Source organism: Citrobacter sp. Cc139 (genome assembly GCF_030334645.1).
Taxonomy (GTDB): domain Bacteria; phylum Pseudomonadota; class Gammaproteobacteria; order Enterobacterales; family Enterobacteriaceae; genus Citrobacter; species Citrobacter werkmanii.
On record NZ_JAOWDM010000075.1, the window covers coordinates 173,015 to 288,357 of the forward strand.

Sequence of the window (115,343 nt, forward strand, 5' to 3'; positions counted from 1 at the left end):
TGATCTTTTCCGCCACCATGTTTGGCAACGCCGGGGTTTTCGCCTGGTTCAGCTACGTCAAGCCGTACATGATGTACATCTCCGGCTTTTCCGAAGCGCTGATGACCTTCATCATGATGCTGGTGGGATTGGGGATGGTATTAGGGAATCTGTTGAGCGGTCGGCTGTCTGGCCGCTATACACCGCTGCGCATTGCGGTAATAACCGACTTCATCATTGTGCTGGTTCTGCTGCTGCTTTTTGTTTTTGGCGGTATCAAAGCCGCATCGCTGACCTTCGCCTTTATTTGCTGCGCGGGCCTGTTCGCCCTGTCGGCGCCGCTGCAAATTTTGCTGCTGCAAAATGCCAAAGGAGGTGAACTACTGGGCGCGGCAGGCGGGCAAATTGCCTTTAACCTCGGTAGCGCAATTGGCGCCTGGTGCGGCGGTATGATGCTGACGCTGGGCTTTGCCTACAACTATGTAACGCTACCGGCTGCGTTGCTGTCGTTCTCCGCCATGTCATCGCTGCTGATTTACGGCTACCTGAAGCGCGGCGTGCAACAAGTTGCAGCCGCGACGTAAAACAGGTTACGCCTGCGGCCACAGCCAGGCCGCACCGCGTACGCCGCTGGAGTCACCATGCAGCGCCTTGCGTAGGGGCGTTTCGCACTCGCCGCCAAAGACAAATTGCTTCATCAACGTGGGAACGTTTTGATATAGCCTGTCGACATTACTCATTCCCCCACCCAGTACAATGACGTCCGGATCGAGAATATTCACCACATGCGCCAGCGATTTTGCCAGACGCAGCTCATAGCGGCTCAATGCCTGCTCCGCCACCGCATCCCGCACGTTAACCAGATCGATAATGTCGCTGCCCTTGAGCGACTTACCGCTCAGACGCTGGTAGTCGGTGGCAAAACCGGTCCCGGAAATAAAGGTTTCAATGCAGCCTTGCTTGCCGCAATAGCAGGGTACTTCCTGGCGATAACGCAGCTCATCTTCGTCCATCCACGGCAGCGGATTATGCCCCCACTCGCCCGCGGTACCGTTGCCACCCGTGTGCGCCCGACCATTCAACGCCACACCCGCGCCGCATCCGGTGCCAATAATTACCGCAAATACGGTTTGCTCCCCTGCCGCCGCGCCATCCACCGCTTCAGAAACCGCCAGGCAATTGGCATCATTCGCCAGGCGCACTTCACGGTTCAAACGCATACTTAAGTCTTTATCAAAGGGTTGCCCGTTAAGCCAGGTTGAGTTGGCATTCTTGACTACCCCAGTGTAAGGCGAAATTGAACCAGGGATCCCCATCCCCACGGTTCCCGTTTGCCCGGTAGCCTGCTCCGCCATCTCCACCAGCGCGGCAATGGTTTCTATCGTTTGCTGATAATCCTCACGCGGTGTGGGCAGGCGATGGCGAAAAAGCTGCTCGCCTGCATCGCCAAGCGCAATAACTTCCGTTTTTGTACCGCCCAAATCGATACCTATACGCACTGTTTGCTCCTCTTCCCGATTAACAATGCAAGCATAGCGACAATTCGCTATCATGCCCGCTGGATTTAACGACAAGGCCGTGGAAATTATCATGCTGTGGTTCAAAAATTTAATGGTTTACCGTCTTAGCCGCGATGTTTCTTTGCGTGCCGAAGAGATGGAAAAACAGCTGGCATCAATGACGTTCACCCCTTGCGGTAGCCAGGATATGGCAAAAATGGGCTGGGTTCCGCCGATGGGATCGCACAGCGATGCATTAACGCATACCGCCAATGGCCAAATTATTATCTGCGCCCGCAAAGAAGAAAAAATTCTGCCGTCGCCGGTTATCAAACAGGCGCTGGAAGCCAAAATATTCAAACTGGAAGCTGAGCAAGGTCGCAAGCTTAAGAAGACCGAAAAAGACTCGCTGAAAGATGAAGTGCTGCACTCATTGCTGCCGCGCGCCTTTAGCCGCTTCAGCCAAACGATGATGTGGATCGACACCGTTAACGATCTGATCATGGTTGATTGTGCGAGCGCGAAGAAAGCGGAAGATACGCTGGCGCTGCTGCGTAAGAGCCTCGGCTCGCTGCCGGTCGTTCCGCTGACGATAGAAAACCCTATTGAGCTGACGCTAACCGAATGGGTTCGCTCCGGCACAACGGCGCAGGGCTTCCAGTTGCTGGATGAAGCAGAACTGAAAGCGATCCTTGAAGACGGCGGCGTGATCCGCGCGAAAAAACAGGATCTGGTCTGCGACGAAATCGCCGTACATATCGAAGCGGGCAAACTGGTCACCAAGCTGGCGCTCGACTGGCAGCAGCGCATTCAGTTCGTTATGTGTGACGACGGCTCGATTAAGCGTCTGAAGTTTAGCGACGAGTTGCGCGATCAGAACGAAGATATTGACCGCGAGGACTACGCTCAGCGTTTTGATGCCGATTTCATCCTGATGACGGGCGAACTGGCGGCGCTGATTAAAAGTCTGGTAGAAGGATTAGGCGGCGAAGCGCAACGTTAAGCCGTATTTACCGAATGGCGGCTCAATGTCGCCATTCGTCATTTTTACGCTTACAGGTAGCGGCAAAGATAGGATGTTGGCTCTGCCACCTGCAGATGAAACTCGCTGCTGCCTGGTACGTTAAACACGTCCCCTGCGGCATAGACTTTCCACTCAGTTTCCCCCGGCAGCAGCACGTTCAGTGCGCCGCTGACGACCGTCATCTCTTCAGGCGCCGCAGTACCAAAGGTGTATTCGCCTTCAGCCATCACGCCAACACTGGCACGGCCAGTACTGCTGCTGGTAAAACCGATGGATTTTACTTTGCCGGAAAAGTATTCATTACTTTGAAGCATACAACTGGCCCTATCTTGTGATTAAGTTAATAACCAATATAGGGGGCTGGCGTTCCACCTGTCACGCAAAATTACGCAAGCAATTCCGAAGCCAGCCGGGCGATCAGCACATTGGACAGCAGAACCGGGACATCCAGCGATTTTTGCAGTAAATCGCGATGACGTTGATTAAAACCCAGACAATCCAGCATGATCACATCCGCGCCTTGCTCAAGCAATTCTTTACCGGCATCAATCAGTTGCTGTTCGGAACCGTGAATCGGATTCGCCACGGCATACACTGGCGGCGTTTGCAACACCTGCCATTTTTGCGTCTGGGCTTTAAGCAATTCCGTGACGGGGACAAGAACCCCGACCTGATGCCCTTCCACAATCGAGGCGACCAGTGGAGGAATTATACGTAAAGGTTCCAGTAACATACTCTTACGGGCGGTCAGGCGGGCAATTGAGGCCGTACTCATCAGCAGGATCACGTCAAAGCCCTGATTATCGAGTACTTCTACGATACCTTGTAGTGATCGTTCCACTTTCTGGCGCGAAACATGGGCAAGCTGATGGTCGCTGAGCAGCGTTAAAAGCGGCTCGTCACCGGGAGAGACGCCGTACTCGGCCATCACATCCTCTCGCCGCATCTGCCCCAGCAGACTGTGGTGAGTGATGTGCTGCTCATCGATATATTCCGTCAGGAGCGGTAACACCTCACGCATCGGCACCACGCCAATCGTGAGGATAGCCAACGACGTACCCATTTTTTGCTCCACCGTCTTCTTACTTTGCTGTGAATTCCCGAATAATTGCCGGGCGCTGACCTGCGCTACAAACGCTCAAAAGCGTAGCAGCAGATCGGCGGTGTATTTTGTAAAGATTCCAAATCATTCCAGTACTGTATTGTTATTGTTTAATTTTCAATTTTTACTGTATACGGCGATATTTAAAAAAATGTGATGTACGCCCGTCCTGGCACTTTTCAGACTCGTGCCAGGACGGTGCTTAATATCAGTCTTTATCGGGATCTTCGTAGCGTTTTTTAGCATCCATGGCTTCCTGAGCGGAAGGATGCTCACTGATCAGCGAATTCGGTTCCGGGTGATCGGCGCGAAGTTGATACCAGGTTACCGTCTGGCCTGGCGTCCCCTTTTCAACGGTAACAATGGTTGCTTGACGCGGATAAGGTGGTTTTGTCGGCATAGCTCTTCCTTTTGTCTGAATGAGCTTTAAGTATAGACACCACCCTGTAAGCGTGGCGCTGCCTGCGACAGTATCCCAAGAATGTCGTCCACCACCTGCGAAGGCGGATTGGTCGCATCAACAATATAATGCGCCGCTGCACGGTACAGAATATCACGCTGGGCAAGCACTTCCTCTACTTCTTCAGTCAGCGGCTTGCCGGTTAAGGTTGGGCGCAACCCCTCTTCAGGCGTAGCCTCCAGACGATCCACCAGTACCGATACCGGCGCGCTTAAATAGATAACCACACCGTGGCTACGCATATAATGACGATTAAATTCGGTCAGAATGATGCCGCCACCGGTCGCAACAACCGTTGTCGGAGCCGTGACGGCCTGCAGAGCGGTCGTTTCCTGGGCACGAAACCCTTCCCATCCTTCTCTTTCGACGATTTCCGCTACGGTCATCTGCACGTGCGACTGCAACCAGCGATCGGTATCAACGAACTGGTAATCGATGGCCTTCGCCAGCGCCATACCGATTGTCGTTTTACCACACCCCCGGGGGCCAACAAGAAAAAGAGGTTGCGTCATCACAGAATTTCCCCAGAGAACCGCCGACGAGCGGGATCTGATGCAATTAAAGATATAATCATATCACCAAACTAGTACACCACCAAATCGTAAAGAAAAAATTACAAAAACGGTGATGGTGTCAATTAAGCCCTACTATAACAAGAATTCACACGGATGAAAGTGTAAAAAATAAATTACAGATACTATTTTCTGCGCTGAACTTCCAGCCACCAATTATCCAGCTCAGCCGCAAAATGCTGCCGGTCGCGGGGAGAAAGGCTATCCGGTCCCCCGGTCTGGATGCCGCTGGCGCGTAGCGTATCCATAAAATCACGCATCATCAGACGTTCGCGGATCGTCGCTTCGGTATAACGTTCGCCGCGTGGATTAAGCGCAGCCGCCCCTTTTTCAATGGCTTCAGCAGCCAACGGAATATCCGCCGTGATCACTAAATCACCGGCGCTACATTGTCGTACAATCTCGTTATCAGCAACGTCAAACCCGGCGGGAACGCGTAATGTACGGATAAAACGCGAAGACGGGACGCGCAAATTCTGGTTCGCCACCAGAATAAGCGGCATCTGCATGCGCTCAGAGGCGCGGTATAAAATTTCTTTAATCACGTTCGGACACGCGTCGGCATCCACCCATATTGTCATAATCTCTCCCCACTCGTGTGTAATCGCGCATTGTCTCGTGCTTTTACTTGCAGGCAAAGTGCTGTTTCTCCTTCTGCACATATTCATTCCGCGCTAAGCTTAGCTTTCCCAGATTTACCCTAAATAATTCGGGTTGCAGGCAGGCGGCAAGAGAGTGAGTCCCGATGAGCTTACTCTGGTAAGTGATTCGGGTGAGCGAACGCAGCCAACGCACATGCAACTTGAAGTATGACGGGTATAAAACAATGAATATCATCCATAGGGAGTGACAAGATGGACAAAAAAATTGGTTTTATCGGCTGCGGTAATATGGGCAAAGCAATTCTTGGCGGCATGATCGCCAGCGGCCAGGTTCTCCCGGGACAAATCTGGGTCTATACCCCTTCCCCCGATAAAGTCGCTGCGTTGCACGACCAGTATGGCATTAATGCAGCGCAGTCTGCGCAAGAAGTCGCGCAAATCGCCGACATTGTTTTTGGGGCCGTAAAACCAGGCATCATGATTAAGGTACTGAGTGAAATCACCTCCAGCCTGAACAAAGACTCACTGGTTGTCTCGATTGCCGCTGGTGTTACCCTCGATCAGCTCGCCCGTGCGCTGGGTCATGATCGCAAAATCATTCGCGCAATGCCTAATACCCCGTCACTGGTTAATGCCGGAATGACCTCCGTCACGCCGAACGCCTTAGTAACGCCGGAAGATACGGCCGACGTACTGAATATCTTCCGCTGCTTTGGCGAAGCCGAAGTGATTGCAGAATCGATGATTCACCCGGTTGTCGGCGTCAGCGGTTCTGCGCCGGCCTATGTTTTTATGTTTATCGAAGCGATGGCGGACGCCGCCGTGCAAGGCGGTATGCCCCGTGCGCAGGCTTATAAATTCGCAGCGCAAGCGGTAATGGGCTCGGCAAAAATGGTGTTGGAAACGGGTAAACATCCTGGGGAACTGAAGGATATGGTGTGCTCGCCAGGCGGCACCACTATCGAAGCGGTACGCGTCCTGGAAGAACGCGGTTTTCGTTCATCAGTGATTGAAGCGATGGTTAAATGCATGGAACAGTCAGAAAAACTCAGCCGATCCTGAGTTAATATCACCGGACGTCAGGCCGCCGCTTCGGTGCGGTTACGTCCGGAATTCTTTGCTTTATAAAGCGCCATATCCGCCGATTTTAACCATTCCCGATAATGCTCAGTTTCAGAAGTCAGCGGCGCTACGCCAACGCTAATACGTAAGGCGACCTGCGGAGCGCAGGATAAACGCAACTGACTAAGTCGTTCATGCACGCGCGACATGGCCGCAATTGCGCTGGTTGCGGGCGTACCGCACATAATCACCGCAAATTCATCACCACCAAAACGGCCAATCACATCGCTACCGCGTAAAGTCATCTGCAACTGGCGGGTCAGCGCGACAATAGCCTGATCCCCGACGTCATGACCCCAGGTATCATTGATGCTCTTGAAATGGTCGATATCAATAATAAGCAACGTGGCATCACGCTGATAGCGGCGGCAATTATCAAATTCATTACGTAGCAATAACTCCCAATGACGTCGGTTATAAACGCCGGTCATCCCATCTCGCGTACTCATCACCTGTAAGCGGCGTTTATGTTCCGCCAGCTTGATGATCGTCTGATAGCTGACCCAGGCAAACAGCAGCGGGTACATCACCAGTACCGGCAGTGATAACATCACGCTCAGTTGACTGCTGCTAACAGCGACGGGAATATCGGTTAACTGTAACGTCACCAGGCATGACACCGCCATCAACACGACGCCCGCGAGGAATACTCGCATTCCCCCTGCGCCCATCAGGTTGATGCAAGTAATCATGAGCAGCGCCGTGGACGGCAACAGGTTTGCCCCCATAATTCCCAGCCACATTCCGGCGAGGATGGCATCGGCTTTTAAATTGGTAAATTCACTATGCAGAGGATCGTCTGCTTTACTTGCCAACTGCCAGGCAAGATGTGGCCAGACAAATGCCCATCCCACCAGTAACAGCCACCAGCCTCCAGTAATAGGCTGGGAAACTAATACCGACGCGATAGGGAAAAACATCCCCCCCAATCCCACCGCTCGCGGCAGCCTGATCCGTCGGGCAAATCGCAGACCGGAACGTTGGTGGTCGTTTTGATGAAGTGATATAAACGCTTCATCCGCGACGACCTTCTTTTGGAAAAAGTTTGCATCATTCATCGTATTTGGGAACATTCTGAAACAAATTTCCCAAATTATAGGTAGGGGTCTGCTGGCGGGAGTATGAAATTTCGGGTGAGCGTTTTTACCTGCTCACCCGTAAGTGCTACGCAGCTTTTTTCAGGCAAGCGCTCATAAACTTGTTACGATCGTCGCCTTTCAGTGACTGCTCCGTCGCCTTGACGTTGCATTCACGCATCTTCTGCTGCTGGGGGGTTAAACTCTTTTCCTCAGGCGCAGATTTGCTGTTTTTCAGGCAATCACTCATATACGTCTTGCGCGCATCCCCTTTTAAAGCCTGCGCCGTTGCCTGCTGATTGCAGGTGGTCATACGCTGTTGTTGCGGGGTTAACGTCTTCTCGGCAGCACCGACGGTAGTTAAAAAAACCAGTCCAAAGAGCAGCGTCATTAATAATGTAATTTTCATAGCACCATCCTTTTCTGAACGACGACACACAGGTAAGTTTGGCTGCTAACGATAAAAATACCACCCGGCGGCAAAACTATTGTCACCGGGGGTAGAGTTACTTCAGCCCTAACGCCGCTTTCATGGTGTAAAACAGATCAGTTTGATCGGTCAGACCGACCACATTCGCCGCATGCGGGCCATAAGCGGCGATGCGCAGTTGGCTACCGGTGTGCTCCTGAGATTCCTCTTCAGAATTGCCGTAGCTGATGACCATCACCGCGCCATCTTTGGTGTTCAGTGCCTGAGTCAGACCAGGCGCTTTGGTATCAGGTGCGACAATCTGGCTGGCATGCGCGTGGTCAGCGGTTACCACCACCAGGGTGTTGCCGTCTTGCTTCGCAAAGGCAAGCGCGCGCTGTACCGCTTCGTCCAGATCAACCGTTTCACCAATCTGTCCGCACGGGTTGGCGGCGTGATCCTGTTTATCGATGGATGCCCCTTCCACTTGCAGGAAGAAACCTTTCTCATTTTTGCTTAACAGTTCAATCGCTTTATCCGTCATCTGCGCCAGCGTCGGTACGGTGTCATCACGCTTTGGATTTGGCGTACAGGTCACCGCTGGTTTATCCAGATTCCCATGATAGGACGCTTTCGGACCTTCCCAGCGTACCGGCATGTTGCCGTCGGAGAACAAGCCCAGCAACGGCTTATCCTGGTTAGCTTCGGTAATCGCAGCCAGCGTCGCGGCATCACTTACCATCTGATAACCGCGCGCCAGGGCTTGTTCACGCAACGTTTTGCCCTGCCACTCCCCTGCCGCAGCGGTTTCGGCAAACGTTTTTGCCCCACCGCCCAACGTGACGTCAGCCCGGGCATTCAGCAATTGTTCTGTAATTGACCCTTTGCCGCCTTTTTCCAGCGCATTGGTTGGGCATTTTTCACGGGTCACGTCAGGGCCATAGCACTTACGTGAAGTCACATGAGCAACCAGTGCCGCTGGGGTTGCATCCTGCAATTCAGCGGTAGAAACGTTGCCCGTGGCCAGACCTGCCGCTTTTGCCATTTCCAAAATTGTTGCGTGATCTTTTTCATGTATATCAACGCCCAGCGCGCCATTGTAAGTTTTAACCCCGGTGGTCCACGCCGTCGCTGAGGCCGCTGAGTCCGTCACATAATCCGGCTTGCCCGTTTTCTTATCTAACGCATAGTGCGTGTATTGTCCGGTCAACGGTAAGGCATCAATACCTTTAAAAAAACCGCCCGCGCCTTCGGCATAATTTCGCGCTGCCGTTATTTCAGAATCGCCCATCCCATCGCCAATAAGTAAAATGATATTTTTGGCAGGTTTATCGTTCAGAGATTCGCGTAAAGCCGCCGTTTGATCGGCTGACAATCGGCGGGCGCCGCCTGGCGTGGTGATATCACCCTGAGCGGCACGATTATCCATAACCGCTACGGTAGATGTTTCTGCATTAATAATCGGGGTAAACAGCAAAGGTAACAGGGCAATAGCGAGTGCGCTTTGTTTCACTTTATTTTCTCCATGTATAAATACGGTAAAATTAAAACAAAGCGACTATAAGTATTTGATGTGACACTTTTATGATAATTTGTAGGGACGTCCCACAGATTAATCAAAACGTTTTGACACGATTTCGCCAGCGTTATGCAGGGTCGTCATAAACGCTGGCACGGGGTTGACACCTGCCAGAGCCCCTTCAATTTGACGCAGCAATATTTGCCGATCGCTCCACGCCATATTGCGCAGCATTTCGGTGATTACCTGCTCTAACATTTCAACCTGCGCGGCCAGGTTTTGTGACTCTTCTTCTTTTTGGGCGAGCTTAAGCAACAACTCAGTGACGAGATTTTTCATTTGCGTATTCCCTTAACAAAATATAAGCCACGTTAACATTAAGGCTCATAACTGCCTAGGTGATAAAAGTTTTATTTTTAGAAGAAATTAAACTATTTGCGAAAACAATCACATCACAAAATAAGGGAGAGATGAGACGTAAAGCAGAATCATTCAATATCAAAAGGTAAGATTATGAATAATCACATAGAGATATAATGCAGTATTATCGATAAACAACGCCGACTGGCAGCGTTGTTTATCAGGAAGTCAGCGCGCGTGACGCCGACGTCGCAACGCGATGGCCAACTGCCAGATGTTAATCAGTACAATACTCGCCGTAGCAATAAACACCCAGCGGAATCCCGCCATGGCTGATACTGTTGCTCCCATCAATGGCCCGGCGACATTGCCCAGGTACATAAATGACTGGTTATAACCAAAGATACGCCCGGTTATCTGGTCGCTGGAGTATTTCACCAGCAGCGTCTGTACCGCTGGCAACATCGCGCCGTCGGCAAAGCCGAGCAGAAAACGTAATACCCCCAACTGCAATGGCGTGGTGACCCACGACATGGCAAAAAACAGCACGACAGCGAACATCAACGTCGCCATTAAAATCCGCTCAGTGCCAATACGGTCGCCTAATTTGCCAAGCCGGGGCGCGGAAATCAGGGCCGAGATGCCAGGTACTGAGGCGATTAGCCCGCTGAGAAAGGCAATATTAGAACTGTCTGGCACCATTGATTTGATAAACAGCGCCAGAATTGGCCCGATAGAGCCGTTACACAGCTGAATCACCATCGTCGTAAAAAACAGGCTGATCACCAGCGCCGGATAAGGCAGCGAGGCAAAGACGGCCTTCCCGCTCAGGCGTTCGCTTTTTTTGGTCGTCGGGCGCACACCCTCTTTGATCAAAAACAGCGTGACAAGGAAACTGACCACCAACAAAGCCGCAGTAATACAGAACACCGCCCGTAAGCCAATATGGTCGGCAATAAAACCGCCCATTAACGGACCGCCAATAACGCCGCTGATTTGCGCTGTAGAAAGCGTGCTCAATGCCCATCCGCTGCGTTCACGCGGAACCTGTGATGCTACCAGCGCCATTGCGTTCGGAATATAGCCTGAGGTTAACCCCATCACCCCGCGCAGCAGAAAAAGCTGCCAGACGTTAGTGGCAAATGCCTGCAGTAAAATCGCAATCGCCATCCCCAGCGAGGCTCGCAGCAGCATCAGCTTGCGCCCTTTACGGTCAGCTAAACTGCCCCACATTGGTGAAACAATGGCTGAAATAAGGAAGGTGACGCTGAACGTTAACCCAGACCACATAGAGAGCGCTTCGTGCGAGGTGACACCCAATTGGGAGATATAGAGCGGTAAAAAAGGCAGGATTTGGCTAATCGCCAGTCCGGTAAAAAAGCATCCGAACCAGACGGAAATAAGGTTTACTCTCCAGGATTCCATAAGGGCTCATAACGATAAGTAGCTGAAAACTGCGAGCAGCTTAACAAATTACTTAGCCAAATAAGGATCCACAGGTGCGATATATCACAGTTTAGAATTTTATCTTCCCGCTCATCATATTTGTGATACGCCTCACATCAAACCCACAATACAAGCAGGGAATTATGCTTGATGCGAGATCAACGCGTTTGCGCGTATCTATTCCCCTGTTGCCCAGACAAACAATCTGCCAGAAGCCGAGGAAACCTGCGTTTTGTCGTGGTAATGTATGTGCTTTGCATTCATGGAATGGGTTTTTAAGATGGCAAAGTTGCGGGTAGGAATCGTATTTGGTGGTAAATCAGCGGAACATGAAGTGTCATTGCAATCGGCAAAAAATATTGTCGATGCCATCGACAAGACTCGCTTTGACGTTGTGCTGTTAGGTATTGATAAACAAGGGCAATGGCACGTTAGCGATGCCAGTAACTATCTGCTCAATTCAGACGATCCGGCGCACATTGCGCTGCGTCCTTCCGCGACCAGCCTGGCTCAGGTTCCGGGTAAACAAGAGCACCAGTTGATCGATGCGCAAAACGGTCAGCCGCTGCCGACGGTCGATGTTATTTTCCCGATCGTCCACGGTACGCTGGGTGAAGATGGCTCTTTGCAGGGTATGCTGCGCGTGGCGAATCTGCCGTTCGTCGGTTCTGATGTCCTGGGTTCCGCAGCCTGTATGGATAAAGACGTAACCAAACGTCTGCTGCGCGATGCCGGATTAAATATCGCGCCATTTATTACACTCACTCGCGCGAACCGCAACAATATTAGCTTTGCTGAGGTGCAATCCCGCCTGGGTCTGCCGTTGTTCGTGAAACCCGCCAACCAGGGATCGTCCGTTGGCGTTAGCAAAGTGACCAGTGAAGCACAATACAACCAGGCTGTCGCGCTGGCATTTGAGTTCGATCATAAAGTCGTGGTAGAGCAAGGGATCAAAGGCCGTGAGATCGAATGCGCGGTACTGGGCAACGATCATCCGCAGGCCAGCACCTGTGGTGAGATCGTGCTGAACAGTGATTTTTACGCTTACGACACCAAATACATTGACGATAATGGCGCCAAAGTAGTTGTTCCGGCAGCGATCGCGCCAGAGATTAACGACAAGATCCGCCAGATCGCCATTCAGGCGTACCAGACACTGGGATGTGCCGGCATGGCGCGTGTAGATGTATTCTTAACCGCAGACAACGACGTTGTGATCAATGAGATCAACACCCTGCCGGGCTTCACCAACATCAGTATGTATCCAAAACTGTGGCAGGCGAGCGGCTTAGGCTATACCGATTTGATCACGCGTCTGATCGAACTGGCGCTGGAGCGCCACGCTGCGGATAGCGCGCTGAAAACCAGTATGTAAACCCGCCAGGATGCCTGATAACTATTGGGCATCCTTCGCTTCATCATCTTCATTTTCCACGCGGCGACGGATAATTAAACCGGCCAGCCAAAAGCTGATTATCCAGGTAACCAGCCCCACCGCATAGGTTTGCCATCCCTGCGCTTCAAAGCCTAATAACCCGACCACGCCATTCAGAATAAAGATAAGCCCAATAGCGAAGGCATAGTAGTGCCAGTCTCGGCGGATTTTTACAGGCAGGTTCATAACGGCTCCGGTGGATATACAACATGGGAAAGCATCCTCGCACATTTCCCCATGGGCGTCTGTGGCATAGGCGTAATTTCTGAAATGTAACTTAATTTAACTTAAGGTTAAATAATTGTGACACACCACAAAAAACCGAAATCCAGGAATAATCTCCACCTGAAATTACCAACATTCTGATATTGACATTCCTAATCACCTGTCAGACTCACACTCAGTTACAGGCATTACGCCAAAAAAGCAGGTTATTTCCGGAGGTCTTTATGGCTGATTTTACGCTCTCAAAATCCCTGTTTAAGGGCAAGCATCGGGATACCTCCTCCCTGCCCGGCAACATTGCGTATGCCATATTTGTGCTGTTTTGCTTTTGGGCAGGCGCGCAGATTTTAAATTTGCTGGCCCACGCACCCGGTATCTATGAGCAGTTGATGCAGTTGCAAATGCAAGAGACAGGACGCCCGCGCGTTGAAATTGGTTTAGGCGTCGGTACCCTGTTTGGGCTGATCCCTTTCCTGGTCGGTAGCCTGATTCTTGGCGCCGTCGCGACAATTATCCGCTGGCGCCGCCGTCATCATAACGATGACTGAGCCATACACTTCGCCCGACGATCGTCCACGCGTTTAGCAAACCACGCGGTCGTCAGATTACGCGTGATCTTCGGGCTTTCCAACTGAATGCCAGGCAGCATTTCACGAGGTAGCGATTTACCACTCTTCGCTTCAGCCAGCTTATAGACCTTCTCGTACAGCGCAGTCTCTTCAAAGGCCAGGCTATCGCCCTTTTGCAGTTGTCGGTGGATCTCACTCTCGCTCATCCCCAGCTTCCCGGCCAGCTTGCGTACCGCCAGCTCCGTTTTCCCCGGCTCGCTGCTGCCGTAGAGAATCAAATCCCCGTCCAGCGCCAGCTTCACTCCGCTGGCTTTACTGACTGCATTCTGGAAAGCCGCATTGCGGCTGGCGTACCAGCCGGCATTAAAATCTGCAAAGCGGAAGATGGGCGCACTGTAATTCGCCGGATAATTGAGCAGATGATAAGTGCCAAACCACAGTCCGCCGCGTCGGCTGAACACTTCCTGACGGACCGTCCCTGCCATTTTCCATGGATAGCCGCTGGCGTGCTGCTCGGCAAACGCAATACTGACCTGCATCGGTCCGCCGGTATGCACCGGATTCAGTGAACCAAACAGCGTCTGCCCCATCGGTACCATATTGATGAAATCATCAAAGATGGCGCTAAGCTGTTTTTCCGTCTTCACCGTATCCAGACGCTCACTGTAGCTTTTCCCCGTTGGCGAGTTAATCTTCAGCGCAGTGTGCACCACAAACAGCGGAATATGCATGCGCTCGGCGCGACGGTCGATCTCTTTCCAGGCGATTTTACTTAAGCCAGGAACCGCCGGATCGGCCTGGTAGTTTGACTCCTGTTGCGCGACCGCCAGCACCGAACAGATGTTTTCAACCGTTGGCGCCAGCTTCTGGCTTTCAAACGTCTTCGCCAGATCCTGCGCCCACGCATCCCGGTCTTTCACGCTGGCGGGCATTTTCTGGCGCACCACGCTCGCCACATCGACGGCTTTCTCCCCTTTTTTTAACGGCTGCGCGGGTTGGCTACTACATCCCACCAGCACCAATGCTGCCAGTCCGGACCAGGGGTAAAGACGGGAAACCGTCGACATAACATCTCCTTTTGTTAGCTAAGCGTATGGGTAACTTCCTGAATATCCTGGCCATCAAGTTCACGTTCAAAGCTGCGCAGACGCTTATAGATAGACATCAGTTCAACTAAGGTTGTCCAGGAGTTAATCAGATACTGGAACGAGCCGCGCACTTGGCCAAACACGTTGGTAATTTGCGTCATCAAACCGAGCGTAATCGTACCGGCAACAATTGACGGAAACAGCAGGAACAAACCGAAAACGTTATCAACCTGCAGGTACAGAATACGGGCGATATTAAAATACATGTAGTGAAAATAGAGACGGAAATAGTTTTGCCGCACCGCATGGAACAGTTCACGCACCGTCGGCGGCGTTGCACGACTGGCATCATCTTCACCGTATACCAGTTCTTTACGGTAAGCCGCTTCCACACGCTGTTTTTTAAACTCCAGACCCGGAAGTTTGATCCCGACTACCGCCAGCAAGCCGGTTCCCATCAGCGACCAGACAATCGCGGCAATCACCAGCCCATAAGGAACATGTCCAATAATCGGCAGATCAGGAACATGCGCCGACAGCGTAACCAGTACCGGCAAGAAGGCAATCAGCGTCATAATGGCGTTGATAAAGCTGACGCCCATATTTTCCAGCGTGGAGGCAAAACGCATGGTGTCTTCCTGCACACGCTGTGCTGCGCCTTCGATATGACGCAGATGCTGCCAGTGCGCCATATAGTGTTCGTTCATCGCGGTACGCCAGCGGAACACATAGTGACTGACGAAGAAATTGTTCATCACGCCAATGACCACGGCAATCAGCGCAATGCCGAGAAAGATCCCCACTTCATTATAGAACTGCTCAATTTTCACCTTATGCGGTGCGCTGAGCGCGGTTTGAATGAGATCGTAGAATGGCGCATACCAGGCGTTGACGGCGACGCCGACCTCAACCAGAAACCAGGTCACAAAAATTATCAGCGAGGTACCGAGAATGGACCAATACTGCCAGCGGTGCGGGCTGTAGAGAAACCAGAACAGCGCGAACACCCCAACGCAAAGAATGTAGTAAGCATAAAAAATCAGGTAATCCAGCGACCAGAAACGCGCTGCGCTAATCGGTACATCCCCCGACGCGCCGGTAATGCGCGCCACCCAGGCTCCCCCACCTGCTTGCCAGAATACAACAGCGACCAGTGCCCAAATAAATGCCGAAATAAAGAACGGTCCCGGCTTTGGGAAAAAAGACTTAAACATAGTGCTCTCCTGCTAACTTCTTATCGTTATGACGACTGCTGTGCGTTTGCCACCGGGAAATGCGGCGGCGAGACGGCTTACGCCAAAAAACACAAGCTGAAACCGACAATTGTGACCAAAACCGTGGCACATAGTTCGCCCCACGGCGATGAAGAATTGTTTCTGTGGTTTTCACACTCGACAACGTTCCAGCATGTGCAGATTATCACAGCGTGAGATCACAAAAGCGAACATCCACAATCCGGGAAACACTCACGTTTACTCATCGTTACGTTTTTCACACTATTATTGGCTGATAAGCGCTTTGCAATACGCCGTTGAGTAGTATAAATACGCATACGCACGACATCCTTTTTCACTTTTTCTAACTCATGGACACCACCGTTGAAACGTAGTCTGCTTTTTTCTGCCGCGCTGTGTGCGGCGTCATTGACATCTGTCCAGGCGGCACAGCCTATAACCGATCCGGTCTTCGCCTCAGATATCGTCGATCGTTATGCCGACCATATATTTTACGGCAGTGGTGCCACGGGGATGGCGCTCGTGGTGATTGATGGTAATCAACGCGTATTTCGTAGCTTCGGCGAAACGCGCCCCGGCAATAATGTTCATCCACAACTGGATTCCGTGATTCGCATTGCCTCTATCACTAAATTAATGACCAGCGAAGTGCTGGTGAAATTACTCGATCAGGGCACGGTTAAACTCAACGATCCCTTGAGTAAATATGCACCACCTGGCGCACGCGTGCCGACTTATCAGGGAACGCCAATCACGTTGGTGAATCTGGCGACGCATACCAGCGCGCTGCCGCGCGAACAGCCTGGCGGCGCAGCACATCGCCCGGTGTTTGTCTGGCCAACCCGCGAACAACGCTGGAGCTATCTCTCAACCGCCACGCTTAAAGCCGCGCCAGGATCGCAGGCTTCTTATTCAAATCTGGCATTCGACCTGTTGGCCGACGCGTTGGGGACAGCCGCCGGTAAGCCTTATCCGCAGGTGTTTGAAGAAAAAATCACCCGACCGCTGGGAATGAAAGACACCACCTTTACCCCATCCCCCGATCAGTGCAGACGTCTGATGGTCGCGGAAAAAGGCGCCAGCCCTTGTAACAATACCCTGGCGGCAATGGGTAGCGGCGGCGTCTATTCAACGCCCGGCGATATGATGCGCTGGATGCAACAGTATCTCTCTTCTGATTTTTATCATCGCAGCCAGCAAGCCGACCGTATGCAGACGCTGATTTATCAGCGTACGCAGTTAACCAAAGTGATAGGGATGGACGTTCCGGGCAAAGCCGATGCGCTTGGTTTGGGCTGGGTGTATATGGCACCGAAGAATGGCCGCCCGGGAATTATTCAAAAAACCGGTGGTGGCGGTGGTTTTATTACCTATATGGCAATGATCCCGCAGAAAAACGTTGGGGCATTTGTCGTGGTGACCCGTTCTCCGCTGACGCGCTTTACCAATATGAGTGACGGTATTAACGATCTGGTCACAGAGTTGAGCGGAAACAAACCGCAGGTTATTCCCGCATCCTGATTCAATACTCAAAAGGCAAACGTTTAATGCTCACCAGTTTGCCTTTATTCATTTCAATGTAACCACCCTTACGCAATGCCGCGAGGACCTCAGCGACAACTGAGCGTGAAATTCGTGTGCGTTGGTGAATATAGTTCATAACTCCAATACGCGAACGCAGGCCTTCGTCCCACTTCGTCATGGATATCAACGTCGCGCGGATCTGATCGTAGGAGTTATTACCAATCAGCTGCAGATCGCGCATTTCAAGCATGCGGTTCTGCCAGGCCAACCAGCAGAATGCTTCGCGCCAAAGCTGGCATTGTTCAATTATATTAATCGTTTGTAAGGCAGGAAGATGATATCCCGTACAATAACTTTCGGTCATTAATCTGTATTGCACATCGGTTTTCATCACACCATCTGAAAGCCCCATAATAAATGGTGCCTGCGCAATGCCGACGAGTACATTCTCCCCGCGTCTCAGGGAAACTACACCGCTTAAAATAATAACGGTATCATCGTTATTTACCTCACTGGAATATATAGTTTCTTTATCGTTATCACATTCAAAGTGCTTGCCATATTTCGATAAACATTTATCAAGCTTACTAAATTCAGGAAGAGGTTTATTCGTAGATAACATTGCTCGTTCCTTGCAATAAATGCCCGTCAAATCCGTGACGGGCATTTTCCAGATTAAATTATTTTTTCTCTGCGATAGATTTCTTACCAGGTATATTTAACACCAACATTTGCAGACCAGTCTTGATCGACATCGCCACCACCGAGATAATTAGCATCGGTGTACGCGCTGAAGTTTTTGGTAAAGCTGAACTGCGTACCCAGTCCGACACGTACCGCAGAACCTTCTACGCCATTGTCGATAGAGTCGCCGTTTATGTCAGAATCGTTGTTCGAGTCATCGTAAACATAGGCCAGTTTGAAGAACGGGGTCAGCGCCTGGTCATCGCTGTACGCGAAGGTATAACCTGTATCAACCCCCAGTTCATAGCGCATGCTGTCATAAAACTGACCGTCAACTTTCATGTCGTTGCTCAGCTTATAGTCATCACCAGACTGGAACAGGCCGGATACACTACCATAAGGCGTTACGTAGCCAGCGTCACCCAGCGTCAGGTCATAACCCAGTTTCAAGCCAAAGCCCCAGGCATCAGAAGAAGTGCTACCATCAACATACTGACCGTTGCTCATGCTGGCAGACAAATCGTTGTTGAAGTGAGAGTAGCTTAAGTTACCGTCAACAAAGAGGTTGTTGGCAAAACGAGCAGAAGAGTAGATATAGGCAGTCTGGCTGTCCTGATCCACTTGACCGGTACGGTCGCTCATATCTCCTTTGGCAAAGCCTGCCGCGGCACCGACAATCCACTTCGCGTTGTTACCATCAATTTTGGAATCAACACCGACCATGATGCCGTTAACATCCTGATCGTAGTTAATGGTGCCGTTATCCGCGTCGAAGCTACCACCGAAGTAGCTGACCCATGCGCCACCGTTATCGACCAGACCATGACGTGCGTTGGTCAGACGAGTACCCACGGTATCTTGTTCCAGGTTCCAGATATTGGTGTTGGCAGAGGGGATGCTTAGCGCCATGTTAGCGTAGTCCGTCAGCTCCATCTGCTGCAGAACAACGGTGTTCCCCTGCTGCTGTGCCTGATAGGTGTAAGCGCCCAGGTCAGCTTTATTGGCTGCAGAGAAGGTGGCGTTGGTGTTTACGTCATCAACGTAAATCAGCTCTTTGCCTTTATAATCAGCAACAGAACCTGCACCCGTTGCGTTATCAATGCGAACTTTGTAGTTACCGGTTGCAGCAACAACGTTATCGCTGGTGCTGCTGGCATCAGCTTCGTCGCCGCTATTGATATCACCATTCCCGTTGACGGTCAGGTGACCATCAGAATTCATCGCGATGATACCGTAACCATAATTAGCCTGAGTGGTGTCCCAGGTACGATCGTTGACGAGATCTGAATTCAGTACGTAGTTGTTGCTGTTAATATTGAATACACCGGCGTACACGTTGCCGTTGTTATCAGCCACATTTCCGCTGGTCAGTTCCAGCGTACCGGCAGTAAACAGACTGGAAGCGCCATTATTGCTGGTTTCGACATTCAGCATACCGCCGTTGGTTGCGGTAATGGTGTTGGCATACAAAGCAGCCCCTGACCATGCAGAGCTAACGTCATCAGACAACGTCACGGTACTGTTAGTGTCAATCGTCAGGTGATCGGTATCAACCGCGCCGTCTTCGCCGATATTCATCGTAGAAGCACCGTTCAGGGTAATGGAATCAGACGTTACGCTGGAACCGTCGGCAACATTAACCTGAGAACCGCTGTTGATAGCCAGGGTATCAATCAGAGACGTTTTCGTGGTATTCCATACAGATCCATTATTCAGTGCGATATCAAATATACCGCTCTGGAAGGAGTTTGCACTGTTAACACGGTTCCAGTTATCAGAACTTGTCGCATTTGGATCTAAGCTGTTAGCTGCAATATCATAGAACTGTGAAGGGGCCACGGTGTCATAGTCAATATTGGCTGCCCCCGTCCAACTGGTATTATTCAGCGTCAGAGTCAGGTGATCGACGTTTTGATCGTCATCATCCCAGCCGCCGTGGGTATAATCTGAAGTAGAACCATCAACCAGATGGCCAGCGGAATCAAAATTGCTGTTCCAGGTACTCGTAAACATAACATCGCCTAACAACTGAGAATTGTTCAACGTGACGGTGTTTACCATACGATTAGCAGAAGCGCTGTTATCTGTGAACGATAGTGCAACATCATCCTGGGTTGAGGAATTACTGTAATCACTCGGCTCTGCAGAGTTACCAAAGTGCCCCGTTGATTCATCAGCAGTATAAGAACCCGACGTGACGGTTGAGTCATTTACCGTAATGGTGTTATCCCACTGAGTTGCGCCAGTGGTATACGCCGCATTGGTGGTATCACCCTGCTCCAGGCTAATACCTGCAACATGTGAATTATTACTAATATTGATAGCGCTTTCGACATCCAGCGTTACCGCCGTTCCCAGTCCAGCTACAGAATATGTTTCGTAGACTGACTTCGATGTTGTGCCATCCAGATAGGTATCGGTGTAATAAAATGCTTCATAGTCATCATCAATCGTCGAGTTATTGATATTTAATGTGAAGATATCACCGTCAACCCAGTCATGCGCAATCGCATCATTAAAGCCAGATACCTGCTTAGAGGTAATCATACCGTGAATCGTGGAATTGGTTACATTCACGGTATTTGCCGTATCGTCTGCATAATCGCGGTTCAGATAATACGTCGAAACAACGCCATTCACCGTATCGCCAGAGAATGAGGTGTCGAAATAGCTGCTATCGGTTGCTGCGTTGTTATAAACATAACCATTGTAGGTCATGTAGTCAGCATCTGGCGTGTTATATGTGGTCGCATCGTCGTGAAAACCAAAGGTATCGTAAGTGGTAGCATTTGCCTGAGAAGTGATTGCCAAAGTGCAGGCTAGTGCTAATTGTGAGACTACGAGTTTCTTTTTCCAGGTGTGCATTTGTCATCCCTCCTCAGGGACGTAATATTGTTGATCCATCAATTATCAATGCAAAGAAAACATTTTATGTTTCGCAGGAAGGATTATGCGGCGTCATGGATGAAAGGTTCAATTATTCTTTGCCTTAAGTCCGAAAGCAGACCATAAATAAGACAATTAAGAAAATTCTATAAGAAGAATTAAAACACTTTTAAATTCAGAGCATTAAAATAATAAAAACCTCCAACACATACACTTACCCTATCATTTAAAAAGAAATAAAAAACACAAGCAATAAATACTACCCAACCCCTCGCAACTTAATTAAACATTAAACAAAGCTTAACCAGGATTAAAACCAATCGATATCTAAAATAATTAACATCGCAAAAATATAAATAGCATATATGTAAAAGAGGTTATTAAGAGTGGAACCTCACTCGCATAACGCCAACTTTCGTAAACCACCCGCCCTCAGGTTCAGGTATACTGCGACCTTCGATTCCACAAACATCAGGCATACCATGACAGACCTAATCCATCGCCCTCGCCGCCTGCGCAAATCTCCTGCGCTACGCGCTATGTTTGAAGAGACAACACTCAGCTTAAATGACCTGGTGTTGCCGATCTTTGTTGAAGAAGAACTCGACGATTACAAAGCCATCGACGCCATGCCGGGCGTGATGCGCATTCCAGAGAAACACCTGGCGCGCGAAATTGAACGCATTGCCACTGCAGGTATCCGTTCGGTCATGACCTTCGGCATTTCCCACCACACCGACGACACCGGCAGCGATGCCTGGAAAGAAGATGGTCTGGTGGCGCGCATGTCGCGTATCTGTAAGCAGACCGTACCGGAAATGATCGTCATGTCCGACACCTGCTTCTGTGAGTACACCTCGCATGGTCACTGCGGCGTGTTGTGCGATCACGGCGTCGATAATGATTTAACCCTTGCCAACCTCGGCAAACAGGCAGTCGTTGCTGCCGCTGCGGGTGCAGATTTCATCGCCCCTTCCGCCGCAATGGACGGTCAGGTGCAGGCGATTCGCCAGGCGCTGGATGCCGCGGGCTTCACCGATACCGCGATCATGTCCTACTCCACTAAGTTTGCCTCTTCTTTCTATGGCCCGTTCCGTGAAGCAGCAGGTACAGCGCTGAAGGGCGATCGTAAAACCTATCAGATGAACCCGATGAACCGCCGCGAGGCGATTCGCGAATCACTGCTGGATGAAGCCCAGGGTGCAGACTGCCTGATGGTGAAACCGGCCGGCGCGTACCTCGATATTCTGCGCGATATCCGCGAACGCACCGAATTGCCAATTGGCGCTTATCAGGTTAGCGGTGAATACGCGATGATCAAGTTCGCGGCGATGGCGGGTGCTATCGATGAAAATAAAGTGGTGCTGGAAAGCTTAGGTTCGATCAAACGCGCGGGCGCGGATCTGATCTTCAGCTACTTTGCGCTGGATCTGGCTGAGAAAAAAATCCTGCGTTAATTGACCTTGTGCCGGATGGCGGCTTCGCCTTATCCGGCCTGTTATCGCCAGGTCCGGTCAGCGAAGCGCCAGCGGTTATTCACCCGGCCCGATAAAACGGCTTGTCTCCAAGAATTGTCGCCCGGTGCATAATGCGCCGCTGCGGCAGATAATCCGCGTTGGCATAGTGCTGCGTCACGCGATTATCCCAAATCGCCACATCGTTAGGCTGCCAGCGCCAGCGCACCTGGAACTCCGGTTTGGTGATATGCGCGAACAAAAAGCCCAGCAGCGCCTCGCTCTCTTTTTCCGTCACATCAACAATTCGCGTGGTAAACCCTTCATTCACAAACAGCGCTTGCTTGCCACTCACAGGATGGGTACGCACCACCGGATGCAATAACGGTGGATGTTTGGCGACCGCCTCCAGCCAGCGCTGATGCTCCTCTGGCGTCTGGCGATATTTATATTCCTGAAATGATTTACGAAAATCATGCTCTGCCCGCAGGCCGCTCAGCAGCTGGCGAAACGGCTGGGAAAGAGCATCATAAGCAGCAATCCCGCTGGTCCACAGGGTGTCTCCGCCTGTCGATGGCAGCTCTTTCGCCGCCAGAATCGCTCCGGCGGGCGGCGTGTCGATAAACGTCACATCAGTGTGCCAGTTGTCGTTATCGGGCGGATTATCGTTGTGGGTATCCAGCACGATTATTTCGTCCACCCCTTCGGCATGTGGGTAGACCGGGTGAATATGCAGGTCGCCAAAACGTAGCGCCAGCGCGCGCTGCTGCTGTGGCGTAATCACCTGCTCGCGCAGGAACACCACCTGATGGCGCAATACAGCATGATAAAGCTGTTCAAACTGGTTATCGCTTAATGGGCGCGTTAAATCCGCGCCGGTAATTTGTGCGCCAATGTATGGCCCCAGCGGGGTAATGCTCAGACGTTCACTCATTGTACTTCTCCATGCCAGGGTGTCAGACGGCGCTGAAGCGCGCGCAGACCCAGCTCTAAAATAAACGCGATAACGGCAATTACCGCGATCCCCGCCAGCACAACATCCGTTGCCAGAAACTCACCGGCTGATTGCACCATAAATCCTAAACCTCGCGTCGCGGCAATCAGCTCCGCCGCCACCAGGGTCGACCACCCCACGCCCAGTCCAATGCGCAGTCCGGTCAAAATCTCCGGCAAGGCACCTGGTAAAATCACAAACCACAGCACCTGCGCACGGCTGGCCCCCAGCGACTGCGCGGCCCGGATTCTCACCTGCTGCGCACTTTTTACGCCCGCCAGCGCCGACATCGCCACAGGGGCGAAAATCGCCAGGTAAATCAGCAGGATCTTGGAGGTTTCACCAATACCAAACCAGATAACCATCAGCGGCAAATAGGCCAATGGCGGAACCGGACGATACAATTCAATGATTGGGTCGAGAATGCCGCGAATCGTCGGACTCAGCCCCATGGCGATGCCGACCGGAATCCCCAACACCACCGCCGCCAGCAGCGCGATAACAATACGCGTCAAACTGGCCGCCAGATGCTGCCACAGCGTGGCATCCATAAACCCCTGCGGCCCGGCAATACTGATGAGCTTTTGCAAAACCTGGCCCGGCGGCGGCAGAAACAACGGGCTGATTAACTGCAGCGCCGCCACCGTCCACCACAGCGCCAAAATGACGGCCAGCGTACCGAGGCTTAAAGTCATCTGGCGCGAGAACGGCCAGCGCCAGTTCAGCGCCCGCGGGCGGCGGGGTTTGTCATTAATCACCACGCTCATGAGAAGGCCTCCCGTTGTTCAAAGACACGACTTAACACATACTCGCGCATGGCGATAAACTGCGGATCGGACTTAATGCTGCGACTCGCCTCTCCGGCCACAAAACGCCGGGCGAAATTAAGCGGCAGTCGTTCCAGCACCCGACCAGGGCCTGGCGACAGCAATACCAGTTCCGTGGCCATAAACACCGCTTCTTCGATATCATGGGTAATCAACAGCACCTGCTTCCCCGTTTCATGCCAAAGTTTCAGCAGCAGGGTTTGCATCTGCTCGCGGGTAAAGGCGTCGAGCGCGCCAAACGGCTCATCGAGTAGCAACAGCTGCGGGTTGGCCGCCAGCGCCCGCGCAATGCCGACACGCTGACGCTGCCCACCGGAAAGCTGCCAGATAAAGCGTTTTTCCGCGCCCTCCAGCCCCACTTTTTGCAACATTTCCTGAGCAATACGCTGACGCTGCGGTTTCTCCATGCCCGTCAGTTGCAGACCGAAGGTGACGTTGTCCTGCACGTTGCGCCAGGGCAACAGACCTTCATTCTGAAACACCACTCCACGTTCTGCGCCAGGTCCTTCGACCTTACTGCCCGCCAGCATAATGCTGCCGTGTTGATACGGTACAAATCCGGCAATCAGATTTAACAATGTGGTTTTCCCACAACCGGAAGGTCCCAGCACCACCAGCAGTTCACCGCTATCGAGCGTCAGGTTGATATCCTCAAGCACCGGTTTGCCGCCGTAACTGGCATTAAGATGAGAGATTTGCAGCATCAGCGTCCCCTTTATTGCACGAAACGATCGGTCACGTACTGGCTATAATCCGTCGCTACGGCGGGCACTTTGCCCTGCTCTTTAAGGAACTGCGCGGTGTCGATAATCGCTTTATTTACCGGTCCGGTAAGCTCGGCGGTTTGCTGCTGCGGAGTCAGATAGGTGTTACCTTTCACCAGCCCCGGCACATCCGCCTCTGGCACACCGCTTAAGCGCGCCAGCTTGCTGATATTCTCCGGTTGTTTGAGCCAGGCATCCGGGTTGGCGATATAGGGCTGCTGCGCATCGATGGCGCTTTTCGCAAATGCTTTCACTACCTCAGGGTATTTCTCGGCAAAATCTTTGCGTACCACCCACACGTCCAACGTTGGCGCCCCCCATTCACCGACTTTTTCCGAGTCAGTCAGTACCTTGCCGTCTTTTTCCAGCGCATTGACTGCAGGCGCCCAGACGTACGCGCCGTCAATATCTCCGCGCTGCCAGGCGGCAATAATCGCCGGTGGCTGAAGGTTCACAATCTCTACCTGGCCGGGTTTAATCCCCCAATGTTTCAGCGCTGCCAGCAGGCTGTAATGGGTGGTGGAGATAAACGGCACGGCAATGCGCTTACCAATCAAATCTTCCGGTTTACTGATGTTTTTCTTCACCACCAGCGCTTCAGAATTGCCGAGCTTTGATGCCAGCAGGAAAACCTCAATCGGCACCTGCTGACTGGCCGCTACCGCCAGCGGGCTGGAGCCGAGGTTACCGATCTGTACGTCGCCGGATGCCAACGCGCGGACAATACTCGCGCCGCTGTCAAACTTGCGCCAGTCAACGGTGGCTCCGCTCTCTTTAGCGAAAGTGTTATCCGCCTGCGCCACTTTGGCGGGTTCGGCGGAAGTTTGATACGCGACAGTGACGTTCACCGCCTGCGCCTGAAATGCGATGAATGCCAGTGCGGCAAGAAGTGCGTTACGCGATGAATTAGCCATGATTGTCTGCTCCCCTGTCTTGTTATAGGAGGCAGTATTTCGTTGCGGCCCACTTTGATAAAGGAATTAAAAATTCTGGCTAAGAACAAAGCGTTTTTAGAAAAAAACCGGCAATGCTTATACACAAAATCATTCAAGATGCGTCGAGGCGGCAAGGGAAGAAATCCCCAGGAGCATAGATAACTATGTGACTGGGGTTTCTGAGTGCAGCCAACAAAGAGGCAGCTTGAAGGATGAAGTGTATTGCGATTTTGTTACATTCGTTACATAACTGCGCCTGGATGATTGCCAGCGCTGCGCTGGCAGGCATCATAGACGCTATTGTCAGGCAAGAGAGCAATATCATGATTCATGTTGTGCTGGTGGATGACCATGTGGTGGTGCGTTCCGGCTTTGCGCAATTACTCAGTCTCGAAGACGATCTCAACGTCACCGGTCAGTTCAGTAGCGCGGCGGAGGCCTGGCCTGCATTACTGCATGATGACGTCAACGTCGCGGTGATGGACATCGCCATGCCGGATGAAAATGGCCTGAGCCTGCTAAAACGACTGCGGGCGCAGAAGCCCGGTTTTCGCGCCATTATTCTCAGCATTTATGACTCGCCGACGTTTGTACAAAGTGCACTGGATGCTGGCGCCAGCGGCTATCTGACCAAACGCTGCGGACCCGAAGAACTGGTGCAAGCGGTACGGTCGGTGGGTATGGGCGGGCATTATCTGTGCGCCGATGCGCTGCGGGCGTTACGCGGCGGCGAGCAGCCCGCGCAGGTCCTGGAGGTACTGACCCCGCGCGAGCGCGAAGTGTTTGATCTATTGGTCAAAGGCGACAGCGTGAAAGAGATTGCCTTTAAGCTCGATCTCAGCCACAAAACGGTTCACGTCCACCGCGCGAACGTGCTGGGCAAATTGCAATGCCACAGCACTATCGAGTTGGTGCATTTTGCCCTCGACCACCAGCTACTGACGGGGCATTAATGTCGCGTAACCTTCGTCATTGGGTAATCTCCCTGTTTATTCTGCTGGCCTGGGGATCGGGCTGGTTGATGCTGTGGACGCTGGGGTTTTACCTGACCCACAACGGTCAGCAGGCGGCATTATTCCTGCCACACGGGGTCTATCTTGCACTGTTGATTCTGCTTTCTCGCCGCTACTGGCCCGCGCTGGTGCTGCCGCCGGTACTGATGCTGTTCTGGCTGCACAGCGAGCAATTATTGAATGGCTATATTTTGCTGGTAGCCCCATTAATTAGCCTTCTTCCGGCAAGCATCGGTCAGTCATACTGGCACCGCTTCCCCCTGTACTGGCAGCGCTTAACGCTGCTGCTGGCCGCGGTAACAATTACCTCATTGCTTAATACCGCCCTGCTGTCACCGTTTATCGCAAGCCCGGCAACGTTAATTGGCCTGGCGTCGTTTACCGGCGGCGTGCTGCTGACGCCGTTTGTCTATCTGATCTATGAATTTCTGCGCCAGCAGCACCGTTATCATTTGCTCGGGTTGGATACCACCAATCCCCCGCTGCGCACCTCGCTTATCATCTGGTGCAGCCTGTTTTTTATTATTGGCATTGGCACGCAGATGGTACTGTCGCCGGATATCGAGCGCCTGCTGCTGATCGTGGTGTTTTTACCGAACGTGGTGATGGCATGGAAATTCGGCTGGCAGGGCGGCGTGTTGTCCGGATTGCTCGGCAGCATGATGATCACCATCGCCCGGCAGATAGGCGTGGGGTTCAGTAATCTTCTTGAACTGGAGATTTTTCTCGCGACGCAGGCGTTGCTGGGTATTGGTCTTGGTATCGCCATCAGCCGCCAGCAGCATCTGGCGCAAAACTTGCACCATTATCGCCAGCGTCTGGAAGCCGAACTGGCGGCACGCCGTGCGCTGACCGAACAGCTGATTCGTACCGAGGAAGACACGCGAAAAAGTTTAGCGCGCGAACTGCATGACGAAATAGGCCAGAACATCACCGCCATCCAGATTCAGACGCAACTGGTCAAACGCGCGCCGGGTCGCGAGCAAACGCTTGAGGCGGCGAATCAGATCAACGATCTTGCCCGGCGCATTCACCACTCCACCCGCCAGCTTCTGCGCCAGTTGCGCCCGCCCGCGCTTGATGAACTGTCTTTCAAAGATGCGCTGTATCATCTGGTGAATGAATTTGCCTTTGCCGAGCGGGGCATCCGCTGCCGATTTAATTACCATCTGGAAAATACGCCAGAAAATGAAACGGTGCGCTTCACACTGTATCGCCTGATGCAGGAACTGCTCAATAACATCTGTAAGCATGCCGATGCCAGCGAGGTATCGATTACGCTACGCCAGCGGGAACACCGCCTGTCACTGGAAGTCGATGACAACGGCGTGGGTATCCTCCCGGAAAAAATCCCCGGTTTCGGTATCCAGGGGATGCGTGAGCGGGTAAGCGCCCTCGGTGGCGAACTCACGCTGGAATCGAACCACGGCACGCGGGTAATTGTTAACCTGCCCACAAATTTGCAACAAACCAGCCGCTAACCAGGAAAAAGTCTTAGTCACTGCGGACTTTCTCTCATCCCCTTTTGCTTTCACTTTCCTATAGTCAGCACAAACGGAGACCGCCATGCACGCACGCGAAACAGACCAACAATACCGGACGCTACGTCCACAATTGCTGATGTGCATGGTGATTGGCTACGCCGCGTTTTATCTGACGCGCAAAAGCGTCAACTATGTACTCCCGGCGCTGCAAACGGATCTGGGGCTGGATAAAGGCGATATCGGTCTGCTGGGATCGCTGTTTTATCTGACCTACGGCCTGTCGAAATTCGCCGCCGGATTGTGGCACGACAGCCATGGGCAGCGCGCGTTCATGGGAATCGGCCTGTTCGCCACTGGTGTTTTGAACGTGGTGTTCGCCTTTGGTGAATCGCTGACGCTGCTGCTGGCGGTCTGGACGTTGAACGGATTTTTCCAGGGCTGGGGCTGGCCGCCCTGCGCCCGCCTGCTGACCCACTGGTACTCGCGCAACGAACGCGGCTTCTGGTGGGGTTGCTGGAATATGTCGATCAACATCGGCGGGGCCATCATCCCGCTGATTAGCGCCTTTGCCGCCCTCTGGTGGGGCTGGCAGGCAGCGATGCTGGCACCGGGGATAATCAGCATGGCGTTAGGTATCTGGCTCACCCTGCAACTGAAAGGCACGCCCCAGGAAGAGGGATTACCGACAGTTGGAGAATGGCGGCACGATCCGCTGGAGCTACGTCAGGAGCAGCAGAGCCCGCCGATGGGGCTGTGGCAAATGTTACGCACCACCATGCTGAAAAATCCGATGATCTGGCTGCTTGGCGTGTCGTATGTACTGGTCTATTTGATCCGCATTGCGCTCAACGACTGGGGCAACATCTGGCTGACGGAAAGCCACGGCGTGAATCTGCTCAGCGCCAATGCCACGGTGATGTTGTTTGAAGTCGGCGGCTTGCTCGGCGCGCTATTTGCCGGATGGGGATCGGATCTGCTGTTCAGCGGTCAGCGCGCGCCGATGATATTGCTGTTCACGCTGGGACTGATGGTCTCCGTCGCCGCCCTGTGGCTGGCCCCGGTGCACCACTATGCGCTGCTGGCAGTCTGTTTCTTTACCGTGGGCTTTTTTGTGTTTGGCCCGCAGATGTTGATTGGTCTGGCTGCTGTCGAATGCGGACACAAAGCGGCGGCAGGTTCAATCACCGGTTTTCTCGGGCTGTTCGCCTATCTGGGGGCCGCGCTGGCGGGTTGGCCGCTGTCGCTGGTCATAGAACACTACGGCTGGTCGGGAATGTTCAGTTTGCTCTCGGTTGCCGCTGTTTTTATGGGTTTATTGCTGATGCCATTGCTCATTGCGGGCATTACCCCTTCTCTCAGTCAAAGGATAAAACAATGAAACTGACGCTTACCTCTACCCTGATTGCCTCCGCTCTGACGCTGGCGGCCTTCAGCAGTGCGGCACAAGCTCAAGGACGTCTGGTGGTGTATTGCAGCGCCACCAACGAGATGTGCGAAACCGAAACCAAAGCCTTCGGCGACAAATATGATGTGAAAACCTCATTTATTCGTAACGGCTCCGGCAGCACGCTGGCGAAGGTCGATGCCGAGAAGAAAAACCCGCAGGCGGATGTGTGGTACGGCGGTACGCTGGATCCACAATCCCAGGCCGGTGAAATGGGCCTGCTGCAGCCATACAAATCACCTAACCTCGCGCAGATCATGGAGAAGTTCCGCGATCCGGCGAAAGTAAAAGGTAACCTCTCCTCGGCGGTGTATGTCGGTATTCTGGGCTTTGGCGTTAATACTCAACGCCTGAAAGAGAAAAACCTGCCGGTACCGAAATGCTGGAAGGATCTGACCAAACCAGAATACAAAGGGGAAATCCAGATTGCTGACCCACAGAGTTCAGGCACCGCCTACACCGCGCTGGCGACCTTCGCTCAGCTTTGGGGTGAGGATCAGGCTTTTGATTACCTGAAACAGCTCAACGCCAACGTCTCCCAGTACACCAAATCCGGCATTGCTCCGGCGCGTAATGCCGCCCGTGGCGAAACGGCGATCGGCATTGGCTTCCTGCACGACTACTCGCTGGAAAAAGAACAGGGTGCCCCGCTGGAGCTGATCTCCCCGTGCGAAGGCACCGGCTATGAAATTGGCGGCGTCAGCATCCTGAAAGGCGCGCGCAACCTCGACAACGCCAAACTGTTCGTTGACTGGGTGCTGTCGAAAGACGCCCAGGAGTTGGCATGGAAGAAAGGTAAATCCTATCAGATCCTGACCAACACCACCGCCGAGACCTCGCCGAACTCGCTGAAGCTCGACGACCTGAAGCTTATCAACTACGACATGGATAAGTACGGCTCGACCGACGTACGTAAGGCCCTGATCAATAAGTGGGTTAGCGAAGTGAAGATGGGTAAATAAGCCCACGTTGCGTTCATTTGCCGGGTGCGGCGTAAGCGCCCGCCCGGCCTGAAATACCGGAACCGCTATGTCACACACACTTGCACTCCATCCCGTGAAAAAACGGGATGCGATATTTCTTTGGGTTTTGCTCGGCTGGCTGGCGTTTGCCCTGCTGCCAAGCTGGAGCCTGGACTACGGTCTGCTGGAGTCGACGGGCGAAGAAATTCTCGCCGCCTACGGCTGGTCACAATTCAATATCAGTTGGTTATGGTATCTGCTACCGAGCCTGCTGCTGGTACGCCCGTTCCATGAAGCCAGACGCGAACAGCGCGGCCGCCATTATCTTGACGCAGGCTGGGCATTCTTCTGCATGGCCTTTATCGTCGCCAGCGCCACGCTTGAAGGTCGCGGCTTAGGCTATGCCACCATCGTGCTGTTTGTGGCGCTGGGCGCAATTATGACCCTGGCGCTTACCCGTCTGGAATGGCTGGGCGGCGACCGTTTCGTCATCGGCTCGCTGACCGCGATTGTCGCGCTGATCGGTATTTTTATCGTCTGGCCGAGCATCGCTATTTTCATTCCGATGTTCACCAACGACGCCGGGGAATTTGCGCCACTGGCGTTTATGAATGTGCTGTCGCAGGCGCATATCATTCAGGTGATCCTCAACTCGATTATGCTGTCGATTGCCGTCGGCGTCGGCTGTACCTTCTTTGGCCTGGTGCTGGCTATCTACACGACCCGTATCGCCAGACGTAGCGCCATCATCGGACGTATCTTCTCGATTCTGCCGATCGTTACCCCGCCGTTTGTCGTCGGTTTAGGCGTTACGCTGATGATGGGTCGCTCTGGTTACATCACCGAATTTATGGTCGACTGGTTCGGCTTAACCAACACCAACTGGCTGTACGGTTTTACCGGCATCTGGCTGGCGCAGGTGCTGGCCTTTACGCCGATGGCGTTTATGATCCTCGACGGGGCGATCAAGACCATTCATCCGTCGCTGGAAGAAGCGTCATACACCCTGCGTGCCAGCCGCTGGCAGACCTTTAACGGCGTGTTTGTCCCACTACTGAAACCGGCGCTGGCGAACGCCTTTTTGATTGTGGTGGTACAGTCGCTGGCCGACTTCAGTAACCCGCTGGTGCTCGGCGGTAACTTCGACGTGCTGGCAACGCAAATTTACTTCTACATCACCGGCTCGCAGCTCGATTATCAGGCCGCCAGTACGCTGGGCGCGTTCCTGCTGCTGTTCTCGCTGCTGGTATTCTGTGTGCAGTACATGTGGATCGGCAAGCGCTCCTACGTGACGGTCTCCGGTAAATCCTACCGGGGCGACGTCCAGCCGCTGCCAGTGACGCTGGTGTGGAGCGTAGTTGCGCTGCTGGCGGTGTGGATTGCCTTTAACGCCCTGCTCTACGGCAGCATTTTCTACGGCAGTTTCACCGTTAACTGGGGCGTGGACTACACCCTGACGCTGGCGAACTTTACCAAACTGTTCGGTCAGGGGATGAGCGACGGCGCGTGGCCTTCACTGCTCGACACTCTGCTCTACGCCGGGATTGCCGCGCCGATCACCGCGATCTTTGGTCTGCTGATCGCGTGGATTGTGGTGCGCCAGCAGTTTAAAGGTAAAAAAACCATCGAGTTCACCACCATGCTGTGCTTTGCCGTTCCTGGCACCGTAGCGGGCGTGTCGTACATTCTGGCCTTTAACAGCGCCCCGGTGTACCTCACCGGCACCGCCGCCATCGTGATTATCTCAATGGTGATGCGTAACGTGCCGGTCGGTATCCGGGCGGGCATCGCGGGCTTAGGCCAAATCGATAAATCGCTGGATGAAGCCTCGCTTAGCCTGCGTGCCGGTTCCCTGCGGACCATTACGCATATCCTGCTACCGCTGCTGCGCCCGGCGATCCTCTCGGCGCTGATCTACAGCTTTGTGCGCGCCATTACCACCGTCAGTGCCATTGTGTTCCTTGTGACGCCGGATACCCGCGTGGCGACGGCCTACATCCTCAACCGCGTGGAAGACGGCGAGTACGGGGTGGCGATTGCCTACGGTTCGATTCTGATCGTGGTGATGCTGGCGATTATTTTCATCTTTGACTGGCTGATCGGCGAATCACGTACCTCCCGTTCAAAAGCTAAAAACCAGGCGTAATGGAGCGCACTATGACTCAGAAAAATTTCGTTGAACTGCGCAACGTCACTAAACGATTTGGCAGCAACACGGTTATCGACAACATCAACCTCACCATTCCGCAGGGGCAAATGGTGACGCTGCTCGGCCCCTCCGGCTGTGGCAAAACCACCATTTTGCGGCTTGTCGCCGGGCTGGAAAAACCGAGTGAAGGCCAGATTTTTATTGATGGCGAAGATGTCACCCATCGTTCCATTCAGCAACGCGATATCTGCATGGTGTTTCAGTCGTATGCTCTGTTTCCGCACATGTCGCTGGGAGAGAACGTCGGCTATGGCCTGAAGATGCTTGGCGTGTCGCGCAGCGAAGTGAAGACGCGGGTGAAAGAAGCGCTGGCGATGGTCGATCTGGAGGGGTTCGAAGAGCGCTATGTCGATCAGATCTCCGGCGGTCAGCAGCAGCGCGTGGCACTGGCCCGCGCGTTGATCCTCAAACCGAAGGTGCTGCTGTTTGATGAGCCGCTGAGCAACCTGGACGCCAACCTGCGTCGCAGCATGCGCGACAAGATCCGCGAGCTACAAAAGCAGTTTGATATCACCTCGCTGTACGTTACCCACGATCAGAGCGAAGCCTTTGCGGTTTCCGATACCGTACTGGTGATGAATAAAGGACACATCATGCAGATCGGTTCGCCACAGGAGCTCTATCGTCAGCCTGCCTCACGTTTTATGGCGAGTTTCATGGGCGATGCCAACCTGTTTCCGGCCACCTTTAGCGCAGGATACGTTGATATCTACGGCTATCGTTTGCCGCGACCGCCGCACTTTAACGATCACGGAGAAGGGATGGTCGGCGTGCGCCCGGAAGCGATCACGCTCAGCGATCGCGGCGAGGAGAGCCAGCGCTGCGCGATCCGCCATGTCGCCTATATGGGCCCTCAGTATGAAGTCACGGTGGAGTGGCATGGACAGGAGATCTTGTTACAGGTCAACGCCACGCGCCTGCAGCCGGACGTCGGCGAGCAGTACTACCTTGAAATCCACCCGTACGGCATGTTTGTGCTGGCAGATGCGGCATAAGATTTTGTTGCTTTGTAGGTCGGATAAGGCGCTTGTGCCGCCATCCGACAATGCCTGATGCGCTGCGCTTATCGGGCCTACATTGTTCACTATAGGCCCGATAAACTCTCAGCTTCGCGCTTTTAGCGCGGCAATATCCTTCGGCGTGGTGCGACAACACCCGCCGATCAACCGTGCGCCTGCGGCCTGCCACTGCGGCAAATAATCGGCCAGCCGCGCGCAATGTTCACCGTGATGGTGCCAGGTTTTACTTACCGCATCGTAATGCTCGCCCGAATTCGGATACACCACCAGTGGCAGTGCCGTTAAGCCGTGCAGATGCTGCAATGCGGCGGTGGTCTTTTCCAGCGCAATACAGTTGATGCCTAACGCCACCACCTGCGGATAACCCGCCAGCAACGCCACCACGTCACGCAGCGGCGTACCGTCGCTCAGGTGCTCGCTGTCGCGCAGAGTAAACGAGAACCACGCCCTGGCACGCGGATACGCGGTCAACAGCTCAGCCAGCGCGCCAATCTCGATAAAATTCGGCAGGGTTTCACAGGCCAGCAGATCGGCCCCGGCATCCAGCAACGCTTCCACGCGCGGACGGTGAAACGCCTGAAATTCCTCAGCGCTACGTTGATAATCGCCACGATACTCTGATCCATCCGCCAGATACGCGCCATAAGGCCCGACGGAGCCTGCCACCAGCAGCGTACCCGCCTGCGGGTTCTCAGCCAGCCAGGCTTCACGCGCTTTACGCGCCAGCTCCACGCTTTTGCCAATCAGCGCTTTCGACTGCGCTTCATTCAGGCCGCGCGCGGCAAAACCTGCCGGCGTGGCCTGATAGCTGGCGGTGATCGCGCATTGCGCCCCCGCCCGGAAATAATCAAGATGCACTTCGCGGATAAGCTGCGGATTTTCGACCAGCACTTTGGCTGACCACAGGCTGTCTGCTAAATCACAACCGCGCGCTTCCAGCTCCGTCGCCATCGCACCATCCAGTAACAGGAAATCCTGTTTGTCGAGGATGGCGCTTAACGGATTATTCTGCGACATGTTCTGGCTCCTGTTTTGATGGAAATAAGCCCTCACACTATCACAGCCATACCCGCAAGGCTCCGCGCTCACCCGCAATTATGGCGATGCGTCAACTCTGCACCAGACGGTCGCTTAAGCACCGTTAGCCGGGATCGACATCTGCGATTTACGGCTCATCAGAATAAATACCGCCAGGCCCGCCAGCAAAATCCCCGGCGCAGACGCCGCCATCACGCCCACCGTTCCTGTGCCCAGCGCTAACATTTTCCCGGCCAGCAGCGGGCCGCTCATCGCGCCCAAACGTCCGACAGCAACGGCGGTGCCCACGCCTGTGGCGCGAATCTGCGTGTTGTAAAATAACGGCGCCAGCGCATACAACACGCTTTGCCCACCAGTGGCAAACATCCCCGCCACAAATCCCGCCATCAGCATGCCGCTGAATGTCGACACCGTCCCCAGCGCCAGCAGCGAAGCCAACATCCCGGTGTAGATCAGCAGCGACATCACCACCGGACGCAGTTTGTCCATCAACGCCCCGAGAATTAACGTCCCGCTGGCTGCACCGATTTGCAGAGCAAACATCACGCCTGCCGCCTGCGAGGGTTGAAATCCCTGCTCCACCAGCAGCATCGGAAGCCAGTTGATCAGCATATACACCACCAGCAGGGTGAAGAAATAGCACAGCCACAGCAGCAGCGTAGCGCTCGCTGCTGCTGGCGCAAACAGGGCGCGCAACGGCGCGGCAGCTACCTGCGTTTGTTGGGTATAAACCTGCGATTCCGGCAACCAGCGCATCAACAGCGGAACCAGCAACAGCGGGATCACCCCGCCAACCCAGAACACCGTTTGCCAGGCGGAGGCGAGACCGCTAAACCCAAGCGCCGCCGCTAACGCCGCGCCAATCGGCACGCCGCAGTACATCAGGCTCACCGCCGTGCCGCGAAAACGTGGCCCCGCCGCTTCGGAGGTCAGCGCGATCAGATTCGGCAATGCCGCGCCCAGCCCGACGCCGGTCATCAGACGGGCAAATACCAGCGATGAGAAATCCCAGGAAATCGCCGTCGCCAGCGAGAACAGGCCGAACAACGCCACGGAGGCAATGAGAATGCGCTTGCGGCCATAGCGATCGGCCAGCATACCGCCCACCAACGCGCCGGGCAGCAGCCCGAGAATACCGGCGCTGAAGATCCAGCCCATCTGCATTTTATCCAGCGCAAACGCCTGAGCGATACCGACGGCAGCGATCCCGGCGGCCTGGAGATCCAGCCCTTCCATCAGGGCGACTAAAAAACACAGCCCGACGGTCAACGTCAGGCGCCAGGATGCGGGGGTACGGGTAGTCATAAGATGTACCTCTGAGGTCACGATGCAGGTGAATCGCGGCTGATACGTTGCCAGCCGCGTAATCATTTTTATTTGCTGTGGCGCAGATCCAGCGCCACGTCGACGATCATATCTTCCTGGCCGCCCACCATTCGGCGCTTGCCCAGTTCAACCAGAATATCAACCGCGCTCAGGCCATAACGCGCCGCCGCCACTTCACAATGACGCAGGAAGCTGGAGTACACCCCGGCATAGCCCAGCGCCAGCGTTTCGCGATCCACCCGCACCGGGCGGTCCTGCAGCGGACGCACCAGATCGTCGGCAGCATCCATCAGCGCATACAGATCGGTGCCATGCTGCCAGCCGAGCTTATCCGCTGCAGCGATAAACACTTCCAGCGGCGCATTGCCCGCGCCTGCGCCCATGCCCGCCAGGCTGGCGTCGATACGATCGCAGCCCTCTTCCACCGCAGCAATCGAGTTCGCCACACCGAGACTGAGGTTGTGATGCGCATGCATTCCGGTTTCCGTCTCCGGCTTCAGTACCGCTTTCAGGGCGCGGAAGCGGGCGCGAATATCACTCATGTTCATCGCTCCGCCGGAATCGACCACGTAGATACAAGTCGCGCCGTAGGTTTCCATCAGCTTCGCCTGCTGCGCCAGATTTTCCGGCGTGGTCATGTGGCTCATCATCAGAAAGCCGACGGTATCCATACCCAGCTCGCGCGCATACTGAATATGCTGGGCCGACACGTCCGCTTCGGTGCAGTGGGTCGCCACGCGTACCACCCGCGCCCCGGCCTGATACGCATTTTTCAGGTCGTGAATAGTACCGATCCCCGGCAGTAACAGCGTGGCGATCTTAGCGTGCTGCACCACGTCTGCCGCCGCTTCAATCCACTCGAGATCGCTGTGCGCGCCAAAGCCGTAGTTAAAGCTGGAACCTTGTAAACCGTCGCCATGCGCCACTTCAATAGAATCGACCCGCGCATCGTCCAGCGCTTTCGCAATCTGGCGCACGTTTTCCAGCGAATACTGGTGACGAATGGCGTGCATACCGTCACGCAGGGTCACGTCAGAGATATAGAGTTTTTTACCGTTCATGCTGCTTCTCCTGACTGACGGGTGAGTGACTGCGCCATCTTCTCAGCGGTCGCCAGCGCGCTGGAGGTCATTATGTCGAGGTTGCCCGCATAGGCAGGTAAATAGTGCGCCGCGCCCTCCACTTCCAGATATACCGCGGTTTTGAGCCCGGAAAACTGGCCGATACCCGGCAGATTCACCGATTTATCCTGCGGGATAACTTCAAACTGTACGCGCTGTTTCAGGCGATAACCCGGCACATAGGCCTGTACCGCCGCCGCCATCTCGTTGATGGACGCTTCAACTTCAATCTCGGAGGCCGCTTCGCTTAGCACATACACCGTGTCGCGCATCATCAGCGGCGGTTCAGCCGGGTTGAGCACAATGATGGCTTTACCTTTTTCGGCGCCGCCGACCACTTCAATCGCCTTTGAGGTGGTTTCGGTGAACTCATCAATATTGGCGCGAGTGCCCGGTCCCGCAGATTTACTGGCGATCGAGGCAATAATTTCGGCGTAATGGACTTTTGCCACGCGAGAGACAGCCGCCACCATTGGGATGGTCGCCTGCCCGCCGCAAGTCACCATATTGACGTTCTGCTGATCAACGTTAGCCTCCAGATTCACCACCGGCACGCAGTATGGACCGATCGCCGCGGGGGTCAGGTCGATCAGGCGGATCCCCGGTTTAATGGCGCGCAGCGCGGCGTCGTTCTTCACATGTGCGCCCGCGCTGGTGGCATCAAACACGATGTCGATATCGGCGAATTCCGGCATGGCGATAAGCCCAGTCACCCCTTCATGGGTGGTGGCAACGCCCATACGTCTGGCGCGCGCCAGACCATCGGATTGCGGGTCAATACCGACCATCACCGCCATCTCCAGGTGCACGCCGTGGCGCAGAATTTTAATCATCAAATCGGTGCCGATGTTGCCGGAGCCGATAATGGCGACTTTACGCTTACTCATGACTGACTTCCTTTTGTAACCGCCGCTGAAAAAGTGGCGGCAACTGAACCAATACCGTCGATATGGGCTTCAAAACGATCGCCCGCATTCACTGATACCATCGGGCCTAACGCCCCGGTGAGAATGATGTCCCCCGCACGCAGCGGCTCGCCGAGGCTGGCCATTTTGCGCGCCAGCCAGACGGCGGCGTTGATCGGATGCCCCAGACATTCGCTGCCGCGCCCACTGGAGACCTCTTCGTTATTGCGCGTCATTTTCATTGCGCAATTTTTCAGATCTAACCCGGCCGGACGCTGCGCCGGCCCGCCGACCACATACACACCGCAGGAGGCATTATCCGCCACGGTATCAACAAACTTTATTGACCAGTCGCGGATACGACTGCCGACCACTTCGAGCGCGGGCAGCACCCACTCGATGGCGTTATACAGCTCATCAAAAGTGGTGTCGGCATTGGGTAGATCGCGGTTCAGCACCAGCGCAATTTCCGCTTCAATACGCGGTTGCAGTACACGCGAAAACGGAATGGTGTCGTTATCGCCGTAGCACATGTCGGCAAACAGCGTGCCGAAGTCTGGCTGATCGACCCCCAATTGCTGTTGCACTTTCGGGTGCGTCAGCCCCACTTTGCGCCCAACCACGCGCCGCCCGCGCGCCACGTTGTCCTGCACGTTGATGCGCTGAATGGCATAGGCCGCTTCGGCATTGTCCACGCCAATCAGTTCACGCAGCGGGGCGATAGCTTCTCCTTTTTCCTCTGCCAGGCGTAAATCGGCGGCTAACTGCTCAAGATTAAGATTCGTCATGTCCGTTCCTTAAGGGCGTGCGAGGAAGTTCAGCACCAGTTGGTTAAAGGCATCCGCATGTTCCCACTGCGCCCAGTGCCCGCAGTCGCGGTAGATGTGCAGTTCAGAACCGGCAATCCCGGAGAGCAGGCGCAGACCGGCGTCCATCGGCACGAACCGGTCGTTGCGGCCCCAGACAATCAGGGTCTGGGCCTTGATTTCACCCAGACGCGGGCTGAAGTCCGGGAACTGTTTCGGGTTGGCTTCCAGACTCTGGACAAAGTTGTCCAGATGATCGCGGCGCGACAGCATGTTATTCAGGCGCGCCTCAAACAGCGCTTCAGTCAGGTCACTGGTGTCGAAGACAAAAATCTCCATCATCAGCTTCAGATTTTCGATGGTCGGCTCACGATATAGCTGATTCAGACGCTTGATGCCTTCGGTCGGCATCGGGGTAAACAGGCTCATGCCGCCCGTTCCGCCGCCCATCAGCACCAGCTTGCCCACGCGCTCTGGCCAGCTCAAAGTAAACGCCACTGCACTGTGGCCACCCATTGAGTTGCCCAGCAAGTGGATTTTCTGAATATCCAGTTGATCGACCACGCTTTTCAGAATGCGAGCGTTGAGATCGGATCGTGACCCGCGGTTAACGATCCCATCGCTTTTCCCCCAGCCAGGACAATCCAGCAGGATCACCCGGTATCCGGCCTCAACCAGCGGATCGATGTTGCGGCTGAAATTCGCCCAGCCCGTCGCGCCAGGACCTGAGCCGTGCAGTAGCACCACGGTCTCTTCGCCCTGCCCACAGTCATTGAAATGCACGCGTAAGGTTTCGCCTGCTTCCTGCACCTCCAGAAAACGGCTGGTGGCGGCTTCGGTTTGCGGTTGGTAAGTCATGCTCTTCTCCTGCATATTCAGTTCTGTTTCAGTTCTGTGTGGTGGCGCTCAGGGAGCCGAATCCGGCGATCCACTCCGGGATCGGGCGATAATAACGGCCTTCGCTGCGCCAGTTGCCAAAGGCAGAAATGGCAGCGAAGGCGGCAACCCAGGTTTTCACTTCGTGCGTTGATTTGCCCGCCATCGCGGATAGCTCTTCATTGCTGACCGCGTCCAGTTCCTGCCAACGTCCCTGCTCAAGCAGGGTCATAAAGCGGTTATCCCAGACGGGGTTAAGTGGGTGCAGCGTGTGCTGGTCTTGCACAAATTTCTCGGCGGCGCTGATCACTCGCTGCTGGCGCAATTCACGCTCGTTTTCGGGTAACTGTTTGCCACTGCCGAGCAGGCGGTCGCGCATATGGGCATCGGCCTTTGCCAGCTCCGGCACCGGTGGCTGATGCGACAGGCCGCCGGAACCTAAAAACAGCACGCGTTTATTCAGCGAACTGGCGAAACGACCAATGGCTTCACCGAGCATGCGGGTACGCTGAAAGCCCGGCAGCGGCGTGGCGACGCCGTTAATAAACACCGGTAACACCGGAGCCTTATCCAGACCACCGAGCAAAAACTCCAGCGGCTGCGCAAAGCCGTGATCGACCTGCATGTTGTAGGACACGGCAAGATCGATACCGCTTTTCATCACCGCATGGGCGCAGGCCTCAGCGAGATCGGTGGGCACCGGCAATTCCCCGGCGGCGCTGCCGAAATCGCCGATTGCGGTGGCCCCTACGCCTAAACAAAACGGCGGCATCACATCGTAGAAAAAACCGTTGTAGTGATCGGGGGCAAACAGCACCACCAGCTCAGGATCGAACGCCGCAATACGTGCGCGGGCGCTGGCGATCACGCCGTTAACTTCATCGAGCACGACCTGCGCCGGGTCGACATAGCCCACCAGCGGCGAGTGGGAAAGACAGTGAAGATAAGCGTGCATATCAGGCTACCTTTTCAACAGGAAGATCGGTATTTACGCGGGTGAGCGTCATCACCGACGCCAGTTTATTCAGGGTGTTGCCCAGGGTTTGCGGAATAGCGATGGCAGCGACAAAGCGGTCCGGGCGCATCACCACCAGCGCGGCATTGTGTTGGGCAAACCACGCGCGCAGACGGTTTTGCGTATCGCCAATGCGGGTAACGCCGTCATGGTTATCCTGATCGGTATGTATCTGCGTATCCGGCACCACCTGGATAAACCGCGTCCCCAGCGCCTGCCACTGCTGGATCTGCGCTTCACTCATGCCCCATAGCGGATTACAGCCCCAGCCAATCACCGCGAAATTCGGGCCAATGACGTTGTCGAGCAACGTCACTTCGCCGGTTTCCAGCGTGACCTTCGGCTGGATAAACATCTTGCCGACTGGCGAGGTTTTCGCGTCACCTTCACGCACCAACGCCCCGATGTGGTACTGCGGCATCGGCTTAAATCGCATTTCAAGAAAGTAACGTTTGACCGGCGGAATGTAGTTCAACAGCCAGGAAACTCCGTCGCGCACCGCGCCGTGCCAGCGTTTTGGCGGCGCCAGCACGTTGCCTGCGGTAACCGACAAATCGATCATCGCTTTGGCATGATCGCGGCGCTCCTGCTGGTAGGTATCCAGCAGCGCATCACCGGCTTTGCCATTAATCACCAGCGCCAGTTTCCACGCCAGATTGAAGGCATCGCGCATACCGCTGTTGTACCCCTGCCCCTGCCAGACCGGCATAATGTGCGCCGCGTCGCCCGCCAGCAGCACACGGTCAATACGAAAGCGTTCGGCCAGCCGGGCGTTATGGGTGTACACGCGCTGGCGGATCAGCTCGACGTTATCCGGGTTCGGCAGCACTTTGCTCAAGAGTTGGCGCATATTCTGCGGCTCGCTAAGCTGGGCTTCGGTTTCCCCCGGCATCACCATAAATTCAAAGCGGCGCACCGCATGCGGCAGCGCGGCAGAAACATACGGGCGCACCGGATCGCAACACAGGTACACATGCGGCGTACTCAGCGGATCGTTGGCGATATCCACTACAATCCACTGATTCGGCGCGGTTTTACCTTCAAATGGCACATTCAGCGAGCGCCTGACGTTGCTGGCGCCACCGTCGCAGGCCACCAGCCACTGGGCCTTCACCGTTTCCCGCTGGCCGTCCGGCGCTTTCAGGTTCAGCGTCACTTCACCATTTTGCTGGCTGAAGGCTTCCAGTTCGCGAGAAAACAGGCAACGCACGTTGGGGAAACGCGACAGCCCTTCCAGCATCACCGCATCCACCTGCGGCTGAATGAACGCATTGCGTCGCGACCAGCCAAATTCGTCGGTCATCGGCTGGATATCGGCAAAGCAGCGGCCTTTCGGGGTAAGAAAGCGCATCGCGTGCCACGGCGTGGTATGTGGCAAAACGTTCTCGACCAGACCAACGGACTGCATGGTGCGCAGCGCTTCATCGTCAATACCGATGGCGCGGGGATAGTCGATCAGCGTGTCGAGCTTCTCTACCACCAGCACCTCAATGCCCATCTGGCCAAGATAGTTCGCCATCATCAGCCCTACCGGGCCGGCTCCAGCAATGGCTACCTGCGCGGTGTGCTGCACTGCGGGTTGGATATCAGGATTTATAGTTGTCATTTCAGAACCTCACTACTCGGACAAAACGCAATTGCAGGCCCTGGTGAGGCGCAATTTGTTTTGTTAAAAATATGTGAATAATTTTTATTGTGCGGTCAGTATAGAAGTGAGTTTTTGCGCTACAATCAAAACATGCCTGGATGTGCACTAAGTGCACAACGTTGTTTTAACTATATATTTGTCAATGAATATGAAAAGTGACGACGCTACCAAATACAAAACCGTGCGCGGGTTAACGCGCGGGTTAATGTTATTAAATATGTTAAATCGGCTTGACGGCGGGGCCAGCGTTGGCCTGCTGGCAGAGCTGAGCGGCCTGCACCGCACCACGGTCAGACGTCTGCTGGAAACGTTGCAGGATGAGGGTTACGTCCGGCGCAGCCTGTCCGATGACAGCTTTCGCTTAACCATAAAAGTCCGTCAGCTCAGTGAGGGATTTCGTGACGAGCAGTGGATTTCTGCGCTCGCCGCCCCGCTGTTGGGGGATTTGCTGCGCGAAGTCATCTGGCCGACCGACGTGTCCACGCTGGACGTTGACGCGATGGTGGTGCGTGAAACCACCCACCGCTTCAGCCGCCTGTCGTTTCACCGGGCAATGGTCGGACGTCGTTTACCGCTATTAAAAACCGCATCCGGCCTGACCTGGCTGGCATTTTGCCCGGAGAATGAACGTCAGCAACTGATTGAAATGCTTGCCTCAAGACCAGGAGAAGAGTTCCAGTTAGCCCGCGAACCGCTGAAGCTCGACGCTATTCTGGCCCGCGCACGTAAAGACGGCTTTGGACAGAACTATCGCGGGTGGGATCAGGAAGAAAAAATCGCCTCCATCGCCGTTCCCATCCGCAGCGAGCAGCGGGTTATTGGTTGCCTGAACCTGGTGTATATGGCCAGCGCCATGACCATCGAGCAGGCAGCGGAAAAGCATCTTCCGGCCTTACAAAAAGTGGCGAAACAGATAGAGGACGGCGTGGAGTCACAAGAGATTTTGGTTACCGGGAGGTGAAGTAGATCACATTTGTTGGCGGATTATCCAAAGCTTAAATAACCTTCCGCATTCCCGGTCTCCTTTAACGAGACCGGGATACAGAACAAAAAAATCGCCAGATTCGCTAGTTAAAGCTACATTGAATTCAGAACCAACTGGTATGACCACACAGATAAGGCTCAATGAATGAATTCAATAATAATACCCGTAAATGAAGGCGGATTTCTGTCCGCCACGATTTGGGAAAGAAGCGATGCCAAAGCGATCGTTATTCTTCATCCAGCCACGGCGGTTGTACAGGCGTTTTATAAGGGGTTCGCAGAGTACCTTTTTAACCAGGGATTCAGTGTCGTCACTTACGATTATCGGGGAACGGGCCGCTCGAAATCCGGGAAGCTCCGTAGCTACAGCATCTCAATGTCAGACTGGATCGAGCAGGACGTGGGCTGCATTACTGCCTGGGCTAAAACGCGTTTTCCCGGACTTAACCTGCTGGCGGTAGGACACAGTGTCGGCGGGCATGCGGTTCTGCTTTCCACGGCCACTTCCGCCCTGCACGCGGCCGTCATTGTGGCCTCCCATGCCGGGGTGACGAGCACAATAAAACAAACGGCAGAGAAGGTGCGGGTCTGGTGCCTGCTGCGTGTTCTGGCCCCGGTTCTTTGCCGAATCTTCGGGTATATGCCTGCCAGGCGCCTTGGGCTGGGCGAAGATTTGCCAGCTCCAGTGATGCTTCAGTGGGGACGCTGGAGCGCAATGCCGGGTTATTTCTACGACGATCCAGACTGGGATGCACGCCAACGGGCAAGTGAGATAACCTTGCCTTTACTGGTGATGGGTTTTGATGACGACCCGTGGGCTAACCCTGAAGCCATTGCATCCCTGATGGAGCCAGTGCAAAACGCAAAAATCGAACATCGCGAAATTCGGCACGCAGATTATGGTCTTTCTTCAGTTGGACACATGGGCTTTTTTCGAACGCGGAGTGCGGATAAATTATGGCCTATCGTCGGTCAGTGGCTGGCGAGACAGAGCCAGAATTGAGCCAGCAGATATTTAATTTTATTTTCTGCCGTACTGTCAGGCCAGATATACTTTTTATAACAAATCTAATCGTTAAAAAAATCTGCCACAATGACAGATTTCTTTAATTTAGAATTAGAGATTTGCAACGTTATGATATACTTTTTGAACATCGTCGTCATCTTCAAGAGCATCAACAAGCCCTGCAAAGATTTCTAAATCTTCTGGCGACAGTTCAATTTCTGATTGAGCAATCATTTCTAATTCTGTTGTTGAAAACTCTGTAATTCCCGCTGCTTTTAACGCTGCAATGCCTTTGTGAAGGTCGGTAGACTCAGTATAAATAATGATATTTCCTTCGTCTTCGGTGACATCACGAACATCAACTTCAGCTTCAAGCAAAATTTCAAAAACATGGTCAGGGTCAGTGCCTTTAAATACGATTACACCAGTATTGTCAAACATGTAGCTGACAGAACCTGCCGCCCCGATATTCCCGCCTTTTTTATTGAAGATTGAGCGAATATTAGCAATCGTGCGGTTAACGTTTGATGTCAGGGTTTCAGCGATAATCATGGAACCGCTTGGGCCAAAACCTTCATAACGCCCTTGCATGAACGTTTCGTCGCTGCCACCTTTGGCTTTATCAATAGCTTTATCAATAACGTGCTTGGGAACCTGGGCTTGTTTCGCACGTTCAATAACGAATTTTAAAGCTGTGTTTAATTCTGGGTCTGGATCACCTTGTTTAGCGGCAGCATAGATTTCCACACCGAATTTTGAATATACTTTAGACGTTGCACCGTCTTTAGCCGTTTTTTTACCAACAATATTGGCCCATTTACGTCCCACTGGAATACACTCCCCGAAAATTTATTTACATTACGCGCAGATTAATAAACCGCGAGCTTTCTCCACCATATTATATCATGATGTGTAAATTCTCGTCTATGAGAAATGAAAATATCAAAACTTCATGAGCTGCTACTTTTATTTAATTAATAATTAACATTATGAATAGGTTATTACCAGACTCCCTGCTGGTTCTTTTGTTTTTATCCTAACTAATTGGACCACTGCAATAATAAGGACGCGAAGCCAGCGGCGGCTTCAGCAATTACATAAAGTGTTCTGCTCTGGGCGAGCGGTTTCTTGCATCCTCAGCGCTCAGAGCAACACTATCCGCATGGGGCAATGAATAACAGAGTTGCGGCACTTATCAGTCTGACGAGCTTCAGACCTTAAGCAATTTTACTGTCGCATCGATGTCGATTTCATCTTCAGAGAAGATCAGCGTCGTACCCTGGAAAGTGGTGATAGCCAGTTTTTTCAGCTTACGCATTTCGCCTGGCTTCACCTCTGATTTCGGCCGGATGCTGTTCATCAGCACGCCGACAGACAGCACCGCGTTTTCTTTATCAATACGGGTTTCGACAGGAACTTCTTCACTGTATACCAGGTACGACTTGATCGCCGTGAGCTTCAGACGCTCGCCCGCGATATAGATGTATTTGCTGTCTGGTATGACTTTCACCGCATAGGCAGAAAGACCTTTGTTGTTGGTGGTCGGTTCAAAGGTTACCGCCGCGTCTTTCTTGATCAGCTCAGGATTAGCAACCTTAATCACATGAAAATAGCGGTTATCGCCATTTTCATCTTTGATAAATCCAAAGCCTTTATCTTTAAACCACGTTGTGATTGTTCCGTTCATTGCTGTTTCCACCTGATTAAATCTAATACTCGCAGAGTATATCTACTGAATTTGCGCGCAGTGTAAAACACAGACCACGTCTTTGGCTACTCGTTACCCCAGCGATTGAGGAACTCCGCGATATCGTCGATACGCTGCGCGTCGACACCGGCCACGGTTGCCATCTCCTGCTGCGCTTCTTCGCTAATCTCTTCGTTGTTCATTAAACGGGTGATCAGTTGCTGGAAGTAGTGCGCCAGCGCATCGCGTTCGGCATCGTTTACCGGCTTTGCGGCTTCGGTCGCGTACTCGTCGGCGATATCATAATATTTTAGCGGAATGTCGTTATTCATGAGGTGCTCCGGGGTGAATGCGTGTGCCAGCAGTTGTCTGCCACGTTTGATGTGAATGATAGCATTGTTATTTCATGGTTCGCGATCTGTTTTATTGGCTGTTACACATTACATATATCAACACTATTTTCTGGAGCCGCTTCGCATTTAATAAATATGCTATTTTTAAATGACGACAGTTTTATTAAGTACGGTGTGATAGCCATAGGTTAAATAGTGTAGTAGCAAAGGGGCACAAACACCTTTATTCCTCTTAATACATGACAACTTACAAGAAGCTGATTATCGCTGACACAAATTTTATGCCAGAACCCGCCATTGCCCAGGCATATTCAGGTGTTTCACCAGATGCCCCGTAAAACCACGAGTTACTACGCAAAAAACCGCTTTCCCCCTGCACAGTAGGCTGACAGGTACGGCAAGTATTCACCCGCGAACGTAATCAGCGCAGGACTGTTCCGCCTTCACCCAGCTTTTCCCTGACCTGATTTTTCAGAGATTCAGCAGCCTGTTTTGCCGCTTCGCGGGCCCGATCACCACTCAGCGAGTTATTCTCAACAACAACTTTTTCCGTTGCGAAGTCAGCCTGTAAAAAACAGTTTTTCCTGTTCACTCAGCAAGTTACAACCCAGTTTTCCTGCTGCATTTTGCTGTACTGGACCCAACGCCCCGATACGCACTTTTGACCCATGTCACGCTACCGCCCCGCCGTGACTTTCCGGCCTACAACTCCCGCATCATAGCAGCGCCGTCAGTTGCTGCCATTAACCGTCCTAAGTTTTCAGACCACAACCACGCTGATGAACCACCTCGTTTAACCCGACAACCCGTGACGGAGGGATTTACTGACGGAGTGCCGATTAATATCCGGGTGATGCCGGACTGCATCGTTATCACCACGCAGAACACCCGCTAACTGTACGGCTGCGCCGAGGGGCTGGGCGTGGTCTCCGTCAACGGGCCGAAGATGAAGCAGTGGCTCAGGGCGTTCCCCTGCGTGCTGAACGACACTGGGGATCGACCTGCGATCAAGCGTGAGCGCGGGCATTTTGGGTGAGCCTGACGGCTAATAAACAGATCCTGGCCTGGGGGCCGGGATAAAATATTCAGTTACTGTTCGTTAAATGCTCTTTTCGCCTCATTTAAACTCGGAGAATTTGCCCCGCCAGAAAAATCTGGATCAGCCGATTGTACAGGGTCATCTTCCCATCCACATATAGGGCAAATTTCATAACAACCCGGCTCATCAATTGTCTTATTTCCACAGCATGGACAAGGATAAGAGCCGTTATTCATCATTGCTTGTTCCAATATTCGAGACCTTTCTCTGGTTTAAACATTGTACGCGGTACACCATTTATATCTTTTGAAGCAAAGACATTAGTCACAGGATTGTAATACAGTGTGTCTCCGTTAGGGCGAGTTTTAGTTAAAGTGCCTGGCGGTGGGTTTGTCATAAAATTATGTGCAGCATCAACATATTGCTTCGCATTCTGATACTCTGGAAACTCTTTCCCATGTTTTGTCCAATGCCCATAGGCATTACCTACAGGTTCTGCTTTCTTGGTTTCTGTCCAAATTTGAGTGTCTTTAGATTTACCGCCTTTAGCTATCCCACCACCACCTTTCAGTGGCTCACCATCTGCACCTTCAACCCCGATTGGCAGCGGGTTTATCGGAATAATGGATGGCAGCTTGTCATTCTTGTTACCCAGCGCATTATTCTCAACAACAACTTTATCTGTCGTGAACCTTGACGATGAAGAGTGTTTTTTTAGTTAATTCAATCTGTTGCAATCAATATCGCCTAGCGCATTTTGATGGCTGGGTATCACGCCCCGACGCGACTTTTTCTCCCGAACACGCTACCGCCTCGCCGTGGCTTTTTACCCTGCAACCCACACATCATAATTGTCATCTCAACCCAGAACACCCGCGAGCTGTGGGGCTACACCGAAGGGTTAAGGGTCATGCGCATCAATAAGAAGAAGGTGACGCAGTGGCTGAAGACCTTCCCCGGCGCGCTGAACGACACCGGTGATGTGCCGGTGATCAAGCGCGGGGACGGGTATTTTGCCTGATGGTTGACAGCACGATCCCGGTCATTCAGGCCGGGATCCATCACAATATCTAGATTAGATCTTCACCATTTAAAAGCACAATAATATTTCCTTCTCCTAACTCTTGCCTGAACATATCTGCTATTTCAGAAGTGTTTAACTCAGGGAAGGATTTATCATTCACTGCAATCAAAAAATAAGATTTTGGCTCTTTTAGGCCAAACTCTTCAGCAATTAATAATTTAGTCTCTTGATTGTACTTTTCAACATAATCATCAATTAGTTCAAGCTGTTGGCGGCTTAAAATTGTGTGTGGATCAAACATAAGATACGGGCCATCAAAGAGATGGATGAACTTTTCCCTCACCACATCTAATCTTTGCTTCAGTTCATCAATATTTATTGATGTGTAACACGCTATATCAATTGACATTTATCCACCTTACTTAATTCGTATTGGCTTTCCTGACTGATCGATAACAATAACCTTATCTAACCCTTTGATTGGCCAATCACTAAATTGCTTTTGCAAATCACTAACGCTTGCTTTTGTATCTGCCAAGTTGATAACAACATTGTTTGTTTGACCACTGTTAACTTTTTCTAAAGCCCGGTCATAAATATTACGAACTGAGTTTGTTTTAGGGGCGATATTATCGAACACCTCACCATTAATTTTATAGTCTGGATTTTTAACCCCCGGAGTCACAGGATTCTGCTCCACATGATAACCATTTTGAGACAAGATCGTCGCCCCCTCATTTTCTCGCTGCAATGAACGTATATTTTCTGCTGAGGCATTCGGCGGTAATTTAGTTGGTTGGCCACTTAAAGAGCCCTTTGTACTGTTTCCAACATTCTTGGCGGTATTAGCCGCCACTGCTTCAGCTTTCGCCGCCGTCGCCTCTGTAACGGTTTTACCAATACCAATCGCGCCACCGGCCCCTACGCCGCCCGGCACAATAGCTTCTGATACCTGGATCCCCGCACTGTTCAGGCACAACACTACATTACCCGCACAAGCCTGGATAGCAGCCTTGGCCGCTACCGCTATTTCCGGCGTGGCCGCTGCCAGCACACCACCACCCAGACCAGCCGGCAGCGCTACCATCAGCGCATCCTGCATTGCCAGTCCTTTCTGGCACGACGCTGAACCGGGGTTATCTGCACAGGACGCGATATTCTTCCCATGCTCCCGCACAAACTTCTCTTGCGTGGTTTCTGTTCCACCCAAAAGATTATTCTCAACTGCATTTTTCCCGGCCTGCGCACCTGCTGCGGCTGATGACGTACTGTCTCCTGCCAGACCACCGGCCATCCCTGCTGATATCGTTGCCAGCGCGCTGATGGTCTGCTTCTGATCCTCACTCAGTTGCGACAGGTCCTTCACATCAGGATACAGCATACCTGCAATCGCCCGGGCCGCAAGTTCGCCCGTTGCCGCACCCGCTGCACCCGCTGCCGCGCTGTTACCCTGCATCGCAGCCGCTGCGCCGCCCAGTATCGCGTGGGCAATGACATTTACCGCAGTATTGCCCTCTGTCGATTTAAGCAGATTCGCCAGCTCTGGTGCCGATGCCCCCGCCAGCGCGGCCCCCACATCACCGCCAGCCAGCCCCTGAAGCGCCGCCGTTGCCGCCTGAATTCCCCGCTGAATATCGCTGCCCGTGCCATACTTCGCCAGTTCTTCCTTGTACTTCGGTGTATCTTTCAGCTTATCCGCTGGCAGATTTGGATTGTCCCTCCGCGCCTCTTTGAGCGCAATAATCTCTCCCTGGGTCCTGGCGATATCGGCTGCCTGACCGCCAATGTCGCTGATGAGTCCCACCGCTTTCAGCCGGTTCTGCTCTTTCTCCTTGTCGAAAATCGGGCTGATGCTGCCGTTGGCGTGTTCCGTATCACGGCTCAGATTCGCCACGTCCTGTTTCTGACCGGTTTTATCACGGATAGTTATGGTGCCGTCTGCCACCGCCGCCTGCGTCGTGCCTTCCGCGTGGCCACTGTTGCCAGCGGCTGAAATCATTCCACCCGGCATGTTACCTTTAAACTGATCGCCGCCAAAAGCCCCGCCGCCGCTCAGGCTGGCTCCTGAATGACTGACCTTAAAGTCTGCTTCGTTGTGAATGTCCCTGAACCCCAGCGTTCCGGTATCAAGGCTGTTTTTATCCCCTGGCGCCGTCGAGGCGATTACCGTACCGTCCAGTTGTGTGTGACGTCCTACCACCACATCAAATCCGCCATCGCCAGCAAAAAGCCCGGTCTGCTCCTGCACCGAGTCATAAGTGCTTTTCATCTTGTCCTGGCTGGCACTGATATAGCCCGAACCGGTCATGCTGCCGAAGGTAAAACTGCCGCCTGCTGCTACGCTGTTCTGTTTCGATTTATAGTCGTTGCTGTCCTGCTGGCTACTCATCCACAGGTCGCGACCAATATTCGCCACCACTTTATCGCCGCTGACCTGCGCGCCATTCAGAATGGCATCACGACCACTGGCCATCGATACCGTGCCACCGCTATCAAGCGTGGTCTCAGCCCATGATGTACCGTTACCCTTCTCATGCCCTTTCGCCGCATTCACATTAGCGAAGACGCCAATACCATAGCCATTAGTCCCCCCGCCAATACTGACGCCCACACCACCGCCGCTGCTACTGTTTTTCCCGGTCGTCTGCTGGGTGTTTGCCACTCCGCTCAGTACAATATCGTTCGCTGCCGCAAGCGTGGTATCCCCACCCGCCTTCAACTGGCTTGCGCCAATCAGAATATCGCCGCTGTTTCCGCTCTGACCTTTACCTGTCGCCACAATAGCCAGGTCGTTACCTGCATTCAGGGTGCTGCCTGCCACAGTATCACTCCAGGCATGCTGCTCAGATTTTGATTTCTGGGAAGTCAGGGAAATGCTAACGCCTATACCGTTATTCGGATCGCCACCGGCCTGAGCAACTGCAACACCCTGCGCCGCCTGCACGCCGGAAAGCGCCGCCTTCGTAGCCTTCAGCGCTGCAAGCCGGTCATCACTCTCATCTTTCACATCCTGAGCGGTTTGTACTGCACTGTTTATCGCAGCACCAGCAGCCCCCGACAGCGCCACCGTCAGTCCGCTGGTTTTCTGCTCAAACTTCTCATCACGGGTGCGTTTGTCATGACCCGGTTCAATAATTACGCTGTCGCCGCGAACAGCAATATCTTTCTGGGCGATGATATCCGCGCCGCCGATATGTGCCTGCTGGCCCGCGGTGATACTGACATTGCCTCCTGTTGAGCCGACAGTACTGAAGCTCTCGCTTTGGGTGGTGCCTTGTTCGCGCAGATCGTGCGTCGTTTTACTGCTACCGATAGTGAAACCGATCCCGCCCGACCCCATCAGACCGCTCTTTTTAGTCTCTTTAAAGCGCCATGAGGTATCGGTATTGGTGGCAGCAACGATATCCACATTGTTGCCAGCTCCCAGCGCCACATTGCCGTCACCGGCAACGGCTGAGCCCTGTACCAGAATGTTATTCCCGGCGGCGACCGTCACATTGTTCCCACTCAGCAGCGCGCCTTTTTCCCGCGTAGCGCTGTCTTCTTCAATCGTATGGGTAGTCTTTTTACTGAGGAATCCTTTTTTGGTTTTCGTGGTTTCCTGGTAGTGATAATCGCTCTCTGTGGCGGTCGTGAGATTCACATCCCGGCCTGCCGTTACGCCGATATCGCCCTGCGCCGTAACATCCGCTGCCTGTGCGTTTACATCACGCCCGGCAATAATGACGGCGTCGCCGCCGCTGGCAATTTCCGTTCCCTGCTGGCGTACGGCGTCATTGACCACGGTTTTCTTCTTCGCACGATAACTGTCGCCGTCTGTCGTTGCTTCAGCCAGCAGGTTGACATCTCGCCCGGCCAGCAGACCGACATCATTCTCCGCAGCCAGCCCGGCTGCATGGGAATTAATATCCTGACCCGCTTTCAACAGCAGATTGTCACCCGCTGACACGGTGGTACGGGAAAGCCCGGTGCTGTGCGATTCACTGCCGCCGTTACGGCTACTTTGCTGAGTGGTGCCCGCATTCAGATTGAGATCGTTACCCGCTGTAAGCTGAGCATTCCCCCCCGCGTTAACATCGCTGGCGGTGACGTTGAGGTTATTCCCGGCATTAATACCGAGGTTACCGCCCGCGCTGATGGTGCTACCCTGCCAGTCCACTGACGAACGACCCGTCTCAGTTATCCAGCGTCCGGAGCGGCTCCGGGCATCGTTAATCTGGTTGGCATTTACCGCAATATCTCCCCACGCATCCATCAGCAATGAACCGCCTGCAGAGAGATTCGCGCCAGTAACGGTGATATCTTTACCTGCCGAGAGCGACAATCCATCCTGCGCGGTAATGGATGCCACAGACCCCAGCAACGTATCTTTAAAGCTCACATTGCGGTATTTATCCCTGGCACTCACATCAATCTGTTCCGCCAGCGTCAGGTTATTGATGTTGCCGCCCAGACTTTCCAGCGCCACCGTTTTTCCGCTGATGGCGGAGCTGACGTTATTGATATCACCCATCGCGCTCAGGTCGAGATTGCCCCCGGCCTGCATCAGACTATTGTTAAGGTTATTAATACTGTTTTGGCTGTCGAGGGTGAGATCGTTTCTCGCCAACAGCGTACTGCCGGAGTTGGTGATATTCCCGCTGGTCAGCTGAACATTATTCCCGGCAATGACGCTACCGTTATTCACGGTGATATCTTTCGGCGAGAGATACAGCTTCGGTATCATTACCGTTTCACCGTTGACGGTCGCGGCTTCCCACCACAGCATGCTGTGCTCAAGGGACGCGATTTGATCGGCCGTCAGCGCCACCCCAAATGTCAGTCCCAGCGACTGCTGGGTACTGGCAGCGCTATCCATCAGATAACGCATCTGGTCAAGGTCAGAACCAATACCGTTGATGTATCGACTTCCCGTCTTATTCAGCATGGCGTTACTGACATAGCGGGTATCGAACGCCGCATCACCGAGGAAACGGTAGTCATATTCCGGGTTCAGTTTGAGACGATCGAGCATATAGGCCGACCCAAGGAACTGGTTTTGATCGGTATACGCAATATTGGTTTCACGCGGCGCTTCGCCAGGTTTGATACCCAGCATCGCATTCAAATCACCAAACAGGCTGGGATCGAGCTGACCAAGACCGTTCAGTTTCGGGTTAACGTTGATCAGGTACGGGCTTTTCGGATCGTCAGAGACGACGAAATACCCGTTCTTTCCGGAAGGCAACGGATACGCGCTGGTATCCACCGTTTTGCCCTGATTTTGCCCGGCAGTATTCACGCCCTTCTCGCCTGGGTTAATCAGGCCATTGAGCTGGCCGAGGCTGGCGTTACCTTTCTGCGTGGTAGAAACAGGGTTGAGCGTAGCGTCTGATACGCCGCCGCTTTCCAGCGCGCCTGCACCGTTAATCTGCTGCAATGCGTCATGCAGTCGATCGTTCCACTGTGGGGAACTGACGCTCACCGTGTCATTGCCTGCCAGTGCCTGCTTTTGCACCCCATTACTGATGGTTTGGTTGCTGAGGGTGTTGAGGGTTGGGGTAACGATGGTATTGCTAACCCGTCCCCCACCAGAGGTTGCGTTTTCGTTGCCAATAGAAGTAGTAAACCTGGCGTTTACATTACCGCCCGCCTGAATCACCGAACGGTACGTTTCCCCCCCTTCCTGAACCCGGTCATGCCCTTCCAGGGTAAATGTTATTGTGCGTTCTTTAGGAAGCACAATAGTTTCACCTTTACTGTTTCTCCCCTCGTTATAACGCGGAGGTAAAACATCAACGTTATCTACAGCAAACTGTTTATTGGAGTATTTATCTGGAGAATAGGTATAAACCAGATAATCAGTAAGCGTCCCGGACTGCCAGCTCTGGTTATTGAATGTGCTTCCTGAAAGGTCAATATTATTATTTGCCAGAATAGTACTGGCTGCGTTATCCAGCGCGTTTGCGCCAATTGACAGATTTCGCCCTGATGAAATACGAGCTGCGCCGCCAGAGCTGGAAACCTCTGTTTTTAGCTGGCTGGAAATGAATTTCTGCGTCGCCGTGTCTTTAAACGGTGCGTAGTAATACTGGTAATAATGACGAATATTACAGGAGGCATTCGCACTACAGGAGCTGGTTTGTACCTCATAGGAGTAACCATTAACGCCATAGGTACCTTCTGCCATCTGACTGATATCTATCGCAACAGTCGCATTACCTATCCCTGGAATATTGTTTGCTCCAGCTATTTGTGTCTGGTTTGTTTTCAACCCATCTCGCTGGTTCAGTAGATGTCCTGTTTTTATCGTGATATCACCGTTCTGGGTTTCGATATTGCCGGAGGTGTTGACCACTTCACTGTTGGCATTGCCCGCAGCATCTCGCTGCATCCACAGATTGTTGCCCGCGAGGATATCGCCGCGCTGGTTGGTGATGGTGTTAGCATAAAGCGCCAGATTATTTGCCGCGTACAACAGCGCCGTATTGACGATGGCGCCCGGTGCATTGAGCGTCAGAGAGCCACGCGTTCCGGTGAAACCAGCGACTGAAATATTACCGCGACTGGTCAGCGTAATATCGCCACCGCCCTGTAACGTTCCGGCGGCATTGAGCGCTACGCTGTCGCCGCTAAGATAACTGACGCCGCTGCCAGTTGTAATTTGCCCGTTATTGCTGAGCTGTCCGCCCGCCGTCAGGTTGAGCGATTGCCCCTGAAGCACGCTACGGTTGTCGATAGCGCCATCGCTGGTAATGGTCAGTGTTTTACCCGCGGCAAAAGCGCTTTGCGCAGTAAAACCATTCACCAGCTTCAGCGTCAGATTACCCAGCGCAACCACCTGTCCCAACGCACCCAGCCCGCGACTTTCAACGAACAGGTCGCCGCCGCTGAACAGTTTCCCTGCCGCATTCTGATTAACTTCGCTGGCATTCACACTCAGTTGCGAGTTGCCTAACAGCGTACCGTTATTCGTCAGTTGCGCGTATTTCACCGCCAGTTGACCGGCCTGCGCGGTTCCCTGGTTGGTAAACCGGGTCCCTGCAAGCGTGGCGCTGTCGGCCAGCCAGTTACCGTCATTGGTGGCCGTTGCCGCATTCAGAATGAGGTTTGTCGCCTGTAACCAGCCTGCGCCGGAATATTCTGCCGTCGTCAGCGTCATTCCCGCGCCGGAAAGCAGTTTGCCGTCATTGAGCGCGCGTGTTGTGGCGTTAAGATGGGTCTCTCCACCGCCCTGCATTAAACCGTAGTTGGACAGCACTGGCGTAGAAAGCGAAAGCCCCTGGCGGCTGACAATCTCCCCGGAAGACTGGTTTATCAAACCACCGCTCAGCGACAGCGTTGCGCCATTATCCCCTTGTAGTCGTCCGCTGTTGGTCAATGCGCCGGTCGTCATGCCCAACGTCGCACCCTGAATTTTTCCATCGTTGGTGACTGACGCCGCAGTCAGATCCAACGCGCCGCCGCTCAGCATACTGCCCGCTTTCTGCTGCCTGACCGCGCCGTTCATGGCAAGCGTGAGCGCATTTACGCCGCTAATCGCCGCGCTGTTATCAAGGGTTGCCCCCTTCAGCGTAAGATTTTTCGCCGCCCATTGCCCCGAGTTAGTCAGAGAAAGCGCCTGTAGCGTCGCGTTACCAAGGGCGGTAATTTTGCTGCCGGCCGCAGAAGTCAGGTTATTTGCGAGCGTAAACTGCAGGGCGTCGGCGCTTTGTATTGCCCCGTTGTTTGTCAGCGTTTGCGCACTGAGCAGAACGGACTGTCCCTGCCACGTGCCATTATTCGTCACATCGCCAGAAGTGAGTTTCAGCGCTCCCTGCGTCAGCAGTGAACCACCTGCTGCGTTAATCAATTCCTGTTGCGGTGAAGCCATCGCCATTCGCGCCATCAGACGCTGACGAGCCTCCAGCGTCAGGCTTTGCAGGCCGGTCAGCGTGCCCTGATTGTGGATCCGGTTTTGCTGCAGGGTCAGGGTATTTCCCTGTACCGCGCCACTGTTATCGAACTGTGCGCCGTCGAGCGTTACGTCGCTCTCGCTGAGCAACCTTCCACTGTTATCAAGCTGCTGCGCGGTTAGTGACATTCCACCATGGCTCATCACATCGCCTGATGTGGTAAGGCCGTTGTTTACAGTAGCCGTCAGATTACCCAGGCTTATCAGCGATCCTTTGTGCAGCCAGTTATCAGCGGTCAGCGTGAGCTGCTGCCCCTGCAGCGTTCCTTGCGTCGTTATATTGCCAGCATCAAAGGTCAACGCGCCGCCGCTCAGCGTACGGGAGGTTATCCCCGTCGTGAGTACATCGCCAGACAGCGCAAGCCCGTTCGTCCCCTGCCACAGGCCTGAATTGTTTAACGTCGAGGCAGCAAGAGTCAGCCTGTCACCGGCAATACGTCCGGCACTGTTGATATCATCAGCCGTAAGCGCCAGTGCGCCGCCACTTTGAATGTGTCCGGGGTTGGTAAGTCGCCCGGATAGCTTGCCTTCCAGGCCATGTAAACCGTTAAGCACGCCGCTGTTATTCAGCGAGTCGGCAGTAAATGTCAGGGTATTTCCCTGCAGTACGCCGGCGTTTTCCATCGCACCGGTATGCACCAACAGCGCATTACCGGCCAGCCATTTACCTGTGGTACCCGTGGTGAAGGTATTCGCAGAAACCGAGGTACTGTCGTTGCCCTGCACCCGTCCGCTGTTACGGATTGATTTTCCATCCAGAGCGACACTTGTCGCCGCCAGCGTACCGCGGTTATCCAGGGATGCAGTATTCATCGACGCCCTCTGTTTCGCCACCAGGCTCCCCTGATTTTCAACCGAGTTTGCCAGCGTCAGGTTCAGGGAGTCGGCCTGAATATCACCTGCGTTAATTAATGTGCTGCCGCGCAGCGTGAAGCCGGTATTCGCCAGCAGCAGACCGTGGTTTTCCAGTGAGTCGAGGCCTAAATCCAGCCCCGCGCCGCTGACCAGTTGCCCCTGCTGACCATTGAACAGATTGCGGGTGGTGAGCTGTAGCGCCGAATTACCCTGCACAATGCCGTTATTCATAAGCTCCGGCACGGAAATACTCAGGGATTTTGCTGCAATCGTGTTGTCGTTAAACAACTGCGCCGCAGCCAGCTCGAACAGGTTGAGACTGCGCAGCGATCCCTGGTTATCCAGTCGCCCGTTAGCCTGAATTTTCAGGCTATCCAGTGCCTGAACGCTGCCGCTATTGTGCAGGTTATCCAGTCTGATCGCCGCCGTACGGCCCTCCAGTTGGCCATCATTTTCGAAACGTTTTCCGCTAAGCTGTAGATCTTCACCGCTGGTCACCTGCCCACCCGCAAGGTTAGTGAAGCGACTGCCATCCCAGGCCAGCGCCTGATCCCCCTGCAGGATCCCACTATTGCTGAGATCGCCGTGTAATGCCAGCACCTTCGCCGCCAGCATTCCGCTGTTATTCGCACTGGCGGCATGCAGTGTCATACCCTGCTGACTGAGTACCTTGCCCTGGTTAGTGAACGCGTCGTGTACTGTCGCCGTTACCCCCGTTTCACCCAGCGCATTACCGCTGTTTTGCCACGTATTTGCTTCCAGATTCAGCGTGCCGCCCTGCAGCAAGCCGGTGTTGTGCAGGGTCTGATTCTTCAGGCTCAATTCCCCCACCGACAACACATTCCCGTCGTTTTTCACGTCCTGGCTGTTCAGCGCGAGCATTTCGGCGGCCATGAGTCCGAGGTTATCTGTCTGCTGTCCATTAACAGACAATGACGTGTCCGCCAGCAGGCGCCCCGCGGCTTCGTTTTTTACCGTCGCATATTCACTTTGCAGATTAACGCCGTTAATTTCTCCGCCGTTAACCAACTGGCGACCATGGAGATGCAATGAACCGTCGCTGGTAATCAGCCCATGGTTGGTCAGATACGGTATATCCAGCGCCAGAGAATGCCTGGCATAGAGCGTGCCGCCGCTCAGGTTATCTAACTTATCAATCTGCAGGTCCATTGCCGCGTTACCCTGCATCAGACCGCTATTCACAACATGCTGACTGTGGAGAGTTAGCGTGTCGGCTATCAGAGAGCCGCCGCTGGTCAGCAGTTCAGGTGCAATAATCGAGATGCGTTCAGCGCTGGCGCTGCCGTTATGAGTCAGCGTCGCCGCGCTGAGCGTCAGGGTGTCTGCCAACAGTTCGCCATGGTTATCAACTGACTGCTGCGCGCTGAAACCAACGCGTGCCCCGGTGGCTTTTCCGCCATGACTGAGCCGGTCAGCCGTCACATCCAGCGAACCTTTTGCCGCCTGTACGCCGTCCAGCGTCACGCTGTTGCCGGTAATCGCAAGGTCCAGACCGCTCTGTAAATGACCGTCTTTGCCGGTAGTCAGTTGCTTTGCGCCGACGTTAAGCGCACCGGCGGCATTAACCTGACCGTTCAGGTTAAGGTTTTGCGTAACGTTTAACTGTATGTTTTGTTGCCCGGCGATCAACGAATCTTTCGCGGCGGTGAGATTTTCAGCATTGAGCGTTACCCCCTGATTGCCAGAAAGGACGCCATATTGTTCAACTGACGCGGCCTGCACCGTTAGAGTGCCATCAGAGAGCAACTTTCCACTATTACGCAGCGTGGCATCAGCCCGGATATCCGCATCGTTTTTCGCGCTCAGGATCCCCTGCTGGTTCAGCGCTGCCGTCTGTACTGAAAGCTGGCTGCCGCTCGCCAGCGTGCCCATATTATCCAGCGAGCCGCTGCGGACCGATACGCTGTTACCCTGCATCAGACCTGTGTTGCTAAGGCTGCTGACAGAAGCATCAAGACTGCCGTTTGCCGCCAGTTGACCACCATTAACGAGGTGGTCACCAGAGAGAGATAAAGCATCTCCCGCATTGACCTGCCCCTGGTTGTTCATTTCGCTACCGGTCAGGCTTAATGCGCCTTTCGCATCGGCCCGACTGGCGTTATCCAGTGCTATGCGCTGCGCCTTCAGCGTTAATCCATTACCTGCTGAGAGCAATCCCCCTTTCGCCGACAGATAGCCCTTACTGTTAAGGCTAACATCAGCATCACTACCCAGCGTGGAACGGGTCAGCGTCAGTCCATGAGTACCCTCGACATCCAGTTTTTCTTTACTGGTCAGGCTGCCGTCGGTGACTGTCAGCGAGCCGTCACTGCGCAGTGAGGTGTTTTTCTGGCTAACCAGAGTGGTTGCAGCAACGGCTACATCCTGTTTAGCAGCCACCTGCAACTCGCCAGCTGCGGCAATCCCACCACCATCGATCGTCACCTTGCCATCGCTACCCAACTGCACGTTTGCGCCGCTGGAGAGATTTGCATCCTGTAGCGCTAACGCCCCGGTGCTGTTGATGGCCATCCCGCTCCCGGTCTTATGGCTGCCGGTCAACGTGACGCCTTCGCCCTTGGCGGAAAGACCACCATTTGCCAGACTGTTGCCGATCGTTAATTTCCCGTTAGCATTGAGGGTGATATCACCCTGACGGGCATTCAGATTTCCGAGGTTGACCCCCAGCCCTTTCTCGCTGGAGACCAAATGAATTCGATTAGCATACATGCCGCCTAACGCGCCGGTATCTACCGCGATTTTCGGTGCTTCTCCTTCGCCATTCAGCGGGCTCGTCTGGCCATTCGCCGCAACGCGATTCGCCCCAGCGATAACTGTCAAATCTTTGGCGTGTAGCGCAGCATTGATTTCCGTGGCGCGGGCAATAATCGACACTGCATCGCTCTGGCTACCATCCAGCCCCTTACCTTCGATGGTAATACTGCCCTTGCTTACCTCCAGCGACTGCAGGTTGCCATTGGCGTCCAACACAGGTTTACCGGTGGTCAGGGTGGCGTTAGGCGTGTTGATAAATCCACAACCATTACAGGTAATGCCATAGGGGTTAGCGACCATGACGTTGGCGGCTTTCCCCGCGACTTCGGTATAGCCCTGCAGTTGTGAACGGTTAGCGCCGGTTACTTCGTTGATGATCCCTGAGGCTTCCTTTCCTGGCTGTAGGTTTGGGTTATTCTGGATAATGCCGCCGAGCTGGGTTTGGGTAAATTGCCCGGTCGCGTTGTTAAGGATCAGCCCCTCTTTTCCCACGTTGTAGTCGTTATATTTATTGTGTGAAATCCCGGACTGGTTCGGTGTGGCAATATTCACCACCGGAACACCATTGGCGGCTTTGTCCATCTGCGTATTGCCTTCAGGCGTGATGACGGCAGCCATCGCCGGGAGCAGTGGTTGGGTAGCCAGCAGAAAACTCAACATGCCGCTTAGCAAACGCTGGGAAAAACGAACCTGATCCTTTTTCATCACCCTTGTTCCTTAAAATGCCACCGCAACGCGGTAATACACATTGAGATGATCCGGGGCTAGCCAGTCCGGATAGTTAACTGGCGTTCCTACGGTAAACTGAGAGGAGAACCAGCGCCCTGAGCTGGTTAATCCCAGCGCAGCCCCCCACAACGTGCCGGAGGCATACCTGTCAACGCTATCCTGTTTCAGCCAGCCGCCGTCGAATGCCGCCATCGCGCCAATCTGTCCGAATACCGGCAACGTAAACAGCGAATAATTCACTTCGTTGCGCCAGTAGCCGCCGTTATCTCCAGAAATGTATTGTTCTTTAAAACCGCGAACTGAGGTTTCTCCGCCCAGCGTCAGGCGTTCACTGCCGTAGAGTCGGTCCACAGACCATTGAAAATAGACGCTGCTGAGCCACCACACTCTTTCTGCCAACGGGCGCTGAAAACTGCCATTGACGCTCCATTTGCGAAATTCCGCCCTTGGCACATCCCCTTGTTTATCGTTGTCATCCTCTGCGCCAAACCACGGCACGCCCTGGGTGAATGAAGGGTTAAACGTCGCAACGCCAGAAGCAATTTTTTGCGTATGGTTGATACCCAGCGAAACACTGGAAAGCTTGCGGCTACTGGTTTCCAGCAGGACATCATTCAATCTGTTACGGTTAATTCGATGCGTGAGACCCAGCGATGCAGCGGTCTTGACATCACCATTGCGAAACAAAACCCAGGATCCGTTCAATCGATGGGTTTCGCTATCACCAGTGGAACGCCAGGCATAACCATTGTTATCAATAGTGCTGAGGTAGTTACTCCAGCTGTAGCTGTAATCAAGCAGTCCGTAGCCATAAGGAATACTCACGCCAGTAGCAAAGTTCTGCGCATCTTTGCTACTGGAAAAATCGCTGCTGCGTCCACCGCTGATAAACCATTTATCTGCCAGGCCGAGCATATTATTGAAAAATAATGCGCCACTGAGTTGCCCGGTTCCGGTGCTCTTTTGCCCGCTGTTATCAAAACTTACTGAACCATTGAGTGGAAATTCTGGCGTGGCGGTGAGGTTAACTATTGAGAACCCCTGCTGACTGCCCGGCAAAATTTCAATTTCCACCGGCGTCTGGCGAACCCGATTCAACTGCTCCATCCCTTGTTCAATGTCACGCAGATTGAGAATTTTTCCTTCCATTCCGGGAAAGGTCATCAGCAGAGTGCGCGATGGGACGCCTTCCAGACGTATTTGCTGCAATTTCCCCTCAAGCACCGCGATATGCAGCACCCCGGAGGAGAGATCCTGTTCGGTTAAAAAGGCGCGACTGGTGATATAGCCTCGGCTGATATACCAGTCGGAAATCGCATTTGTCAGTTCCGTCAGACGGGGAATATCCAGGCATTGATTCACCCACGGCGCGATAAGCTTTGCCGAGGCAGCGGCGGACAACTTCGTTGCGCCATCAATATCAATGCGCGAAATCATAAAACACGGCCCTTCAGCCCGGGCTGGTGTTTTCGGCGTTACGGTTACAGGCAACGTAACGCTACGCTCCAGCTCTTCACGCTGGCGCTGGTTTTCATTAAGTAACTGCTGCTGTTGCTGCTGAATGGTATTACGATCCGCAGGAGAGAGTGGTGCGGCAGAAACAGTTGTGAAGGGCAAAATTAACATCCCAATCAGTAATGCCAACTTTCTTTCATCCCTGAACTTCACCCCACCCTCCAAAAAAGTACGAAAGCGAACCTGACTGCAAAGCACAGCCGACCATTTTAAAAAAGCACAAAATGTAAACAAAAGTAAAGACATTAGGTGCTGTTTCACTTCATTCCTATTGCATTTTAGGATTTCTTGTATTTTTAAATTAAATTATTCTTACTCTTTTGGCCCAATCCCATCGCTAGTCGCCCATTTGCCCACATTCAACTTATGCACAACACTCTACGATGACACCACTGACCCAACACGTGGAGCAAACACCATGAACATCACGCAAATCCGCAACGCCACGCAGCGCATCACCTTTGGCGGCAAGACCTTTCTAATCGATCCAATGCTGGCGGCAAAAAGTGCTTATCCGGGCTTTGCCGGAACGGCACGTGCGGAGATCCGCAACCCAACCGTTGATCTGCCCGTCGATATCGACACCCTGCTCAACGTTGACGCGCTGATCGTGACCCACCTGCATGAAGATCACTGGGATGAGGTTGCAGCACGCGTCGTGCCGAAAGACAAACCGATTTACGTGCAAAATGAGCAAGATGCGCAGGTACTGCGAGATCAGGGTTTCACACACCTGATCGTGCTGACGCACAACACCACCCTGGGCGACATCATCCTGCGTAAAACCGGCGGCCAGCATGGCTCAGATCGCGCTTACGCCATCCCGCAAATGGCGGAACGTTTAGGCGATGCCTGCGGGGTAATCTTTCAGCATCCGGCGGAAAAAACGCTGTATCTGGTTGGAGACACTATCTGGCGTGACGAAGTGGAAGCCAACATGCTGACTTTCCAACCGGACGTGGTGATTTTGAACGCCGGTTTTGCCCACGTTATCGGTTTTGGCCCAATTATTATGGGCGCAGAAGATGTACTAAAAACCCACTTCACCCTTCCCAACGCACAAATTGTGGCCACGCATATGGAGGCGATAAACCACTGTTTGTTGACCCGCGCCGCGCTGAAGTCATACGCCAGCGACAACCAGATTGCGCAATGCGTCAACGTGCCGGAAGATGGTGAAACCCTGACGTTTTAATATCCGCAGAGGAATCGTATGCAGCCGCTTACCGTCGCTATTGTCGCCGTGGAAGATTTCAGCCCGTTTCACTTCTCGGTGCCGTGCATCATTTTCAGTGACAAAGTAGCGGCGAAAAAGCGCTTCGACGTGCAATTGTGCGCCGAACAGCCCGGTATTGTTTCCTCGCAGGACGGTTTCTCGATTAACGCAGCTCATGGCTATGAAGCGGTGGAGGCTGCCGACATCGTGGTAATCCCTTACTGGGGCACTACCGCACATCGCCCGCCGCAGGGGTTGCTTGATGCGCTCAACCGCGCCCGACAAAACGGCGCGCAAATTGTCGGGCTGTGTCTGGGCGCATTTGTCCTCGGCTATGCCGGTCTGTTGGATGGCAAACGGGCTGCCACGCACTGGGAGTTCGAGCAGGATTTTCAGGCCCGCTTCCCGGCGGCGCGTCTGGATATCAACGCTCTGTATGTGGATGACGACGGTATTATTACCTCAGCAGGCACTGCCGCCGCGCTGGATTGCTGTTTGTACGTGATCCGCCAACGTTTTGGCAGCACGGCAGCGAATCAGATTGCGCGGCGGATGATTGTGCCGCCGCATCGCGAAGGTGGTCAGGCACAATTTATCGAACAGCCGGTGGCGAAAAATACCCAGGATCAGCGCATCAATGCCCTGCTTGATTATTTACGCCTGCATATCCACGAGCAGCATAGTATCGATGCGCTGGCGCAGCGGCTGATGATGAGCCGTCGCACGTTAACCCGTCACTTTATGAAAGCCACCGGATCGAGCGTGGCAGAGTGGTTGATTGTCGAGCGTCTTCGCCGCAGCCAGGCGTTACTGGAGTCCAGTCAGTTGCCCGTTGAACGCATCGCCGAACAGGTCGGTTTTCAGTCGCCTGTCACCTGGCGTCAGCATTTTAAATCTCATTTCGGCGTCAGCCCCGCCGAATGGCGCAAAACCTTTCGCGGCATTTAGCTTTTTTTCGCCAGCCACACCGTGTGCCCTGCGCATTCCGGATCTTCCATCACCATCTCGACCACCGCAAAGCCATGCGCTGACAACAATGCGCGGTATTCGTCCGGCGCGAGGCTGGCGTGAAATAGCGGCTCGCCTTCAAATTGCCCCATCGCAATGCCGTTCCCGGTACCGCTGGTAAACATCAGCGCGCTGCCGGGATGGCTAAGCCGGTCAAAGATCGGGAACATCTTTCGTTGGTCTTGCTGGGTTAAATGGAAAAAGCTGTCCCACGCAATCAGGCCGTCGAACGTCTCGTTAAGTACCAACTCGCGCATATCTTGCTCCAGCCAGCGCTGCGCGGGAAAGGATTGCCGGGCACGGGCCAGCATCGCTGCGGAACCATCAATCCCTGTGAGTTGAAAACCTTGCTGGATAAAATACCCGGCAATCGGCTGACCATTCCCGCAGCCAATATCCACAATACTGCCCTGCCCGCCCATCACGGTGATGAACTTATCCAGCCAGCTTTTCTCGAACAGGGCGCGTGAGCGCTGGCTGGCAAAGGCATCCGCATGACGTCGGTAGATGGACAGAATGTTGTTTGCCGCAACGTCGCTCACGATGTCCTCGCTTTTTTATTCTGTTAATAATCACGACGATAAATCCTCCGCTGCCAGAGACGCAACCCTGGAATGCGCCTCGCAGAACCCATGCGCAAATCCCCCAAAACCGTTCCGCTGTGGCATCATAGCGCATAGAAAACATCATGACAGGGGTGATAAACGTGAAACCGGTAACGCTATACGATGTGGCAGACCATGCAGGAGTCTCTTACCAGACCGTCTCGCGCGTCGTAAATCAGGCCAGCCACGTTTCTGCAAAAACCCGACAGAAAGTTGAGGCCGCGATGGCGGAACTCAATTACATCCCTAACCGCGTCGCACAGCAACTGGCTGGTAAACAGACGTCGCTGATTGGCGTCGTGACGGCGAATCTTGCCCTGCACGCCCCTTCACAAATCGTTGCCGCCATAAAATCCCGCGCCGACCAGTCCGGTGCCAGCGTGGTGATCGCCATGGTCGAGCGCAGCGGCGTTGAAGCATGCAAAGCCGCGGTCCACAACCTGCTTTCCCAACGCGTAACCGGACTTATCATTAACTATCCGCTGGATGAAGAAGACGCCATTGCCGTGGCTGCCGCCTGCGGTACGGTGCCGGTGCTGTTTCTCGATGTCTCTGACCAGACGCCAATTAACAGCGTGATTTTCTCCCATGATGACGGCGCACGCCTTGGCGTTGAACATCTGGTGCAGAACGGACATCAGCGTATCGCCCTGCTGAGCGGGCCGCACACTTCGGTTTCGGCAAGGCTTCGGCATGCGGGGTGGCATAAATATCTGGCGTACTACCAGTTGCAACCCGTCGCGGAGCTGGAAGGCGACTGGAGCGCGATGTCTGGTTTTCAGCAAACACTGCATCTGCTCAATAGCGGTAATCTCCCCACCGCTATGCTGGTTGCTAACGATCAAATGGCGCTGGGCGCGATGCGGGCAATCAGCGAGTTCGGCCTGCGGGTGGCGATGGATATCTCGGTGATCGGCTACGATGACACAGAAGACAGCGCCTGCTACATTCCACCGCTGACCACCATCAGGCAGGATTTTCCATTATTGGGTGAAACCAGCGTCGACAGGCTGCTGCAACTTCCCCATGGCGAATCAACCGTGGGCAACCAACTGCTGCCCGTAACCCTGGTGAAGCGCAAAACGGTTCTGCCTCCCGATACGCAAACCACCTCTCCCCAGGCGCTGGCGGATTCACTCATCCAGCTTGCGCGGCAAGTTTCTCAGCTCACACCTAAAATGTGAACGCATAACAATTGTGTGAGTCAGTTCACTCATTAAACGCCCCACCCTTTACAGCCGGGAGCGGTTATCCGTATCTTGATTGAAATTGTGAGCGAATAACAAATTCAAACAGGATATAGTTATGAACCTGAACACAGATTCACTCTCCGCTGTTCTGGCCCGCCGCGACTGGGAAAATCCCGGCGTCACGCAGCTCAACCGCCTGGAGGCGCACCCACCTTTCTGTAGCTGGCGCTCAGCAGATGATGCGCGAACTAATCAACGCTCAACTCAGTTACGCTCGCTGAATGGCCAGTGGCAATTCGCGTGGTTTCCCGCGCCGGAGGCTGTGCCGGAAAGCTGGCTGACAAGCGTTCTGCCACAGGCTGACACTATCAACGTCCCCTCTAACTGGCAGATGGACGGTTACGACGCGCCAATTTATACCAACGTCACCTACCCGATTCCGGTTAATCCCCCGTACGTTCCGGCACAGAACCCAACGGGATGTTACTCGCTCACATTTAATATCGAAGACGCATGGTTAGATGAAGGTCAGACGCGCATTATTTTTGACGGCGTCAATTCCGCATTTCATCTGTGGTGCAACGGTCGCTGGGTCGGCTACGGTCAGGACAGTCGTCTGCCGTCTGAATTCGATCTGAGCGATTATCTGCTGCGCGGCGAAAACCGCCTGGCCGTGATGGTGCTGCGATGGAGCGACGGCAGCTATCTGGAAGACCAGGATATGTGGCGCATGAGCGGTATCTTTCGCGACATATCTTTGCTGCATAAGCCCACCACGCAAATCAGCGACCTGCGCATTAACACCCGTTTTAACGATGACTTCAGCCGCGCCGTGCTGGAAGCGGAAGTCAGAGTGGCGGGCAACGCGAGCGAAGATTTACGCGTTACCCTGCAATTGTGGGAAGCTGAAACGCTGACTGATGAAACGACCTCCCCACTCGGCGGCGAGATTATTGATGAACGCGGCGCTTATCATGACCGGGTTACCCTGCGGCTGAACGTCGAAAAGCCAGCGCTGTGGAGTGCTGAAACGCCCAATCTGTACCGTGCCGTAGTGCAATTACATAACGCGGATGGAGTGCTGATTGAAGCAGAAGCCTGTGACGTCGGCTTTCGTCAGATTGATATCAAAAACGGCCTACTACTGTTAAACGGTAAGCCGCTGTTGATTCGCGGCACCAACCGTCATGAGCACCATCCGGTCAACGGTCAGGTGATGGACGAGGCGACGATGGTGCAGGACATTCTGCTGATGAAGCAGAACAACTTTAATGCCGTGCGCTGCTCCCATTACCCGAACCATCCGTTGTGGTACACCCTGTGCGATCGCTACGGTCTGTACGTGGTCGACGAAGCCAATATCGAAACCCACGGCATGGTGCCAATGAATCGCCTGAGCGACGATCCCACATGGTTGCCTGCCATGAGCCAGCGCGTGACGCGCATGGTGCAGCGCGATCGCAACCATCCGAGCATTATCATCTGGTCGCTGGGCAATGAATCCGGTCATGGCGTCAATCACGACGCGCTGTATCGCTGGATAAAATCAGAAGACCCTTCACGCCCGGTACAGTACGAAGGCGGCGGCGCGAATACCGCGGCGACCGACATTATTTGCCCGATGTACGCCCGCATCGATCAGGATCAGCCCTTCCCGGCGGTACCTAAATGGTCGATTAAAAAGTGGCTGTCGATGCCCGGCGAGCAGCGTCCACTCATTCTCTGTGAATATGCCCATGCGATGGGCAATAGTTTCGGCGGCTTCGCCAAATACTGGCAGGCATTTCGTCAGTATCCGCGCCTGCAGGGCGGGTTTGTCTGGGACTGGGTGGATCAATCGCTGATTAAACATGATGATAATGGCAAGGCATGGTCAGCCTACGGTGGCGACTTTGGCGACACGCCTAACGATCGTCAATTTTGCATGAACGGACTGGTGTTCGCCGATCGCACCCCGCATCCGGCGTTATACGAGGCCAAACATGAACAGCAGTTTTTCCAGTTTACGTTACTGCCGGGCGCTGAACGCCAGATTGAAGTGACCAGCGAATATCTGTTCCGCCGCAGCGATAACGAAGTTCTGCACTGGTCGATTGCCCAGGACGGCAACCCGCTGGCCGCCGGACAAATCGTTCTGGATATTGCCCCGCAGGGCCGCCAGGTGATTACCCTACCAGATTGCCCGATGCCGGAAACCGCAGGCCAACTGTGGCTGTCGGTGCGCGTGGAACAGCCTCGCGCCACCGCCTGGTCAGACGCCGGGCACATCAGCGCCTGGCAGCAGTGGAAACTGGAAGAGAAACTCAGCCTGGCGCGGCTGCCAACTGTCCGCACCGCGCCACAGCTCAACGTTAGCGAAAACAGCTTTACTGTGGAGAACGACAACAAGCGTTGGCAATTCGACCGTCGGTCTGGCCTGCTGACACAATACTGGCTTGATGATACAGCCCAGTTGTTATCCCCACTGACCGACCAGTTCACCCGCGCGCCGCTGGACAACGACATCGGCGTCAGCGAGTCAACCCGCATTGACCCGAATGCCTGGGTTGAACGCTGGAAGGCCGCCGGTCATTATCAGGTTGCAGCAACGTTACTGCACTGCGCTGCCGACGCGCTCAGCAACGCAGTACTGATTACCACCGAACATGCGTGGCAGTATCAGGGTGAAACGCTGTTTATCAGCCGTAAATCGTATCGTATCAACGGTCATGGCGAGATGCAGGTAACGGTGGATGTCGATGTTGCCAGCGGCACGCCGCATCCGGCGCGTATTGGCCTGAGCTGCCAGCTGTCGCAGGTCGCCGAGCGTGTGAACTGGTTAGGTCTCGGCCCACATGAGAACTACCCGGATCGCCTGAGCGCCGCCTGTTTTGACCGTTGGGATCTGTCACTCGATGAGATGTACACCCCGTATGTTTTCCCGAGCGAAAACGGTCTGCGCTGCGGCACGCGCGAACTGCGATACGGCACGCATCAATGGCGTGGCGACTTCCTGTTCAACATCAGCCGCTTTAGCCAACAGCAACTAATGGAAACCAGCCACCGTCATCTGCTGCAACCGGAGGCGGGTACCTGGCTCAATATTGATGGCTTCCATATGGGTGTCGGCGGCGATGATTCATGGAGTCCTTCCGTGTCGCCGGAGTTTTTGTTGAGTGCCGGACGTTATCACTACCAGGTTATCTGGGGTTAAACATAATAATAATGGGCAGGTTATGACCTGCCCTTATTTTTCCTGAGGAAGTCTGTCATGTATTATTTAAAAAACACTAACTTTTGGATGTTCGGCTTTTTCTTTTTCTTTTACTTTTTCATTATGGGTGCTTATTTCCCCTTCTTTCCGATCTGGTTACACGATGTGAACCATATCAGTAAAGGTGACACTGGGATCATTTTCGCCTGTATTTCACTGTTTTCATTATTATTCCAGCCTGTTTTCGGACTACTTTCCGATAAGCTTGGCCTGCGAAAACACCTGCTGTGGGTAATTACTGGAATGCTGGTAATGTTTGCCCCGTTCTTTATTTACGTTTTTGGCCCGCTATTGCAGGTTAATATTTTACTGGGGTCGATTGTCGGCGGGATTTATCTTGGCTTTATTTACAATGCCGGCGCTCCGGCGATTGAAGCCTATATTGAAAAGGCCAGCCGCCGAAGCAAGTTTGAATTTGGTCGCGCACGCATGTTTGGCTGTGTGGGCTGGGCGCTGTGCGCCTCGATTGCAGGAATTATGTTCACCATCAATAACCAGTTTGTCTTCTGGTTAGGTTCTGGCTGTGCGGTCATTCTGGCATTGCTGCTGTTCTTTTCAAAAGCAGATGCCCCCTCTTCTGCAAAAGTCGCGGATGCGGTAGGCGCCAACAACTCAGCATTCAGCCTGAAGCTGGCGCTGGAATTATTCAAACAACCAAAACTCTGGTTTCTCTCCCTGTACGTGGTCGGCGTTTCCTGTACTTATGATGTGTTTGACCAGCAGTTCGCCAACTTCTTTACTTCGTTCTTTGCCACTGGCGAACAGGGCACCCGTGTGTTTGGCTACGTCACAACCATGGGAGAATTACTCAACGCCTCGATCATGTTCTTTGCTCCGCTGATCGTGAACCGCATCGGCGGAAAGAACGCCCTGCTGCTGGCCGGTACGATCATGTCGGTACGGATCATTGGTTCATCATTCGCCACCACGGCGCTGGAAGTCGTTATCCTCAAAACGCTGCATATGTTCGAGATACCGTTCCTGATTGTCGGTTGCTTCAAATACATCACCAGTCAGTTTGAAGTGCGTTTCTCGGCCACGATTTACCTGGTGTGTTTCTGTTTCTTCAAACAGCTGGCAATGATTTTCATGTCAGTTCTGGCCGGGAAAATGTATGAGAACATTGGTTTCCAGGGGGCTTATCTGGTGCTGGGGATAATTGCGCTGAGCTTCACGCTGATTTCCGTATTTACCCTAAGTGGACCGGGGCCATTTTCCCTGCTGCGTCGTCGCGAAAGCGTCGCGCTGTAAAAGCCTCTTTGCCGGATGCACCACTCACGTGGTTTATCCGGCCTACAACGTGCAATTCTCACTCTATGAGTCCTGACCCGGTGGTTTAAGTTTTGCGGGCAAAAAGCCGCTTTTAACCTGCTATGGTAAACGAGACGGTAAACCCAGGTCACAGGATGAGCAGAAAGACGGTTGCGGTAATGGCGTTCTTGATCAGCGCATTACTTTCAGGATGTGGCAGCATTAATGCGCGCACGGAAGGCGAGGATTCGAATACCTATTATGTGGGTACGCACCACGACATGGCTAAACTTAAAAACCCAGGCGCTTACGATTATAATTATTTCGATTTAGCGCTGCTATTTGTCGATGTGCCGCTGTCTTTTGTGGCGGATACAATCTATGCGCCGTTTGATTACTATCACGGACCGTATAAGAAAGTCGATTAGAAACCAGACCCGGTAAGCATCGCGCCACCGGGCCAATTAATAACGGCTACTCCTCGATCGCCTGGCGAATTTGCTGCAGCGACGCCGGATCGTCAATGGTCGTCAGATCGCCGGGATCGCGGCCTTCACAGATTGCCTGGATGGTGCGACGCAGCATTTTACCGGAGCGCGTTTTCGGCAACTGCGACACAAACCAGACGTGTGCCGGACGGCCAAAATTACCAATCTGGCTGTCCACCAGCGCCATTATCGCCTTCTCTTCTGAATGCGCGATGTCACGGTCTTCCAGGCTATCGCTCTGCTTCGGAATGACAAATGCAACCGCCACCTGCCCTTTCAGTGCATCTTTCACGCCGACCACCGCCACTTCTGCGACGTTTGGATAGCTGGAAATACTCTCCTCTATCTCACGCGTACCCAGTCGATGTCCGGCGACGTTAATGACGTCATCCGTCCGACCGAGGATGAAGTAATAGCCGTCGGCATCGCGAATGCCCCAGTCAAAAGTGGCGTATACCTGACGAGAAAACAGCGACCAGTAGGTATTTACGAACCGTGTGTCATCGCCCCAGATGGTCTGAATACACCCTGGCGGCAGCGGCCCTTCAATCACCAGCATACCCTTCTCATCCGCTGCGCAGGGTTCGCCGGTGACCTCATTGAGCAACTGCACGTTATAGCCATACATCGGCACGCCAGGGCTGCCCAACCGCGACGGCCTGTCGTCCAGCCCACGGGCGATCGCCATAATTGGCCAGCCAGATTCGGTCTGCCAGTAATTATCGATAACCGGGACACCCAGCGTTTCCGTTACCCAACTGGCGGTCGGTTCGTCCAGCGGTTCCCCAGCCAGATACAGCACCTCCAGCGAGGAGAGATCGTGATTGCGGATCTGCGCGGTCGGGAATTTCTTCAGTACGCGGATCGCCGTTGGCGCGGAGAACATCCGGCTAACCTGATACTTCTCAACAATCTTCCACCACACGCCGCAGTCCGGATACGTTGGCAGCCCTTCGTACACCACCGTCGCCATCCCCGCCAGCAGTGGGGCATACACGATATACGAATGCCCAACCACCCAACCGATGTCCGACGCGCAGAAGAACACGCCGCCCGCTTTACCGCCGAAAATGGTATCCATCGTGGTTGCCAGCGCGACCGCATAGCCGCCAACGTCACGCTGGACGCCCTTCGGTTTACCGGTTGTCCCGGAGGTATAGAGAATGCAGGAGGTTTCATTCGATTCCAGCCACGTCACCGGCACCCGCGCGCCAAGATGCTGTTGGCGCAGCGCGGCAAAGTCGAGGTCGCGCCCCTCTACCCGCGCCATTTTCGCCAGACCACGATCGACCAATACCACATGACGCGGCTGGTGCTGCGCCTGACTGATTGCATCATCGAGCAGCTTTTTATACGGCAGGATCTTGCCCCCGCGCGCGCCGGCATCCGCCGAAACAATAATCACCGGTTGGGCGTCGTCGATACGTGCCGCCACGCTGTGCGAGGCAAAGCCACCGAACACCACCGAATGGATCGCCCCAATGCGCGCGCAGGCCAGCAACGTAATATGCGCCTCGGCGATCATCGGCATATAAACCAATACCCTGTCGCCGCGCTGTACGCCCAGAGACAACAACATTGCCGCCGCCACGTTCACTTCGTCGTACAACTGACGAAAGGTAAAGGTACGCTCTTCTTCGGTTTCCGATGACACCGCAATCAGCGCCAGCGCCTCAGGCTGTTTCTCCACCCAACGGTCGATGGCGTTATGACACAAATTGGTCTTGCCGCCGCAAAACCAGCGGGCAAACGGCGGGTTGCTGTGATCCAGCACCTGCGTATACGGCTGCTGCCAGTCAATGCGCTGGGCCTGCTCGGCCCAGAACGACTCCGGTTGCGTAATCGAACGTTGATAAAACTCGCTATAAGACATAATGCTCTCCTGTTGAACTTACGCCTTGCCGCACGCAGGTTTAGATTACATAAAGGTCCATATACTCATTGACCGGCATCTGCTCCAGGCGGGCTCTGTCCAGGGAGACATCCAGAATGCGCTGCTGCTGACGGGTCGGGAACTGACGCGCCAGGTTGATTTTGAACTTCTCGACCAGTTTCGGCATACCGTCGTGGCGACGGCGCGCATGACCGATTGGGTACTCCACCACCACTTCTTCAAAACGTGAACCGTCGGTGAACTCGAGAGTGATGGCGTTAGCAATGGCGCGTTTTTCCGGGTCGTGATAATCGGCGGTAAAGGCCGGATCTTCGAAGCAGGTGATCTTCTCGCGCAGGGCATCAATGCGTTTGTCCTGCGCCACGCCGTCTTCGTAATCTGCCGCGGTTAAACGCCCAAACAGCAGCGGGATGGCGACCATATACTGGATGCAGTGATCGCGATCCGCCGGGTTATCCAGTGGGCCTTTTTTATCGATGATGCGGATACAGGCTTCGTGGGTGCGAATGGTCACCTTTTCGATATCCGCCGCCGTTTTACCCGCGGCCTGCAGTTGCTCATACAGCGTCATTGCCGCTTCTACCGCAGTCTGCGAGTGGAACTCAGCCGGGAAGGAGATTTTAAACAGCACGTTTTCCATCACGTAAGAGCCGTACGGACGCTGGAAGCGGAACGATTCCCCTTTGAAGGAGACGTCATAAAAGCCCCAGGTTTTCGCCGTCAGCGCAGACGGGTATCCCATCTCGCCCGTTTTTGCCATCAACGCCAGACGTACCGCGCGGGAGGTCGCATCGCCTGCCGCCCAGGATTTACGCGTGCCGGTATTTGGCGCATGACGATAGGTACGCAGCGACTGGCCGTCGACCCACGCCAACGAAACGGCGTTGAGGATTTCATCCCGGCTCAGCCCAAGCATCTCCGCGACCACCGCCGTGGAGGCGACTTTTACCAACAGAACGTGATCCAAACCAACGCGGTTAAAGGAGTTTTCCAGTGCGATACAGCCCTGAATTTCATGAGCTTTGATCATCCCGGTCAGCACTTTTTTCATGGTCAACGGCGCTTTCCCCGCCGCTACCGCGTTGCGTGACAGCCAGTCAGCCGTCGCCAGAATGCCGCCGAGGTTATCGGAAGGATGGCCCCATTCCGCGGCCAGCCATGTGTCGTTGAAGTCCAGCCAGCGGATCATCGCGCCGATGTTAAACGCCGCCTGCACCGGATCAAGCTGGAACTGGGTGCCCGGTACGCGAACGCCGTTCGGCACTACGGTCCCCGGCACCACCGGTCCTAACAGTTTTTTACAGGCCGGATATTCCAGCGCTTCCAGGCCGCAGCCAAGGGTGTCGAGCAGGCAATAATGCGCGGTGTCGTACGCCACCTTTGAGGTGATCTCGTAATTCATAACGTAATCAACGATATCAACGATTTCACGGTCAAAGTCTGGGCGAACGTTCGAAATATGTGCGGACATAGGGTACAACTCCTGTTTTTATATTTAGAGGTTTTAATTAGCAACGCTTTTCGATCGGTACAAATACGCGATCTTCCGGGCCGGTGTAGTTGGCGGAGGGTCGGATAATTTTGTTGTCCTGGCGCTGTTCGATGATGTGCGCCGCCCAGCCGGTCACGCGGGCGATAACAAACAGCGGAGTGAACATTTCGGTCGGAACGCCCATCATGTTGTAGGAGACCGCCGAGAACCAGTCGAGGTTAGGGAACATCTTTTTGGTTTCCCACATCACCTCTTCCAGACGGTCGGCGATGTTGTACATTTTCAGCGAACCGCCTTCCTGAGAAAGCTGTTTCGCCACGCGTTTAATCACCTGATGGCGCGGGTCGGCAATGGTGTAAACCGGGTGACCAAACCCAATCACCACTTCTTTATTTTCCACGCGTTTGCGGATATCCGCTTCGGCTTCATCCGGCGTTTCATAACGCTGCTGGATCTCCAGCGAAACTTCATTCGCCCCGCCGTGTTTCGGCCCACGCAGCGCGCCAATCGCGCCGATAATCGCGGAATACATATCGGAGCCGGTTCCCGCAATCACACGACTGGTGAAGGTGGACGCGTTGAATTCGTGCTCGGCATACAGCACCAGTGAAATGTGCATCGCCTTTTCCCAGCTTTGCGACGGCTTTTCACCATGCAGCAGATGCAGGAAGTGTCCGCCAATGGAATCATCATCCGTTTCCGGCTGAATGCGCTCGCCGTTATGGCTGTAGTGATACCAGTACAAAAGGATCGAACTGAGGGACGCCAGCAGCTTGTCGGCAATATCGCGCGCGCCGGAAACGGTATGCCCCTCTTTTTCCGGTAGCGTACAGCCCAGCGCGGAGACGCCGGTGCGCATCACATCCATCGGGTGGGATGCGGCAGGCAGCGCTTCCAGCACGGTGCGCACGTTTGCGGGTAAGCCGCGCAGCGCTTTAAGTTTGTTTTTATAGGCGGTGAGCTCGTCGCGGGTAGGTAATTTCCCGTGGATCAGCAGGTGCGCGACTTCTTCAAATTCGCACTGCTGCGCCAGGTCGAGAATATCGTAGCCGCGATAATGCAGGTCATTACCGCTTTTACCCACGGTGCATAACGCGGTATTTCCGGCGGCGACGCCTGACAGCGCAACCGATTTTTTAGGTTTAATGACATGCGTGTTGTTTTGCAGGATTGTTGTGTCGCTCATGTTGTCCTCGTCATTTTTATAATATGTAGGGTACAAATTTATTGCCGGATGGCGGCTTCACCTTATCCGGCCTACGACGGTTACTTTTTTGTGTACAGCGCGTCGAGTTTCTCTTCGAACTGGTAGTAGTTGATGCTTTCGTACAGTTCGTTGCGCGTCTGCATAATGTCGATCACGCTCTTTTGCGTGCCTTCCTGGCGCAGCACGTTGTAGACCCGTTCAGCCGCACGGTTCATGGCGCGGAAAGCAGACAGCGGATACAAGGCCATGGCGACGTTCGCGCTACGCAGTTCATCGGTAGTGAACAGCGGCGTGGCGCCAAATTCGGTAATGTTAGCGAGGATCGGAACCTGCACCGCATCAGCAAACTGGCGGTACATCGCCAGCTCGGTAATGGCTTCCGGGAACAGCATGTCAGCCCCCGCTTCGACATACGCCTGGGCACGATCGATAGCCGCCTCTAACCCTTCCACCGCCAATGCATCAGTGCGCGCCATAATCACAAAGTTGGGATCGGTGCGGGCATCCACGGCGGCGCGGATCCTGTCGACCATCTCTTCTTTAGAGACGATCGCCTTGTTCGGACGATGCCCGCAACGCTTGGCGCCGATCTGATCTTCAATATGCAGCGCGGCGGCCCCGGCTTTGGCAATCGACTTCACGGTACGCGCCACGTTGAACGCCGACGATCCAAAACCAATATCCGCATCCACCAGCAATGGCAGCGGACAAACATCGGTGATACGACGAATATCGGTCAGTACATCATCAAGGGTAGAAATACCGAGATCCGGCAGACCCAACGACCCCGCCGCAACGCCGCCGCCGGAGAGATAAATCGCCTGATACCCGGCACGCTGAGCCAGCAGAGCGTGATTGGCGTTGATGGTGCCGACGATTTGTAATGGGTTTTCTTTGCTGAGCGCGGCGCGAAACGCCAGCCCTGGAGAGTGTAGAGACATATCCGTCCTCTTGTTATCAACTTGTTACCATTCGTTGATTTACCTAAAGCAAGGGATATGCCAAAGACCGTAACTTTGTGCAAATTCAATTTTTACTTTTTGAATCAGATGATTACATTTAGAGTCTGTGTTTTTATTGCACAAAAGCGTGTCAGCTATCGTTTCATGAAACCGACTTGAATGTTTCATTGCAACATTTATGAAACACAACTAAACCCTTATACTCGGTTCCTTACTTTTTGGGTTGCTTATGGCTGATACGCATCTTCCGCCGCGAGTGAACGATGACAAACCGGTTATCTGGACGGTTTCGGTCACGCGCCTGTTCGAACTGTTTCGCGACATCAGTCTGGAGTTCGACCACCTGGCGACCATTACCCCTATTCAGTTGGGTTTCGAAAAAGCGGTGGCCTATATCCGTAAGAAGCTGGCCACCGAGCGTTGCGATGCCATCATTGCGGCAGGCTCCAACGGCGCGTATCTGAAAAGCCGTTTATCGATCCCAGTGATCCTGATTAAACCCAGCGGGTTTGACGTACTACAGGCGCTGGCGAAAGCGGGAAAACTGACATCATCGATTGGCGTCATTACCTATCAAGAAACCATCCCCGCGCTAATCGCCTTTCAAAAGACCTTCAATTTGCAGCTCGAACAGCGCAGCTATATCACCGAAGAAGATGCCCGTGGACAAATCAACGAGCTGAAGGCCAACGGTACCCAGGCGGTGGTCGGCGCGGGGTTGATTACCGATTTGGCGGAAGAAGCGGGCATGACCGGCATTTTTATCTATTCGGCGGCCACCGTGCGTCAGGCTTTTGTCGACGCGCTGGATATGACCCGTCTGACGCTGCGCAGAAACGGGCAATACGCCTCTGGCGATATGCTGCGCACCCGCTATGCGCTGGGAGATATGCGCGGTCACTCTGCGCAAATGGAACAGGTGCGGCACACCATTATGCTCTACGCCCGTTCGCGTGCGCCGGTGCTGATTCAGGGTGAAACCGGCACAGGTAAAGAGCTGGCGGCGCAGGCTATTCATCGTGAGTATTTTACGCGTCAGGAGAATCGGCGCGGAAAACCTTCGCCGCCGTTTGTTGCCGTCAACTGCGGGGCAATCACCGAATCATTGCTGGAAGCGGAGCTGTTCGGCTATGAGGATGGCGCATTTACCGGCTCCCGCCGGGGAGGACGCGCGGGCCTGTTTGAAATTGCCCACGGCGGGACGCTGTTTCTTGATGAGATAGGCGAAATGCCGCTACCGTTACAAACCCGGTTATTGCGAGTACTGGAAGAAAAAGAGGTCACCCGGGTCGGTGGACATCAGCCGATTCCGGTCGATGTGCGGGTGATCAGCGCCACGCACTGCGACCTGGAACAAGAGATGAAACAGGGAGAATTTCGTACCGATCTGTTTTATCGCCTGAGCATTCTGCGCCTTAAACTGCCGCCGCTACGCGAGCGGCTGCCCGATATTCTGCCGCTGGCGGAAGGCTTTTTAAAACAGTCGCTGGCAGAACTGGATGTACCGTTTTCTGAACCCGTGCGTAAGGGATTAGCCCTGAGCCAGCCTACGCTGCTCAATTATGGCTGGCCGGGAAATATCCGCGAGTTACGCAATATGATGGAGCGTCTGGCGCTGTTTTTAAGCGTCGAACCGCAGCCGGCGCTGAACGAACAATTTCTACAGCAGCTATTACCTGAACTGGCCGCTGTTGCTGCTCCACCGCAGGTCACTTCATCACTGACGCCGCAGCAGGTGCTGGCGCAATTCAATGGCGATAAAACCGCGGCTGCGCGATACCTGGGTATCAGCAGAACTACGTTCTGGCGCAGGCTAAAAGAAAACCCGCCAGTGCAATGACTGGCGGGTATGTTATCTTTCAGTACCGCGCATTATTTTTTCTTGTAAATATTGGCTGTACCGTGGATTTTATTGTCCGTTTGGCCGGAGGTTAATACCACCACATCTGCGCCTTTCTCTTCGGCTTTCTTCAGAAGGTCTTCTTTCGCATCAGCGGCTGATACTTCATTACTTGTTGAAATATCACCGATTTTGGTATATTGCGACTCAACCTTTTCAAACTCAACCTTCGTCATAAATTCCGCGGCATACGCGTTGGACACAACAAAAGCTAACGCACCAATAAGTACTTTAATTCCAGTTTTCATATAAAAGCTCCAGGTTTTGTTATATATGCCATCATCGCCCCCTGAACATTCGCCATGCGAGTCAAGGATGATTAATAAGTAGTTCAGGCCGCAAAAAAGATCCAGAGCTGGCGGAAATATAAAGATATTTTGCGTATCGCGTATAACAGAAGATCCCACGCCGCGGCATTATCCGGCGCAGCTGGGTTACAGAAACCAGGCGTAGACGCTATTGGCAAATTTAGGCGCATTTCACAATACAGTGTGAGTAAATACGCAGAATGACGAGCGCGCTAAAATTATAGTGTTAGCAGTCTAAGCATGCCCCAGGCCCGCTCTTACTAATGGAATCGTTGTCTATGGAACCTTTACACGCCGTCGTACTTACCATCAGCCTGTTTGTTTTAACCTTTTTTAATCCTGGCGCTAACCTGTTCGTGGTGGTGCAAACCAGCCTGGCGTCAGGACGACGCGCAGGGGTGATGACCGGTCTGGGCGTGGCCTTAGGCGATGCGTTCTACTCCGGCCTCGGGCTCTTTGGCATGGCGACGCTGATTACCCAATGCGAAGAGATATTTTCACTGATTAAAATTGTCGGCGGCGCCTACTTGCTATGGTTTGCCTGGAATAGTGTTCGCCATCAGGCTACACCGCAAATGCCAACGTTACAGCAGCCGATTTCCGCCCCCTGGTATGTATTTTTCCGCCGCGGGTTATTAACGGATTTATCTAATCCGCAAACCGTTCTGTTTTTTATTAGTATCTTCTCTGTCACCCTCAGCGCAGAAACGCCTACGTGGGCGAGGCTCATGGCCTGGGCAGGTATTGTGTTGTCTTCCGTTATCTGGCGTATTTTTCTCAGCCAGGCGTTTTCTTTGCCCGCCGTACGCCGTGCGTATGGTCGAATCCAGCGGGTTGCCAGCCGGGTGATAGGCGCCATTATCGGCGTTTTCGCGCTCAGGCTTATTTATGAAGGTATCAGCCATCGTTAAGCGAGTTTAACTTGACCATCGTGACGTAATTGTCCGTAATACCGCCTGAATTTTAAATCGCATTTTGAGTGGCAGTGAGATGGAACAGGTTGCTCCGGTAAACGACACATTACTCCTTACAGAATGGCAGGCGTTGTTACGTCAAACATCCCCTGAAGTTCATACGATCCTGACATCATTAAGCGACGAAGAGATACGCCATTTAGTGAGCGTTTTTTATGACTATATGCTCTCCCATGCGGAGAGCGCATTGTTCCTCAATACAGAACAGGTCAGCACCCGTCTCAGCGGCAGTATGTTTGACTGGCTACGCAGCGTACTTGGTAGCGCGAATGAAGACCTCTCACAACTGCTGGCAAAACAGCGCAAAATTGGCGTGGTGCATGCCCGCATCGGGCTGCCTATCGATCTGGTTAATCGCGGCGCGCGCAAGCTGAAAGATGAGTTGTATCGGGTCCTGAAAAAGAAAGCGGAATACTCGCCCGCCCTGCTGAGCGATGCCATCTGTTTCAGCAGTCTGGCAATGGATACCGCCCTGGAGGCCATGACCGTCTCCTATTCCCCCAGCTATCAAAACTCACTGCATACCCAGGAACAGTATCGCCTGCAGACCATTTACGATGACGTCAACGTCGAACGCGAGCGGCAAATACGTTCATTTACCGACTGGGAAAATCAGTTTATCTATAACATCGCCACCGGAATGCCTTTCGGTGAGCTGGTCCTTTTGGCGAATTCTGATTTTGGTATGTGGTTCGCGCATAAGGGAAAATACATTCTGGGCAACAGCAATCTGCTGAAAGAAATGGAGTCGCTGATTGCGGAAATCGACAACCGCCTGACAACCACGCTGTCGCATCAGCATCAGGCGACAGAGCCTGAACGGATGAGCTTGTTGCAGGATGTACGCCAGCTCTCGGCAAAAATCCATTTCCTGCTCGCCTCAATGTTCGACGCGCTGGTCAAGCAGGAAAATGGTAAAGACTCATTGACTCAATTACTTAACCGACGCTTTATCCCGACCATTATGCGCCGTGAGATCTCGCTGGCGTTACATACCCGGAAGCCCTTTACCCTGGCGATGCTGGATATCGACTACTTTAAGCAAATTAACGACAACTACGGGCATAACACCGGTGATATGACGCTCAAAAACGTCGCGGCGGTTATTTATGATCATATTCGCAGTAGCGATTACGTGTTCCGCTACGGTGGTGAAGAATTTATGATACTGCTTGTCGAGTCAGATCAGTCTCAGGCCAGTATTATCCTCGAAACGCTGCGTATGAAAATTGCCGAGATGCGCATGGCGGCCTCAGCGACAGAAGTATTTTCTGTCACCGTCAGTATTGGCATCGCCGAATATGACTACCATCCTGACTACAAGCAGTTGGTTGATAAAGCCGATCGGGCACTGTACCTGGCGAAAAGTAATGGCCGCGACCGCGTAGAGATATTTCAGGAATAACCTATTTTCCCACGGAGAAATAAATACCCCGTTAAGGGTATTTATCTGACCTGCGATAAGTATCGGGCTGTTATTTTTATTCAGGCCTATTGGCGCTATAAAAATAACAGCCGCTTAATAAGATGCAAATCAAATACACCAAATCTGAATAGCGCTAGCATATCCCGATGATGACGCCTTCTGAATGTGGGAGGGGAAATATGAGGGATAGTGTAACACCATGAACGGGAAAAAGAGCACGCGCTGGCAGCGCCGCCCAGGCACAACCGGAGGCAAATTGCCGTGGAATGACTGGCGTAACGCCAGTACCTGGCGAAAAGCCACCCAGTTTCTCCTGCTGGCCAGCAATATCTATATTGGCGTGACGTTTTATTATTGGGTCCGCTATTTTGAAACTGCCGGTACCAGCGTCTATATTCCAAGACCCGGCGGTATTGAGGGGTGGCTGCCGATCGCGGGTTTGATGAATATCCGCTACACGCTGGAGACCGGTTTTCTCCCGCCCATCCATGCCGCCTCCATGCTGCTGTTAGTTGCGTTTATCCTGATTAGCTTGTTGTTAAAAAAAGCCTTCTGTTCGTGGATATGCCCGGTTGGCACGCTTTCCGAACTGCTTGGTACTCTGGGAAAAAAAGTATTGGGTCGCAATTTCACGCTGCCGCGCTGGCTGGATATCCCACTGCTCAGTCTGAAGTATCTGCTGTTGGGATTCTTTCTGTATATCGCTCTGTCGATGCCCGCCCAGGGAATCCAGTACTTTCTGATGTCGGCCTATGGCATGATCATTGACGTGAAGATGCTCGATTTCTTTCGTCATATCGGCTCCGCCACACTTATTTTCCTGATAATTATCAGCGTCCTGAGCGTGTTTATTCGCAATGCCTGGTGCCGTTATCTGTGCCCTTATGGCGCACTGCTTGGCCTGTTCTCTCTGCTCTCGCCGTTTAAAATCCGGCGTAATGCAGACAGTTGCATTGACTGCGGGAAATGTGCGAAAAACTGCCCGTCTACTATCCCGGTCGATCGACTGATTCAGGTGCGTACCGTGGAATGTACCGGTTGTATGACCTGCGTTGAATCCTGCCCGGTAGCCTCTACGCTGAGCTTTTCACTGCACACCCCTGCGGGGGAACAAGGAAACGGCAAATCGTTATGGCGGCAAACGGCATTGTCAGGCGTTGTCATGACTATCCTGGTGCTGGGTATCCTTTTTGCCACCATTGGCTATGCGGTTTACGCCAAGGTCTGGGATACGCCGGTGCCCGAGCACATGTATTTCCAGCTGATCCCGAAGGCTAAAATGATCGGCCATTAATTTTTAATAACCCTGCCAATTCTGGCAGGGTTTCCCGCCTGTTCCGCTATTTTAAGACTATTGAACTTGTGCCTTCGCGCCCCGGTTTATACAACCTTAACTATCACCTGTGATCATTCATTTTCTATTATGTTATGGGCGACTGCATCCAATAATAAACGGGACAGCATTATGACTAAAATAAAACTGGCACTGCTATTACCTCTGTTTCTGGCGGGTTGTACGATGAGCGACGGGGAATTAAGAAATGCTTACGCTCAGCATTATCAGCAACCCGCCGCCTATGTCGAGACTTATAAACAGAAGATAGCCAGTATGGATATTAATACCCTGGCCCAATATGCCGCCGCAGAAGATAAGAAAAAAATGCGTGGGCAGCCGAGACTGAAAATCGACGAATTCATTACTATCGAGAACGTGCAGGCGAAAGGGAATCGGGTAGTCTACGATTACTCGCTGTCAGAGAGCTGGCTGGCGCTGTCTGCGGACAAACAGCGCGAGAAGCAGATCAATATGAATAAAGATCTGGTCTACCGTACCTGCTCACTGGAAACGGTACGTCTGGCGCAGGCGAAAGGGCTGGAAGAAGAGCATAACTATTACAGCCAGTACCCAGACAAAATCGCCTTCACTCTGAGAACCAGCGCGCAGATTTGTATGCAAAACGGTTTTACGCAATAGCCGCAATCCACTATGCCTGATGCGCTGCGCTTATCAGGCCTACAATTTACACACTACAGTAGGCCGGATAAGGTGCCAGCGCCGCCATCCGGCTAAAGCATCAGAATTTCCAGGATACGCTGCCGACAATGCTGCGCTCAGCGCCGAAGTAGCAGTATGAGAGCGAGTTACAGGCCGCAACGTAGCGTTTATCGGTCAGGTTGTTGACGTTCAACTGAGCACTCAGTCCCTTAATTCCGATATTCGTTAAATCGTAGCCAATCGCCATATCCACCAACGTATAAGATGGCAGGGTGTGCGTATTCAGACGATCGCTGGTGATTCCGTTGACATAACGCACGCCCGAGCCGAGCGTCAGACCATCCAGCGGGCCGCTTTTCACATCGTAGCTCAGCCAGGTGCTGGCCTGATTCCGTGGTGCATATACGGCACGCTTGCCCTGCTCCTCCGCACTGCTTTTCTTGTAGCGGATGTCGGTGTAGGTATATGCCGCCTGCAGACGGAAGCTGTCCGTCAGTTGACTAATCGCCTCCAGCTCCACCCCTTCAGATTCAATTTCCCCAATCGAGCGGTACGGATCGGTCGGCTCTTCTTTGGTGGCGATATTGGTTTGATTAATGCGGAACACCGACGCGCTGAACTGACTGTTAAGCCCTTCCGGCTCATATTTCAGCCCCGCTTCCCACTGCTTGCCTTTCATCGGCTCCAGCAGATTGCCATTCTCATCGGCAAAGCTGGTTGGCGTAAAGGCGGTGGAATAACTCACGTACGGCGCAAAGCCGTTATCGAACAAATAGAGCAACGCGGCGCGGGTACTAAAGTTGTTTTTATCCAGATCGCTGCGGGTATCGTTGATCTTATCAATGTTAGAAACGCTGACCTGATCGTAGCGACCACCGAGCGTAATACGCCAGCGATCCCATGACATCTGATCCTGCAAATAGTAGCCCGTCTGGCGCAGCTTGTGCTTCTCACGCGCATACATGTCGATATAATCCGGCTTCGCGCCATACACCGGGTTAAAAGCGTCGATCGGCGGGAATGCGCCGTAGTAGCCGGTGGTATTGTTGCTGCGATCCTGATAATCAATGCCCACCAGCAGACGATGGTTGACCTGCCAGGTATCAAAGCTGCCGTCGAGCTGGTTATCCAGCGTAATCGCCGACATTTTTTCATCAGAGCCGGAATAGCCGCGATTAAGCTCGGTTTCGTTCAACCAGCCCGCCGCATACACCTGGTTCAGTTCAACGTCGGTATGCAGATAGCGCAGCTTTTGCCGCACCGACCAGCCGCTATCAAACATGTGCTCAATATTGTAGCCCACCATGTTTTCACGGCGATCGTATTTGTCGTAATCATCCTCACCTTCGTAAAAGGTGTTAGAGATCTTTTGCCCGTAATGCGGAACCACGGTGCCGTCATAAGGCAGACCGGAGTGGCTACCGCCTTCCGGGTCGCGATGCAGATAGGCCATCAGATCCAGACGCGTCTGGTCGGTGATGCGCCAGGTCAGGCTGGGCATCAGCGCGTAACGCTCTTCTTTTAATGGGCCAAACTGCGAGTCCGCGTAACGCGTCATTCCGCTCAGGCGCGCCGCCACACGATCGTTATCATCCAGCGCTCCGGTGACGTCAAACGCCGCGCCGCGCTGGTTATTGTTGCCGGCAAACAGCTTAACTTCCCCACCCGCGTCAAACGACGGTTTACGCGACGTCAGCGCCACAATACCGCCCGGAGAGGAACGGCCATACAGCACGGAAGCCGGGCCGCGCACCACTTCGATATCTTCAAGGAACCACGGATCGACCACCAGCGAGCTGTGTGAGTTGGTGTCGCCCATCATCTTTAGACCATCGAGATAGACGTTGTCCAGGCTGCCATCGGAGAAGCCGCGCAGCACAATGTAGTCAAAGCGGTTGGAGGCGCCAATCTGATTGCTGTATACCCCCGGCGTATAGCTAACGGCCTGACGCACGCTGGTTGCGCCCTGCTCTTCAAACTGTTCGCGGGTAATGATGGATACCGATTGCGGGGTTTCAATATCCGGCGTGGCAAGCTTCGTGGCCCCGCTCTGCATTTGCGAGGTGACAACGACCGTATCGTTTTTTGTTGTTTCCTGCGCCAGCAGAGGAAAAGCCACGCTGCCGGTCACCCATCCTACCAACAGCGCCAACCGAGTCTTCGCGAACATGAGTATCTCCAAAGGCATTTCTAATTGTAAGTGAGAATTATTACCTTTTTGCTGACGGAGATAGCTATGCCGGATGCCAGATTACCTATGCGCAGTGCCAAATTGTCTGCCAGCAACGTGCGCAAAACGCAAAAATGGATTAGCAAAGCTTGAGCATATCACCTGGCGAAAAACCGTAACGACGACGAAAGGCAGTAGAGAAGTTGGTGGCGTGCTGATATCCCGACATCCAGGCTGCCTGCTGTACGCTGTATCCTTCCAGTAAATAACCGCGCGCGCGTTCCAGGCGGCAATCGCGCAGGTAATCAAAGACCGAACAGCCATAGGCTGCGCGAAACTTGCTACGCAGACTACTGGGGCTCATTGCCGCGCGTTGCGCCAGTTCATTGAGCGTGTGATCATTCTCGGGATTCTGTTCCAACAGGCGACGAACGACTTCCAGCCGCTGCTGTTCCCCGCTGGCGGCGAGGCGTTTGCCGCTCTCGACCTGGCATACGCTGAGGCCATGGCCGAACAGTTGCAATATCAGCCCTTCCAGCATCAACTGGCGAGAAACATTGCTCAGCGCGCTCTGCTGCGCATACTCCAGGCCGCTGAGTAAAAATCCCGGCACCTGCCAAATAAGCGTCGGCGTCTGGCATCTTTCCCACTCACGCATCAACGATTCGAGCAGCCCCGTGCGCCACGCGCCGTCGGGATACAGACCGAGCGATAAGGTTCGCAGTTTGCAGTCGGCATGATGGCGGGCGCGCATCGTCTGGTGCTCGCTCAGGCGTGAGCTAAACGCCATGCCTGAACGCACCACGTGTTCCTGGCCGTTAAACGAGAGGATCACGCAGCCTTCCAGTACAACCAGCATATACAGGGGACTGCTGTGGCGGGAGGTGGTTTCATAGGGTTGCAATACCTGTACATCAGAGTGCGTCACGCACATCCCGCAGGGGAGCGTCATCTCTTCGATTTCACCTTGCAGCACAGGGCTAGCGGACGGCAAATCCGGCTTGTGCGCCAGCAGGGGAAAGCAATAGTCGATCCCATAACGCTCACCAAAATCCATAAACTCGCTGACGGAAAAAGTACGCGCTACGCGTCTGGACGCATTCAGAGTGGTGGTGTTGTTCATGCTGTCTTCTGCACAGAAAATGGGATTAACAGTTTTTGGTCAGGAGCAACATTACCATTCCCTGCGCGACACAACAATAATAATGAGAATTATTATCAATATGATTAAAGCACTGTCTCCCGACAACCAGCCATCTCATCAGACTGAATTTACAGCTGATGAGATGCGCATGTTCTACTGCTTGTCCTGCGTACCCTGCTGCGGCTTTTCATCAACCTGAAACACAGCCACGGCCTGGGATAGCATTGCCGACTGCTCTTCCACACTGCCTGTCGTGGCGGCGATTTCCTCAACCAGAGACGCATTTTGCTGAGTGACTTGCTCCATTTGCGTGACAGCAACGCGGATCTGCTCGATGCCACTACTCTGTTCCCCCGATGCGCCGGATATATCTTCCATGAGTATATTGATATTGCGTATTGCCTTAGCAATGTCCGCCATCATGGCCCCACTGCTTTCAGCTATCTCCACCCCTTCCTTGACGCTGATTGCCGCCTTGGCCACCAGTTCGCTAATTTCTTTCGCTGAGGAGGCGCTACGTTGGGCAAGGGTTCTGACTTCACTCGCCACAACGGCAAATCCACGCCCGGATTCGCCAGCGCGAGCCGCTTCTACCGCGGCGTTTAAGGCGAGAATATTGGTCTGGAAAGCAATACTATCAATGACATGAGATATTTCATTCACGCTTTGCGCGTTGCGGCTGATCAGGTGAATTTTCTCAACCATGTCGCTCATTAAGCGCTCGCCACGCAATGCCATTTCCGTGCTTTCACTCGTCATGGCAGACGCCTGATGTGATTTATCGGTGTTATTTTTGGTTGTTACGGAAATCTGTTCCATACTGGCCGCCGTTTCAACCACGGCCGCAGCCTGTTGCTCCGTTCGGGTTGATAAGTCTGAATTACCCGAAGCAATTTCCTGCATGCCGATATTAATAGACTCAACGCCATCGCGAATCGTACTGACGGTCTCCCGCAGGCCGTTTTGCATATGTTGTAAATTTAAACACAGTAAGCCAATTTCATTGTTACCCGGCACCTTAACGGGATGACTCAGATCGCCTTTACCAATCCGTGAAAAATGCTCAGACACGATATTTAATGGCCGAATGATTGTTCGGTTTATCCAGATATTGCAGAGAATAAAGATAAGAACCGTAACGGCCAGCAGCAAGGATATTTTAAGTATTGAGGCATTAAACTGAACATGTGTCTGCTCAACGATATTTTTACCGACCAACATGGTTGATTTGTAGTAGCTCTCAATCTCCTTATCAAAATTTTTTCGCAAAGCCAGCACCTCTGTGTTGGTATTTGTTTGTGTACCAACAATACTACCGTCAGAAATAGCCTCATTTAATTTATCAACATACTTTTGCTCAGCATTCATTTGTTGCTCAAAAGCAGTTCTGACGATTTTACCAATCTGGGGATCATCCGCCGTCAGTCCTGGTATATCCAAAAAAATAGCGAACTGCTTTCTGGCATAAGCTATCTCATCCTGCACCTGTCGCAATGTCTGTTGGGTAGCAGCCATATCTTGCAGTTGGATATTATCAAGAACGCTTCTTACTTTATAAACAGCCCCAACGACGTTATGCAGCGAATCCTGTTCCTTTACTATATTATGCAGTAGAAGGGTACTTTTTTGATTTCCTTTGAGATCGACCAACTCAAACCCATTAGAAAGGAACTGCATAAAGGTAAATACCAAAAGCAATAATAACAGACTGGTTTTAATCCTCATATTCTTTAACATTTGAACATCTCCATAACAATTAGCCAATCATCTATGACTAAATTGTTATCGACACGCCACGTAATATCTTAACCTATAAAATGGTTAATTATGAGAAAGTATCCCCGCTCAACTTAGCATAATAAATTACGTACACCGTGGTACACATGGCGGCAAATCGCCGTTTTATTACCGGGAACAATTACACTATAAAAAAACCAACATTAATATTATTTATGGATGAGAAAATAGTTATATTAAATACAATGCGCCACTGAGTATGGGCCAGATAGCCGTATCTGACCGGCATCAAGCGAACAAAGCACCAGCCAAACGTCAGAGAATATAGACGGTCACTTTTTCCTGACGATCTGCCGGCACCCTTACCCATGACATTGAATCAACTGCAATTGTCGCCATTTCATTTTCTAACCGGAGTAGCGGCGTGCTGTTATCTGGCGCAGAAGAACTTTCGCCAATCTCGAGAATGCCCCGAAAAGATATAGATAAATTGTCAGCGGTTTCAGACAGCCTAATCCATTCGGTCTCGATCTCTAACTTTTGCTTTAACAATTCTCTGTTCATAACTTGTTCTAATCATTACTTATCAGTAAGAAACTGGAAGTGATGAAATTCATTTGAAATATCTTTCACAAACTCTACCGGCAGGTGGTGTTTGATGAAGGTTAATTTTGCGAACTCAACATCGCCATACACCCGGATACAGAAAGGTTTGACTATCTCGCCCTGAGCACCAAAGCACTCCTGGAGTCTGGTATCGTCCATAAAAATAAAGTTACCCTTTCTCACTTTAATCTTATCATGCAGGTCACGCCACTTCTCTGGTGTGAGTAGAAAGTTCTGCCATCCATTATTTCTCAACATTTCAATCGTGTGGGTGAATTTAAAATAATCATTTTGCATTGTCACATCACCACTTGAGGTGGCGTACAAGTATTCTATTTTAAATTTTAGTTGTGCATTGATGCTTTTTTTCTTACCTTCATCAATTAACCATTGAAGCTCATTGGCCACACTTCGTGAAAAGAGTTTTCTTTTTTTTGCGATGGCCAACCAATGCATAATAAAAATATGCTCTGACATTTTAGAGTGGATCTTGTGATCCTGTAATGCGATACCAATTGCCACTAACGCGCTCCAGGTGAACGCTTCCAGCTCATCCTGATAATGATGCCTCGATTTACTCACTTTTCCTAAATTTTTTACCACTTAAAACCTACCCAGAAAAATCATTATTGTATTTAATTTGTTACTACTCAATTTAAAAACCTACTACAACTAAAACCTGCATAATATGATCCAGATTAATTTATCTCAATGTAAAAAAAGAGCCATGAAACACATTATTTTTATTAATCATTTATAGTTAACAAGATTGACCACAAATAATAAGAATAGCTCGATAAAGATGAAAACTAATAATTATTCCGCGTAATCAATACAACAATGTATCAAACCAGAAAACCTCCAGATTCAATAAACCGGAGGTTTGTCTGGGCCTGCAATTGTTAGTAGAAAATACCGATGATTAGCGTATGCGTAACAAAGCCGACAATCAACGGTACGGCGGTGCGTTTAACCACATCGAATGGAGTTATTTTTGCCCCGCTGGAAACGGCGATCACGACGCCAGATACCGGTGAAATGGCCCGTCCCATATGCGATGCCTGCTGCATCGGCAGAATCATGGCCACGGCGTTCGCCCCCATACTGGCAGCGATTTGCGGGATAAGCTCCACGAACGCAAGAAATGGCGCATTACCCGATCCCATAATGATAGCCGCCGCAAGCGTCACCAGCGCAAACACCACCGCCATGGCAAATGGCGGCAATCCCACGTGTTCGGCCATCAGGATTAATTGATCAATCGCACCAATGACTTTAATACCATGAGCAAAAACCCCCGCCGCAACCAGCAGGCCTACCACACCGGTAAAGGCAGTACCCATTCCTTTCAGAAAATGGCTAAATCCTTCGCACACCGCCTTTAAATCTCGCACCCGCAGCCATTCAATCAACATACAAATAGCCATTGAAATAAGCACAATGGTAATGATATTCAGGTTAATACCACTGACGAACATTTCAGAGGAGCCCACTGCCATCAGTATTGGAAGCATGGGAAGCAGCGCATAAAATGCGGGCGCAGTTCCTGAGTCAGTCACTTCAGCGCTACCGATTTCCCGTGGTAAGGTCCCCGCTTTACGATCGCAATAGCGCTGCCAGAAAAAATGGCAGACACCCACGACCAAAACGGTAGCCAGAGCAGCCGGTCCCTGGTGGTAGACCACGTATTCCACCACATCCATATTGACCGCTTTCGATCCCCTGATAGCATCGATTGCCGTTGGGGTATACGCCACACCCAGCGAGGTGGCAATTACCCCGGCAGCAGAGGCAGCGGAAAGCCCTAATCCCAGCATAATAGGGAACATTGTTCCCATCAGCAGTACGGCGAGTCCAGTGGCTGAAGGAATAGCTAACTGCAGGAGACTGGCGAGCAGGTACGAGAAAAAAAGCAGAATATAGGGCGAACGCAGCGCACGCAGGGGTTTTGTGACGACACGCACCACCGCCTCATTGGCGCCGATATGATCCATGTAGTGCGCAAATCCCATCAGCGCCATGATCATCAGGCCAAGATCGGCGGCTCGCGTGCTGAAGAGATCGCGCATAACCTCGAACGGATCGAGAAAGGAAATCCCCGTGCCAGCAACGCCTTTCGGTAGTACGGAACCCCACCCGGTGAGAGCGGTGCAAATCATCAGCACCAAACCCGCAATAAATAGCACAGGTTCCGCACGATAACCTTTCAGAATCAGACGAGCGACCACCACGATAACCAGCAGGGCAATTAACACCTGAATCATGACTGAGCTCTCCGCTGCGTGAACTCAGCAAAGGTTTCCTCAATGACCGCAACCACGACATCGCTGGCGGCCCGCAGTGAACGCACCGGCAGATATTCATAAATAGAGTGAAAATTATGGGCGCCGGTAAAAATATTCGGGCAAGGCAATCCTTTCTGCGATAAAACCGCACCATCATATCCGCCGCGCATGGCGACAGGTGCCGGGGTAATCCCACATTTCTGATAGGCGCGTAATGCAATATCAATCGGGTAGTGAGCATCACCCTGCAAACTATTGAACACGTTCGCATAGCGATCGGCTAAATGACAGACCACGCTATTTTCGCCCCATAGTGCGCAGGTACTGACGGCAAGCTGACGGATAAATGCCATACGCGCCTTATAGCCTTCTTCAGTGAAGTCGCGGATATCCAGCTTAAGCACCGTGCGGGCGCTGTTACCCTGCAACTGCTTAACCCAGTAATAACCTTCGCGCCCTTCCGTATATTCAGGCGCTTCTCCGCCAGGCAGCATCGCAATAAACTTATGCGCCATCAGCAGCGAGTTCTTCAGCTTACCTTTGGCTGACATGGGGTGCGCAGACTGGCCGGTAAAGATGATTTCCGCATCGCCCGCATTCCAGTTCTCATAAACAAACTCGCCGATACCGCAACAATCCAGGGTGTAACCAAAATCAGCGCCGAAGCTGGCAACATCAAAAGCTTTTGCGCCACGCAATCCTTGCTCTTCATCAGGCACAAAACCCACCTTCACCGGTCCATGTTTGATTTCCGGATGTGCCACCAGATACTGTAATGCGTTCATAATTGCGGCGATGGCTGCTTTATCATCAGCCCCTAACAGGCTGGTTCCGTCAGTGACCAATAGATCATCACCGATATAATTTTTCAGTTCCGGGAACTCGCTTTCGCGCAGAAAAATATTCAGTTCTTTGTTCAGGCACAAATCCCCACCGCTATAGTGAAGACGTTGCGCATTTGTGTCCGCAGTCTGTTCCGCGCTGGTATCCAGATGTCCAAAGAATGAAACGACAGGAACCGTGTCATCGGTGTTCCCGGGCAGTGTAGCCGTTACGATGGCGGTATCCCTGACCTCAATGTTTTCCATTCCTAATGCTTCAAGTTCTGCTGCAAGCAGTTTTGCCAGTACCATTTGACCAGCAGAAGAAGGCATTATCCCATTTGCGCCATTTTCTCTTGAAGTCGTGGTATTAATTTTGGTGTAGTTGATAAAACGTTCAACAATATCCATTCCAGGAGGTCCTTTAATATTTTATTGACGAAATACTGTGAGAGGGGCTCGCGTACAGCGCGAGTGATATTAAACAGGGAACCAGATAAAATCAGCGTTCATCCCGGAACGCTGATTTTATGAGCATTACGACGTTGATTTATACCCTAAATAATTCGAGTTGCAGGAAGGCGGCGACGCAGCGAATTCCCAGGAGCGTACATAAGTACGTGACTGGGCGAGCGAGGAAAGCCAACGCACATGCAGCTCGAAGTATGACGGGTATATATATGAATATAATGAGATGAGTCATTACGTCGGTGACAAAAACGCCTTACTGATGGGTAAAACCATACTCCCTGTCCATGTTCACTGCTATTTCCCATGGTGTTTAGCTAACAGAAATCATAAACGGCACTCGTAAGCCTAAGAGATAATAGAAATCATTTAGACTCCACTTCTCTATACCGGCCCAAGAGATAGCATTGCTATATTTTTTTAATGAACGAATACGGTGTCAGCAACATGCAACCGTTTGCACTTCTCTAGAAATAGCCACTTAGCGCGCTAAAATCCGTGAGCAAACTCACAATTATATCAATAGCAAAAATTTCTATCATACTGAAAAACCGTGAATTATAAGAAATGCTATATAGTCCCCTGGTAAATAGATTCATTATGATACTATTCGACATTACCTTATTATCGATGGATAATACTTCCCTAACCGTTAATTTTAAACATTACCCACCATAATATTGGTATATATTGGTGATTAATAAAATCCTGTACCGGCAAAAAAAACCTCTGCCCTGAGAAGAGATTCAGGGCAGAGGTAATACGGGTGTTAAGGACAGATTTATAGTTTTAGTGATAACGGAAGAGCTTCTTGCGGAACCGAGTATACACAATTAATCACATTAAGAAAATTCTTAAAATCAATTAATCACAAATCCGGTCGAAAACCATTAAAACAATAAAAAACGCCTTATCAAAACAGCAAATAAAGTGACAAAAAGATTAATCCATCCTAATCAATTGCGTGGCCCCAAATGCGCTCACAGTGCCGCGTTACCACAGATAACACTTTATGCGCAGACAGAATATCAAATTAATTTAATATTTTAATAGACACCTGACATAACGAAAATTTGCAGTTAATAAAGTCACTAAACGCTATAACTCGCTATAGATCACATTTTATGTACAAGGAGTTTTCTCTGGAGATTCTGGCTGGTATGATTCATCAGGTAAATACCTTTCAACTCAACCCGAGGCTTTGATGCTGGAGAATGTAATCATCAGATAATCAGTTTGCCGACCTTTTCAGGACGGACTGGTTATCAATGCGCCGAAATCTAATGCGGACACCGCAGTGTGTTTGCACGTTTTGCACATGATGATTAAACAGGTTTTCCAGTATGAATTTATCCCGTCAGGAACAACGTACCTTACACGTTCTCGCCAAAGGTGGTCGTATCGTTCACGCCCGCGACGCCTCAGGCCGCGTCACCTCCGTCGAATGCTACAGCCGCGAAGGACTACTGCTCTGCGACTGCACCCTCGCCGTGTTCAAAAAACTCAGAACCAAAAAGCTGATCAAATCTGTCAATGGTCAGCCCTATCGCATCAATACTACCGGGCTGAACAACGTTCGCGCCCAACTGGATAATCGCTAAGGAGAGAGAGATGGATATCCCAAAAATTTTTACTATCAGCGAAAGCGCTCATCGCATCCATAATCCGTTCACCGCGCAGAAATACGCCACGTTAGGCCAGGTGCTGCGCATGGAACCGGGAACCCGCATTCTGGATCTCGGCAGCGGCTCGGGCGAGATGTTGTGCACCTGGGCGCGCGATCATGGCATTTTCGGCATCGGTATCGATATGAGCCAGCTGTTTAGCAAGCAGGCAACGCTGCGCGCAGCAGAACTGGGCGTCAGTCAGCAGGTGAGTTTTGTCCACGCCGATGCAACGGGCTATATCGCTGAAGAAAAATGCGATATTGCCGCCTGCGTGGGCGCAACCTGGATTGCAGGCGGCGTCGCCGGAACGGTCAGACAACTGGAGCAGAGTCTTAAGCCTGGCGGAATCATACTCATCGGTGAACCGTACTGGCGCCAGATACCCGCAACAGAGGAAATCGCCCAGTCCTGCGGCGCGACCGCTGTCGCCGATTTTCTTTCCCTGGCGGAACTCATTGCTTCTTTTGACCCGCTCGGCTATGACGTGGTTGAAATGGTTCTGGCTGACCAGGAAGGTTGGGACAGGTACGAGGCGGCAAAATGGTTGACGATGCGCCGCTGGCTGGAAGCTAATCAGGACGATGAGTTTGCAACTGAAGTCAGGGAGCAACTGAGAAGTTCACCGGGACGCCACGTCACCTTCACCCGTGAATACATCGGCTGGGGCGTGTTCGCACTCATGAAGAGGTAAGATGTGTGGTCGGTATAGCCGGGAGGTTATACCGACTTGCTCATCACTTTGCCGCTGTCTGCATTAATACTTCAACAAATTTAGCCAGCCACTGCGGATGCGCGGGCCAGGCTGGCGCAGTCACCAGATTACCGTCGACGTAGGCTTGATCAATGCCGATATCCGCATAATGTCCGCCGCTCAAACGCACTTCAGGCGCGCAGGCCGGATAGGCGCTACAGGTACGGTTTTCTAATATCCCTGCTGCCGCCAATAGCTGAGGGCCATGGCAGACGGCGGCGATAGGTTTACCCGCTGAGTTGAAATCCTGCACCAGTTGAATGACCTCCGGGTTCAGACGGAGATATTCCGGAGCGCGCCCGCCGGGGATCACCAACGCGTCGTAATCAACGGCCCGTGCTTCGGCAAAATTCGCATTCAACGTAAAACGGTGTCCCGGTTTTTCGCTGTAGGTTTGCGCCCCATCAAAATCATGAATCGCCGTTTGAACGTAATCCCCCTGACGCTTATCCGGACAGACTGCATCAACACGATGGCCCAGCATTTGCAACGCCTGGAAAGGAACCATCGTTTCATAATCTTCGACATAATCGCCAACTAACATCAGTATTTTCTTCATTCACGTCCCCCACTCACGGTTATTAATGATGAGAAATAGCGGCCATCTTTACTATAGTCCACGCGATAGGCGACATTGATAAATACAGCAGAACATTCGGTCTGATCACAATCTGCGCCAAGGCCCGCCAGATGGCGGCCTCTACGTAAACCTGCATGGGAGAATAGAGTTAATAAATATAAATTATATATAGCTGAGAAGTTTTAATATCAGCCAGCACCATCCATAACTTAATTATTTAATAAAATTATGCGCACACGCGTTATTATCTATTATTATTTTATTCGCCTGCAGTCAGGTGAAAATACGCAAAGATTATTCCCATGGTGACAAGATGTTCGTTCGTCAGGCAAAGATTGGGTATGCTACTCGCCACGTGCCTGTGCGGGCCGTCGGTCAATCGGCTGGCGGCGTTGGAATTCACTGCGCGACACAGCAGCAGCCCTGTTAATCATTCGCGATGGCATATTTTGCAGGAGAGTGGGGAGACTCGCGTTCCTGACCACAAAAAAATGATTTCCTTAGAAAGGTATGGCCACAGAGTAACTTAAAAAACAAAGCAACAAAATTAACAATAATGGAATAAATAACACTAATTAATAACACTTCAATAGCTTTCATCGATCTTTCATCGTATTTACGATCTGCCAAACCTATCGTTTAAATCTATCAAAACATTTATATTGATCGTTTTTATCGATCATATATTCTGTATGAAATAAATGCTATTGACGGCATTTTTATTACCAGCGCAGTCAGAAAAATTTTTCTCTCTTGCGTTGTGTCGCACCAGAAAATTATCAAGGATTACGCTTAAAAATTTACGTAACATCTATTCAAATAGATTTCGATTAGCAAGAACATCCAAAAATACACATTTTCAGCACCCGGGCTAACAGGTTTTAAGTAGATAGCTTACATTGAGAGCGGTGATAACTCACTGAGAATTGCGCATGATGATATCGTTAAAAAAAACGGAAAATATAAATTTCGTTAATACATTTAAAGACTATTTTTGTGTAGGCATCGCATTTTTTGCTTTACAGTTTGTCGCTGGTCATCTCAGTAAGCAGGAAGATATTGCGGGTGTAACCCTGCATTTTTATGATCTCACTTTACCTCTCATTTCCGCATTGCTGGTTTTATACAGGCAAAAGGCATTCCCCATTTTAGGTGCCTTTTTCTTGTATGCGCTCTACTCTTACTCATTAGATTCGCTGCTAACGTTATCAGCTCAGGTACTGGCCGCACTCATTAGCCAGACATTCTATGTGTTCTCGACAGGTAAACGAAGTGCCGTAAGCTTTGGCCGCAGCCAGCTTACAACCCTACGTATTGTTTGGCTGGTGTGCTGCAATTCCTTACTCTTTATCTCGATTGAGCACTGGTTCCAGTCGCGAGTTATTTCTGAACCAATGACTCATCTTTTTACACTGCAAACATTAATTAACTTGCAGTGGTTGATGAACTCTTGCCTGACAGGGATCCCTTTTTGTTACCTGTTGCTCAGAAGCGTTCAAAATCCAGTGTGGTGTATTTTACACATCAGGCATGTGAAGACATTGATAAAATCCGGCCCACCTATTTTATGTCAAGTATTATGGCTGGTCCTGTTAGTCTGCATTATGTCCGCTTTGATTGTCAGCAGACAGGATATACTCATATTTACTGACTACTCATTACTGTGGCTTCTTCCGCTCATGCTATGGGGAGTGATCTGTATTGGTCATGCTTTCATATCCCCTGTTTGGGTAGCGATGCTCATCTTGCTAGGATATAACATAAATAGCTATATCCCACCCGCTGACGATAAAAACTATTTACATAGTCTGGTGATTTCTTCTACGATCGTGTTTGTCTTTTCGCTGACGATTGTCGTTGCTGGTGTACTTGCCATTCGTAACCGAAAATACCTCCGACGCCTCAAACAACTTTTTAGATCAGAGCCTAATACTGGACTGCCTAACTTTCAGGCCCTGCAAATGGATATTCGTAAATACTCAACTGAGTGTCTGTGTTACATCCGTTGTACTGAACTGAACACGCTAGAGCAAACGCATGGTATCGAGTTCCGTTTTGAGTTTGTAAAAGGGTTAAGCACCTATGTGCGTAAATTAATAAGCGGTGACGATAATATCTATTATGCCCCAGGTCACGGGATAATTCTTCGCCTTAATGCCATACCTGACATTTCTGAAATGTATAAAAAACTAAACGCTTTCCGTTTTATCTGGAAAGACTACCAATTGGGGTTATCTTGCGGTATGGCGTATACCACCGAGAAAAACCTGATTAAAAATTTATCGCTAGCTATTAAGCAGCTTAATACCCAAAGTTACATCTCGTTGATGCAGGGGCAACCATTATTACTCAACCCACAAATGCCGGGTGATAGAATTGTCAGTCAGGCTGTGATTCGTCATATGTTGCAAAAAGCTATCGATAGACAATCGTTTGAACTTATGGCTCAACCTATCGTATCAACAATGTTGGTTGTTCAACCGATCGTGTCAACCACTGGACTGACACGTTATCACGAGATACTTATTCGGATAAAAATGGTTGATGGTAAATTAATCTTTCCAGATACCATCCTACCGGTTGCACGCGAGGCAGGACTACTCCCTGCGCTGGATATCACCGTGATTGAACAGACATTTCGTTTTATACAGTCACGGCAGAAATCTGAACCCAACAGCCATTTTTCTATTAACCTGACCCCAGATTCGCTTAATAAAATTGATTTTCTTGATAATGTTTTCACCTTGTTTAGAAAATACGCCATCGCACCGGAACGTATCATTTTTGAAGTCATTGAATCAGATATCATTGATAACGCCAATGTCACTGATGTGCTGAGAGCATTACGTAAAGCCGGTTCGAAAATTGCTATTGATGATTTTGGAACCGGAGCATCCAGTTATTCTCGTTTACGAACGTTAGACGCTGACATTCTGAAGATTGATGGCTCATTCATCCGTAATATTCTGACCGATGAGTTTAGTCGATGCGCGGTCAGATCATTCTGCGAAGTGGCGAAACTGAAAAAAATGGAAGTCGTCGCGGAGTTTGTTGAAAATGAGGAAATTGAAAAGATGCTAATCACGATGGGTATTGGTTGGTTTCAGGGATACCATATAGGAAAACCCGTTCCTATAGAGTTAGCTCAATTGTAATTCAGTTATTATAATAATAATTATCTTACAACATTGATTCACTTACCGGCTCCCGTGCCGGTTTTTTTATTGCCTAATGCAAGCTGTACATTAATTAAAGCAGGTATGCCGCAACTGTCTGCCGCGGCATAGCGTATTTTATTTTTAGCCCAATTCAGCCGAAAGCTATTGTTGCTTCCGCTTCCATTACTCCCAGGCCCGCTCAGTTTTCGCTGCGTCAAACTGCGGCGGCGGCTTACGAAAACGTCCGGTCAGCCAGGCGAGATACACCAACCCTAACCCGGCCCATACCAGTCCCAGCGTCAGCGATGTCACCTCCAGATTGACCCACAGTACGGCAACCGTGGCGGCGCCAACCATTGGCAATACCAGATAGTGCAATTTCTCCTGCCAGGTATGTTTACGTCCTTCACGCCGCCAGAAGTGGTTAAACACCGACAAATTGACGAACGTAAAGGCCACCAGCGCGCCAAAGTTAATCAACGCCGTGGCGGTCACCAGGTCAAAAAACAGCGCCGACAGCGCCACAATGCCGACCATAATGACGTTTAGCGCAGGGGTACGCCATTTCGGATGGACATAACCGAAGTACTTCTCCGGGAAGACGTTATCCCGGCCCATCACGTACAGCAAACGAGATACACTGGCATGCGACGCCAGGCCTGACGCCAGCGTATTCACAAAGGTCGTACACAGGAAAATGGACTGGAACAGTTTGCCGCCGACATACAGCGCAATCTCCGGCAGCGCCGCATCCGGGTCTTTAAAGCGGCTAATATCCGGGAAAAACAGCTGCATAAAGAACGAAGCGGCAATGAAGATCAACCCACCGTACAGGGCGGTGAGGAAAATAGCTTTCGGGATGGTACGCGCCGCATCCGGCGTCTCTTCAGAAAGCGTCGTCACCGCATCAAAGCCGAGGAACGAGAAGCAGACGATGGTCGCCCCGGTGATAATCGGGATCAAATGCGCATTCTGGCTAATAAACGGTTGCAGCGACCAGACGGTGCCGACCCCTTCGCCTTTATGCAGTCCCTGTACCACGAGGAAGATAAACACGGCGATTATCGCCACCTGCACCAGCACAAACAGCGCATTGAAGTTCGCCACCAGATTAACGCTTTTCAAATTGGCCGCGGTGAGGATCGCCACGAACATCACCACCCAAATCCATGGCGCAACCTCCGGGAACAGCGCGGAGAGGTAAATTTTCGCCAGCAGGACGTTAATCATCGGCAGGAAAAGGTAGTCAAGCAGCGACGACCAGCCAACCATAAACCCCACGTGCGGATTAATGGCTTTTTGCGCGTAGGTGTAGGCCGAACCGGCCTGCGGAAACTGGCGTACCAGCTTACCGTAACTGATGGCGGTGAACAGCACCCCCGCCAGGGCCAGCAGATAGGAGGCCGGAACATGGCCATTGCTGACGCCCGAAACAATCCCAAAGGTGTCAAACACCGTCATCGGCGTGAGATAGGCCAACCCCATCACCACCACCTGCCACAGCTTCAGGGATTTTCGCAGTTGTGTTTTGCCCGGCTGGCCTGCAACGTCCACAGGAGAATTAGTCGACATAGCGATCCTCCCCGCAACGAGTCCAGGTCTGCGTTCGAAACGTTGGTAACGCAAACCTGAGTCGTGTCGAGGCGGATCTCCAAAAGTAAGGCGTCAATGTCGTACGGCAAAGGTGTGGTCCGTACTTACTGCGGGAGCCATGGATGCTCACGCGGGGCTGGTTTTTAAACACTGGCATCATCACATTTCCTCGTCACAAACTCTGTCGGTTATCTGAAGACCCGTTGTCGCCCGCGCTCCATTACGCGACATCCGGGAAATGGCAGGTATTCCTGCAATTTTTACGGGCTGGCTCCGCTCAGCCCGCATGATGCGACTTCTTTTTAAATGATCTGTACGACGGTCAGGCGTTTTTCAACATCCACTCAATTTCAGTGTCGGTGATAAGACGTTCAAACTGGATTAATTCATCGTTTTTACAGGCGTGATACACGTGGCTAAAACGCTCCCCCAATAATTCACGCAGACTGTCGTTTTGCATAAACTCCCACAGCGCATCGCTCTGACGGATCGGGAACGGCAAACCTTCCTGCTCCAGTCCGTTGCCTTCCACCTCTTCCTGTAACGGCAGCTCGTTATCCAGACCATGGAGGATCCCGGCCAGAATGGTCGACATCACCAGATAAGGGTTGGCATCAGCCCCCGCCACACGGTATTCAACCCGATGATTATCACGATCGCCGCAGGGAATGCGCAGCGCCACCGTACGGTTGTTATGCCCCCAGGAAGCCTGGGTAGGGACATACATCCCCGGCTGGAAGCGACGATAAGAGTTCACATTTGGCGCCAGCAGCGCCATCGACGCGGGCATCAGATCAATCATCCCGGCAAGCGCACGCTTAAGTAACGCGGAATCATCGCCATTCGCATCGGCCAGCACGTTCTCGCCTTTGTTATTCATAATGCTGATGTGGATATGCATCCCGCTACCGGCATGCTCCTCATAGGGCTTTGCCATAAAGGTGGCATGCATCTTATGTTTCTCCGCCACCAGCCGCACCAGGCGCTTCAGCGCCAGCGCATCGTCACAGGCGTCGAGTACGTTATCGGTATGGATGAGATTGATTTCAAACTGACCAGGAGATGCTTCGGCCACCGCACCGTCGGCCGGGATCAACTGCAGACGGGCCAGTTCGTCGATATCGTTCAGCACATCAGCAAAGTGGTTCAGGTTATCAACGGAGTAAACCTGACTTTGGGTATTACGATCGTCCGTTCCCGGCGCGCATGGCGGCTGCAGATAACCTTCGGGATCGCGCTTGCGATCGAGTAAATAGAACTCCAGCTCTACCGCTACGACGGGGAACAAACCGCGCTGGCGCAGTTTCTGCCAGAGTCGGTTGAGAACGTTCCGCGGCTCAACGTCAAAGGGAGCGCCATCTTCATCCAGCATTGTCAGCATCATCTGGCCAATAAATTCCGGATCGGCGGCCGAAGGGGTTAACGTTCCGAGCACTGGCACACAGGTCCTGTCCGGTTCGCCAAGTTCTTGTCCTAACCCCGCCTCTTCCACCACATTGCCCAGAATGTCCATCGCGAACACCGATGCGGGAAAATAACAGCCCTTCTCTAACTTAGACAATCCCGACACGGGAATGCGTTTACCGCGAAAACAACCGTTAAGGTCGGTTAACAGCACATCGACAAACTGCGTGTTGGGATAACGTTCCAGATATTGCTTCACTTCGCGCGCAAACGCGCTACTTCGCCTCTCTTCAGAATGCTGAACAAAATTCTCAACTTCTACGATATTGGTTTCCATGATTCACCGCCGTTGGCCTGGTAAGCTTTCTGTGATTTGACTGTTAAATATAATGTCCACCATTCGACTCTGGATGCAAACAATTTGTTTGTCAAATGTTAAATTAAGTTTGCTAGAAGGTTATTACGCTGCTAGATTGAGAAAATAATGAACGGAATTGCACAACAAGGAACCGTTTGGCAATAATTTATTCCAAAACGTGAGGTCGATCATGGGCAATATATTTGACAAGCCAGTTATTGGTGTAGTGATGTGTAGGAACAGGCTTAAGGGTCACGAGACCCAGACTCTGCAAGAAAAGTACCTGAATGCGGTTTTGAATGCCGGTGGATTACCGATAGCGTTACCTCATGCGCTCGCGGAGCCAGAATTACTGAACGCGCTGTTACCAAAACTGGATGGTATCTTCCTGCCTGGAAGCCCAAGCAATGTGCAACCGCACCTCTATGGTGAAAATGGCGATGAGTCTGACGCCGATCCGGGGCGTGATCTTCTGAGCATGGCGCTAATTACCGCCGGGCTCGAAAGGCGCATTCCCATTTTCGCCATCTGCCGGGGCTTACAGGAATTAGTTGTCGCCACTGGCGGGACTCTGTATCGTCGCCTGTGCGATCACTCACAGTTTCTGGAACATCGTGAAGATGCGGAACTCCCGGTGGAGCAGCAATACGCCCCATCTCATGAAGTCCAGGTTCAACAGGGAGGATTGCTGTCGCAATTAATACCAGGTTGCAGCACGTTTTGGGTTAACTCCTTACATGGCCAGGGCGCAAAAACGCTTGGCCCGCAGCTGCGTGTGGAAGCACGATCGCAGGATGGATTAGTGGAAGCGGCCAGCGTTCACGACCATCCTTTCGCGCTCGGCGTGCAGTGGCACCCGGAATGGAACAGTAGCGAATACGCCCTGTCGCGTTTGTTACTTGAAGGTTTTATCACCGCTTGTCAGAACCACCTCGCTGAAAAACAGCGACTCTGACCACTACTGTTAAGGAAATGCAATTATGAGCGATGACGGCCTGGCGCCGGGTAAACGTTTGTCAGAGATCCGCCAGCAATTGGGTCTTTCGCAACGTCGTGCCGCCGAACTGTCTGGGTTGACGCATAGCGCCATCAGTACCATAGAGCAGGACAAAGTCAGTCCTGCCATCAGTACGCTGCAAAAGCTATTGAAAGTATATGGACTGTCGCTCTCCGAGTTCTTCGCGGAACCGGAAAAGCCTGACGAACCGCAGGTGGTTATCAATCAGGATGATTTGATTGAGATCGGGAGTCAGGGAGTATCCATGAAGTTAGTTCACAACGGAAATCCGAATCGTACGCTGGCAATGATGTTTGAAACCTATCAGCCAGGCACGACAACCGGGGAGAGAATTAAACACCAGGGTGAAGAGATTGGGACAATACTGGAAGGTGAAGTCGTTTTGACCATCAACGGTCAAACGTATCATCTTGTTGCAGGGCAAAGTTATGCCATTAACACCGGCATTCCACACAGCTTCAGCAACACCTCGGCAGGGATCTGCCGCATTATCAGTGCCCACACTCCCACCACATTCTAATAAGTAGCGGCCTGAGTTTCTCAGGCCTTCTTAAATAACGCGCATTAACAGGGTAAATCCCTGGGGCATCGTGCAGCCTGATTTTGCCTGAAAAAGATCAGCAACGAACTTTATCTTATTGATATAAAAGGAGTAGCTATGAACTTTCAGAACCTTAAATATTGGCGTGAGAAAGCCAGTCATTATTCGCCGGAAACCCGTTTATTTATTAACGGCGAATATTGCGCCGCCGCCGATAACGAAACCTTTATTACTCAGGATCCGGCCGGCCAGCGCCCACTCGCCAAAGTCGCCCGCGGCAAAAAAGCGGATGTGGATCGTGCGGTCACCGCCGCCCGCGCCGTCTTTGAACGCGGTGACTGGTCGCAGGCAACACCCGCAGAGCGCAAGGCGGTTCTCCACAAGCTTGCAGATTTAATGGAGCAGCATCACGAGGAGCTGGCGCTACTGGAAACGCTCGACACCGGTAAACCGATTCGCCATAGCCTGCGTGATGATATTCCAGGCGCGGCGCGCGCCATCCGGTGGTACGCCGAAGCTATTGATAAAGTCTATGGCGAAGTTGCCACCACCTCGGTAAACGATCTGGCGCTGATTGTGCGCGAACCGGTGGGCGTGATCGCGGCTATCGTTCCGTGGAACTTTCCCCTGCTACTGGCCTGTTGGAAACTTGGCCCCGCGCTGGCCGCCGGTAACAGCGTGATCCTCAAACCCTCGGAGAAGTCCCCGCTGACCGCCATACGTCTTGCGGCGCTGGCTAAAAAAGCGGGTTTGCCCGATGGCGTTCTCAGCGTGGTTAGCGGGTATGGTCACGAAGCGGGCCAGGCGTTGTCGCAACATCCGGATGTCGATGTGATCACTTTTACTGGCTCAACCCGCACCGGCAAGCAACTGCTAAAAGATGCTGGCGACAGCAACATGAAACGCGTGTGGCTGGAAGCTGGCGGTAAAAGCGCCAACATCGTGTTTGCCGACTGCCCGGATCTAGCGAAAGCCGCCGCCACTGCCGCGGCAGGCATTTTCTACAACCAGGGTCAGGTCTGTATCGCCGGTACGCGTCTGCTGCTGGAAGAGAGTATTGCCGACGAATTTATCGCGCTGTTGAAAGAGCAGGCGAAAAACTGGCAGCCGGGCAACCCACTCGATCCTGAAACCACGATGGGCACGCTTATCGACAATGCGCATGCTGACACCGTGGACACCTTTATTCGCGACGGTGAAACGCAAGGCACGCTGGCGCTGGATGGCCGCAGCCATGTCCATCCGGCGGCTATCGGCCCGACGATTTTTGTCGATACCGCGCCGCAAGCCCACGTCAGCCGCGATGAGATCTTCGGCCCGGTACTGGTCATCACCCGTTTTAGCAGCGAAGCCGAAGCCCTTGCGCTGGCCAACGACAGCGACTACGGCCTGGGCGCCGCGGTCTGGACCCGCGATTTGTCGCGCGCCCATCGCATGAGTCGTCGCCTGAAGGCCGGTTCGGTCTTCGTGAATAACTACAACGACGGTGATATGACCGTACCGTTCGGCGGTTATAAGCAAAGTGGAAACGGGCGCGATAAGTCCCTGCATGCCCTGGAAAAATTTAGCGAACTGAAAACCATTTGGATCTCCCTGGAGCCTTAATCATGACTGAACATACCAGCAGTTATTACGCCGCAAGCGCCAATCAGTACGAACCGTTTCCCACCCTTAGCGAATCGGTTAGCTGTGATGTCTGTGTCGTGGGCGGCGGCTATACCGGACTCTCCTCCGCCCTGCATTTAGCGGAAATGGGTTATGACGTGGTGCTACTGGAATCCGCACGTATTGGTTTTGGGGCCAGCGGACGCAACGGCGGCCAGTTGGTTAACTCTTACAGTCGCGATATTGATGTTATCGAACGCAGCTACGGCCCGGATGCCGCCAAAATGCTCGGCAGCATGATGTTTGAAGGCGGCGATATCATTCGCGAACGCATTAAACGCTATCAGATTGACTGCGATTATCGTCCTGGCGGGCTGTTTGTGGCGCTGAACCATAAGCAGATGGAAACGCTGGAAGAGCAGAAGTCGAACTGGGAACGCTACGGCAACACGCAGCTTGAACTGTTAGACAGCAGCGAAATTCGCCGCGAAGTCAGTAGCGATCGCTATGTCGGCGCGCTGCTCGACCACAGCGGTGGCCATATTCATCCGCTCAATCTGGCGATTGGCGAAGCGAACGCCATTCGTCTGAACGGCGGACGCATCTTCGAACAGTCGCCGGTCACCCGTATTCAACACACCAGCCCGGCGGTGGTCAGCACGGAAAAAGGCCAGGTGACAGCCCGCTTTGTGATCGTCGCGGGCAACGCCTACCTCGGCGACAAACTGGAACCTGCGCTGGCCAAAAGCAGCATGCCGTGCGGCACCCAGGTGTTAACCACCGAACCGCTGTCCGCTGAAATGGCACGTTCGTTGATCCCAAAAAACTACTGTGTGGAAGATTGCAACTACCTGCTGGATTACTACCGTCTGACCGGCGATAACCGCCTGCTGTACGGCGGCGGCGTGGTCTACGGCGCCCGCGATCCGAACGATATTGAACGCCTGGTGATGCCGAATCTGCTGAAGACCTTCCCGCAATTGCGGGGGGTAAAAATTGATTACCGCTGGACCGGTAATTTCCTGTTGACGTTATCACGTATGCCGCAGTTCGGCCGCCTCGATACCAATATTTACTATATGCAGGGTTATAGCGGTCACGGCGTGACCTGTACCCATCTGGCTGGACGCCTGATTTCCGAACTGCTGCGCGGGGATGCCGAGCGCTTTGACGCATTCGCCAACCTGCCACACTACCCGTTCCCGGGAGGCCGCAGCCTGCGCATTCCGTTTACCGCCATGGGGGCGGCCTATTACAGCTTACGCGATCGCCTTGGGGTTTAAGTTCTTCCGCGATAAACCCGACGCACAGGGCGGTCTCCCCTGTGCGTTTTTTTATTCCCGGTCAGTGAAAAACAGATAACAGTCACGAATATATCGCTATAGGACATAACCACACTCTTCGCATTGTTTCTCTCCTCTAATCGGATACGCTTTTTTAGATATCGCTGGCGGCGTGCGCCAGAACTCAACGGGGGAAGAAACGCGTGTTATGAATACGAATAATGAGGAGACCTTTTATCAAGCGATGCGCCGGAAGGGAGTGAGCCGACGCAGTTTTCTTAAATATTGTAGCCTCGCCGCAACATCGCTGGGATTAGGGGCTGGAATGACGCCCCGAATAGCCTGGGCGTTGGAGAACAAACCCCGGATCCCGGTCGTCTGGATCCACGGGCTGGAATGTACCTGCTGTACCGAATCGTTTATTCGCTCCTCGCACCCACTCGCCAAAGACGTCATCCTCTCTCTGATTTCCCTCGATTACGACGACACGCTGATGGCCGCCGCCGGAACGCAGGCCGAAGAGGTATTTGAAGACATTCTGCGCCAGTACCACGGCCGCTACATTCTGGCCGTCGAAGGTAATCCTCCGCTGGGTGAACAAGGGATGTTCTGTATTAGCGGCGGAAAACCCTTTGTGGAAAAACTCAAACGCGCCGCCGCCGGAGCCAGCGCGATCATCGCCTGGGGCACCTGTGCCTCCTGGGGCTGCGTGCAGGCTGCCCGGCCTAACCCCACCCAGGCAACCCCAATCGATAAAGTGATCACCGATAAGCCGATCGTGAAAGTGCCCGGCTGCCCGCCGATCCCGGACGTCATGAGCGCCATCATCACCTACATGGTGACGTTTGACAGGCTGCCTGAACTCGACCGGCTGGGGCGCCCGCTAATGTTCTACGGGCAACGTATTCATGACAAATGTTACCGCCGCGCCCACTTTGACGCCGGGGAGTTCGTCGAAAGCTGGGATGATGACGCCGCCCGCAAAGGCTATTGCCTGTACAAAATGGGCTGTAAAGGGCCAACCACCTATAACGCCTGCTCCACCACTCGCTGGAATGGCGGCGTGTCCTTCCCCATCCAGTCCGGTCACGGTTGTCTGGGATGTTCAGAGAACGGCTTCTGGGATCGCGGTTCGTTCTACAGCCGCGTGGTTGATATTCCACAGATGGGAACGCATTCCACCGCCGATACCGTGGGCCTCACCGCGCTTGGCGTCGTGGCTGCCGGCGTCGGCGTCCACGCCGTCGCCAGCGCCGTCAACCAACACAACCGCCACAAACAGCAATTAGCCGACGCCAGACAGCAGTCGTCAGACAATGAGGATAAACAGGCATGAGCCATTCATATCAAACCCAGGGATATACCTTAAACAATGCCGGTCGCCGTCTGGTTGTGGATCCCATTACGCGCATTGAAGGTCATATGCGTTGTGAAGTGAACATTGATGAGCAGAACATCATCACCAACGCGGTTTCTTGCGGCACCATGTTCCGCGGACTGGAGATCATTCTTCAGGGTCGCGACCCGCGCGACGCATGGGCATTTGTCGAACGAATTTGCGGGGTGTGCACCGGCGTACATGCCCTTGCCTCTGTCTACGCCATTGAAGATGCCATTGGCATTAAGGTGCCCGACAATGCCAACATCATTCGCAATATTATGCTGGCCACGCTGTGGTGCCACGACCATCTGGTGCACTTTTACCAGTTAGCCGGAATGGACTGGATTGACGTGCTGAATGCTCTGAAAGCAGATCCTCGCGCCACATCGCAACTGGCGCAGAGTCTTTCTGCCTGGCCGATGTCCTCACCGGGCTACTTCTTTGACGTCCAAAATCGGCTGAAGAAATTTGTCGAAGGCGGTCAGTTGGGGATTTTCCGCAACGGTTATTGGGGCCATCCGCAGTACAAGCTATCGCCAGAGGCTAACCTGATGGGCTTTGCCCACTATCTGGAAGCGCTCGATTTTCAGCGCGAGATTATCAAAATCCATACGGTGTTTGGCGGTAAAAACCCCCATCCTAACTGGATTGTCGGGGGTATGCCGTGCGCTATCAATATCGATCAGAGTGGCGCAGTAGGCGCGGTCGATATGGAACGCCTGAACCTGGTGCAGTCGATCATCACCCGCACCGCTGACTTTATCAACAATGTGATGGTGCCTGACGCGCTGGCTATCGGTCAGTTCAATAAACCCTGGAGCCAGATTGGCACCGGGCTTTCTGATAAATGCGTTTTGAGCTACGGCGCGTTCCCGGATATCGCCAACGACTTCAGCGACAAAAGCCTGTTGATGCCTGGCGGCGCGGTGATTAACGGTGATTTTAACAACGTATTGCCTGTGGACCTCGCCGATCAGCAGCAAATTCAGGAGTTTGTCGATCACGCCTGGTACCGTTACCCGGACGATCAGCTGGGCCGCCACCCCTTCGAAGGCATTACCGAACCCTGGTATAACCCCGGCGATGTGAAAGGCAGCGATATTAATATCCAGCAACTTAACGAGCAGGAACGTTACTCATGGATTAAAGCCCCGCGCTGGCGGGGACACGCCATGGAGGTTGGACCGTTGGCGCGCACGCTGATTGCCTATCACAAAGGGGATGCCGCGACGATTGAATCCGTAGATCGCATGATGTCCGCCCTCAAACTGCCGCTGTCGGGCATGCAGTCGACACTGGGCCGAATTCTGTGCCGGGCGCACGAAGCGCAGTGGGCCGTGAGCAAGTTGCAATATTTCTTCGACAAGCTGATGACCAACCTGAAAAACGGCAACCTGGCGACAGCGAATACCCAAAAATGGGAGCCAGAAAGCTGGCCGCAGCAGTGCCGCGGGATAGGTTTTACCGAGGCGCCGCGCGGGGCATTAGGCCACTGGGCATCGATTCGCGACCAGAAAATCGATCTGTATCAGTGCGTGGTGCCAACCACCTGGAATGCCAGCCCGCGCGATCCAAAGGGGCAAATTGGCGCTTACGAGGCGGCGCTGATGGGTACCCAAATGGCGATACCGGATCAACCACTGGAGATCTTGCGCACCTTGCACAGCTTCGACCCCTGCCTGGCATGTTCAACCCACGTGCTTGGCGACGACGGCAGCGAACTGATCGCAGTCCAGGTTCGCTAAGCGTTGAGGAAAAGGAACGATGACTGGAAAGATATCCCCACGCGTCGGGGAGGCGCGTGATACCGCCGTCAGCCACTATGTGTTTGAAGCGCCTGTTCGCTTGTGGCACTGGCTGACGGTAGGCTGCATGTTGGTTTTGATGGTGACCGGATACTTTATTGGCCGACCGCTGCCATCGGTCAGCGGCGAGGCCACCTATCTGTTCTATATGGGCGACATCCGGCTGGCGCATTTCGCCGCCGCCATGGTGTTCACGGTGATACTGCTGATGCGCGTTTACTGGGCCTTTGTCGGTAACCGCTATTCACGCGAGTTGTTTATCGTGCCGGTCTGGCGTCGCAGTTGGTGGCAGGGGGCGTTTTCGGTAGTGCGCTGGTATCTGTTTCTGGAAAAGAAACCAGGGGAGGATATCGGACATAACCCCGTTGCGCAGGCGGCGATGTTTGGCTATTTCCTGCTCTCCGTTTTTATGATCCTGACCGGTTTTGCCTTATACAGCGAGCATAGCCAGTACGCCATCTTCACTCCCTTCCGCTATGTGACGGAGTTTTTCTACTGGACCGGCGGCAACTCTCTCGATATTCACAGCTGGCACCGGCTAGGAATGTGGTTCATCGCCGCCTTCATCATAGGTCATGTGTACATGGCTATCCGCGAGGACATCATGTCCGACGATACCGTCATCTCGACCATGGTCAACGGCTATCGTAGCCACAAATTTGCCAAACGTCAGCGCGACAAGGAGGCGTCATGAGCGAACCGAACGTCATCGTGATGGGCTTAGGCAACCTGCTGTGGGCAGACGAAGGGTTTGGCATTCGCCTCGCGGAGCGCCTGTACGCCCACTATCACTGGCCAGAATGGGTAGAGATTGTCGATGGCGGCACCCAGGGGCTGAATCTGCTGGGCTATGTTGAACAGGCCAGCCATTTGCTGCTGCTGGACGCCATCGACTACGGACTCGCACCGGGCACCCTGCAAACCTACGCCGGTGACAAAGTCCCCAGTTACCTCAGCGCCAAAAAAATGAGTCTGCACCAGAACAGCTTCTCCGAGGTGCTGGCGCTGGCAGATATTCGCGGCCATCTCCCCGCGCACATCGCTCTCGTGGGACTGCAGCCGGTACAACTGGACGACTATGGCGGCAGCCTGACCGACATCGCACGCGCTCAGCTCCCGGCGGCGGAACAAGCCGCGCTTACGCAGCTGGCCGCGTGGGGTATTGCGCCACAGAAAAACGAGGATACGCGTTGCCTGAACTATGAATGCCTGTCGATGGAAAACTATGAAGGCGTGCGTATTCGCCAGTATCGCGTGACGCTGGAGGAATAAACAATATGTTAAATGACACCCCATTTTCTGCGTTATGGCAACGTATGCTGGCGCGTGGCTGGCAACCGCTGAGCGCGTCTGAACTGGATGGCTGGGTAACCCACGTGCGTGATGGCGTGGTCCTGCTCAGCAGCGATCCCCGCCGCACGCCGGAAGTCAGCGATAACCCGGTCATGATTGCCGAGTTACTGCGCGAGTTTCCCCAGTTTGCCTGGCAAATAGCCATGGCCGACCTCGAACACAGCGAGGCGATCGGCGATCGTTTTAGCGTGTTCCGCTTCCCGGCCACCCTGGTGTTTATCCACGGCGAGCTGCGCGGCATTCTCAGCGGCATCCACCCCTGGACCGACCTGCTCAACCTGATGCGTCCCTTAGTTGAAGAACAGATACCGCCGGAGCCAGCGAGATGAGCGAAACCTTTTTTCATCTGCTGGGGCCGGGTACGCAGCCGGGTGATGATAGCTTCAGCATGAATCCCTTGCCCCTCACCTGCCAGGTCAACTGCGACCCCAGCATGGCGATGCTGGAAAACTGCCCGCACAGCCCGGCGGTGATGGCATTGTTAGCCGATGTACGCCACCAGCTCGCCCGGAGAATTCCCGCCAGGCAGAAGGTGTTGAGATGGGATCTATCCACGCTCAACGCCGACGATCTCACGTTTTTGAATACGCTGCTCGGTGAAGGCGAAGTTTCAGCGCGCATCCAGCATGCTGACGGCCGGGAAAGCGAAATTCAGGAGTCGATTTTCTGCGGCATCTGGCGAGTGCGTTGTCAGAATGACAAGGGCCAATGGGAGGAACATCTGGAAGCCGGTAGCGCGCCGCAGGCGCTATGGCAGGCGGCAACACTCAATACGCTGCCGGACGATAGCCTGCTGCCTCCGCCCATCGACGGATTGATGAATGGCCTGACGCTGGCCCAGGAACTGCTGGCGCACGTGCGCGATCCGGCCACGCTTCCCCATAGCATTAACCTCACCCAACTGCCTGTTAGCGACGCGGATCGCCGATTCCTCGCCAATCTGTGCGGCGAAGGGCACATTCAGATCCGCACCATCGGCTACGGCGAGAGCCAAATCGACGCCACGGCGCTGCGCCATGTCTGGCATGTGCGCTGTCTGGATACCCTGAAAGGGCTTTTGCTCGAGAGTTATGAGATCTGTCCATTACCGGAACTGGTACTGGCTGCGCCGGAAGATCTGCTCGACTCGCTCGAGCGCCTGGATGAAGTCTGCGCCTGGCTGGCATCCGGCCCGCCTGCCTGACTCCCCTCTATAAGACCCGCGTACTTTTCTGCTGCGGGTCTGACGTTTTCTTCTTTATCTATTCACTCTCTAATGCCTGATGGAGTTCGCATGTGGGACGTCATTGACTTATCGCGCTGGCAGTTTGCGCTGACCGCGCTGTACCATTTTCTGTTTGTTCCCCTGACGCTGGGGCTGATATTTTTGCTGGCCATCATGGAAACCCTGTTCGTGGTGACCGGCAAAACCATCTACCGCGACATGACGCGTTTCTGGGGAAAATTATTCGGTATTAACTTTGCGCTCGGCGTGGCTACCGGCCTGACCATGGAGTTTCAGTTCGGCACTAACTGGTCGCTCTATTCCAACTATGTGGGCGATATTTTCGGCGCCCCGTTGGCGATGGAAGCCCTGATGGCTTTCTTTCTTGAATCCACCTTCGTCGGGCTGTTCTTCTTCGGCTGGCAGCGTTTAAACAAGTACCAGCACTTACTGGTGACCTGGCTGGTCGCGTTTGGCTCCAATATCTCGGCGCTGTGGATCCTCAATGCTAACGGCTGGATGCAATACCCGACCGGTGCTCACTTTAATATCGATACCCTGCGCATGGAGATGAGCAGTTTTAGCGAACTGGTCTTTAACCCTGTCAGCCAGGTGAAATTTGTCCATACTGTGATGTCCGGTTATGTCACGGGCGCCATGTTTGTGATGTCCATCAGCGCCTGGTATCTGCTACGTGGTCGCAATCGCGAGTTTGCCCTGCGCTCCTTCGCGGTGGGTTCCGTTTTCGGCACGCTGGCTATCCTCGGCACCCTGCAACTGGGTGACAGTTCAGCCTATGAGGTCGCCCGGCTCCAGCCGGTAAAACTGGCGGCAATGGAAGGAGAATGGCAAACCGAGCCCGCCCCCGCTCCTTTTCATGTCATCGCCTGGCCGCAGCAGGAACAAGAGCGTAACGCCTTTTCCGTGAAGATACCGGCCCTGCTGGGTATCCTGGCGACCCACTCGTTAGATACCCCGGTTCCGGGACTCAAAAATCTGATGGCGGACGCGCTCCCCCGCCTGCAGCGGGGCCGGGAAGCGTGGTTATTGTTGCAGGAAATCGCCAACGGTAAACGCACGCCTCAGGTGCTGAAGGCTTTCCACGCCGTAGAAAATGATCTGGGTTACGGCATCCTGTTGGCGAACTACGCGCCTGATATGAACCACGTTACGCCCGCGCAATATCAGGCCGCGCAACGCGGCGCTATCCCGCAGGTGGCCCCTGTGTTCTGGAGCTTTCGCATCATGATTGGATGCGGTTCTCTACTGTTGCTGGTGATGGCGATTGCGCTGATACAAACCTTACGCTGGCGTATCGACCAGCATCGCTGGGTACTGCGCATGACGCTGTGGAGTCTGCCGCTACCGTGGATTGCCATTGAAGCAGGCTGGTTTATGACGGAGTTTGGCCGTCAGCCGTGGGCGATTCAGGATATTTTACCCACCTGGTACGCCCACTCCGCGCTGAGCGCGAGCCAGTTGGCCTTCTCCATGGGGCTTATCCTTACGCTTTACACCCTGTTTTTAATTGCAGAGGTCTACCTGATGCAAAAATACGCGCGTCTGGGTCCAGATACGATGCGGGACCAACAACCGGCGCAACAACAGGGATAAAGGAGATAATCATGTTGGATTATGCAACGCTGCGGCTCATTTGGTGGCTGCTAATTGGCATCATTCTGGTGGCCTTTATGGTCACTGACGGATTTGATATGGGGGTCGGCTGCCTGTTGCCGCTGATCGCGCGTAACGATGACGAACGCCGGGTATTAATCAATAGCGTCGGGGCGCACTGGGAAGGTAATCAGGTGTGGCTCATTCTGGCGGGCGGCGCATTATTCGCCGCCTGGCCACGCGTGTATGCCGCCGCTTTTTCGGGATTTTATGTGGCGATGATTCTGGTGCTATGCGCCCTTTTCTTTCGCCCGTTGGCTTTTGACTATCGCGGTAAAATAGCCAACGCGCGCTGGCGCAGAATATGGGACAGCGGGTTGGTTATCGGCAGTCTGGTTCCGCCTGTTATTTTCGGCATTGCGTTCGGCAACCTGTTTTTGGGCGTGCCTTTTATCCTTACGCCGCAACTGCATGTGCAATACCTGGGCACCTTCTGGCAGTTACTCTCTCCCTTTGCCCTGTTGTGCGGCGCGTTAAGCCTGATGCTGGTTATTCTGCAAGGGGGCGTGTGGCTCCAGTTAAAAACCGATGGCATCGTTCGCCAACGCGCGCTGTCCGCCACCCGCCGCAGCGCAATGCTGGTGGTACTCTGCTTTCTGTTAGCCGGTTACTGGCTGTGGACAGGAATTGATGGCTTTGTGCTGCTTAGCCAGGATCCTAATGGTCCTTCCAACCCGTTATTAAAAGCGGTAACAACCTCGCCGGGCGCGTGGATGGCGCACTTTTATCAGTCACCACTGCTGTTGATTATTCCGCTAGCAGGCATGATTTTCCCAATGCTCACGATCTATGCCTGCGGGCAACGTCGGGCCGTGTGGGGATTTTTGTGCGCTTCCCTGACCCAGGCCTGCGTGATCTTCACCGCCGGAATCACCCTGTTTCCGTTTGTGATGCCTTCAAGCGTGCAACCCCTGTCCAGCCTGACGGTGTGGGACAGTACCTCCAGCCAGATGACGCTCAGTATCATGTTGGTTATTGTGCTGATTTTTCTACCGATAGTGCTGCTTTATA

The 115,343-nt window shown here is 53.0% G+C and carries 92 protein-coding genes and 2 pseudogenes (2 of these 94 running past the window's edge); 42 read left to right on the forward strand and 52 right to left on the reverse strand.

Features of this window, described 5'->3' with window-relative positions; translation table 11 throughout:
• On the forward strand, nucleotides 1-563 hold the 3' portion of the coding sequence (araJ, locus tag OGV69_RS09075; RefSeq protein ID WP_038643051.1) for an MFS transporter AraJ. It extends 607 nt beyond the left edge of the window; 563 of the gene's 1,170 nt are visible here — the last part of the coding sequence; its start codon lies beyond the left edge, outside the window; its stop codon occupies nucleotides 561-563.
• A gap of 6 nt (nucleotides 564-569) precedes the next feature.
• Here the strand turns inward: araJ and mak are convergent, their stop codons facing one another.
• Nucleotides 570-1,478 (reverse strand): fructokinase, encoded by a 909-nt coding sequence (gene mak, locus OGV69_RS09080; protein ID WP_069323938.1) that lies wholly within the window; start codon nucleotides 1,476-1,478, stop codon nucleotides 570-572.
• 91 nt (nucleotides 1,479-1,569) lie between these two features.
• Between mak and rdgC the strand changes: the two genes are divergently transcribed.
• On the forward strand, nucleotides 1,570-2,481 hold the full coding sequence (gene rdgC / locus OGV69_RS09085; RefSeq protein ID WP_069323937.1) for a recombination-associated protein RdgC: 912 nt from the start codon (nucleotides 1,570-1,572) through the stop codon (nucleotides 2,479-2,481).
• 50 nt (nucleotides 2,482-2,531) lie between these two features.
• Here the strand turns inward: rdgC and ppnP are convergent, their stop codons facing one another.
• The 5 genes from ppnP to OGV69_RS09110 form a co-directional block, all read right to left on the reverse strand.
• Nucleotides 2,532-2,816, reverse strand: a complete 285-nt coding sequence (gene ppnP / locus OGV69_RS09090) for a pyrimidine/purine nucleoside phosphorylase (RefSeq protein WP_038638136.1) — start codon at nucleotides 2,814-2,816, stop codon at nucleotides 2,532-2,534.
• Nucleotides 2,817-2,887: 71 nt separating this feature from the next.
• Nucleotides 2,888-3,565: an AroM family protein gene (locus OGV69_RS09095; RefSeq protein ID WP_038638130.1), complete on the reverse strand. Its 678-nt coding sequence runs from the start codon at nucleotides 3,563-3,565 to the stop codon at nucleotides 2,888-2,890.
• Nucleotides 3,566-3,812: 247 nt separating this feature from the next.
• Nucleotides 3,813-4,004, reverse strand: a complete 192-nt coding sequence (yaiA, locus tag OGV69_RS09100) for a protein YaiA (RefSeq protein WP_038638127.1) — start codon at nucleotides 4,002-4,004, stop codon at nucleotides 3,813-3,815.
• Nucleotides 4,005-4,030: 26 nt separating this feature from the next.
• On the reverse strand, nucleotides 4,031-4,576 hold the full coding sequence (gene aroL / locus OGV69_RS09105; protein ID WP_069323936.1) for a shikimate kinase AroL: 546 nt from the start codon (nucleotides 4,574-4,576) through the stop codon (nucleotides 4,031-4,033).
• Between the two features lie 185 nt (nucleotides 4,577-4,761).
• Nucleotides 4,762-5,217 carry a YaiI/YqxD family protein gene (locus OGV69_RS09110; protein WP_069323935.1) on the reverse strand — a complete coding sequence of 152 codons (456 nt, stop codon included), beginning with the start codon at nucleotides 5,215-5,217 and terminating at the stop codon, nucleotides 4,762-4,764.
• A 273-nt stretch (nucleotides 5,218-5,490) separates the two neighbouring features.
• On the opposite strand from OGV69_RS09110, the gene proC reads away from it, so the two are divergent.
• Nucleotides 5,491-6,300, forward strand: coding sequence for a pyrroline-5-carboxylate reductase (gene proC / locus OGV69_RS09115; protein ID WP_038638118.1), 810 nt, complete (start codon nucleotides 5,491-5,493; stop codon nucleotides 6,298-6,300).
• 17 nt (nucleotides 6,301-6,317) lie between these two features.
• Here the strand turns inward: proC and adrA are convergent, their stop codons facing one another.
• The 5 genes from adrA to OGV69_RS09140 form a co-directional block, all read right to left on the reverse strand.
• A complete protein-coding gene (gene adrA, locus OGV69_RS09120; protein ID WP_074458499.1) occupies nucleotides 6,318-7,433 on the reverse strand; it encodes a diguanylate cyclase AdrA in 1,116 nt (371 codons plus the stop codon).
• Nucleotides 7,434-7,524: 91 nt separating this feature from the next.
• On the reverse strand, nucleotides 7,525-7,845 hold the full coding sequence (psiF, locus tag OGV69_RS09125) for a phosphate starvation-inducible protein PsiF (protein WP_038638114.1): 321 nt from the start codon (nucleotides 7,843-7,845) through the stop codon (nucleotides 7,525-7,527).
• Between the two features lie 97 nt (nucleotides 7,846-7,942).
• The gene (gene phoA / locus OGV69_RS09130) at nucleotides 7,943-9,358 is read right to left on the reverse strand and encodes an alkaline phosphatase (protein WP_038638110.1); all 1,416 of its coding nucleotides are present in this window, start codon (nucleotides 9,356-9,358) and stop codon (nucleotides 7,943-7,945) included.
• 99 nt (nucleotides 9,359-9,457) lie between these two features.
• Nucleotides 9,458-9,703 carry a sigma-S stabilization anti-adapter protein IraP gene (locus OGV69_RS09135; protein ID WP_069323933.1) on the reverse strand — a complete coding sequence of 82 codons (246 nt, stop codon included), beginning with the start codon at nucleotides 9,701-9,703 and terminating at the stop codon, nucleotides 9,458-9,460.
• Nucleotides 9,704-9,952: 249 nt separating this feature from the next.
• Nucleotides 9,953-11,149 (reverse strand): multidrug efflux MFS transporter, encoded by a 1,197-nt coding sequence (locus tag OGV69_RS09140; RefSeq protein ID WP_069323932.1) that lies wholly within the window; start codon nucleotides 11,147-11,149, stop codon nucleotides 9,953-9,955.
• 301 nt (nucleotides 11,150-11,450) lie between these two features.
• On the opposite strand from OGV69_RS09140, the gene ddlA reads away from it, so the two are divergent.
• Nucleotides 11,451-12,545, forward strand: a complete 1,095-nt coding sequence (ddlA, locus tag OGV69_RS09145; RefSeq protein ID WP_038643049.1) for a D-alanine--D-alanine ligase — start codon at nucleotides 11,451-11,453, stop codon at nucleotides 12,543-12,545.
• Between the two features lie 21 nt (nucleotides 12,546-12,566).
• On the opposite strand, the gene OGV69_RS09150 is transcribed toward ddlA, so the two are convergent.
• The gene (locus tag OGV69_RS09150; RefSeq protein WP_038638102.1) at nucleotides 12,567-12,791 is read right to left on the reverse strand and encodes a DUF2754 domain-containing protein; all 225 of its coding nucleotides are present in this window, start codon (nucleotides 12,789-12,791) and stop codon (nucleotides 12,567-12,569) included.
• Nucleotides 12,792-13,054: 263 nt separating this feature from the next.
• Here OGV69_RS09150 and OGV69_RS09155 point away from each other — a divergent pair, with 263 nt between their 5' ends.
• Nucleotides 13,055-13,378: a YaiY family protein gene (locus OGV69_RS09155; protein ID WP_069323931.1), complete on the forward strand. Its 324-nt coding sequence runs from the start codon at nucleotides 13,055-13,057 to the stop codon at nucleotides 13,376-13,378.
• On the opposite strand, the gene OGV69_RS09160 is transcribed toward OGV69_RS09155, so the two are convergent.
• Together OGV69_RS09160 and sbmA are read right to left on the reverse strand one after the other, a co-directional pair.
• Nucleotides 13,363-14,466 (reverse strand): DUF1615 domain-containing protein, encoded by a 1,104-nt coding sequence (locus OGV69_RS09160; protein WP_069323930.1) that lies wholly within the window; start codon nucleotides 14,464-14,466, stop codon nucleotides 13,363-13,365. The two genes, OGV69_RS09155 and OGV69_RS09160, sit on opposite strands and share 16 nt — an antisense overlap.
• 14 nt (nucleotides 14,467-14,480) lie before the next feature.
• Entirely contained in the window at nucleotides 14,481-15,701 is a 1,221-nt protein-coding gene (gene sbmA / locus OGV69_RS09165) for a peptide antibiotic transporter SbmA (RefSeq protein WP_286469232.1), read from the reverse strand.
• A 384-nt stretch (nucleotides 15,702-16,085) separates the two neighbouring features.
• Between sbmA and ampH the strand changes: the two genes are divergently transcribed.
• Nucleotides 16,086-17,243 (forward strand): D-alanyl-D-alanine-carboxypeptidase/endopeptidase AmpH, encoded by a 1,158-nt coding sequence (ampH, locus tag OGV69_RS09170; RefSeq protein WP_038638090.1) that lies wholly within the window; start codon nucleotides 16,086-16,088, stop codon nucleotides 17,241-17,243.
• 1 nt (nucleotide 17,244) lies between these two features.
• Here the strand turns inward: ampH and iprA are convergent, their stop codons facing one another.
• Nucleotides 17,245-17,868, reverse strand: a complete 624-nt coding sequence (gene iprA, locus OGV69_RS09175) for a hydrogen peroxide resistance inhibitor IprA (RefSeq protein WP_069323929.1) — start codon at nucleotides 17,866-17,868, stop codon at nucleotides 17,245-17,247.
• A gap of 83 nt (nucleotides 17,869-17,951) precedes the next feature.
• Nucleotides 17,952-20,795, reverse strand: a complete 2,844-nt coding sequence (locus OGV69_RS09180) for an autotransporter YaiT-related protein (RefSeq protein ID WP_286469233.1) — start codon at nucleotides 20,793-20,795, stop codon at nucleotides 17,952-17,954.
• A 503-nt stretch (nucleotides 20,796-21,298) separates the two neighbouring features.
• Here OGV69_RS09180 and hemB point away from each other — a divergent pair.
• Nucleotides 21,299-22,273, forward strand: a complete 975-nt coding sequence (hemB, locus tag OGV69_RS09185; RefSeq protein ID WP_069323928.1) for a porphobilinogen synthase — start codon at nucleotides 21,299-21,301, stop codon at nucleotides 22,271-22,273.
• A gap of 79 nt (nucleotides 22,274-22,352) precedes the next feature.
• Here the strand turns inward: hemB and tauD are convergent, their stop codons facing one another.
• From tauD to tauA, 4 genes are read right to left on the reverse strand one after another with little or no spacing between them, the layout of a single operon-like run.
• Nucleotides 22,353-23,204: a taurine dioxygenase gene (tauD, locus tag OGV69_RS09190; protein ID WP_038638080.1), complete on the reverse strand. Its 852-nt coding sequence runs from the start codon at nucleotides 23,202-23,204 to the stop codon at nucleotides 22,353-22,355.
• Nucleotides 23,201-24,031 (reverse strand): taurine ABC transporter permease TauC, encoded by an 831-nt coding sequence (gene tauC, locus OGV69_RS09195; RefSeq protein ID WP_038638077.1) that lies wholly within the window; start codon nucleotides 24,029-24,031, stop codon nucleotides 23,201-23,203. Before tauC ends, tauD begins: the two co-directional genes overlap by 4 nt.
• Complete coding sequence (gene tauB, locus OGV69_RS09200; RefSeq protein ID WP_069323927.1) at nucleotides 24,028-24,795, reverse strand: taurine ABC transporter ATP-binding subunit; 768 nt, start codon at nucleotides 24,793-24,795, stop codon at nucleotides 24,028-24,030. The genes tauC and tauB overlap by 4 nt, the downstream gene beginning before the upstream one ends.
• Nucleotides 24,796-24,806: 11 nt before the next feature.
• Entirely contained in the window at nucleotides 24,807-25,769 is a 963-nt protein-coding gene (gene tauA, locus OGV69_RS09205; protein WP_069323926.1) for a taurine ABC transporter substrate-binding protein, read from the reverse strand.
• Nucleotides 25,770-26,113: 344 nt separating this feature from the next.
• Between tauA and OGV69_RS09210 the strand changes: the two genes are divergently transcribed.
• From OGV69_RS09210 to fbpC, 6 genes are all read left to right on the forward strand, one after another.
• The gene (locus OGV69_RS09210) at nucleotides 26,114-26,743 is read left to right on the forward strand and encodes a response regulator transcription factor (RefSeq protein WP_038638064.1); all 630 of its coding nucleotides are present in this window, start codon (nucleotides 26,114-26,116) and stop codon (nucleotides 26,741-26,743) included.
• Entirely contained in the window at nucleotides 26,743-28,284 is a 1,542-nt protein-coding gene (locus OGV69_RS09215; protein WP_069323925.1) for an MASE1 domain-containing sensor histidine kinase, read from the forward strand. The genes OGV69_RS09210 and OGV69_RS09215 overlap by 1 nt, the downstream gene beginning before the upstream one ends.
• An 85-nt stretch (nucleotides 28,285-28,369) precedes the next feature.
• Nucleotides 28,370-29,665, forward strand: coding sequence for an MFS transporter family glucose-6-phosphate receptor UhpC (uhpC, locus tag OGV69_RS09220; protein ID WP_038638059.1), 1,296 nt, complete (start codon nucleotides 28,370-28,372; stop codon nucleotides 29,663-29,665).
• Nucleotides 29,662-30,693: an ABC transporter substrate-binding protein gene (locus OGV69_RS09225; RefSeq protein WP_069323924.1), complete on the forward strand. Its 1,032-nt coding sequence runs from the start codon at nucleotides 29,662-29,664 to the stop codon at nucleotides 30,691-30,693. Before uhpC ends, OGV69_RS09225 begins: the two co-directional genes overlap by 4 nt.
• 67 nt (nucleotides 30,694-30,760) lie before the next feature.
• Nucleotides 30,761-32,839, forward strand: coding sequence for an ABC transporter permease (locus OGV69_RS09230; protein ID WP_038638053.1), 2,079 nt, complete (start codon nucleotides 30,761-30,763; stop codon nucleotides 32,837-32,839).
• An 11-nt stretch (nucleotides 32,840-32,850) separates the two neighbouring features.
• Nucleotides 32,851-33,897 (forward strand): ferric ABC transporter ATP-binding protein, encoded by a 1,047-nt coding sequence (gene fbpC / locus OGV69_RS09235; protein ID WP_069323923.1) that lies wholly within the window; start codon nucleotides 32,851-32,853, stop codon nucleotides 33,895-33,897.
• Between the two features lie 108 nt (nucleotides 33,898-34,005).
• Here the strand turns inward: fbpC and mmuM are convergent, their stop codons facing one another.
• The 8 genes from mmuM to OGV69_RS09275 all read right to left on the reverse strand — a co-directional run bounded on the left by mmuM (nucleotide 34,006) and on the right by OGV69_RS09275 (nucleotide 42,614).
• Nucleotides 34,006-34,938: a homocysteine S-methyltransferase gene (gene mmuM / locus OGV69_RS09240; RefSeq protein WP_069323922.1), complete on the reverse strand. Its 933-nt coding sequence runs from the start codon at nucleotides 34,936-34,938 to the stop codon at nucleotides 34,006-34,008.
• A gap of 114 nt (nucleotides 34,939-35,052) precedes the next feature.
• Entirely contained in the window at nucleotides 35,053-36,264 is a 1,212-nt protein-coding gene (gene mhpT / locus OGV69_RS09245; protein WP_038643046.1) for a 3-(3-hydroxy-phenyl)propionate transporter MhpT, read from the reverse strand.
• 68 nt (nucleotides 36,265-36,332) lie between these two features.
• Nucleotides 36,333-37,346 carry a 4-hydroxy-2-oxovalerate aldolase gene (gene mhpE / locus OGV69_RS09250; RefSeq protein ID WP_069323921.1) on the reverse strand — a complete coding sequence of 338 codons (1,014 nt, stop codon included), beginning with the start codon at nucleotides 37,344-37,346 and terminating at the stop codon, nucleotides 36,333-36,335.
• The gene (gene mhpF / locus OGV69_RS09255; protein WP_069323920.1) at nucleotides 37,343-38,293 is read right to left on the reverse strand and encodes an acetaldehyde dehydrogenase; all 951 of its coding nucleotides are present in this window, start codon (nucleotides 38,291-38,293) and stop codon (nucleotides 37,343-37,345) included. Before mhpF ends, mhpE begins: the two co-directional genes overlap by 4 nt.
• Nucleotides 38,290-39,099 (reverse strand): 2-keto-4-pentenoate hydratase, encoded by an 810-nt coding sequence (gene mhpD, locus OGV69_RS09260; RefSeq protein ID WP_069323919.1) that lies wholly within the window; start codon nucleotides 39,097-39,099, stop codon nucleotides 38,290-38,292. Before mhpD ends, mhpF begins: the two co-directional genes overlap by 4 nt.
• A 9-nt stretch (nucleotides 39,100-39,108) precedes the next feature.
• A complete protein-coding gene (gene mhpC / locus OGV69_RS09265; RefSeq protein WP_069323918.1) occupies nucleotides 39,109-39,975 on the reverse strand; it encodes a 2-hydroxy-6-oxonona-2,4-dienedioate hydrolase in 867 nt (288 codons plus the stop codon).
• A 28-nt stretch (nucleotides 39,976-40,003) separates the two neighbouring features.
• Nucleotides 40,004-40,948 carry a 2,3-dihydroxyphenylpropionate/2,3-dihydroxicinnamic acid 1,2-dioxygenase gene (mhpB, locus tag OGV69_RS09270; RefSeq protein ID WP_069323917.1) on the reverse strand — a complete coding sequence of 315 codons (945 nt, stop codon included), beginning with the start codon at nucleotides 40,946-40,948 and terminating at the stop codon, nucleotides 40,004-40,006.
• A gap of 1 nt (nucleotide 40,949) precedes the next feature.
• On the reverse strand, nucleotides 40,950-42,614 hold the full coding sequence (locus tag OGV69_RS09275) for a bifunctional 3-(3-hydroxy-phenyl)propionate/3-hydroxycinnamic acid hydroxylase (RefSeq protein ID WP_038638028.1): 1,665 nt from the start codon (nucleotides 42,612-42,614) through the stop codon (nucleotides 40,950-40,952).
• A 190-nt stretch (nucleotides 42,615-42,804) separates the two neighbouring features.
• Between OGV69_RS09275 and OGV69_RS09280 the strand changes: the two genes are divergently transcribed.
• Entirely contained in the window at nucleotides 42,805-43,617 is an 813-nt protein-coding gene (locus OGV69_RS09280) for a DNA-binding transcriptional regulator (RefSeq protein ID WP_069323916.1), read from the forward strand.
• A 168-nt stretch (nucleotides 43,618-43,785) separates the two neighbouring features.
• The gene (locus OGV69_RS09285; protein WP_069323915.1) at nucleotides 43,786-44,643 is read left to right on the forward strand and encodes an alpha/beta hydrolase family protein; all 858 of its coding nucleotides are present in this window, start codon (nucleotides 43,786-43,788) and stop codon (nucleotides 44,641-44,643) included.
• 114 nt (nucleotides 44,644-44,757) lie between these two features.
• Here OGV69_RS09285 and OGV69_RS09290 read toward each other — a convergent pair whose 3' ends face one another.
• From OGV69_RS09290 to OGV69_RS25305, 5 genes and pseudogenes are all read right to left on the reverse strand, one after another.
• Nucleotides 44,758-45,474 (reverse strand): YebC/PmpR family DNA-binding transcriptional regulator, encoded by a 717-nt coding sequence (locus OGV69_RS09290; protein ID WP_038638023.1) that lies wholly within the window; start codon nucleotides 45,472-45,474, stop codon nucleotides 44,758-44,760.
• A gap of 382 nt (nucleotides 45,475-45,856) precedes the next feature.
• The gene (locus tag OGV69_RS09295; protein ID WP_038638021.1) at nucleotides 45,857-46,333 is read right to left on the reverse strand and encodes a cold-shock protein; all 477 of its coding nucleotides are present in this window, start codon (nucleotides 46,331-46,333) and stop codon (nucleotides 45,857-45,859) included.
• Between the two features lie 86 nt (nucleotides 46,334-46,419).
• Nucleotides 46,420-46,665, reverse strand: a complete 246-nt coding sequence (locus tag OGV69_RS09300; RefSeq protein WP_069323914.1) for a YmjA family protein — start codon at nucleotides 46,663-46,665, stop codon at nucleotides 46,420-46,422.
• A 1,110-nt stretch (nucleotides 46,666-47,775) separates the two neighbouring features.
• Entirely contained in the window at nucleotides 47,776-47,964 is a 189-nt protein-coding gene (locus tag OGV69_RS09305) for a CPCC family cysteine-rich protein (protein WP_370602674.1), read from the reverse strand.
• Nucleotides 47,961-48,263: pseudogene (locus OGV69_RS25305) on the reverse strand (VENN motif pre-toxin domain-containing protein); the annotation flags it as partial. The gene OGV69_RS09305 and the pseudogene OGV69_RS25305, both read right to left, overlap by 4 nt.
• A gap of 312 nt (nucleotides 48,264-48,575) precedes the next feature.
• On the opposite strand from OGV69_RS25305, the pseudogene OGV69_RS09310 reads away from it, so the two are divergent.
• Nucleotides 48,576-48,746, forward strand: a pseudogene (locus tag OGV69_RS09310) (SymE family type I addiction module toxin); the annotation flags it as partial.
• A 49-nt stretch (nucleotides 48,747-48,795) separates the two neighbouring features.
• Here OGV69_RS09310 and OGV69_RS09315 read toward each other — a convergent pair.
• From OGV69_RS09315 to OGV69_RS09325, 3 genes are read right to left on the reverse strand one after another with little or no spacing between them, the layout of a single operon-like run.
• Complete coding sequence (locus OGV69_RS09315) at nucleotides 48,796-49,158, reverse strand: CDI system immunity component (RefSeq protein ID WP_069323912.1); 363 nt, start codon at nucleotides 49,156-49,158, stop codon at nucleotides 48,796-48,798.
• A gap of 9 nt (nucleotides 49,159-49,167) precedes the next feature.
• Nucleotides 49,168-61,017 carry a hemagglutinin repeat-containing protein gene (locus tag OGV69_RS09320; protein WP_176722608.1) on the reverse strand — a complete coding sequence of 3,950 codons (11,850 nt, stop codon included), beginning with the start codon at nucleotides 61,015-61,017 and terminating at the stop codon, nucleotides 49,168-49,170.
• A 12-nt stretch (nucleotides 61,018-61,029) separates the two neighbouring features.
• On the reverse strand, nucleotides 61,030-62,667 hold the full coding sequence (locus tag OGV69_RS09325) for a ShlB/FhaC/HecB family hemolysin secretion/activation protein (protein WP_233618230.1): 1,638 nt from the start codon (nucleotides 62,665-62,667) through the stop codon (nucleotides 61,030-61,032).
• A gap of 307 nt (nucleotides 62,668-62,974) precedes the next feature.
• On the opposite strand from OGV69_RS09325, the gene OGV69_RS09330 reads away from it, so the two are divergent.
• Nucleotides 62,975-63,751 carry an MBL fold metallo-hydrolase gene (locus OGV69_RS09330; protein WP_069323911.1) on the forward strand — a complete coding sequence of 259 codons (777 nt, stop codon included), beginning with the start codon at nucleotides 62,975-62,977 and terminating at the stop codon, nucleotides 63,749-63,751.
• Between the two features lie 18 nt (nucleotides 63,752-63,769).
• The gene (locus tag OGV69_RS09335) at nucleotides 63,770-64,720 is read left to right on the forward strand and encodes a GlxA family transcriptional regulator (RefSeq protein WP_069323910.1); all 951 of its coding nucleotides are present in this window, start codon (nucleotides 63,770-63,772) and stop codon (nucleotides 64,718-64,720) included.
• Here the strand turns inward: OGV69_RS09335 and OGV69_RS09340 are convergent.
• A complete protein-coding gene (locus OGV69_RS09340) occupies nucleotides 64,717-65,322 on the reverse strand; it encodes a class I SAM-dependent DNA methyltransferase (RefSeq protein WP_069323909.1) in 606 nt (201 codons plus the stop codon). The two genes, OGV69_RS09335 and OGV69_RS09340, sit on opposite strands and share 4 nt — an antisense overlap.
• A gap of 155 nt (nucleotides 65,323-65,477) precedes the next feature.
• On the opposite strand from OGV69_RS09340, the gene OGV69_RS09345 reads away from it, so the two are divergent.
• The 4 genes from OGV69_RS09345 (at nucleotide 65,478) to OGV69_RS09360 (ending at nucleotide 71,507) form a co-directional block, all read left to right on the forward strand.
• Nucleotides 65,478-66,569, forward strand: coding sequence for a LacI family DNA-binding transcriptional regulator (locus OGV69_RS09345; RefSeq protein WP_141700239.1), 1,092 nt, complete (start codon nucleotides 65,478-65,480; stop codon nucleotides 66,567-66,569).
• Nucleotides 66,570-66,690: 121 nt separating this feature from the next.
• Complete coding sequence (locus tag OGV69_RS09350; RefSeq protein ID WP_069323907.1) at nucleotides 66,691-69,768, forward strand: beta-galactosidase; 3,078 nt, start codon at nucleotides 66,691-66,693, stop codon at nucleotides 69,766-69,768.
• Nucleotides 69,769-69,825: 57 nt separating this feature from the next.
• On the forward strand, nucleotides 69,826-71,079 hold the full coding sequence (locus OGV69_RS09355; RefSeq protein ID WP_069323906.1) for an MFS transporter: 1,254 nt from the start codon (nucleotides 69,826-69,828) through the stop codon (nucleotides 71,077-71,079).
• Between the two features lie 155 nt (nucleotides 71,080-71,234).
• Complete coding sequence (locus OGV69_RS09360; RefSeq protein WP_069323905.1) at nucleotides 71,235-71,507, forward strand: YceK/YidQ family lipoprotein; 273 nt, start codon at nucleotides 71,235-71,237, stop codon at nucleotides 71,505-71,507.
• 46 nt (nucleotides 71,508-71,553) lie between these two features.
• Here OGV69_RS09360 and prpE read toward each other — a convergent pair whose 3' ends face one another.
• The 4 genes from prpE to prpB form a co-directional block, all read right to left on the reverse strand.
• On the reverse strand, nucleotides 71,554-73,440 hold the full coding sequence (gene prpE / locus OGV69_RS09365; RefSeq protein ID WP_199950743.1) for a propionate--CoA ligase: 1,887 nt from the start codon (nucleotides 73,438-73,440) through the stop codon (nucleotides 71,554-71,556).
• Nucleotides 73,441-73,480: 40 nt separating this feature from the next.
• A complete protein-coding gene (locus tag OGV69_RS09370) occupies nucleotides 73,481-74,932 on the reverse strand; it encodes a bifunctional 2-methylcitrate dehydratase/aconitate hydratase (RefSeq protein ID WP_042310272.1) in 1,452 nt (483 codons plus the stop codon).
• Nucleotides 74,933-74,969: 37 nt separating this feature from the next.
• Complete coding sequence (gene prpC, locus OGV69_RS09375; protein WP_069323902.1) at nucleotides 74,970-76,139, reverse strand: bifunctional 2-methylcitrate synthase/citrate synthase; 1,170 nt, start codon at nucleotides 76,137-76,139, stop codon at nucleotides 74,970-74,972.
• An 80-nt stretch (nucleotides 76,140-76,219) separates the two neighbouring features.
• A complete protein-coding gene (gene prpB, locus OGV69_RS09380; protein ID WP_069323901.1) occupies nucleotides 76,220-77,101 on the reverse strand; it encodes a methylisocitrate lyase in 882 nt (293 codons plus the stop codon).
• Nucleotides 77,102-77,351: 250 nt separating this feature from the next.
• On the opposite strand from prpB, the gene prpR reads away from it, so the two are divergent.
• The gene (prpR, locus tag OGV69_RS09385; RefSeq protein WP_069323900.1) at nucleotides 77,352-78,962 is read left to right on the forward strand and encodes a propionate catabolism operon regulatory protein PrpR; all 1,611 of its coding nucleotides are present in this window, start codon (nucleotides 77,352-77,354) and stop codon (nucleotides 78,960-78,962) included.
• A 32-nt stretch (nucleotides 78,963-78,994) separates the two neighbouring features.
• Here prpR and yahO read toward each other — a convergent pair whose 3' ends face one another.
• Nucleotides 78,995-79,270, reverse strand: coding sequence for a DUF1471 family periplasmic protein YahO (yahO, locus tag OGV69_RS09390; RefSeq protein WP_006685820.1), 276 nt, complete (start codon nucleotides 79,268-79,270; stop codon nucleotides 78,995-78,997).
• Between the two features lie 338 nt (nucleotides 79,271-79,608).
• On the opposite strand from yahO, the gene OGV69_RS09395 reads away from it, so the two are divergent.
• The 4 genes from OGV69_RS09395 to OGV69_RS09410 all read left to right on the forward strand — a co-directional run bounded on the left by OGV69_RS09395 (nucleotide 79,609) and on the right by OGV69_RS09410 (nucleotide 83,705).
• Entirely contained in the window at nucleotides 79,609-80,241 is a 633-nt protein-coding gene (locus OGV69_RS09395; protein WP_038637976.1) for a LysE family transporter, read from the forward strand.
• 79 nt (nucleotides 80,242-80,320) lie between these two features.
• Entirely contained in the window at nucleotides 80,321-81,709 is a 1,389-nt protein-coding gene (locus OGV69_RS09400; RefSeq protein ID WP_038637972.1) for a diguanylate cyclase, read from the forward strand.
• A 220-nt stretch (nucleotides 81,710-81,929) separates the two neighbouring features.
• On the forward strand, nucleotides 81,930-83,024 hold the full coding sequence (locus OGV69_RS09405) for a 4Fe-4S binding protein (RefSeq protein WP_069323899.1): 1,095 nt from the start codon (nucleotides 81,930-81,932) through the stop codon (nucleotides 83,022-83,024).
• A 171-nt stretch (nucleotides 83,025-83,195) separates the two neighbouring features.
• Complete coding sequence (locus OGV69_RS09410; protein WP_069323898.1) at nucleotides 83,196-83,705, forward strand: hypothetical protein; 510 nt, start codon at nucleotides 83,196-83,198, stop codon at nucleotides 83,703-83,705.
• A gap of 100 nt (nucleotides 83,706-83,805) precedes the next feature.
• Here OGV69_RS09410 and foxA read toward each other — a convergent pair whose 3' ends face one another.
• The 7 genes from foxA to pepT form a co-directional block, all read right to left on the reverse strand.
• Nucleotides 83,806-85,914, reverse strand: a complete 2,109-nt coding sequence (gene foxA, locus OGV69_RS09415; RefSeq protein WP_114140322.1) for a ferrioxamine B receptor FoxA — start codon at nucleotides 85,912-85,914, stop codon at nucleotides 83,806-83,808.
• A 121-nt stretch (nucleotides 85,915-86,035) separates the two neighbouring features.
• Nucleotides 86,036-87,019, reverse strand: coding sequence for a helix-turn-helix transcriptional regulator (locus OGV69_RS09420; protein WP_038637962.1), 984 nt, complete (start codon nucleotides 87,017-87,019; stop codon nucleotides 86,036-86,038).
• Between the two features lie 174 nt (nucleotides 87,020-87,193).
• Nucleotides 87,194-88,777 carry a methyl-accepting chemotaxis protein gene (locus OGV69_RS09425; protein ID WP_069323897.1) on the reverse strand — a complete coding sequence of 528 codons (1,584 nt, stop codon included), beginning with the start codon at nucleotides 88,775-88,777 and terminating at the stop codon, nucleotides 87,194-87,196.
• Nucleotides 88,778-89,092: 315 nt separating this feature from the next.
• Complete coding sequence (locus OGV69_RS09430) at nucleotides 89,093-89,341, reverse strand: hypothetical protein (RefSeq protein WP_069323896.1); 249 nt, start codon at nucleotides 89,339-89,341, stop codon at nucleotides 89,093-89,095.
• A 15-nt stretch (nucleotides 89,342-89,356) separates the two neighbouring features.
• Nucleotides 89,357-89,986 carry a DUF2913 family protein gene (locus OGV69_RS09435; protein WP_069323895.1) on the reverse strand — a complete coding sequence of 210 codons (630 nt, stop codon included), beginning with the start codon at nucleotides 89,984-89,986 and terminating at the stop codon, nucleotides 89,357-89,359.
• A 299-nt stretch (nucleotides 89,987-90,285) separates the two neighbouring features.
• Complete coding sequence (gene dcuC, locus OGV69_RS09440; RefSeq protein ID WP_038637951.1) at nucleotides 90,286-91,647, reverse strand: C4-dicarboxylate transporter DcuC; 1,362 nt, start codon at nucleotides 91,645-91,647, stop codon at nucleotides 90,286-90,288.
• Nucleotides 91,644-92,900: a peptidase T gene (pepT, locus tag OGV69_RS09445; protein WP_038637948.1), complete on the reverse strand. Its 1,257-nt coding sequence runs from the start codon at nucleotides 92,898-92,900 to the stop codon at nucleotides 91,644-91,646. Before pepT ends, dcuC begins: the two co-directional genes overlap by 4 nt.
• Before the next feature lie 1,400 nt (nucleotides 92,901-94,300).
• On the opposite strand from pepT, the gene OGV69_RS09450 reads away from it, so the two are divergent.
• On the forward strand, nucleotides 94,301-94,558 hold the full coding sequence (locus tag OGV69_RS09450) for a YjhX family toxin (protein ID WP_038637945.1): 258 nt from the start codon (nucleotides 94,301-94,303) through the stop codon (nucleotides 94,556-94,558).
• Between the two features lie 10 nt (nucleotides 94,559-94,568).
• Nucleotides 94,569-95,315, forward strand: coding sequence for an SAM-dependent methyltransferase (locus tag OGV69_RS09455; protein WP_069323894.1), 747 nt, complete (start codon nucleotides 94,569-94,571; stop codon nucleotides 95,313-95,315).
• A gap of 43 nt (nucleotides 95,316-95,358) precedes the next feature.
• Here OGV69_RS09455 and OGV69_RS09460 read toward each other — a convergent pair whose 3' ends face one another.
• Nucleotides 95,359-95,934 carry a DJ-1/PfpI family protein gene (locus OGV69_RS09460; RefSeq protein ID WP_069323893.1) on the reverse strand — a complete coding sequence of 192 codons (576 nt, stop codon included), beginning with the start codon at nucleotides 95,932-95,934 and terminating at the stop codon, nucleotides 95,359-95,361.
• Between the two features lie 953 nt (nucleotides 95,935-96,887).
• Here OGV69_RS09460 and OGV69_RS09465 point away from each other — a divergent pair.
• Nucleotides 96,888-99,110 (forward strand): EAL domain-containing protein, encoded by a 2,223-nt coding sequence (locus OGV69_RS09465; RefSeq protein ID WP_069323892.1) that lies wholly within the window; start codon nucleotides 96,888-96,890, stop codon nucleotides 99,108-99,110.
• Nucleotides 99,111-99,296: 186 nt separating this feature from the next.
• Here the strand turns inward: OGV69_RS09465 and OGV69_RS09470 are convergent, their stop codons facing one another.
• Both OGV69_RS09470 and OGV69_RS09475 read right to left on the reverse strand, forming a co-directional pair.
• Nucleotides 99,297-100,685, reverse strand: coding sequence for an APC family permease (locus OGV69_RS09470; RefSeq protein ID WP_069323891.1), 1,389 nt, complete (start codon nucleotides 100,683-100,685; stop codon nucleotides 99,297-99,299).
• Between the two features lie 343 nt (nucleotides 100,686-101,028).
• Nucleotides 101,029-102,447 carry a glutamine synthetase family protein gene (locus tag OGV69_RS09475; protein WP_087856444.1) on the reverse strand — a complete coding sequence of 473 codons (1,419 nt, stop codon included), beginning with the start codon at nucleotides 102,445-102,447 and terminating at the stop codon, nucleotides 101,029-101,031.
• Between the two features lie 211 nt (nucleotides 102,448-102,658).
• Here OGV69_RS09475 and puuD point away from each other — a divergent pair, with 211 nt between their 5' ends.
• From puuD to appB, 12 genes are all read left to right on the forward strand, one after another.
• Nucleotides 102,659-103,423, forward strand: a complete 765-nt coding sequence (gene puuD, locus OGV69_RS09480; RefSeq protein WP_003838709.1) for a gamma-glutamyl-gamma-aminobutyrate hydrolase — start codon at nucleotides 102,659-102,661, stop codon at nucleotides 103,421-103,423.
• Nucleotides 103,424-103,448: 25 nt separating this feature from the next.
• A complete protein-coding gene (puuR, locus tag OGV69_RS09485) occupies nucleotides 103,449-104,006 on the forward strand; it encodes an HTH-type transcriptional regulator PuuR (RefSeq protein ID WP_038637926.1) in 558 nt (185 codons plus the stop codon).
• A gap of 138 nt (nucleotides 104,007-104,144) precedes the next feature.
• On the forward strand, nucleotides 104,145-105,632 hold the full coding sequence (gene puuC / locus OGV69_RS09490) for an aldehyde dehydrogenase PuuC (RefSeq protein WP_038637924.1): 1,488 nt from the start codon (nucleotides 104,145-104,147) through the stop codon (nucleotides 105,630-105,632).
• Nucleotides 105,633-105,634: 2 nt separating this feature from the next.
• Entirely contained in the window at nucleotides 105,635-106,915 is a 1,281-nt protein-coding gene (locus tag OGV69_RS09495) for an NAD(P)/FAD-dependent oxidoreductase (protein WP_038637921.1), read from the forward strand.
• 208 nt (nucleotides 106,916-107,123) lie between these two features.
• Nucleotides 107,124-108,251 (forward strand): hydrogenase 1 small subunit, encoded by a 1,128-nt coding sequence (gene hyaA, locus OGV69_RS09500; RefSeq protein WP_071888112.1) that lies wholly within the window; start codon nucleotides 107,124-107,126, stop codon nucleotides 108,249-108,251.
• The gene (hyaB, locus tag OGV69_RS09505; protein ID WP_069323889.1) at nucleotides 108,248-110,041 is read left to right on the forward strand and encodes a Ni/Fe-hydrogenase large subunit; all 1,794 of its coding nucleotides are present in this window, start codon (nucleotides 108,248-108,250) and stop codon (nucleotides 110,039-110,041) included. Before hyaA ends, hyaB begins: the two co-directional genes overlap by 4 nt.
• Before the next feature lie 19 nt (nucleotides 110,042-110,060).
• Nucleotides 110,061-110,795 (forward strand): Ni/Fe-hydrogenase b-type cytochrome subunit, encoded by a 735-nt coding sequence (hyaC, locus tag OGV69_RS09510; protein WP_069323888.1) that lies wholly within the window; start codon nucleotides 110,061-110,063, stop codon nucleotides 110,793-110,795.
• Nucleotides 110,792-111,373, forward strand: a complete 582-nt coding sequence (hyaD, locus tag OGV69_RS09515) for a hydrogenase 1 maturation protease (RefSeq protein WP_038637910.1) — start codon at nucleotides 110,792-110,794, stop codon at nucleotides 111,371-111,373. The genes hyaC and hyaD overlap by 4 nt, the downstream gene beginning before the upstream one ends.
• Nucleotides 111,374-111,378: 5 nt before the next feature.
• Nucleotides 111,379-111,783, forward strand: a complete 405-nt coding sequence (gene hyaE, locus OGV69_RS09520; RefSeq protein WP_038637907.1) for a hydrogenase-1 operon protein HyaE — start codon at nucleotides 111,379-111,381, stop codon at nucleotides 111,781-111,783.
• A complete protein-coding gene (locus OGV69_RS09525; RefSeq protein ID WP_038637904.1) occupies nucleotides 111,780-112,637 on the forward strand; it encodes a hydrogenase expression/formation protein in 858 nt (285 codons plus the stop codon). Before hyaE ends, OGV69_RS09525 begins: the two co-directional genes overlap by 4 nt.
• 90 nt (nucleotides 112,638-112,727) lie before the next feature.
• Complete coding sequence (appC, locus tag OGV69_RS09530) at nucleotides 112,728-114,272, forward strand: cytochrome bd-II oxidase subunit 1 (RefSeq protein ID WP_069323887.1); 1,545 nt, start codon at nucleotides 112,728-112,730, stop codon at nucleotides 114,270-114,272.
• 11 nt (nucleotides 114,273-114,283) lie between these two features.
• Nucleotides 114,284-115,343: the 5' portion of a cytochrome d ubiquinol oxidase subunit II gene (appB, locus tag OGV69_RS09535; RefSeq protein WP_227408974.1), read on the forward strand. The gene runs 77 nt beyond the window's last position; 1,060 of the gene's 1,137 nt are visible here — the first part of the coding sequence; the start codon lies at nucleotides 114,284-114,286; the stop codon falls past the right edge of the window.

Excerpts from the sequence above, each read along its gene's own strand:
- rdgC (WP_069323937.1), top strand. The coding sequence starts at position 1,570 with ATGCTGTGGTTCAAAAATTTAATGGTTTACCGTCTTAGCCGCGATGTT.
- ppnP (WP_038638136.1), bottom strand. The coding sequence starts at position 2,816 with ATGCTTCAAAGTAATGAATACTTTTCCGGCAAAGTAAAATCCATCGGT.
- OGV69_RS09095 (WP_038638130.1), bottom strand. The coding sequence starts at position 3,565 with ATGGGTACGTCGTTGGCTATCCTCACGATTGGCGTGGTGCCGATGCGT.
- yaiA (WP_038638127.1), bottom strand. The coding sequence starts at position 4,004 with ATGCCGACAAAACCACCTTATCCGCGTCAAGCAACCATTGTTACCGTT.
- aroL (WP_069323936.1), bottom strand. The coding sequence starts at position 4,576 with ATGACGCAACCTCTTTTTCTTGTTGGCCCCCGGGGGTGTGGTAAAACG.
- OGV69_RS09110 (WP_069323935.1), bottom strand. The coding sequence starts at position 5,217 with ATGACAATATGGGTGGATGCCGACGCGTGTCCGAACGTGATTAAAGAA.
- proC (WP_038638118.1), top strand. The coding sequence starts at position 5,491 with ATGGACAAAAAAATTGGTTTTATCGGCTGCGGTAATATGGGCAAAGCA.
- adrA (WP_074458499.1), bottom strand. The coding sequence starts at position 7,433 with ATGTTCCCAAATACGATGAATGATGCAAACTTTTTCCAAAAGAAGGTC.
- psiF (WP_038638114.1), bottom strand. The coding sequence starts at position 7,845 with ATGAAAATTACATTATTAATGACGCTGCTCTTTGGACTGGTTTTTTTA.
- OGV69_RS09135 (WP_069323933.1), bottom strand. The coding sequence starts at position 9,703 with ATGAAAAATCTCGTCACTGAGTTGTTGCTTAAGCTCGCCCAAAAAGAA.
- OGV69_RS09140 (WP_069323932.1), bottom strand. The coding sequence starts at position 11,149 with ATGGAATCCTGGAGAGTAAACCTTATTTCCGTCTGGTTCGGATGCTTT.
- ddlA (WP_038643049.1), top strand. The coding sequence starts at position 11,451 with ATGGCAAAGTTGCGGGTAGGAATCGTATTTGGTGGTAAATCAGCGGAA.
- OGV69_RS09150 (WP_038638102.1), bottom strand. The coding sequence starts at position 12,791 with ATGAACCTGCCTGTAAAAATCCGCCGAGACTGGCACTACTATGCCTTC.
- OGV69_RS09155 (WP_069323931.1), top strand. The coding sequence starts at position 13,055 with ATGGCTGATTTTACGCTCTCAAAATCCCTGTTTAAGGGCAAGCATCGG.
- OGV69_RS09160 (WP_069323930.1), bottom strand. The coding sequence starts at position 14,466 with ATGTCGACGGTTTCCCGTCTTTACCCCTGGTCCGGACTGGCAGCATTG.
- sbmA (WP_286469232.1), bottom strand. The coding sequence starts at position 15,701 with ATGTTTAAGTCTTTTTTCCCAAAGCCGGGACCGTTCTTTATTTCGGCA.
- iprA (WP_069323929.1), bottom strand. The coding sequence starts at position 17,868 with ATGTTATCTACGAATAAACCTCTTCCTGAATTTAGTAAGCTTGATAAA.
- OGV69_RS09180 (WP_286469233.1), bottom strand. The coding sequence starts at position 20,795 with ATGCACACCTGGAAAAAGAAACTCGTAGTCTCACAATTAGCACTAGCC.
- hemB (WP_069323928.1), top strand. The coding sequence starts at position 21,299 with ATGACAGACCTAATCCATCGCCCTCGCCGCCTGCGCAAATCTCCTGCG.
- tauD (WP_038638080.1), bottom strand. The coding sequence starts at position 23,204 with ATGAGTGAACGTCTGAGCATTACCCCGCTGGGGCCATACATTGGCGCA.
- tauC (WP_038638077.1), bottom strand. The coding sequence starts at position 24,031 with ATGAGCGTGGTGATTAATGACAAACCCCGCCGCCCGCGGGCGCTGAAC.
- tauB (WP_069323927.1), bottom strand. The coding sequence starts at position 24,795 with ATGCTGCAAATCTCTCATCTTAATGCCAGTTACGGCGGCAAACCGGTG.
- tauA (WP_069323926.1), bottom strand. The coding sequence starts at position 25,769 with ATGGCTAATTCATCGCGTAACGCACTTCTTGCCGCACTGGCATTCATC.
- OGV69_RS09210 (WP_038638064.1), top strand. The coding sequence starts at position 26,114 with ATGATTCATGTTGTGCTGGTGGATGACCATGTGGTGGTGCGTTCCGGC.
- OGV69_RS09215 (WP_069323925.1), top strand. The coding sequence starts at position 26,743 with ATGTCGCGTAACCTTCGTCATTGGGTAATCTCCCTGTTTATTCTGCTG.
- uhpC (WP_038638059.1), top strand. The coding sequence starts at position 28,370 with ATGCACGCACGCGAAACAGACCAACAATACCGGACGCTACGTCCACAA.
- OGV69_RS09225 (WP_069323924.1), top strand. The coding sequence starts at position 29,662 with ATGAAACTGACGCTTACCTCTACCCTGATTGCCTCCGCTCTGACGCTG.
- OGV69_RS09230 (WP_038638053.1), top strand. The coding sequence starts at position 30,761 with ATGTCACACACACTTGCACTCCATCCCGTGAAAAAACGGGATGCGATA.
- fbpC (WP_069323923.1), top strand. The coding sequence starts at position 32,851 with ATGACTCAGAAAAATTTCGTTGAACTGCGCAACGTCACTAAACGATTT.
- mmuM (WP_069323922.1), bottom strand. The coding sequence starts at position 34,938 with ATGTCGCAGAATAATCCGTTAAGCGCCATCCTCGACAAACAGGATTTC.
- mhpT (WP_038643046.1), bottom strand. The coding sequence starts at position 36,264 with ATGACTACCCGTACCCCCGCATCCTGGCGCCTGACGTTGACCGTCGGG.
- mhpE (WP_069323921.1), bottom strand. The coding sequence starts at position 37,346 with ATGAACGGTAAAAAACTCTATATCTCTGACGTGACCCTGCGTGACGGT.
- mhpF (WP_069323920.1), bottom strand. The coding sequence starts at position 38,293 with ATGAGTAAGCGTAAAGTCGCCATTATCGGCTCCGGCAACATCGGCACC.
- mhpD (WP_069323919.1), bottom strand. The coding sequence starts at position 39,099 with ATGACGAATCTTAATCTTGAGCAGTTAGCCGCCGATTTACGCCTGGCA.
- mhpC (WP_069323918.1), bottom strand. The coding sequence starts at position 39,975 with ATGACTTACCAACCGCAAACCGAAGCCGCCACCAGCCGTTTTCTGGAG.
- mhpB (WP_069323917.1), bottom strand. The coding sequence starts at position 40,948 with ATGCACGCTTATCTTCACTGTCTTTCCCACTCGCCGCTGGTGGGCTAT.
- OGV69_RS09275 (WP_038638028.1), bottom strand. The coding sequence starts at position 42,614 with ATGACAACTATAAATCCTGATATCCAACCCGCAGTGCAGCACACCGCG.
- OGV69_RS09280 (WP_069323916.1), top strand. The coding sequence starts at position 42,805 with ATGAAAAGTGACGACGCTACCAAATACAAAACCGTGCGCGGGTTAACG.
- OGV69_RS09285 (WP_069323915.1), top strand. The coding sequence starts at position 43,786 with ATGAATTCAATAATAATACCCGTAAATGAAGGCGGATTTCTGTCCGCC.
- OGV69_RS09295 (WP_038638021.1), bottom strand. The coding sequence starts at position 46,333 with ATGAACGGAACAATCACAACGTGGTTTAAAGATAAAGGCTTTGGATTT.
- OGV69_RS09300 (WP_069323914.1), bottom strand. The coding sequence starts at position 46,665 with ATGAATAACGACATTCCGCTAAAATATTATGATATCGCCGACGAGTAC.
- OGV69_RS09305 (WP_370602674.1), bottom strand. The coding sequence starts at position 47,964 with ATGATGAATAACGGCTCTTATCCTTGTCCATGCTGTGGAAATAAGACA.
- OGV69_RS09315 (WP_069323912.1), bottom strand. The coding sequence starts at position 49,158 with ATGTCAATTGATATAGCGTGTTACACATCAATAAATATTGATGAACTG.
- OGV69_RS09320 (WP_176722608.1), bottom strand. The coding sequence starts at position 61,017 with ATGAAAAAGGATCAGGTTCGTTTTTCCCAGCGTTTGCTAAGCGGCATG.
- OGV69_RS09325 (WP_233618230.1), bottom strand. The coding sequence starts at position 62,667 with ATGTTAATTTTGCCCTTCACAACTGTTTCTGCCGCACCACTCTCTCCT.
- OGV69_RS09330 (WP_069323911.1), top strand. The coding sequence starts at position 62,975 with ATGAACATCACGCAAATCCGCAACGCCACGCAGCGCATCACCTTTGGC.
- OGV69_RS09335 (WP_069323910.1), top strand. The coding sequence starts at position 63,770 with ATGCAGCCGCTTACCGTCGCTATTGTCGCCGTGGAAGATTTCAGCCCG.
- OGV69_RS09350 (WP_069323907.1), top strand. The coding sequence starts at position 66,691 with ATGAACCTGAACACAGATTCACTCTCCGCTGTTCTGGCCCGCCGCGAC.
- OGV69_RS09355 (WP_069323906.1), top strand. The coding sequence starts at position 69,826 with ATGTATTATTTAAAAAACACTAACTTTTGGATGTTCGGCTTTTTCTTT.
- OGV69_RS09360 (WP_069323905.1), top strand. The coding sequence starts at position 71,235 with ATGAGCAGAAAGACGGTTGCGGTAATGGCGTTCTTGATCAGCGCATTA.
- prpE (WP_199950743.1), bottom strand. The coding sequence starts at position 73,440 with ATGTCTTATAGCGAGTTTTATCAACGTTCGATTACGCAACCGGAGTCG.
- OGV69_RS09370 (WP_042310272.1), bottom strand. The coding sequence starts at position 74,932 with ATGTCCGCACATATTTCGAACGTTCGCCCAGACTTTGACCGTGAAATC.
- prpC (WP_069323902.1), bottom strand. The coding sequence starts at position 76,139 with ATGAGCGACACAACAATCCTGCAAAACAACACGCATGTCATTAAACCT.
- prpB (WP_069323901.1), bottom strand. The coding sequence starts at position 77,101 with ATGTCTCTACACTCTCCAGGGCTGGCGTTTCGCGCCGCGCTCAGCAAA.
- prpR (WP_069323900.1), top strand. The coding sequence starts at position 77,352 with ATGGCTGATACGCATCTTCCGCCGCGAGTGAACGATGACAAACCGGTT.
- yahO (WP_006685820.1), bottom strand. The coding sequence starts at position 79,270 with ATGAAAACTGGAATTAAAGTACTTATTGGTGCGTTAGCTTTTGTTGTG.
- OGV69_RS09395 (WP_038637976.1), top strand. The coding sequence starts at position 79,609 with ATGGAACCTTTACACGCCGTCGTACTTACCATCAGCCTGTTTGTTTTA.
- OGV69_RS09400 (WP_038637972.1), top strand. The coding sequence starts at position 80,321 with ATGGAACAGGTTGCTCCGGTAAACGACACATTACTCCTTACAGAATGG.
- OGV69_RS09405 (WP_069323899.1), top strand. The coding sequence starts at position 81,930 with ATGAACGGGAAAAAGAGCACGCGCTGGCAGCGCCGCCCAGGCACAACC.
- OGV69_RS09410 (WP_069323898.1), top strand. The coding sequence starts at position 83,196 with ATGACTAAAATAAAACTGGCACTGCTATTACCTCTGTTTCTGGCGGGT.
- foxA (WP_114140322.1), bottom strand. The coding sequence starts at position 85,914 with ATGCCTTTGGAGATACTCATGTTCGCGAAGACTCGGTTGGCGCTGTTG.
- OGV69_RS09420 (WP_038637962.1), bottom strand. The coding sequence starts at position 87,019 with ATGAACAACACCACCACTCTGAATGCGTCCAGACGCGTAGCGCGTACT.
- OGV69_RS09425 (WP_069323897.1), bottom strand. The coding sequence starts at position 88,777 with ATGTTAAAGAATATGAGGATTAAAACCAGTCTGTTATTATTGCTTTTG.
- OGV69_RS09430 (WP_069323896.1), bottom strand. The coding sequence starts at position 89,341 with ATGAACAGAGAATTGTTAAAGCAAAAGTTAGAGATCGAGACCGAATGG.
- dcuC (WP_038637951.1), bottom strand. The coding sequence starts at position 91,647 with ATGATTCAGGTGTTAATTGCCCTGCTGGTTATCGTGGTGGTCGCTCGT.
- pepT (WP_038637948.1), bottom strand. The coding sequence starts at position 92,900 with ATGGATATTGTTGAACGTTTTATCAACTACACCAAAATTAATACCACG.
- OGV69_RS09450 (WP_038637945.1), top strand. The coding sequence starts at position 94,301 with ATGAATTTATCCCGTCAGGAACAACGTACCTTACACGTTCTCGCCAAA.
- OGV69_RS09455 (WP_069323894.1), top strand. The coding sequence starts at position 94,569 with ATGGATATCCCAAAAATTTTTACTATCAGCGAAAGCGCTCATCGCATC.
- OGV69_RS09460 (WP_069323893.1), bottom strand. The coding sequence starts at position 95,934 with ATGAAGAAAATACTGATGTTAGTTGGCGATTATGTCGAAGATTATGAA.
- OGV69_RS09465 (WP_069323892.1), top strand. The coding sequence starts at position 96,888 with ATGATGATATCGTTAAAAAAAACGGAAAATATAAATTTCGTTAATACA.
- OGV69_RS09470 (WP_069323891.1), bottom strand. The coding sequence starts at position 100,685 with ATGTCGACTAATTCTCCTGTGGACGTTGCAGGCCAGCCGGGCAAAACA.
- OGV69_RS09475 (WP_087856444.1), bottom strand. The coding sequence starts at position 102,447 with ATGGAAACCAATATCGTAGAAGTTGAGAATTTTGTTCAGCATTCTGAA.
- puuD (WP_003838709.1), top strand. The coding sequence starts at position 102,659 with ATGGGCAATATATTTGACAAGCCAGTTATTGGTGTAGTGATGTGTAGG.
- puuR (WP_038637926.1), top strand. The coding sequence starts at position 103,449 with ATGAGCGATGACGGCCTGGCGCCGGGTAAACGTTTGTCAGAGATCCGC.
- puuC (WP_038637924.1), top strand. The coding sequence starts at position 104,145 with ATGAACTTTCAGAACCTTAAATATTGGCGTGAGAAAGCCAGTCATTAT.
- OGV69_RS09495 (WP_038637921.1), top strand. The coding sequence starts at position 105,635 with ATGACTGAACATACCAGCAGTTATTACGCCGCAAGCGCCAATCAGTAC.
- hyaA (WP_071888112.1), top strand. The coding sequence starts at position 107,124 with ATGAATACGAATAATGAGGAGACCTTTTATCAAGCGATGCGCCGGAAG.
- hyaB (WP_069323889.1), top strand. The coding sequence starts at position 108,248 with ATGAGCCATTCATATCAAACCCAGGGATATACCTTAAACAATGCCGGT.
- hyaC (WP_069323888.1), top strand. The coding sequence starts at position 110,061 with ATGACTGGAAAGATATCCCCACGCGTCGGGGAGGCGCGTGATACCGCC.
- hyaD (WP_038637910.1), top strand. The coding sequence starts at position 110,792 with ATGAGCGAACCGAACGTCATCGTGATGGGCTTAGGCAACCTGCTGTGG.
- hyaE (WP_038637907.1), top strand. The coding sequence starts at position 111,379 with ATGTTAAATGACACCCCATTTTCTGCGTTATGGCAACGTATGCTGGCG.
- OGV69_RS09525 (WP_038637904.1), top strand. The coding sequence starts at position 111,780 with ATGAGCGAAACCTTTTTTCATCTGCTGGGGCCGGGTACGCAGCCGGGT.
- appC (WP_069323887.1), top strand. The coding sequence starts at position 112,728 with ATGTGGGACGTCATTGACTTATCGCGCTGGCAGTTTGCGCTGACCGCG.